The 114,282-nt window shown below is 58.4% G+C and carries 107 protein-coding genes and 1 tRNA gene (1 of these 108 only partly in view); 59 read left to right on the top strand and 49 right to left on the bottom strand.

The annotated features are described in order from the left end of the window. Positions 1-629, bottom strand: the start of a protein-coding gene (locus ACG74X_RS12315; protein ID WP_411235150.1) for a putative monovalent cation/H+ antiporter subunit A. 1,630 nt of this gene lie to the left of the window's left edge; the window shows 629 of its 2,259 coding nt (coding positions 1-629); it begins with the start codon at positions 627-629; the stop codon falls past the left edge of the window. Then, complete coding sequence (locus tag ACG74X_RS12310) at positions 629-1,600, bottom strand: universal stress protein (protein WP_411235149.1); 972 nt, start codon at positions 1,598-1,600, stop codon at positions 629-631. Before ACG74X_RS12310 ends, ACG74X_RS12315 begins: the two co-directional genes overlap by 1 nt. A 105-nt stretch (positions 1,601-1,705) precedes the next feature. Between ACG74X_RS12310 and ACG74X_RS12305 the strand changes: the two genes are divergently transcribed. Next, positions 1,706-2,641 carry a LysR substrate-binding domain-containing protein gene (locus tag ACG74X_RS12305; RefSeq protein WP_411235148.1) on the top strand — a complete coding sequence of 312 codons (936 nt, stop codon included), beginning with the start codon at positions 1,706-1,708 and terminating at the stop codon, positions 2,639-2,641. A 173-nt stretch (positions 2,642-2,814) separates the two neighbouring features. On the opposite strand, the gene ACG74X_RS12300 is transcribed toward ACG74X_RS12305, so the two are convergent. Both ACG74X_RS12300 and ACG74X_RS12295 read right to left on the bottom strand, forming a co-directional pair. Continuing rightward, positions 2,815-2,890, bottom strand: a tRNA-Ala gene (locus ACG74X_RS12300). A 67-nt stretch (positions 2,891-2,957) separates the two neighbouring features. Further along, complete coding sequence (locus ACG74X_RS12295; protein ID WP_411235147.1) at positions 2,958-3,272, bottom strand: TIGR02300 family protein; 315 nt, start codon at positions 3,270-3,272, stop codon at positions 2,958-2,960. A gap of 177 nt (positions 3,273-3,449) precedes the next feature. On the opposite strand from ACG74X_RS12295, the gene ACG74X_RS12290 reads away from it, so the two are divergent. Continuing rightward, positions 3,450-4,070: a M48 family metallopeptidase gene (locus ACG74X_RS12290; RefSeq protein WP_411235146.1), complete on the top strand. Its 621-nt coding sequence runs from the start codon at positions 3,450-3,452 to the stop codon at positions 4,068-4,070. 33 nt (positions 4,071-4,103) lie between these two features. Further along, positions 4,104-4,754 carry a GntR family transcriptional regulator gene (locus tag ACG74X_RS12285; protein WP_411235145.1) on the top strand — a complete coding sequence of 217 codons (651 nt, stop codon included), beginning with the start codon at positions 4,104-4,106 and terminating at the stop codon, positions 4,752-4,754. Between the two features lie 26 nt (positions 4,755-4,780). Here ACG74X_RS12285 and ACG74X_RS12280 read toward each other — a convergent pair whose 3' ends face one another. After that, positions 4,781-5,620: a universal stress protein gene (locus tag ACG74X_RS12280; RefSeq protein WP_411235144.1), complete on the bottom strand. Its 840-nt coding sequence runs from the start codon at positions 5,618-5,620 to the stop codon at positions 4,781-4,783. Between the two features lie 201 nt (positions 5,621-5,821). Between ACG74X_RS12280 and ccoN the strand changes: the two genes are divergently transcribed. From ccoN to ccoS, 9 genes are all read left to right on the top strand, one after another. Continuing rightward, positions 5,822-7,432, top strand: a complete 1,611-nt coding sequence (ccoN, locus tag ACG74X_RS12275; protein WP_411235143.1) for a cytochrome-c oxidase, cbb3-type subunit I — start codon at positions 5,822-5,824, stop codon at positions 7,430-7,432. 13 nt (positions 7,433-7,445) lie between these two features. Continuing rightward, positions 7,446-8,174 carry a cytochrome-c oxidase, cbb3-type subunit II gene (gene ccoO, locus ACG74X_RS12270; RefSeq protein WP_411235142.1) on the top strand — a complete coding sequence of 243 codons (729 nt, stop codon included), beginning with the start codon at positions 7,446-7,448 and terminating at the stop codon, positions 8,172-8,174. A 12-nt stretch (positions 8,175-8,186) separates the two neighbouring features. Further along, positions 8,187-8,372: a cbb3-type cytochrome c oxidase subunit 3 gene (locus ACG74X_RS12265; protein WP_411235141.1), complete on the top strand. Its 186-nt coding sequence runs from the start codon at positions 8,187-8,189 to the stop codon at positions 8,370-8,372. After that, a complete protein-coding gene (gene ccoP / locus ACG74X_RS12260; protein ID WP_411235140.1) occupies positions 8,369-9,247 on the top strand; it encodes a cytochrome-c oxidase, cbb3-type subunit III in 879 nt (292 codons plus the stop codon). Before ACG74X_RS12265 ends, ccoP begins: the two co-directional genes overlap by 4 nt. Positions 9,248-9,692: 445 nt before the next feature. Beyond that, the gene (locus ACG74X_RS12255; protein WP_411235139.1) at positions 9,693-10,559 is read left to right on the top strand and encodes a LysR substrate-binding domain-containing protein; all 867 of its coding nucleotides are present in this window, start codon (positions 9,693-9,695) and stop codon (positions 10,557-10,559) included. Between the two features lie 118 nt (positions 10,560-10,677). Further along, complete coding sequence (gene ccoG / locus ACG74X_RS12250) at positions 10,678-12,093, top strand: cytochrome c oxidase accessory protein CcoG (protein ID WP_411235620.1); 1,416 nt, start codon at positions 10,678-10,680, stop codon at positions 12,091-12,093. Continuing rightward, positions 12,093-12,554: a FixH family protein gene (locus tag ACG74X_RS12245; RefSeq protein WP_411235138.1), complete on the top strand. Its 462-nt coding sequence runs from the start codon at positions 12,093-12,095 to the stop codon at positions 12,552-12,554. The genes ccoG and ACG74X_RS12245 overlap by 1 nt, the downstream gene beginning before the upstream one ends. 3 nt (positions 12,555-12,557) lie before the next feature. Continuing rightward, on the top strand, positions 12,558-14,747 hold the full coding sequence (locus ACG74X_RS12240; RefSeq protein WP_411235136.1) for a heavy metal translocating P-type ATPase: 2,190 nt from the start codon (positions 12,558-12,560) through the stop codon (positions 14,745-14,747). 28 nt (positions 14,748-14,775) lie between these two features. Continuing rightward, positions 14,776-14,934 (top strand): cbb3-type cytochrome oxidase assembly protein CcoS, encoded by a 159-nt coding sequence (gene ccoS, locus ACG74X_RS12235; protein WP_411235134.1) that lies wholly within the window; start codon positions 14,776-14,778, stop codon positions 14,932-14,934. Positions 14,935-14,961: 27 nt separating this feature from the next. Here the strand turns inward: ccoS and ACG74X_RS12230 are convergent, their stop codons facing one another. Both ACG74X_RS12230 and ACG74X_RS12225 read right to left on the bottom strand, forming a co-directional pair. Continuing rightward, positions 14,962-16,422 (bottom strand): serine hydrolase, encoded by a 1,461-nt coding sequence (locus ACG74X_RS12230; RefSeq protein WP_411235618.1) that lies wholly within the window; start codon positions 16,420-16,422, stop codon positions 14,962-14,964. Positions 16,423-16,715: 293 nt separating this feature from the next. Then, positions 16,716-17,414: an HAD family hydrolase gene (locus ACG74X_RS12225; RefSeq protein ID WP_411235133.1), complete on the bottom strand. Its 699-nt coding sequence runs from the start codon at positions 17,412-17,414 to the stop codon at positions 16,716-16,718. Between the two features lie 76 nt (positions 17,415-17,490). Here ACG74X_RS12225 and clpS point away from each other — a divergent pair, with 76 nt between their 5' ends. From clpS to hemF, 4 genes are all read left to right on the top strand, one after another. After that, a complete protein-coding gene (gene clpS / locus ACG74X_RS12220; protein ID WP_411235132.1) occupies positions 17,491-17,850 on the top strand; it encodes an ATP-dependent Clp protease adapter ClpS in 360 nt (119 codons plus the stop codon). 22 nt (positions 17,851-17,872) lie between these two features. Further along, positions 17,873-18,886: a class I SAM-dependent methyltransferase gene (locus tag ACG74X_RS12215; RefSeq protein WP_411235131.1), complete on the top strand. Its 1,014-nt coding sequence runs from the start codon at positions 17,873-17,875 to the stop codon at positions 18,884-18,886. A 15-nt stretch (positions 18,887-18,901) separates the two neighbouring features. Then, complete coding sequence (locus ACG74X_RS12210; RefSeq protein WP_411235129.1) at positions 18,902-19,705, top strand: SDR family NAD(P)-dependent oxidoreductase; 804 nt, start codon at positions 18,902-18,904, stop codon at positions 19,703-19,705. An 85-nt stretch (positions 19,706-19,790) separates the two neighbouring features. Next, positions 19,791-20,684: an oxygen-dependent coproporphyrinogen oxidase gene (hemF, locus tag ACG74X_RS12205; RefSeq protein WP_411235127.1), complete on the top strand. Its 894-nt coding sequence runs from the start codon at positions 19,791-19,793 to the stop codon at positions 20,682-20,684. 1 nt (position 20,685) lies between these two features. On the opposite strand, the gene ACG74X_RS12200 is transcribed toward hemF, so the two are convergent. Then, the gene (locus ACG74X_RS12200; protein WP_411235125.1) at positions 20,686-21,231 is read right to left on the bottom strand and encodes a pseudouridine synthase; all 546 of its coding nucleotides are present in this window, start codon (positions 21,229-21,231) and stop codon (positions 20,686-20,688) included. Continuing rightward, complete coding sequence (locus ACG74X_RS12195; protein WP_411235123.1) at positions 21,228-21,689, bottom strand: nucleoside deaminase; 462 nt, start codon at positions 21,687-21,689, stop codon at positions 21,228-21,230. Before ACG74X_RS12195 ends, ACG74X_RS12200 begins: the two co-directional genes overlap by 4 nt. A gap of 62 nt (positions 21,690-21,751) precedes the next feature. Here ACG74X_RS12195 and ACG74X_RS12190 point away from each other — a divergent pair, with 62 nt between their 5' ends. The 8 genes from ACG74X_RS12190 to ACG74X_RS12155 all read left to right on the top strand — a co-directional run bounded on the left by ACG74X_RS12190 (position 21,752) and on the right by ACG74X_RS12155 (position 29,263). Further along, positions 21,752-22,576: a pseudouridine synthase gene (locus ACG74X_RS12190; RefSeq protein WP_411235121.1), complete on the top strand. Its 825-nt coding sequence runs from the start codon at positions 21,752-21,754 to the stop codon at positions 22,574-22,576. Between the two features lie 59 nt (positions 22,577-22,635). Beyond that, the gene (locus tag ACG74X_RS12185) at positions 22,636-22,827 is read left to right on the top strand and encodes a hypothetical protein (protein ID WP_411235119.1); all 192 of its coding nucleotides are present in this window, start codon (positions 22,636-22,638) and stop codon (positions 22,825-22,827) included. Continuing rightward, positions 22,824-23,681: a hypothetical protein gene (locus tag ACG74X_RS12180; protein ID WP_411235117.1), complete on the top strand. Its 858-nt coding sequence runs from the start codon at positions 22,824-22,826 to the stop codon at positions 23,679-23,681. The genes ACG74X_RS12185 and ACG74X_RS12180 overlap by 4 nt, the downstream gene beginning before the upstream one ends. Before the next feature lie 172 nt (positions 23,682-23,853). After that, positions 23,854-24,753 (top strand): 5-bromo-4-chloroindolyl phosphate hydrolysis family protein, encoded by a 900-nt coding sequence (locus tag ACG74X_RS12175; protein WP_411235115.1) that lies wholly within the window; start codon positions 23,854-23,856, stop codon positions 24,751-24,753. A gap of 28 nt (positions 24,754-24,781) precedes the next feature. After that, positions 24,782-25,981 carry a toxic anion resistance protein gene (locus tag ACG74X_RS12170; RefSeq protein WP_411235113.1) on the top strand — a complete coding sequence of 400 codons (1,200 nt, stop codon included), beginning with the start codon at positions 24,782-24,784 and terminating at the stop codon, positions 25,979-25,981. A 6-nt stretch (positions 25,982-25,987) separates the two neighbouring features. Next, positions 25,988-26,956: a DUF2927 domain-containing protein gene (locus ACG74X_RS12165; protein WP_411235111.1), complete on the top strand. Its 969-nt coding sequence runs from the start codon at positions 25,988-25,990 to the stop codon at positions 26,954-26,956. Positions 26,957-26,972: 16 nt separating this feature from the next. Next, positions 26,973-28,097: an SPFH domain-containing protein gene (locus tag ACG74X_RS12160; protein WP_411235109.1), complete on the top strand. Its 1,125-nt coding sequence runs from the start codon at positions 26,973-26,975 to the stop codon at positions 28,095-28,097. A gap of 53 nt (positions 28,098-28,150) precedes the next feature. Beyond that, a complete protein-coding gene (locus ACG74X_RS12155; protein ID WP_411235107.1) occupies positions 28,151-29,263 on the top strand; it encodes a primosomal protein N' (replication factor Y) - superfamily II helicase in 1,113 nt (370 codons plus the stop codon). A gap of 4 nt (positions 29,264-29,267) precedes the next feature. On the opposite strand, the gene fnrL is transcribed toward ACG74X_RS12155, so the two are convergent. Then, positions 29,268-30,014 carry a transcriptional regulator FnrL gene (fnrL, locus tag ACG74X_RS12150; RefSeq protein ID WP_411235106.1) on the bottom strand — a complete coding sequence of 249 codons (747 nt, stop codon included), beginning with the start codon at positions 30,012-30,014 and terminating at the stop codon, positions 29,268-29,270. 61 nt (positions 30,015-30,075) lie between these two features. On the opposite strand from fnrL, the gene hemN reads away from it, so the two are divergent. Continuing rightward, positions 30,076-31,431: an oxygen-independent coproporphyrinogen III oxidase gene (gene hemN, locus ACG74X_RS12145; RefSeq protein ID WP_411235104.1), complete on the top strand. Its 1,356-nt coding sequence runs from the start codon at positions 30,076-30,078 to the stop codon at positions 31,429-31,431. On the opposite strand, the gene ACG74X_RS12140 is transcribed toward hemN, so the two are convergent. The 5 genes from ACG74X_RS12140 to ACG74X_RS12120 all read right to left on the bottom strand — a co-directional run bounded on the left by ACG74X_RS12140 (position 31,428) and on the right by ACG74X_RS12120 (position 38,037). Then, positions 31,428-33,020 carry an ABC transporter ATP-binding protein gene (locus ACG74X_RS12140; RefSeq protein ID WP_411235103.1) on the bottom strand — a complete coding sequence of 531 codons (1,593 nt, stop codon included), beginning with the start codon at positions 33,018-33,020 and terminating at the stop codon, positions 31,428-31,430. The genes hemN and ACG74X_RS12140 overlap by 4 nt on opposite strands. Beyond that, positions 33,017-34,126: an ABC transporter permease gene (locus ACG74X_RS12135; RefSeq protein WP_411235616.1), complete on the bottom strand. Its 1,110-nt coding sequence runs from the start codon at positions 34,124-34,126 to the stop codon at positions 33,017-33,019. Before ACG74X_RS12135 ends, ACG74X_RS12140 begins: the two co-directional genes overlap by 4 nt. An 83-nt stretch (positions 34,127-34,209) precedes the next feature. Beyond that, the gene (locus tag ACG74X_RS12130) at positions 34,210-35,367 is read right to left on the bottom strand and encodes a microcin C ABC transporter permease YejB (RefSeq protein ID WP_411235101.1); all 1,158 of its coding nucleotides are present in this window, start codon (positions 35,365-35,367) and stop codon (positions 34,210-34,212) included. Positions 35,368-35,374: 7 nt separating this feature from the next. Beyond that, complete coding sequence (locus ACG74X_RS12125) at positions 35,375-37,324, bottom strand: extracellular solute-binding protein (RefSeq protein ID WP_411235100.1); 1,950 nt, start codon at positions 37,322-37,324, stop codon at positions 35,375-35,377. 194 nt (positions 37,325-37,518) lie between these two features. After that, on the bottom strand, positions 37,519-38,037 hold the full coding sequence (locus ACG74X_RS12120) for a c-type cytochrome (protein ID WP_411235099.1): 519 nt from the start codon (positions 38,035-38,037) through the stop codon (positions 37,519-37,521). Positions 38,038-38,160: 123 nt separating this feature from the next. Here ACG74X_RS12120 and ACG74X_RS12115 point away from each other — a divergent pair, with 123 nt between their 5' ends. Then, positions 38,161-38,994: a prephenate dehydratase gene (locus ACG74X_RS12115; RefSeq protein ID WP_411235098.1), complete on the top strand. Its 834-nt coding sequence runs from the start codon at positions 38,161-38,163 to the stop codon at positions 38,992-38,994. A gap of 124 nt (positions 38,995-39,118) precedes the next feature. Beyond that, entirely contained in the window at positions 39,119-39,961 is an 843-nt protein-coding gene (locus ACG74X_RS12110) for a DUF6544 family protein (protein WP_411235096.1), read from the top strand. A gap of 106 nt (positions 39,962-40,067) precedes the next feature. Here the strand turns inward: ACG74X_RS12110 and ACG74X_RS12105 are convergent, their stop codons facing one another. Continuing rightward, positions 40,068-40,775: a GntR family transcriptional regulator gene (locus ACG74X_RS12105; protein ID WP_411235095.1), complete on the bottom strand. Its 708-nt coding sequence runs from the start codon at positions 40,773-40,775 to the stop codon at positions 40,068-40,070. 113 nt (positions 40,776-40,888) lie between these two features. Here ACG74X_RS12105 and ACG74X_RS12100 point away from each other — a divergent pair, with 113 nt between their 5' ends. Both ACG74X_RS12100 and ACG74X_RS12095 read left to right on the top strand, forming a co-directional pair. Further along, positions 40,889-41,587, top strand: a complete 699-nt coding sequence (locus tag ACG74X_RS12100) for an aspartate/glutamate racemase family protein (protein ID WP_411235093.1) — start codon at positions 40,889-40,891, stop codon at positions 41,585-41,587. An 18-nt stretch (positions 41,588-41,605) separates the two neighbouring features. Then, entirely contained in the window at positions 41,606-42,961 is a 1,356-nt protein-coding gene (locus ACG74X_RS12095; RefSeq protein ID WP_411235092.1) for an NCS1 family transporter, read from the top strand. Positions 42,962-43,028: 67 nt separating this feature from the next. Here ACG74X_RS12095 and ACG74X_RS12090 read toward each other — a convergent pair whose 3' ends face one another. From ACG74X_RS12090 to iolD, 8 genes are all read right to left on the bottom strand, one after another. Continuing rightward, positions 43,029-44,183: a CaiB/BaiF CoA transferase family protein gene (locus ACG74X_RS12090; protein WP_411235091.1), complete on the bottom strand. Its 1,155-nt coding sequence runs from the start codon at positions 44,181-44,183 to the stop codon at positions 43,029-43,031. After that, positions 44,183-45,397, bottom strand: a complete 1,215-nt coding sequence (locus ACG74X_RS12085) for an acyl-CoA dehydrogenase (RefSeq protein ID WP_411235089.1) — start codon at positions 45,395-45,397, stop codon at positions 44,183-44,185. The genes ACG74X_RS12090 and ACG74X_RS12085 overlap by 1 nt, the downstream gene beginning before the upstream one ends. A 350-nt stretch (positions 45,398-45,747) precedes the next feature. Next, positions 45,748-47,406, bottom strand: coding sequence for a thiamine pyrophosphate-dependent enzyme (locus ACG74X_RS12080; protein WP_411235088.1), 1,659 nt, complete (start codon positions 47,404-47,406; stop codon positions 45,748-45,750). Positions 47,407-47,555: 149 nt separating this feature from the next. Beyond that, entirely contained in the window at positions 47,556-48,548 is a 993-nt protein-coding gene (gene iolG / locus ACG74X_RS12075) for an inositol 2-dehydrogenase (RefSeq protein ID WP_411235086.1), read from the bottom strand. After that, positions 48,541-49,380, bottom strand: a complete 840-nt coding sequence (locus tag ACG74X_RS12070) for a class II fructose-bisphosphate aldolase (protein ID WP_411235084.1) — start codon at positions 49,378-49,380, stop codon at positions 48,541-48,543. Before ACG74X_RS12070 ends, iolG begins: the two co-directional genes overlap by 8 nt. Further along, positions 49,377-50,219 carry a 5-deoxy-glucuronate isomerase gene (locus ACG74X_RS12065; protein WP_411235082.1) on the bottom strand — a complete coding sequence of 281 codons (843 nt, stop codon included), beginning with the start codon at positions 50,217-50,219 and terminating at the stop codon, positions 49,377-49,379. The genes ACG74X_RS12070 and ACG74X_RS12065 overlap by 4 nt, the downstream gene beginning before the upstream one ends. A gap of 13 nt (positions 50,220-50,232) precedes the next feature. Then, positions 50,233-51,210 carry a 5-dehydro-2-deoxygluconokinase gene (gene iolC / locus ACG74X_RS12060; RefSeq protein ID WP_411235080.1) on the bottom strand — a complete coding sequence of 326 codons (978 nt, stop codon included), beginning with the start codon at positions 51,208-51,210 and terminating at the stop codon, positions 50,233-50,235. Beyond that, the gene (gene iolD, locus ACG74X_RS12055; RefSeq protein ID WP_411235079.1) at positions 51,210-53,078 is read right to left on the bottom strand and encodes a 3D-(3,5/4)-trihydroxycyclohexane-1,2-dione acylhydrolase (decyclizing); all 1,869 of its coding nucleotides are present in this window, start codon (positions 53,076-53,078) and stop codon (positions 51,210-51,212) included. Before iolD ends, iolC begins: the two co-directional genes overlap by 1 nt. A gap of 125 nt (positions 53,079-53,203) precedes the next feature. Between iolD and ACG74X_RS12050 the strand changes: the two genes are divergently transcribed. The 3 genes from ACG74X_RS12050 to ACG74X_RS12040 are packed head-to-tail and all read left to right on the top strand — an operon-like array spanning position 53,204 to position 56,364. Then, positions 53,204-54,307: a Gfo/Idh/MocA family protein gene (locus ACG74X_RS12050; protein WP_411235078.1), complete on the top strand. Its 1,104-nt coding sequence runs from the start codon at positions 53,204-53,206 to the stop codon at positions 54,305-54,307. A gap of 17 nt (positions 54,308-54,324) precedes the next feature. Continuing rightward, positions 54,325-55,218: a sugar phosphate isomerase/epimerase family protein gene (locus ACG74X_RS12045; protein WP_411235077.1), complete on the top strand. Its 894-nt coding sequence runs from the start codon at positions 54,325-54,327 to the stop codon at positions 55,216-55,218. A 12-nt stretch (positions 55,219-55,230) separates the two neighbouring features. Further along, positions 55,231-56,364 (top strand): Gfo/Idh/MocA family protein, encoded by a 1,134-nt coding sequence (locus tag ACG74X_RS12040; protein ID WP_411235075.1) that lies wholly within the window; start codon positions 55,231-55,233, stop codon positions 56,362-56,364. On the opposite strand, the gene ACG74X_RS12035 is transcribed toward ACG74X_RS12040, so the two are convergent. Beyond that, positions 56,365-57,363 carry a LacI family DNA-binding transcriptional regulator gene (locus ACG74X_RS12035; RefSeq protein ID WP_411235073.1) on the bottom strand — a complete coding sequence of 333 codons (999 nt, stop codon included), beginning with the start codon at positions 57,361-57,363 and terminating at the stop codon, positions 56,365-56,367. It lies immediately after the preceding gene. A gap of 183 nt (positions 57,364-57,546) precedes the next feature. Between ACG74X_RS12035 and ACG74X_RS12030 the strand changes: the two genes are divergently transcribed. From ACG74X_RS12030 to ACG74X_RS11995, 8 genes are all read left to right on the top strand, one after another. Next, a complete protein-coding gene (locus ACG74X_RS12030) occupies positions 57,547-58,497 on the top strand; it encodes a sugar ABC transporter substrate-binding protein (protein WP_411235072.1) in 951 nt (316 codons plus the stop codon). Positions 58,498-58,580: 83 nt separating this feature from the next. After that, positions 58,581-59,693, top strand: coding sequence for an ABC transporter permease (locus tag ACG74X_RS12025; RefSeq protein WP_411235071.1), 1,113 nt, complete (start codon positions 58,581-58,583; stop codon positions 59,691-59,693). A gap of 1 nt (position 59,694) precedes the next feature. Further along, positions 59,695-60,474: an ATP-binding cassette domain-containing protein gene (locus ACG74X_RS12020; protein WP_411235070.1), complete on the top strand. Its 780-nt coding sequence runs from the start codon at positions 59,695-59,697 to the stop codon at positions 60,472-60,474. 165 nt (positions 60,475-60,639) lie between these two features. Continuing rightward, positions 60,640-61,098, top strand: coding sequence for a (2Fe-2S)-binding protein (locus ACG74X_RS12015; RefSeq protein WP_411235068.1), 459 nt, complete (start codon positions 60,640-60,642; stop codon positions 61,096-61,098). Positions 61,099-61,101: 3 nt separating this feature from the next. Next, entirely contained in the window at positions 61,102-63,291 is a 2,190-nt protein-coding gene (locus tag ACG74X_RS12010) for a molybdopterin cofactor-binding domain-containing protein (protein WP_411235067.1), read from the top strand. Between the two features lie 170 nt (positions 63,292-63,461). Next, positions 63,462-65,183, top strand: a complete 1,722-nt coding sequence (locus ACG74X_RS12005) for an AMP-binding protein (RefSeq protein ID WP_411235066.1) — start codon at positions 63,462-63,464, stop codon at positions 65,181-65,183. A 5-nt stretch (positions 65,184-65,188) separates the two neighbouring features. Continuing rightward, on the top strand, positions 65,189-66,070 hold the full coding sequence (locus ACG74X_RS12000; protein WP_411235065.1) for a bile acid:sodium symporter family protein: 882 nt from the start codon (positions 65,189-65,191) through the stop codon (positions 66,068-66,070). Positions 66,071-66,177: 107 nt separating this feature from the next. Next, a complete protein-coding gene (locus ACG74X_RS11995) occupies positions 66,178-67,131 on the top strand; it encodes a carbohydrate kinase family protein (protein WP_411235064.1) in 954 nt (317 codons plus the stop codon). A 199-nt stretch (positions 67,132-67,330) separates the two neighbouring features. Here the strand turns inward: ACG74X_RS11995 and ACG74X_RS11990 are convergent, their stop codons facing one another. The 3 genes from ACG74X_RS11990 to ACG74X_RS11980 form a co-directional block, all read right to left on the bottom strand. Further along, positions 67,331-71,020 (bottom strand): DUF4214 domain-containing protein, encoded by a 3,690-nt coding sequence (locus ACG74X_RS11990; protein WP_411235063.1) that lies wholly within the window; start codon positions 71,018-71,020, stop codon positions 67,331-67,333. Between the two features lie 210 nt (positions 71,021-71,230). Next, a complete protein-coding gene (locus tag ACG74X_RS11985) occupies positions 71,231-71,599 on the bottom strand; it encodes an EamA family transporter (protein WP_411235062.1) in 369 nt (122 codons plus the stop codon). Further along, entirely contained in the window at positions 71,596-73,077 is a 1,482-nt protein-coding gene (locus ACG74X_RS11980) for a UbiA family prenyltransferase (RefSeq protein WP_411235060.1), read from the bottom strand. Before ACG74X_RS11980 ends, ACG74X_RS11985 begins: the two co-directional genes overlap by 4 nt. Positions 73,078-73,224: 147 nt before the next feature. Here ACG74X_RS11980 and ACG74X_RS11975 point away from each other — a divergent pair, with 147 nt between their 5' ends. Continuing rightward, complete coding sequence (locus ACG74X_RS11975) at positions 73,225-74,940, top strand: glycosyltransferase family 39 protein (protein WP_411235059.1); 1,716 nt, start codon at positions 73,225-73,227, stop codon at positions 74,938-74,940. Between the two features lie 5 nt (positions 74,941-74,945). Here ACG74X_RS11975 and irr read toward each other — a convergent pair whose 3' ends face one another. Further along, entirely contained in the window at positions 74,946-75,362 is a 417-nt protein-coding gene (gene irr / locus ACG74X_RS11970) for a Fur family transcriptional regulator Irr (protein ID WP_411235058.1), read from the bottom strand. A gap of 184 nt (positions 75,363-75,546) precedes the next feature. On the opposite strand from irr, the gene fabA reads away from it, so the two are divergent. Continuing rightward, the gene (fabA, locus tag ACG74X_RS11965; protein ID WP_411235057.1) at positions 75,547-76,056 is read left to right on the top strand and encodes a bifunctional 3-hydroxydecanoyl-ACP dehydratase/trans-2-decenoyl-ACP isomerase; all 510 of its coding nucleotides are present in this window, start codon (positions 75,547-75,549) and stop codon (positions 76,054-76,056) included. Positions 76,057-76,142: 86 nt separating this feature from the next. On the opposite strand, the gene ACG74X_RS11960 is transcribed toward fabA, so the two are convergent. The 3 genes from ACG74X_RS11960 to ACG74X_RS11950 form a co-directional block, all read right to left on the bottom strand. Further along, on the bottom strand, positions 76,143-77,021 hold the full coding sequence (locus tag ACG74X_RS11960; RefSeq protein WP_411235056.1) for an inositol monophosphatase family protein: 879 nt from the start codon (positions 77,019-77,021) through the stop codon (positions 76,143-76,145). 64 nt (positions 77,022-77,085) lie between these two features. Then, a complete protein-coding gene (locus tag ACG74X_RS11955; protein WP_411235055.1) occupies positions 77,086-79,614 on the bottom strand; it encodes an ABC transporter permease in 2,529 nt (842 codons plus the stop codon). Next, positions 79,611-80,306, bottom strand: a complete 696-nt coding sequence (locus tag ACG74X_RS11950) for an ABC transporter ATP-binding protein (RefSeq protein ID WP_411235053.1) — start codon at positions 80,304-80,306, stop codon at positions 79,611-79,613. The genes ACG74X_RS11955 and ACG74X_RS11950 overlap by 4 nt, the downstream gene beginning before the upstream one ends. A 29-nt stretch (positions 80,307-80,335) precedes the next feature. Between ACG74X_RS11950 and ACG74X_RS11945 the strand changes: the two genes are divergently transcribed. Continuing rightward, complete coding sequence (locus ACG74X_RS11945) at positions 80,336-80,998, top strand: arylesterase (RefSeq protein ID WP_411235052.1); 663 nt, start codon at positions 80,336-80,338, stop codon at positions 80,996-80,998. A gap of 143 nt (positions 80,999-81,141) precedes the next feature. Here ACG74X_RS11945 and ACG74X_RS11940 read toward each other — a convergent pair whose 3' ends face one another. After that, positions 81,142-81,348: a cold-shock protein gene (locus ACG74X_RS11940; RefSeq protein WP_411235051.1), complete on the bottom strand. Its 207-nt coding sequence runs from the start codon at positions 81,346-81,348 to the stop codon at positions 81,142-81,144. Positions 81,349-81,595: 247 nt separating this feature from the next. On the opposite strand from ACG74X_RS11940, the gene ACG74X_RS11935 reads away from it, so the two are divergent. After that, positions 81,596-81,859 (top strand): hypothetical protein, encoded by a 264-nt coding sequence (locus ACG74X_RS11935; protein WP_411235050.1) that lies wholly within the window; start codon positions 81,596-81,598, stop codon positions 81,857-81,859. Positions 81,860-81,897: 38 nt separating this feature from the next. Here the strand turns inward: ACG74X_RS11935 and ACG74X_RS11930 are convergent, their stop codons facing one another. The 10 genes from ACG74X_RS11930 to ACG74X_RS11885 all read right to left on the bottom strand — a co-directional run bounded on the left by ACG74X_RS11930 (position 81,898) and on the right by ACG74X_RS11885 (position 90,316). Beyond that, on the bottom strand, positions 81,898-82,089 hold the full coding sequence (locus ACG74X_RS11930) for a hypothetical protein (RefSeq protein WP_411235049.1): 192 nt from the start codon (positions 82,087-82,089) through the stop codon (positions 81,898-81,900). A 132-nt stretch (positions 82,090-82,221) separates the two neighbouring features. Further along, positions 82,222-82,782, bottom strand: a complete 561-nt coding sequence (locus ACG74X_RS11925; protein WP_411235048.1) for a L,D-transpeptidase — start codon at positions 82,780-82,782, stop codon at positions 82,222-82,224. 254 nt (positions 82,783-83,036) lie between these two features. Then, positions 83,037-83,243 carry a cold-shock protein gene (locus ACG74X_RS11920; protein WP_247081703.1) on the bottom strand — a complete coding sequence of 69 codons (207 nt, stop codon included), beginning with the start codon at positions 83,241-83,243 and terminating at the stop codon, positions 83,037-83,039. Between the two features lie 386 nt (positions 83,244-83,629). Next, on the bottom strand, positions 83,630-84,118 hold the full coding sequence (locus ACG74X_RS11915) for an REP-associated tyrosine transposase (protein WP_411235047.1): 489 nt from the start codon (positions 84,116-84,118) through the stop codon (positions 83,630-83,632). 461 nt (positions 84,119-84,579) lie between these two features. Further along, positions 84,580-85,638: a TRAP transporter substrate-binding protein DctP gene (gene dctP / locus ACG74X_RS11910; protein WP_411235046.1), complete on the bottom strand. Its 1,059-nt coding sequence runs from the start codon at positions 85,636-85,638 to the stop codon at positions 84,580-84,582. Between the two features lie 65 nt (positions 85,639-85,703). Beyond that, positions 85,704-86,993 (bottom strand): TRAP transporter large permease, encoded by a 1,290-nt coding sequence (locus tag ACG74X_RS11905; RefSeq protein ID WP_411235045.1) that lies wholly within the window; start codon positions 86,991-86,993, stop codon positions 85,704-85,706. A 4-nt stretch (positions 86,994-86,997) separates the two neighbouring features. After that, positions 86,998-87,576 carry a TRAP transporter small permease gene (locus ACG74X_RS11900; protein WP_411235044.1) on the bottom strand — a complete coding sequence of 193 codons (579 nt, stop codon included), beginning with the start codon at positions 87,574-87,576 and terminating at the stop codon, positions 86,998-87,000. A 74-nt stretch (positions 87,577-87,650) separates the two neighbouring features. Continuing rightward, a complete protein-coding gene (locus ACG74X_RS11895) occupies positions 87,651-88,157 on the bottom strand; it encodes a flavin reductase family protein (RefSeq protein WP_411235043.1) in 507 nt (168 codons plus the stop codon). A gap of 7 nt (positions 88,158-88,164) precedes the next feature. Next, a complete protein-coding gene (locus tag ACG74X_RS11890; protein WP_411235042.1) occupies positions 88,165-89,052 on the bottom strand; it encodes an aldo/keto reductase family oxidoreductase in 888 nt (295 codons plus the stop codon). A gap of 109 nt (positions 89,053-89,161) precedes the next feature. Next, complete coding sequence (locus ACG74X_RS11885) at positions 89,162-90,316, bottom strand: LLM class flavin-dependent oxidoreductase (RefSeq protein ID WP_411235040.1); 1,155 nt, start codon at positions 90,314-90,316, stop codon at positions 89,162-89,164. Positions 90,317-90,402: 86 nt separating this feature from the next. On the opposite strand from ACG74X_RS11885, the gene ACG74X_RS11880 reads away from it, so the two are divergent. The 6 genes from ACG74X_RS11880 (at position 90,403) to ACG74X_RS11855 (ending at position 100,404) form a co-directional block, all read left to right on the top strand. Then, the gene (locus tag ACG74X_RS11880) at positions 90,403-91,104 is read left to right on the top strand and encodes a GntR family transcriptional regulator (protein ID WP_411235039.1); all 702 of its coding nucleotides are present in this window, start codon (positions 90,403-90,405) and stop codon (positions 91,102-91,104) included. A 9-nt stretch (positions 91,105-91,113) separates the two neighbouring features. Beyond that, positions 91,114-92,205: a Gfo/Idh/MocA family protein gene (locus ACG74X_RS11875; RefSeq protein WP_411235037.1), complete on the top strand. Its 1,092-nt coding sequence runs from the start codon at positions 91,114-91,116 to the stop codon at positions 92,203-92,205. Positions 92,206-92,509: 304 nt separating this feature from the next. Beyond that, positions 92,510-95,587, top strand: a complete 3,078-nt coding sequence (locus ACG74X_RS11870; protein WP_411235036.1) for a beta strand repeat-containing protein — start codon at positions 92,510-92,512, stop codon at positions 95,585-95,587. Positions 95,588-95,672: 85 nt separating this feature from the next. Continuing rightward, complete coding sequence (locus ACG74X_RS11865) at positions 95,673-97,004, top strand: TolC family protein (protein WP_411235035.1); 1,332 nt, start codon at positions 95,673-95,675, stop codon at positions 97,002-97,004. Positions 97,005-97,060: 56 nt separating this feature from the next. Continuing rightward, a complete protein-coding gene (locus ACG74X_RS11860) occupies positions 97,061-99,220 on the top strand; it encodes a type I secretion system permease/ATPase (RefSeq protein WP_411235614.1) in 2,160 nt (719 codons plus the stop codon). A 2-nt stretch (positions 99,221-99,222) separates the two neighbouring features. After that, positions 99,223-100,404: an HlyD family efflux transporter periplasmic adaptor subunit gene (locus ACG74X_RS11855; protein ID WP_411235034.1), complete on the top strand. Its 1,182-nt coding sequence runs from the start codon at positions 99,223-99,225 to the stop codon at positions 100,402-100,404. Positions 100,405-100,760: 356 nt separating this feature from the next. Here the strand turns inward: ACG74X_RS11855 and dtd are convergent, their stop codons facing one another. The 3 genes from dtd to ACG74X_RS11840 all read right to left on the bottom strand — a co-directional run bounded on the left by dtd (position 100,761) and on the right by ACG74X_RS11840 (position 102,888). After that, complete coding sequence (gene dtd / locus ACG74X_RS11850; RefSeq protein ID WP_411235033.1) at positions 100,761-101,204, bottom strand: D-aminoacyl-tRNA deacylase; 444 nt, start codon at positions 101,202-101,204, stop codon at positions 100,761-100,763. A gap of 1 nt (position 101,205) precedes the next feature. Further along, positions 101,206-102,168 carry an acetyl-CoA carboxylase carboxyltransferase subunit alpha gene (locus ACG74X_RS11845; protein ID WP_411235032.1) on the bottom strand — a complete coding sequence of 321 codons (963 nt, stop codon included), beginning with the start codon at positions 102,166-102,168 and terminating at the stop codon, positions 101,206-101,208. Positions 102,169-102,291: 123 nt separating this feature from the next. Continuing rightward, positions 102,292-102,888, bottom strand: coding sequence for a LysE family translocator (locus ACG74X_RS11840; RefSeq protein WP_411235031.1), 597 nt, complete (start codon positions 102,886-102,888; stop codon positions 102,292-102,294). 75 nt (positions 102,889-102,963) lie between these two features. Here ACG74X_RS11840 and ACG74X_RS11835 point away from each other — a divergent pair, with 75 nt between their 5' ends. From ACG74X_RS11835 to ACG74X_RS11825, 3 genes are all read left to right on the top strand, one after another. After that, complete coding sequence (locus ACG74X_RS11835; protein WP_411235030.1) at positions 102,964-103,416, top strand: Lrp/AsnC family transcriptional regulator; 453 nt, start codon at positions 102,964-102,966, stop codon at positions 103,414-103,416. Between the two features lie 106 nt (positions 103,417-103,522). Next, complete coding sequence (locus ACG74X_RS11830; RefSeq protein WP_411235028.1) at positions 103,523-103,681, top strand: hypothetical protein; 159 nt, start codon at positions 103,523-103,525, stop codon at positions 103,679-103,681. Between the two features lie 111 nt (positions 103,682-103,792). Continuing rightward, entirely contained in the window at positions 103,793-104,275 is a 483-nt protein-coding gene (locus ACG74X_RS11825) for a transglycosylase SLT domain-containing protein (protein ID WP_411235026.1), read from the top strand. Positions 104,276-104,329: 54 nt separating this feature from the next. Here the strand turns inward: ACG74X_RS11825 and ACG74X_RS11820 are convergent, their stop codons facing one another. Beyond that, positions 104,330-105,289, bottom strand: a complete 960-nt coding sequence (locus ACG74X_RS11820; protein WP_411235025.1) for an L-malyl-CoA/beta-methylmalyl-CoA lyase — start codon at positions 105,287-105,289, stop codon at positions 104,330-104,332. Positions 105,290-105,572: 283 nt separating this feature from the next. Between ACG74X_RS11820 and dgcN the strand changes: the two genes are divergently transcribed. Together dgcN and dgcA are read left to right on the top strand one after the other, a co-directional pair. Next, on the top strand, positions 105,573-106,577 hold the full coding sequence (gene dgcN, locus ACG74X_RS11815) for an N-acetyltransferase DgcN (RefSeq protein ID WP_411235024.1): 1,005 nt from the start codon (positions 105,573-105,575) through the stop codon (positions 106,575-106,577). A gap of 60 nt (positions 106,578-106,637) precedes the next feature. Next, positions 106,638-107,603: an N-acetyl-D-Glu racemase DgcA gene (gene dgcA, locus ACG74X_RS11810; RefSeq protein WP_411235022.1), complete on the top strand. Its 966-nt coding sequence runs from the start codon at positions 106,638-106,640 to the stop codon at positions 107,601-107,603. Between the two features lie 6 nt (positions 107,604-107,609). On the opposite strand, the gene ACG74X_RS11805 is transcribed toward dgcA, so the two are convergent. Continuing rightward, positions 107,610-108,617, bottom strand: a complete 1,008-nt coding sequence (locus ACG74X_RS11805) for a DUF5671 domain-containing protein (protein WP_411235021.1) — start codon at positions 108,615-108,617, stop codon at positions 107,610-107,612. 171 nt (positions 108,618-108,788) lie between these two features. Here ACG74X_RS11805 and ACG74X_RS11800 point away from each other — a divergent pair, with 171 nt between their 5' ends. Next, positions 108,789-109,652, top strand: coding sequence for a D-amino-acid transaminase (locus tag ACG74X_RS11800; protein ID WP_411235019.1), 864 nt, complete (start codon positions 108,789-108,791; stop codon positions 109,650-109,652). A 3-nt stretch (positions 109,653-109,655) separates the two neighbouring features. Then, a complete protein-coding gene (locus tag ACG74X_RS11795; protein WP_411235018.1) occupies positions 109,656-110,861 on the top strand; it encodes an NAD(P)/FAD-dependent oxidoreductase in 1,206 nt (401 codons plus the stop codon). On the opposite strand, the gene ACG74X_RS11790 is transcribed toward ACG74X_RS11795, so the two are convergent. Next, positions 110,858-112,252, bottom strand: coding sequence for a cytochrome P450 (locus ACG74X_RS11790; protein ID WP_411235016.1), 1,395 nt, complete (start codon positions 112,250-112,252; stop codon positions 110,858-110,860). The two genes, ACG74X_RS11795 and ACG74X_RS11790, sit on opposite strands and share 4 nt — an antisense overlap. A 175-nt stretch (positions 112,253-112,427) precedes the next feature. Here ACG74X_RS11790 and ACG74X_RS11785 point away from each other — a divergent pair, with 175 nt between their 5' ends. After that, positions 112,428-113,081, top strand: a complete 654-nt coding sequence (locus tag ACG74X_RS11785) for a hypothetical protein (RefSeq protein ID WP_411235014.1) — start codon at positions 112,428-112,430, stop codon at positions 113,079-113,081. A 140-nt stretch (positions 113,082-113,221) separates the two neighbouring features. After that, positions 113,222-114,282: elongation factor Tu (tuf, locus tag ACG74X_RS11780; protein WP_411235013.1), on the top strand; the 1,061-nt coding region annotated here is incomplete at its 3' end.

The raw sequence follows: 114,282 nt of genomic DNA, 5'->3' as shown, positions 1-114,282 counted from the left end.
TGCGCCGATTTGGTGAATGTGCCCGCCAACAGCAGGATCAGGATCGGAAGGTAAAGGGCATGCGCCTTGAGCGCGTCCTTCATGGTGATGATCTCTGAAATGCTGGACGTGCCGGTGATTGCGGCCAACATGATCAGCCCCGCCAAAAACGCCAGCCCTCCGGCCCCGGTGACAAACAGGGCTTGCAACGCGTTGCGGCGGCTTTTTTCGCCCTCATGCGAAAACCCGATCAGCATGTAGGATGTAAAGGTGGTCAGCTCCCAGAACACAAAAAGCAGGATCAGGTCATCGGCCAGCACTAGACCCAGCATCGACACCATGAACGCGGTCAGAAACAACGCGAAGCGGGCGTATTGCGGGTGCCCTGCCAGATAGGTGTTCGAGTAAAGCAACACCAATGTGCCAATTCCCGAGATCAGCAGGGAAAATGTCAGGCTTAGCCCGTCGACCAGGAAGGCAAATTCGATGCCAAGCGACGGAATCCACGGTATCGCGTAGCGAATGACCTCGGGCACGGCGATGGTTGGCACCAAGGATACAAAATAAACGAAAAGCGCGGCAGAAAAGAGGATTGGAACAATCCCGACCCATCCGTTGCCGCGCGCGGTCGATGTTATACCATCTGGCATCAGTTGCTGCGTCCTTCTTCGCCGGAATCCACGGGTGAGACAAAACCGTCGGCTTTGACCGTCAGTACGGAACATGTCACATGATTGAGGATTGTTTCTGCGGTGTTACCGATAAAAAGCCCGGCCACGCCGGTGCGTGCCAATGTGCCCATGACAATTGTGTCGATGCCCTCGGCAGAGACGTGTTCGGTCAGGGCGTCCGCGGCAATACCCTTGATGTGCAGAACGCGCATGATGTCGTCGAATTCGGAAAAATCCGCGATCAGTTCGCGAAGCCGCTCTTTGCTGTCTTGATGTTCCTGATCCACAAGGCGATTGATGTCTGCTGCCGGGATATTGGCCAAGCCGTGGCGCAAGGTGGCTTCTTCCTGTAATCGCCAGACATTCACAACGTCGAGCTTGGCACCGTCATTGCGGGCCAGCGATGTCGCAAGTTTCAGAATGGTCCGGTTTAGTGTGTCGCGTGTCTGGTCCTGCGGGGCCGGATCAATGGCGGCCATGATCCGTTGTGACCTGGGCTCTGACCCAGCGTTCAGCACCCAAACAGGGCAGGGGCATTTGCGCAACAGGTGCATGTCGGCACCGGGGAAAAACGGCCGTCCGGCAGCGCGGTGTGCGCCTTTGATCACCAGATCGTGGCGGCCCCGGCTGACCTGACGAATGATCTCGATGAACGGTGTGCCAATCAGGACGTTTGTCTTTACATCGATACCCTGCGCACGCAGAGCCTTTGCACGGTTCTCAAGCTTGCCGCGATGGACAGACACGACAGCCTCTCCGATCTCTTCGTTTCCCAACCCCGGAATTGTGGTGAACAGCTTGGACAGGTTGCTCGCGCCGCCGCTGTCGATGGTGTCAACCAATGTGACAGAAGCCTCGTTCGAGCGTGCCAGCCACCGCACCCGGTCCAGCGCAAGCTCATACGGACTTTGTTCGTCGCACACGAACAAGATATTTTTGAACCGCCGCATACTGCCTGCTCCTTCACCCAAATGTCGACATAGGCTGCAGCGGGTCATTGACCAAATCGAAAATGTAAGTAGTTTTGATAGAGTTTAACTATCAGAAGCGCGATTATGCCAACGATTCAACAGCTCAGATATCTGGTGGCCGTCGCAGATCATCTGCATTTCCGGCGCGCTGCCGAAACGTGCAATGTAACGCAACCGACGCTCAGCGCGCAGATCAAGGATCTTGAGGTGCGGCTTGGAACAACGTTGGTCGAAAGAAGCCGGTCCAAAGTGATGATGACATCCACCGGCAAAGAAATTTCCGAACGCGGTCGCAGGATTTTACGCGAAGTCGCTGAAATCCACGGAATCGCAAAATCGCAACAAAGCGTGTTGTCGTCGGTGATCCGGATCGGGGTTGTGCAATCGGTGGGTTCGTATTTCCTGCCGCTTGTCATTCCCGATCTGCACGCCCAATATCCCAAACTTGGTCTTTATGTCCGCGAGGGATTGCCGGATGTGCTTTTGTCCGGGCTGGAGGACGGGTCGCTGGACCTTTTGTTCTTTCCCTTGCCTCTCAACCGAATTGAACTTGAGGCACAATCCCTGTTTCGTGAGCCAATTCAAGTGGTTGTGCCTGTCGATCACAGATTGGCGAACGAGCCGGAAATTGATCCTGCGATGCTCAAGGGAGAAACCATATTGTCGCTCGAACCGGGGCATAAGCTCTATGAACTGGTGCGAAAAATCTCTGACGATTATGGGGTCGAACTGTCTCACGATTATGAAGGCACCAGCCTTGACACCCTGCGCCAGATGGTGGCGACGGGCATGGGTGTGTCCCTGATGCCAGCGCTTTACGTCAAATCCGAAGTGACCCATCAGGATCTGGTCGTGGCACGCCCGTTTCGCGGCACTCCGCCGTCGCGGACCATCGGGATGATCTGGCGCAAAGGCACATCGCGCGAAGATGAGTTTCGCCTGCTGGCCGAAATTATATGCGCGACCCTCAGCGACCGCGCCCCGGAAATCACCGTTCTGGGGAATGTGTCCCGGCGATAATACGTGCCCCCTAAAATCGGGCCGGGCTGTTTTCGGGCAAGCGCTTTGCGCCTATTCAGAATCGATAATAACGGCCCTGTTGATCTGCTGGAGCAAACGCGCCTGAACACATGACGCAACACGCCCGGCCAAGCTCTGGCACGGCGTTCCATTCATTTCACGAAAAAGGGAATTGGTGGAGCCTAGGGGGATCGAACCCCTGACCTCTTGCATGCCATGCAAGCGCTCTCCCAGCTGAGCTAAGGCCCCGTTCTGCGCGTTGGATTACGCAAAGCCGGGGGCGGGATCAAGCATGATTCCGCCCCTCGGCAAGAAATTAATCGTCGTCTTCTGCGGCAACGTCCGCAATTTCGTCCAGCGAGACGTTATCATCCTCGTCGTCGTCGAGCACGTCGTCATCTTCGAGTTCGACATCGACATCATCTTCAAGAACATCCGCCTCTTCCGTTTCGTCGGTTTTGGCCTTGCTCTGACGGTCGGCGGCGTCTGCCGCGATCATGCGGGTTTTGCCGGTGTCAACCTCGACCACCTCACCGGTGTAGGGGCTGATGATCGGGTCGCGGTTCAGGTCATAAAAACGCTTGCCGGTTGTCGGGCAAAGACGTTTGACGCCCCATTCTTCTTTGGGCATGGGAGATCCCCTTTAATTGCGTGGTCATATCGACAATCTGCGCCAACTGCCATAACACCGAAGCAGTGTCAAAGGCTTTGCGACTTGGATTTGATAGAGCGGGATATGGGCGTCAGAACTCTACCGGACAACCCCGGAATTCCGCTTAAGCTGCGTAAAAATCCGCGGGCCCGTCGGATGACCCTGCGGATTTCCCGCGTTGACGGGTCGGTGACATTGACGATTCCGCGTGGAGTCAGCGAACGCGAAGCAATGGCGTTTGCCGCTGAAAAGCAGGATTGGGTGCTGGGTCATCTTTCGCAACAGGCGGAACACATTCTGGTCGGCCCGGGGCAGTCGCTCACAGTGTCAGATGTGCCGCTTCAGCTGATCCAGGGCACATCCAGGCGGCTTAGGGTCGTGGGGCAGGTCATTGAAGTGCCAGACCCATTGGACACAGGCCGCAGGCATCTTCTTGCCTGGCTCAAGGAACAGGCGCGCGCCGAGCTGGTTCGCGCATCAGACCTCTATTCACAGAAGCTGGGCAAGCCTTACACGCGGCTGACCTTGCGGGACACGCGGTCGCGGTGGGGGTCGTGTTCCTCTGCCGGTGCATTGATGTACTCTTGGCGTCTGGTTCTCGCGCCGCGCTTTGTTCTGGAATATGTGGCGGCCCACGAGGTGGCGCATCTGGCCGAAATGAACCACTCGCCCGCGTTCTGGCATGTGGTCGAGCAGCTGTACGGCCCACATCAAGAAGCGCGCGTCTGGCTGCGGCATGAAGGCCCACACCTTCACAGATACAGGTTTGAGGCTTGACGGCTTTGGGTCGTGTGATCACGGTTCGGCACCATGAGCGTTGTTCACCGTCCGACCGAACCCAAATTGTCCGCGCATGATCGTGTGTATCGCGGCCTGCGCAACCGGATCATGTTTGGCAAAATGTCACCGGGCGAACATCTGACGCTGCGCGGGATCGGCAAGGAATTCGAGGTGTCCATGACGCCTGCGCGCGAAGCGGTTCAGCGTTTGGTGGCAGAAGGGGCCTTGTCGATGTCGGCGTCCGGGCGTGTGTCCACGCCAGAGCTGTCGAATGATCGCATCGAAGAGCTGGCCGCGTTGCGGGCACTGATCGAAGTAGAATTGGCCAGCCGGGCGCTGCCAAGGGCGCATCTGGCGTTGATTGATCGACTTCAGGCGATCAACGGAACAATCGCCGATGCGGTATCGAATCGGGATGCGGTTGGATACATCCGCACCAACCTTGATTTTCACCGAACATTGTATCTGCGCGCACAGGCACCGGCCATGCTTGCCATGGCCGAGACAGTCTGGCTGCAGCTGGGGCCGACAATGCGGGCCTTGTATGGCCGATTGCGCCGCACCGAGGCACCGCAATTTCACCGGCTGATCATCTCTGCCCTCAAGGCCGGGGATGAACCCGGCCTTCGTTTGGCTGTGCGATCCGATGTCACACAGGGATTGCGTTTGTTGACCGGTTAGGCCCTGTGCCGGGCCCTGATCCGCCCTTAATGCGCCATCAGAACCGGCACTTCGGATGTTTCCAGCATGTTTCGTGTGGCACCGCCCAAAATGGCCTCGCGGAAACGCGAATGACCGTAGGCCCCCATCACAACAAGATCCGCATTCATATCGGTCACATGACGTCGCATCACATCCGACACGCGCGGCATGGTCTTTGACAGGACATCAATTTCCACTTTGACCCCATGACGCGCCAGATACTGCGACAGCTGGCCACCGGGATCAGAGCGGTTGGGTCCGTGTTTTGGAGGGTCGATCACAACAATATGGGCGGTCTGGGCCGATTTGAGGAAGGGCAGCGCACTGCGGATCGCGCGAAGAGCCTCGGCGCTTTCGTTCCAGCCAATCGCAACGCGCTCGGGGATTTTCAGGGCTTTGCCATTCGCCGGAAGCACCACAATCGGAGACTGGCCCTCAAACAATGCGCCCTCGACCACGGGCTCAAGCTCGACGCCACGGTCTTCGCCATAGGGTTGCGGGGCAATTGCAAGATCGGCAAACCGGGCATGAGACGCGACAAAGCGCGCAATATCCGCCAACTGGCACACCGCATCGGTCACCCGAAACAGCAGGCCCGTTCCTTCAAGCTGCTCTTTAGCGATTTTTGTCAGCTCCAATGCCTCGTCGCGGGCCTGGTTCAGCGTTTCCTGAAGCACCGCTGCATTCATTCCGGCATAGTAATAGCCAGTTTGTGTGCGATCCACGCCAAGACACACAACATCTAGATGTGCTTCCAAAGCGCCCGCCATGTCAGCGGCTTGGGCGATGGTGTCCTGAAGATGTGATTTGTCCGTGACAATTGCGAGAATTGTTTTGAAAGACATGGTTGTTCCCTCGTCTGAAATAGTCCTCACGGCAAAGCTTCTGCCTTTCTTGGCGTGTCCGCTTTGATACCGGTCAACAAACTGCGCAAAATCTATTGATGCAGATCAAGGATAGCTTTGGCCAGATTCCCCATTAAGGCCCCAGTCTAACAACCGCCTGCGCGGCACTCGAATCGCGCGGGTCAGACGAAGGGACGAAAAATGTTGAACTATATCAAGCTGATCGCGCTCGGTTTGATCACGCTTTTTGCGATGATCGCCGCCAGTTATGCGCGCGATTTGGCCTATCAGGTTCATGCCATTCTTATCATGGCGGTATCTGCTGGGCTGTTTCTTTGGACGCTGCGCAACACGGATGAACCCGTGCCTGCTGCCGTTCTGGAAACAAGTTACATGGACGGTGTTGTCCGCTATGGCGTTGTGGCAACGGCATTTTGGGGTGTGGTTGGGTTCCTTGTCGGAACCTTTATTGCGTTTCAACTCGCGTTTCCGGCGCTCAATTTTGAATGGGCACAGGGCTATGCCAACTTTGGTCGCTTGCGTCCGCTGCACACATCTGCGGTGATTTTTGCATTCGGCGGCAACGCGTTGATCGCGACATCGTTTTACGTGGTTCAACGGACAAGTGCGGCGCGGCTATGGGGCGGGAACCTGGGGTGGTTCGTGTTCTGGGGCTACAACCTGTTTATTGTGCTGGCGGCCACCGGTTATCTGCTCGGGGCGACCCAGTCCAAGGAATATGCTGAACCCGAATGGTATATCGACCTTTGGCTGACGATTGTCTGGGTGGCCTATCTGTTCGTCTTCCTTGGCACGATCATCAAGCGCAAAGAGCCGCATATCTATGTGGCCAACTGGTTCTTCTTGTCCTTCATCGTCACCGTGGCGATGCTGCATATCTTCAACAACCTCAGCATTCCTGTCTCGATCTTCGGGTCTAAATCTGTGCAGGTCTTTGCAGGTGTTCAGGATGCGATGGTGCAGTGGTGGTATGGCCACAACGCAGTTGGCTTCTTCCTGACCGCCGGTTTCCTGGGCATGATGTACTACTTCATTCCCAAGCAGGCCGAACGCCCTGTCTTTAGCTACAAGCTGTCGATCATTCACTTCTGGGCGCTGATCTTCCTGTATATCTGGGCCGGTCCACACCACTTGCACTACACCGCGCTGCCCGATTGGGCGTCGACGCTGGGTATGGTGTTCTCGATCGTGCTGTGGATGCCGTCCTGGGGTGGGATGATCAACGGCCTGATGACGCTGTCTGGTGCTTGGGACAAGCTGCGCACCGACCCGGTGATCCGGATGATGGTGATCTCGCTTGGCTTTTACGGCATGTCGACCTTTGAGGGCCCGATGATGTCGATCCGCGCGGTGAACTCGCTGTCGCATTACACTGACTGGACCATCGGTCACGTGCATTCCGGCGCGCTTGGCTGGAACGGCATGATCACCTTTGGGGCGCTGTACTTCCTGGTGCCGAAGCTGTGGAACCGCGAGCGGCTCTATAGCCTGAGCATGGTCAGCTGGCATTTCTGGCTCGCCACCATCGGCATCATTCTCTACGCGGCCTCGATGTGGGTGACCGGGATCATGGAAGGCCTGATGTGGCGTGAAGTTGACGCAAACGGTTTCCTTGTGAACAGCTTTGCCGACACCGTAAGCGCCAAATTCCCGATGTATGTTGTGCGGGCCTTGGGGGGCGTCATGTACCTCACCGGTGCTCTCATCATGTGCTACAACCTGTGGATGACTGTAAAGCGCAGCCCGGCCAAAGACGCCGTGACCAGCTCTACAGCCGTCGCGGCCGAATAAGGAGGCTTGGACAATGGGTATTCTTGACAAGCATAAGGTCATTGAAACCAACGCGACGTTGTTGCTGATCTTTAGCTTCCTTGTCGTGACCATCGGCGGGTTGGTGCAGATTGTGCCGCTCTTCTACCTCGAAAACACCATCGAGGAAGTGGAGGGCATGCGCCCCTACACGCCGCTCGAACTGGCCGGACGGGATATCTATGTGCGCGAAGGCTGCTATGTGTGCCACAGCCAGATGATCCGCCCGATGCGCGACGAGGTCGAGCGCTATGGCCACTATTCGCTGGCCGCAGAGTCGATGTACGATCACCCGTTCCAGTGGGGGTCCAAACGGACTGGGCCTGACCTTGCCCGCGTGGGTGGCCGTTACTCGGATGATTGGCATGTCGACCACCTGCGCGACCCGCAATCGGTGGTGCCGGAATCCATCATGCCAAAATACGGCTATCTCGAAGCGACCTTGCTGGATGGTGAATATGTCGGCGATCTTCTTGCGGCCAATGCATTTGTCGGCGTTCCCTACACGGACGAGATGATGGAGGCGGCGCAGTCTGATTTCCTTGCCCAGGCCAACCCGGATAGCGACTATGACGGTCTTTTGGAACGCTATGGCGCAGCCGTCAACGTGCGGAACTTTGACGGGCAGCCCGGTGTTTCAGAAGCAGATGCTCTGATTGCATATCTTCAGATGCTGGGCACGTTGGTCGATTTCTCGACCTTCACTCCTGACGCAAACCGATAGGAGGAAGACACAATGGAAACCTATTCTTTTCTCCGTGAATTCGCCGACAGCTGGATGTTGCTTGTCTTGTTTTGCTTCTTTGTGGCGGTGATCCTGTGGGTCGTCCGTCCAGGCAGCAACAAAACGCACCGCGATTCCGCCGACATCCCGTTTCGCCACGAAGATAAACCCGCCGAATCCAAGGAGGCGAGGCAATGAGCGACAAGAACGACGACGATCTTGATTATGAAACCACTGGTCACGAGTGGGACGGGATCAAGGAATACAACAAACCGTTGCCCCGTTGGTGGCTGTGGACATTCTATGCCACGATTGTCTGGGCGGTACTTTACACGATCGCCTATCCCGCATGGCCCGGCATTCGCGAGGCAACGCCTGGCTTGCTTGGCTATTCGACCCGTGGCGAAGTTGCCCAGGACATTGCCCGCTTTGAAGACGCCAATGCCGGTATCAACACGCAGTTGGCTTCGGTCGAGTTGACGGCGATCGCGGATGATCCGGAGTTGACGCAATACGCTCAGAACGCAGGCGGGGCCGTATTCCGGACCTGGTGCGCGCAATGTCACGGATCGGGTGCCGCAGGGGCAGAAGCCTCGGGATATCCGAACCTTCTTGACGATGACTGGCTGTGGGGGGGCGATATCGAAAACATCCACGCCACCATTGCACATGGAATCCGCAACGAAAACGATCCTGACGCGCGCTATTCTGAAATGCCCGCCTATGGAGAGCTGTTCGAAAGCGAAGAGATCGACCAAGTGGTCAATTATGTGATGTCGCTGTCCGGAGAGCCGCAGGATGCAACGCAAGTTGCGGCGGGCGAAGAGCTGTTCCTCGACAATTGTGCGGCATGTCATATGGATGACGGCACCGGAGACCGCTGGCAGGGGGCACCAAATCTGACGGATGCCATCTGGCTCTATGGCGGGGATTACGACACTTTGGTCGAAACAGTGACCTATTCACGCTTTGGCGTGATGCCGTCTTGGGCCGACCGCCTGAGCGAAGCCGAGGTGCGCGCGGTGTCTGTCTATGTGCACGGTCTGGGTGGCGGCGAAGCCACACCCGAATAACGTGATACGATATATCTTTCGGCCTTCGGGCCGAAAGACTTTGCCCTGATGCTGTCACCGCTTTGTCCGGTTTGAAACATCACAAAATTCTATTCAAAACCCATCCAATCAGGCCGCGCCGGTGCCGTGGTATCACGCGGCTTCGCGCCGTTTTCGCGTACCAGAGACAGGGGCGCTGATAGACCACCGGATCAATCATTTCCAATCCTCCCAGCGTTTCGGCGCGGTTTTGGTGCCGATATCTTTGCGATCCCATGAACGGTTGACGTCACGGTGATACCGGTCGGGGGATATGCCGGTCGCTCGAAAGTAAGTCCTTGCAAGTAAATTGAACATATTGGTGTTCCTCGATGTTGCGGGCCATGCGCTATACTTGCGGTTTTGCGATTTTCATTCGAGTCAGGGATATATCGTTTATGTAAATTGAGCTTACATGATAAACTGGATGAATCTGCCGTCCCTGTCCGCGTTGCGCGCGTTTTGTGCCTTTGTGCAAACCGGATCGGTCGCGGATGCGGGGGCGGCGTTGAATGTCAGTCACGCCGCTATCTCGCAGCAATTGCGAGGGTTGGAGGCGCATCTGGGCATACCGTTGTTTGACCGCTCGAATCGCGCGCTGGAATTGACGCCGGACGGGGCCGACCTTGCGCGCGCGTTGCAAGATGGCTTTGGGCGCATCGCGGCCGGGGTCGAGGCGGTATCGGCCAGCGAAGCAGAGCGCGCGCTGAATGTCGGCTGCACCCCAACTTTTGCCGCCGCTTGGCTTATGCCGCGGCTGGCAGGGTTTCAGGCCGAACATCCCGGCATCGACATGATGATCAATCCCAGCCCGCTTTTGATGGACCCGTCGCCGGGCGGGATCGACGTGGCCATCCGCTATGGCACTGGCGGATGGCCCGGATTGGACAGCGCACCCTTGATGTCAGCCCCCATCGTTGTTGTCGGGGCACCATCGCTTTTCGGCAGCACGCTGCCGCAGTCGCCCCTCGACTTGATCCGTTTTCCGTGGCTGGAAGAGCTGGGCACCAATGAAACCTCGTCCTGGTTGGCCGCCAAGGGACTGAAAGACCACAAGGTTCTGTCTCGCACGCAGGTTCCCGGAAACCTGATGATTGACGGGGCGCGCAATGGTCAGGGCATCGCTGTCACCACACGAATCGCGGTGGCCGAAGACCTTGATGCTGGGCGGCTGATCGCTGTTTTCGAAGACCGACGGGATGCGGGCTATCACATTGTCACCAAACCAGGCGTGCACCGTCCGCCGCTCAAGGCGTTTTTGCGGTGGCTGCGGCAAGAAGGATCGAAAACCTGACTTAAAGATATAGAATTTGATGCAGGTCAAAGTCTGGCGCGGTCTGGCCTGAAAGAACACACTCAAGCCAATCCGAGTCTCAGGAGCCTTTCGTCTCGTGTCGCAGTCAGAAAATCAGATGCCGCCAAGCCTTTACGCAGCGCGCGAACCGATCTTTCCCAAAAAAGTTTCGGGGAACTTCAGAAGCCTGAAATGGGTCATCATGATCGTCACTTTGGGCATATATTACGTCACACCCTGGTTGCGGTGGGACCGTGGGCCACAATTGCCGGATCAGGCGGTTCTGGTGGATCTTGCCAACCGACGCTTTTTCTTTTTCTGGATCGAGATCTGGCCGCATGAATTTTACTTCATTGCCGGACTTCTCATTATGGCGGGGCTGGGGCTGTTCCTGTTTACATCGGCGCTTGGGCGCGTCTGGTGCGGCTATGCCTGCCCGCAGACCGTATGGACCGACCTGTTTATCGCGGTCGAGCGCTGGATCGAAGGCGACCGCAACGCGCAGCTTCGGTTGCACCGTCAGAAAAAAATGGATTTCCGCAAGGTGCGATTGCGCCTGTCCAAGTGGACGATCTGGTTTTTGATCGCTCTGTCGACGGGCGGGGCATGGGTGTTCTACTTTACCGATGCGCCGACCTTGCTGGTTGATCTGGTGACCGGACAGGCGCATCCAGTTGCCTACACCACGATGCTGGTCTTGACCGCCACGACCTTTTTCTTCGGCGGGTTCGCGCGCGAACAGATCTGCATCTATGCCTGCCCCTGGCCCCGTATCCAAGCCGCGATGATGGACGAGGACACATTGACCATTGGCTACCGCGAATGGCGCGGCGAACCGCGCGGCAAGCATCGCAAGGGTGACCAGGCGGAACAGCTGGGCGATTGTATTGATTGCATGGCCTGCGTGAATGTCTGCCCGATGGGGATCGATATTCGTGACGGGCAGCAAATGGAATGCATCACTTGCGGTCTGTGTATCGACGCCTGCGATGATATCATGGAGAAAATCGGCAAGCCTCGGGGGCTTGTAGACTATCTTGCATTGTCGGACGAACCGCGCGAACGCGCGGGCGAGACCGCCCGGTCGCCTTGGTTCCACATATTCCGGTTGCGCACGATGATGTATACCGGTCTTTGGGCGCTGGTTGGTGTCGGGCTGGTGTTTGCGTTGTTTATCCGCCCGGATATCGAACTGAGCGTGGCACCCATCCGTAACCCGACCTTCGTGACATTGTCCGACGGGTCGATCCGCAACACCTATGATGTGCGCTTGCTGAACAAACACGGCGAGGACCGTCCGTTCCGCGTGTCGATCACCGGTCATCCTTCGCTGCGGGTACAGCTTGAAGGAACGCCATATGAAACCGTATCCGTGCCCGCGAACCAGACGTTCCTGCAGCGCGTCTATGTGGTTGCGCCACCCAGCTCTGATCCGGCGCGCGACGAACGCACAGACATCCGGTTCTGGGTTGAAGACCTGACCAATGGTCACCGCGCGCACAAAGACAGCATCTTCAACGGGAGAAGCAACTGATGGCATCTGAACGCAAATTGACGGGCTGGCATGCGCTGGCAATTTTCGGAGGCTGCTTTGCGGTGATCATCTCGGTCAATCTGTTCTTGGCATACTCCGCCGTTTCGACCTTTCCGGGACTTGAGGTAAAAAACTCTTACGTGGCCTCGCAAAGCTTTGATGATCGGCGTGCCGGGCAGGAAGCCCTGGGTTGGACTGTCGAGGCCGAAGCCAAAGGCGGGCTGCTGATCCTGAGTATCAGGGACGCCGAAGGCCGCCCTGTGCAGGCCGGGTCTTTGGACGCGGTTCTGGGGCGCGCGACACATGTTCAGGACGACCGAACTCCGAAATTTGCCTTTGACGGCCAAGCCTATGTCGCGCGCGAAACTCTGCGTCCGGGCAACTGGAATATCCGGATGAAGGCCGTCGCGCTGGACGGAACCGAATTCGAACAGCGCGTCGTTCTGCACGTCGAGAGTTAAGCCATGACCGTCGCAATGCGTCCTCCGGCTTCGGCCTGTCCCGCATGTTCTGCCGCGCCCGCCGCCGAGGCGGTGGCCGAGGCCGCCATGCCCAAAGAGGTCAATATTGTCCTGTCCCTGCCGTCGATCCACTGCGCCGCCTGCATCTCTGGCGTAGAGCGGACGTTGACAGCGCAAAAGGGCGTTCTGGGCGCGCGTGTCAACCTGACCCTGAAACGGGCACAGGTCGAGGCCACACCGGATCTGACGGCGAACGATCTTATCCGCGTTCTGGACTCTGCCGGTTTTGAAGCACATGAACTGGACGCAACCGCCCTGCGCGCGACCGAGACCGACAAGGCGGGTCGCGATTTGCTGATGCGGCTGGCTGTCGCCGGGTTTGCCGCGATGAATGTCATGCTGTTGTCGGTCGCCGTCTGGTCCGGCGCAGACGGGCCGACCCGCGACATGTTCCACTGGATATCTGCCGCGATTGCATTGCCAACTATCGCGTTTTCGGCGCAACCGTTTTTCAAACACGCCTGGACTGCGTTGCGGGCCGGGCGGCTCAACATGGATGTGCCAATTTCGTTGGCCATTCTCTTGGCGGTCGCCACCTCGCTTTGGGAAACGTCACTGTCGGGCGAACACGCCTATTTTGACGCGGCAATCACGCTGACCTTCTTTTTGCTGGCCGGGCGCTATCTGGACCACCGCACCCGCGCGGCGGCCCGTTCTGCAGCCGAGGAATTGGCAGCGTTGGAGGTTCCGCGCGTGGCCCGGCTGTCGGGTGACGGAACAGAAGAGCAGGTCGCGATGTCCGAACTGGTCATTGGTGATCTGGTTCTGGTCCGCCCCGGAGGCCGGATGCCAGTTGACGGCGACATCGTTGACGGGCAGTCCGAGCTGGACCGATCATTGCTGACCGGCGAAACGCGCCCGATTTATGCAGGCCCCGGCCAAAGCGTGAGCGCGGGGGAAGTGAACCTGACCGGGCCTTTGACCATTCGCGCAAGCGCGGTGGGGCGGGATACATCGCTGCACCGCATGGCGGATCTGGTCGCGGTCGCGGAATCCGGTCGGTCTCGGTACACGTCTTTGGCTGACAAGGCGGCCAAGCTGTATGCGCCGGGTGTGCATATCTTGTCAGCACTGGCATTTGTCGGCTGGTATTTTTACACATTCGATCTGCGCACGGCGCTCAATATTGCCGCGGCTGTGCTGATCATCACCTGTCCCTGCGCATTGGGTCTTGCGGTGCCTGCGGTCACCACGGCTGCCTCTGGTCGATTGTTCCGCAAGGGTCTGCTGATCAAGGACGCGACCGCTCTTGAACGTATGGCACAGGTAGACACCGTCGTTTTCGACAAGACAGGCACATTGACGGCGGGTACCCCCGAAGTGACCAATATTGGTGACCATTCATCCCGTAATCTGGGCATCGCGCTGGCCTTGGCCGAAGGGTCGTCACATCCCTTGTCGCACTCCCTGTCGGAGGCCATCTCCGCGACCGGGATCAAGCCAGAGAAAGTCACCGACATTTCCGAACATCCCGGCCACGGCACTCAGGGGCGTTGGAAAGGTCAGACCGTCAGACTTGGTCGCGCAAGCTGGGTCGGCGGCGGAGAAAGCGCTGTCACCTCTGCCTGGTTGCGGATCGGCGATATCGCGGCAGAGCCGTTTTATTTCGAAGACCAGATTCGCGATGGGGCCGAGGCCGTGGTGTCACAATTGCAGCAGGACGGCTATGATGTTGTTCTGATGTCTGGTGACACCACACCCGCGGTCGAGGCGTTTGCCAACCGTCTTGGGATCAGGAAATGGATTGCCGAAGCGCTGCCCGAGGACAAGGCGGCCAAGATTCAGGATATGACGCAAAGCGGAGCGCATGTGCTTATGGTTGGCGACGGCCTGAATGACACAGCAGCGCTGGCTGGTGCGCATGTGTCGATCTCTCCGGCGTCGGCGTTGGATGCAGCACGGGTTGCCTCGGATGTTGTGCTTTTGGGCAACTCGCTTGAACCGATTTCCGACGCAGTGGCCACATCGCAAAAAGCGATCAAGCGTATTCGCCAGAACTTTACCATCGCAACCTGGTATAACATCATCGCAGTGCCGCTGGCTGTTGCCGGGCTGTGTTCGCCGCTGATTGCCGCATTGGCGATGTCCACGTCTTCGATTACAGTGTCGCTGAACGCCCTGCGCCTCAGGTAATCGAAATCTCAAGCAACCGGAGCCATAGATGAACGTCCTTGCCTATCTCATTCCCGTATCGCTTATCCTGGGCGGCATCGGACTTGCGGCATTTGTCTTTACGGTACGCGCCCGGCAATATGATGACCCCCAGGGTGCCGCCGAACGCATTCTGTCAGGCGACTACGACGATCATCCAAAAACCTGACGCGGTTCTTAATCGACTGGGTTTCGGTCAGCTTGGCCCGATCATAAAGCATGTCACTTGACGCGCCTGAAGCCGGCGGCAGGCCAGATCGGCGCTTTCGCGGGTCAGACCCATGAAGTTTGCGTCAAATCCGCGTGCGCCATTGACCACCTTGCGCAGTGATCCGTCCAGTGTGGCCATCTCGGATAGTGCCGTTTTGAGCAAAGCTTTTTCTGCGGCAAACCGGCTGGGATAGCGCCCGACATTGATGCCCCAATGCCGCCCGCCAGAGGTCGAGATGCGCGTGACAACTTCGCTTTCACGTTTGATCTCGGGTTCTGTTGGCTGCCGGGCTGTAGCCGAGGCCAACACGATGGTGCGGGGCCTGACAACCGGCTTGACCGATGCGCTGGGCGCGGCCTGCGCGGCTGTGGTCTGGTCGGGTTTCGGCTGTGACTGCTGTGTGGCAACGGCAAGAGCCACCTGCGCGGCCGTTGCAGCCACGTCCTGAACATCTTCGGTCTGCACCTCGGCAAGAACTGATTCAATATCTTCCTGAAGCTCGGAAACAAGCGCGTCCGGCAATACCGGTTCGGCAACCGGGCGCGCTGTTGGCCGGAGGCTGGATTTCACAGCGGCGGCCACCACCCGAATGGATTTGGCGCGGGTGCTGGTCGAGGGTGTCTGGCTTTTTGCGATGATGGTTTCTGTCTGTTTTGGCGCAACCGGCCCCATATATGCCGGTTTGCGCGGCGTGCGCAGCGCCATGTGCGTTGGTGCACGGTTGAATCCAAGATCCATCAACTTGGCCACCTGCGCGTTTCGGGATGCGGTCGAGTTGCCACCAAAGACAGTCACGATGATGCGCTCTGAACCGCGCTCTGCCGAGGCGACAAGGTTAAAGCCGGCCGCGCGGGTATAGCCGGTCTTGATTCCGTCAGCACCGCGATAGGAATTGAGAAAACGGCGATTGGTGTTGTTCACCGCTTTGATACCGGCATCGGCACTGCGGCGCGAAAACAGATTGTAGTATTGCGGATAGTCATACAGCACATGCCGTCCCAGGATGGTCATGTCACGGGCTGTCGACATATGGCCGCTTTCGGTCAGTCCATGTGCATTCTTGAAGGTGGTGCGGCTCATGCCAAGCGCCTTGGCGGTGCGGTTCATGCGGCGGGCGAAGGCGGCCTCCGACCCAGAGATCGCTTCCGCAATTGCTGTTGCGGCGTCATTTCCCGACTTGATTGCGGCCGCGCGCACAAGGAACCGAAGCTTGATCTCGGAACCGGCCCGCAAGCCCAGCTTTGACGGCGGCTCGGCGGCGGCTTTTTTCGAAATGCGGACCTTTGTGTCCATGCTGATTTCGCCGTTCTGGACCGCCTCGAACACGACGTAAAGCGTCATCATCTTTGTCAGGGACGCCGGATGCAGGCGCGTATCCGCATTGCGCGAATGCAGCACTTCGCCATTTCGCGCATCCATCACCATCGCGGCATAGGGGGCCGCCATCGCGCTGATCGGCAACAGAATTGCCAGCCAAATTGCAGTAATCACATACAGGCCTACTCGACCCGGCACTTTACGCCGTCCCGTCACAATATCCGCCTTTTTCTGCCTCATGCCGCCGGATTTTTCCGGTCAGCGTTATTATTTTCATTACGCTAACACATGAGAAGAAAGCGATAAAGTCCTTATTTATATGCCTTTTCTGACAGCATTTCGTGGGTGCGGCGCAAGATATTGCGACGCGGGTGCCGGGGCTTACTAGGTAAGCCAATGTGGCAGGAATATGGCAAACCGGCTTAGCCGATTTCCGCCACCAGGTCGGGCAGGGCACCCATATCGGCAATCGCGTGATAGCGTGGACTGTCGGGGGGATCTGCCTTTTCAAGATCCCATTCCAGATCATGCGGCACAAACACACCCCAGCTGCCCGCCGCAACCGCAGGGACAACATCGGATTTCATGGAATTGCCAACCATCATCGCGGCACTGGCCCCACCGTGAAGCGGTTCAAAGACGGTCTGATAAGTCGCTACGGATTTGTCAGACACAATGGAAACGTCACTGAACAATTCGCCCAGCCCGGATTGCGCAAGTTTCCGCTCTTGATGCAGCAGATCGCCCTTTGTGATCAACACCAGCCGATAAGAGCCCGCCAAATGTTCCACTGTCTCTTGGACATGGGGCAAAAGTTCGATCGGGTGGGCCAGCATGTCCTGACCGGCATCCAGCAACTGACGAATGACATGGCCGGGAACGGCCCCGTCCGTTACGTCAATTGCAGTTTCAATCATGGATAAAACAAAACCTTTTACACCGAATCCGTAATGTCCGATATTACGGATCTCGGCGTCCATAAGGCGGTCGTGCAACACGAATTTGTCAGTATAATCAGACAAAAGCTCTTCGAACCGGGCTTGTGTCAGCTTGAAAAAGCGTTCGTTGTGCCACAGCGTATCATCGGCATCGAATCCGATGGTTTTCAGGTTCAGCGCCATATCCGTGTTACGCCCCTCTTTTCTCGACGTCGCGACAGGTTATATAGATGCTCAAGCATAAGGAACCCAAGTCCATATGACCAAAAGCGCAACAGTAACGGCATCGCTCCGTCCCAAGGCTGGCCCTCCGTCAAACGAGGACAACGACACCAATGTCGTTGTTGAAACGCGTACCAAGACGAAACGTCCTCCTTTGTACAAGGTGATGTTATTGAACGACGATTACACGCCGATGGAATTCGTCGTCCACGTTCTTGAGCGGTTTTTCGGCATGACCCATGCGCAGGCGTTTGAAATCATGTTGACCGTACACAAAAAAGGTGTCGCGGTTGTGGGCGTGTTCAGCCATGAAATCGCCGAAACCAAGGTGGGTCAAGTGATGGATTTTGCCCGTCGTCATCAACACCCGTTGCAATGCACCATGGAAAAGGAATAACCGGGGTCTCCGGGAGTCCGCCATGACCTTACCACGACTTGCACACGCGCTTGAGACAGGCGCGCTTGAGCTGCCCAAAGACGCGCGCCTTGTGTTTCTTGAACCGACCGACGAATTTGATGTCAGCGATTTCGATGTGGGCGACATAGAAGTTCAACAAAATGACAAACCATCTTTCGACCGTTTCGAACAGATCGGCGCACGCGTTGCCGTTCACGTCGACGGACCTGCCGATTTTGTGCATGTGTCCCTGCCGCGCAGCCGTGATCTGGCGCGCGGGCTGATCGCGCAGGCGAACGACATTGCCAAAGGGGGCGTGGTTCTGGTGGACGGGGCCAAAACCGACGGCATAGATGCCACGCTCAAGGCTGTAAAAGCGCGCACCGATATTGTCGGTCAGCTGTCCAAAGCACATGGCAAGCTGTTCTGGTTCACCGCAAGCGACGCCTTTGCGGACTGGACTCTTGCCGCGCCTGCGCCGGTTAAAGAGGGTTGGATCACCCAACCCGGTGTCTTTTCTGCCGATGGGCCCGATGCCGGGTCAAAGGCGCTTGTTGATGCGCTGCCTGCCTCGCTCAAGGGCGATGGGGCCGATCTGGGTGGCGGATGGGGCTTTCTGACCAAATTCCTTTTGGCGTTGCCGAAAGTGGCTCATGTTGATTTGGTCGAAGCCGACCACCGGGCTTTGAGCTGTGCAAAATGCAATCTGGATGACCCGCGTGTTTCGTTTCACTGGGCAGACGCCACCGTTTGGGGCGCAGCTGCCAGCCTTGACTGGGTGGTCAGCAACCCACCTTTTCATACATCCCGCACCCCGGACGCCTCTATCGGCCAAGCGTTCATCACCTCAGCCGCACGTTTGTTGAAACCCAAGGGCCAATTGATCATCGTCGCCAACCGGCATTTGCCCTACGAGACCACGCTGGCGGACAGTTTTGTTCAGGTGCAGGAATTGGACGGCGACACGCGCTTCAAGATCCTGCATGCTGAACAACCGAAATCCCGGGATCGGGCGATGCGTCGCAAACGGCGCTGAAGGAGGCTGAGGCCCATGTCATTTTCGATTGAAGGCAAAACCGCAATTGTCACCGGTGCCGCGAACGGTGTCGGGTTGGCCATTGCACGGCATTTTGTGGATCAGGGTGCCAATGTCATGTTCGCCGATATGGACGAGGCACGCCTGTGCCACGAATGTGGAGATATGGCCGAAGAGGACGGCAATATCCGGTATTTTGCCGGCGATCTGCGCGAACGTCTAACCTTGGCCAACCTGCTGTCCGCAACGATAGATTCGTTTGATCGGGTCGATATCCTGATCAATGGAAGCCGCCAGATCCTGCCGTCCGATCCGCTGGACCTGGATGATTCGTCGTTTGAAACGCTGATGATGCAAAACGTAACGAACACATACCGCCTGTCCCAGATGGTGGCGAAACGTATGATCAAACAGTCAGAAGGCAAAGAAAGCGGTCAGGCCGGTGCCATCGTGAACCTGTCATCCATTGCCGCGCGCCGGACGCAGCCGGAATTGCTGTCATATTCTGTTTCAACCGCCGCACTGGATCAGCTGACCCGTTCGCTGGCGGTTGCCTTTGCCGAACATCGCATCCGGGTGAATTCAGTGTCGCTTGGCTCGGTCATGTCGGCCAGTCTTCAGGCCGCGCTTAAGCAGAATGACGAATACCGTGATCAGATCGAGGAAAACACACCCCTTGGCCGGATTGCCAGCCCGTCGGAATTGGTTGGTGCGGTGCAGTTTCTGTCGTCGGAGGGGGCAGGGTTTGTCACCGGACAGATCATGACAATTGATGGCGGGCGCACATTGCTTGATCCTGTTGGTGCCCCGGCACATTAAAAGCGATCAACGCAGCACAACGTCTTGTGGTGGCTTGTGATTTCGGTCGCGGTGTAGTGTTCTGTGCAAAAAACAGGGCTTTGATATGACGGATTCTTTCGACCGGGAAAAGACGCGCGCGTCGGAATGGTTTCGCGAGCTGCGGGACCAGATTGTCGCCGCGTTCGAGGGGCTTGAGGACAGCCACGACACCGGACCCTTAAGCGATGCAACACCCGGTCGGTTTGAGGTCACTGAAACCAAACGCACATCAGACGACGGGACTGACGCCGGGGGCGGTTTGATGAGCGTTATGCGCGGTGGCCGGGTGTTCGAAAAGATCGGTGTCAACGTGTCAACCGTCTATGGAACGCTGGGTGAGCGCGCGCAAAATGCCATGGCTGCGCGCAAAGGTATTCCCGGCATGAAGGATGATCCCAGATTCTGGGCGTCGGGCATCAGCCTTGTTGCACATATGCAGAACCCGCATTGTCCGGCGGTGCATATGAACACACGCATGTTCTGGACCCCGCATGCCTGGTGGTTCGGGGGCGGGTCCGATCTGAACCCTTGCATCGAATATGATGACGACACAGCGCATTTTCACGCGACGCAGAAAACCCATCTCGACCCGCATGGCACAGCCCATTACCCAAAGCTGAAAGAATGGGCGGACACGTATTTTTATATCCCCCATCGGGGCCGCGCGCGCGGCGTTGGCGGCATCTTTATGGATGACCACAACACCGGGGACTGGGAAAAGGACTTTGCGCTGACACAGGATATCGGTCGCGCCTTCCTTCCGGCCTTTGTTCCATTGGTTGAAAAGCGTCGCGTGCAGGAGTGGTCGGATGCCGACAAGGATGCGCAGCTGGTGCATCGCGGGCTCTATGCGGAATACAATCTGGTCTATGACCGGGGGACGAAATTCGGCCTGGAAACGGGGCATGATGCCAATGCGGTCCTTATGAGTCTGCCTCCGCTGGCAAAATGGGTTTGAGCTAAGCGTCCCGCCATGCGCCGGACGCAAGACCATCCAGCGACCATTCCCCAACCGACCACCGTACCAATCTGAGGCAAGGAAGCCCGACATGCGCCGTCATGCGCCGCACCTGGCGATTTCGGCCTTCGGTGATCGTAATTTCGATCCAGGAATCTGGCACAGATTTCCGATACCGCACGGGCGGTGTGCGCTCCCATACCTCTGGCGCATTGATGGTTTTAACCAGCGCAGGCCGTGTGGGGCCATCTTTTAGCGTCACGCCAGCGCGGAGCTGGTCCAATTGTGCGTCTGTCGGCAGGCCTTCGACCTGGGCCAGATAGGTTTTGGGCGATCTGAACTTTGGATTGCTGATTCTGGCCTGCAGCTTGCCATTGTCGGTCAAAACCAGAAGCCCTTCACTGTCGCGATCCAGCCGCCCAGCGGGATAGACACCGGGGACCGCGATAAAGTCCGACAATGTTCGGCGCGGTGTGCCTGTGGTGCCTTTGTCGGTAAACTGGGACAGGACATCAAAAGGTTTGTTGAAGAGAATAACCCGCGTCATGCGATGTCTTTCCGTCTGGATTCGAAAAAAGCCTTCAGCAACGCTTCGGCTTTGGTGGCCTCAAGCCCGTCATAAATCTCGGGTTTGTGATGACATTGCGGGTGCGAGAACACCTTGGCGCCATGCTTGGTCCCGCCTGATTTCGGATCATCGGCCCCGTAATAAAGCCTGCGGATGCGCGCGTTTGAGATCGCGCCCGCGCACATCGCGCATGGCTCCAGCGTGACATAAAGGTCGTAATCTCCCAGCCGTTCCGCGCCGACAGCCTTGCAGGCCGATCGAAGGGCCAGAACCTCTGCATGGGCTGTGGGGTCGTTGTATTCGCGGGTTCTGTTGCCCGCCGCTGCCACCACCTGACCGTTGGCACCGACAACAACCGCGCCAACCGGAACCTCTCCGCGCGATGCGGCGGCTTTGGCCTCTTGCAAGGCTATGCCCATATATGAACGAAACACCATCCCCCCTCATAGACCGCGCAATCGGCTTTCCCAAGGCTCGGATTTGGACTAAGCCAATCACCATGACCGACACAACGCCTCCCGGTGATCGCATCGCCAAAGTTATCGCCCGCGCCGGGCTTGCCAGCCGCCGCGACGCCGAGCGGATGATCACGCAAGGACGCGTGTCGGTGAACGGCAAAAAGATCGACCGTGCCGCGTTGAATGTCACCGCGTCCGACAAGGTCACCGTTGATGGCAAACCGATTGCGGCCCCTGAAGACGCCCGGCTCTGGCTCTACCACAAACCCGTTGGTTTGGTCAGCACGACAAAGGATGAGCAGGGGCGGCCGACGATTTTTGACAATCTGCCCGACACTTTGCCGCGTGTCTTAAGCGTGGGACGGCTGGATTTGAATTCCGAAGGTCTGTTGTTGCTGACAAATGACGGCGGTGTGAAACGCAAGCTTGAACTTCCGTCAACCGGCTGGCTGCGCAAATACCGGGTGCGGGTCAAGGGCAGGCCGACGGACGACCATCTGGAGCCTTTGCGCAAGGGCCTGACCATCGACGGAGAGGTGTTTCAGCCGATGGCTGTGTCTTTGGACCGACAGCAAGGTGCCAATGCGTGGCTGACGCTGGGTTTGCGCGAAGGCAAAAACCGCGAAATTCGCCGGACCCTTGCCGAACTTGGATTGACCGTGAATCGGCTGATCCGGGTGTCTTATGGCCCGTTCCAATTAGGGCAATTGAAGCCCGGCGATGTCGAGGAAGTCCGCCGCAAGGTCTTGCGGGACCAGCTTGGGCTTGATGCGGCACCTGACAAAGAAGATGCTAAACCACTGAAGTCAGATAAAAAACCTTTGCGCCGGAAGCCGCGCCCCGCAAAGGTAAGAAAGACTCCCTGAACTTACCCAGATCGCGCCCATTTTCCGCCCGGATTCGCGGCGACGGTGCGCGCATGGTGATGACTTTTTTGACATCAATGGTCCTTGTGATCTCTGTGCTGCTGGTGTTGTCAAATCTTGGCACCGTGGCAGAGGACACAGCAAAAGCCATGCGCGGCGCAATTCAGCGATTGCGGATGCATGGCGGGATTCCGTCCTTTGTGGCGTTCGGCGTGTTGTGGATCACCATTTTTGGGCTGGGGTTCCTATGACGGATATGCGGACAAACTCATTGGTGGAGTACGACCACTCTGCGGCGCTCGGGAAATCGACACCGGTCGACAATGTGCCTGTCGGTTTCATGGTTTTGGCAACATGTCCGCTGATCCTGTGGCTTCTGGACGGAACAGTGGCGGGGTTTGCATCGGCTTTGTTGGTGATCGGTTTGTTTACCGTTGGCATGGTATTCCTGTCCATCGGGCAAAAGAACCACCTCGCATATGACAAGGCAGAGGTTGCCGCGCGTCCCCGCATTCCGTTCAAACTCATTGGCAGCTTTATCGTGGCTCTGGTTGTCGGATTGCTGGCAACCGCCAAAGTCGGGCAGCCCACCATTCCCTTTCTGATCGGAACCGCGATCTTTATTCTGTGCCTTTTGTCATTCGGCCTTGATCCCATGCGGGACAAGGGCCTGAATGACCCGGTTGTGCGGCTGCGGCTGGCCAATCAGAAATTGTATCAAACATGCGAAGACCGGTTCGAGGCGCTCCTGACCCATTTGCAGGTTCTGCAGGATGATGATCTGACGGAACGGACCCGTGCGATCGCCGATACGGTCATGGGGCTGTTGGGTACAATTGATTTTGAAACCCAGACTCTGCAGAAGATGGCCCCGCCTTTGGAAAAACTGCTGTGCAAAATGGAAGCGGAAACCAACGCTCTGGTCGGGACAGGACAGCAGGCCCCATCACCTTTCGCGCGGCGCAAGTTCCAAACAAAGATGCAAGCCCTGGCCAGCGCGTTCGAAGTGCGGGCGCGGAAAAACGGCATCGCGCATGGGCGTAACGGGTTCGAGCTTCAGGCGAACCTGCTTTTCGACCGGATGCAGCGCAATCGGCAGACATGAGCGCAACTGTGCCGACTTCCCCCTAGTAAGCCCCCGGAACATCCCTTAAGTTTCTAAAGAGACTTGGGAAAGGGTGTTCAATGTCCGGTGCCGGCCTGCAACGTGTCAGTTACGTGCTGCTTATCGTTTTGCTTTTTGGCGTCACCAGCGGTTGGCTGGGAGGATTGTAACCATGGCGCAACGCTATGGCGGAAAATACAGTCCGGACGGAGCGCCGCAAACTCCGGCACGACCTGCCCAAAAAGGGTTCAAAGGTGCCAAGGTGCATCCGGTCGGCGCACGATCCAATGTGATGTTTGTGCCGCCGATCATATTGGCGGCGACCTCTTTGAACGAGGGTGCCATCGGCTTGGGCCTTGGTCTTGTCGGGGCAGGCGTTTTGGTGTTGGGGGCATGGCTGTTGCGCGGTGGTCTGATTGCCGAAGCCGAATTCAATGCCCGCAAGGTTGCGCGTCGCCCCGCGTTCCCGCGCAAATCGGCGGCGGGGGTCCTGACGGGGCTGGGTGTTGCGATTGCCGCCTATGCCAACGAACCAGGGCTGATCGCCTCTGCAATTTACGGCACTGCCGCCGCGGCGCTGCATTTCGGCGCTTTCGGATTTGACCCTATGCGGGACAAAGGCATGGACGGGATTGACACCTTCCAACAGGATCGCGTCGCCCGCGCCGTGGACGAGGCGGCAGGCTATCTTGGCGCGATGCGCGATGCGATCAAGCGGTCCGGCAACCGCCGCATGATTGCCCGTGTCGACCAGTTTGGTGTCACCGCGACAGACCTGTTTCGCACGGTCGAGGAAGATCCCCGTGATTTGACGGGTGCCAAAAAGTACCTGAGCGTTTATCTGATGGGCGCGCGGGATGCGACGATCAAGTTTGCCGATGTGTATTCACGCACCAGCGATCCCGAGGCCCTTAAAGATTACGAGGCGCTTTTGGATGATCTGGAAAAGAACTTCTCGGCACGCACGCAAAAGATGCTGCTGGATGATCGCTCGGATCTGACGGTGGAAATTGACGTGCTGCGGGACCGGTTGAAACAAGAGGGCGTTCGGATCGAGCGTCAAAGCGATTAAGATAGAAACGAGTTTTAGGGGAACATCCATGTCCGAAACAGTCCGCGCAAAAGCCCAGGACGCGCTTGCCCTGGTCGAAGAGGTCAACGCCGTTATTTTGCCTGATCCCAAACCTGCGGAAGACGTGGTCCCATTGGCCAGCGCCGACCCGGTGGTGAGCGAGGAAATCCGTTCACGCATGGACGAGATTGATATGGAGGACACCCAGTCCATCGTGTCTTTCGGATCGAACGCACAAGCCGAATTGCAAGAGATTTCACAATCCATGCTTGCGGATGTGCGCAACAAGGATGTCGGCCCGGCTGGTGACAGCCTGCGCGGCATCGTGAGCACGATCCGGGGGTTTTCCGTGTCCGAACTGGATGTCCGCCGGGATCGGTCCTGGTGGGAAAAGCTGTTGGGGCGGGCCGCACCCTTTGCCAAATTCACGGCAAAATTTGAACAGGTCCAAGGCCAGATCGACAGGATCACGGACGATCTTCTCAAGCACGAGCATACGCTTTTGAAAGACATCAAATCGCTTGATTTGTTGTATGACAAAACGCTTCAATTCTACGATGAATTAGCCCTCTACATTGCCGCAGGCGAAGAAAAGCTGCGCCAGATTGATGCCACCGACATTCCCGCCAAAGAAGCAGAGGTCAAAGCCGCTGCCGAAGACGATCAGGTGATGAAAGCACAGGAATTGCGGGACATGCGCGCGGCGCGGGATGATTTGGAACGCCGGGTGCATGATCTGAAACTGACCCGCCAGGTGACCATGCAATCGCTTCCGTCTATCCGTCTTGTCCAGGAAAACGACAAGTCTCTGGTCACAAAGATCAACTCGACCCTCGTCAACACTGTCCCCTTGTGGGAAACCCAGCTGGCGCAGGCCGTGACCATTCAGCGCTCTGCCGAAGCGGCGGCTGCGGTGCGCGATGCCAATGATCTGACCAATGAGCTTCTGACCTCCAATGCCAAGAACCTGCGCGACAGCAACAAGCTGATCCGCGAGGAAATGGAACGCGGCGTTTTCGATATCGAAGCGGTCAAACAAGCCAACGCCGACCTGATCGGCACCATTCAGGAAAGCCTGCAGATTGCCGACGAAGGAAAGGCCCGTCGCGCGGCCGCCGAAGTCGAGTTGAAAAAGATGGAAACCGAACTCAGGGATACTTTGGCATCGGCCAAATCCCGCCGGGACGGGATTGGCGATACAACAGCCACATCCATGCCAGACGAGTAACCCGCGATGCGGCGCTGGTCACATATCCTTTGGTCCTGCGCCGCGCTTGTGGCCCTGTCCGCCTGCGATCCGCTGTTCAATGACGGACCCGCAGGTGTAAAGCCGCAGGCGCGCCCAGACCGGCCGCCACCTGTGGCACCTGTTGCGCCACCTGCTGGCCCGTCCGACGCGTCGCTTGAACTTCAAAGATATTACGCGCGCGTGCAGCAGGATTTGTTGACCCGTGGATTGCTGCGTGACGACGGAGGAGGCGTTGACACTCCGTTCACCGATGAAATGCTGGTGCGCAACTTTGAACGTATCGCGCTGGCAGAGGAATATACCCGCGGGGCCGGGCTGCAACCCTCAAGCGGCGCGCTTGGTGCGATCAAGAAATGGACAAGCCCGGTCCGTGTTGGCGTGACATTCGGGGCCAGCGTGCCCGGCGATATGCGGGCCAAGGATCGGGCAACCCTGGCCTCTTACACCCGCCGATTGTCGCGCGTGTCGGGGCACCCGATTTCCTTTGGGACATCCCAGACGAACTTTCATGTGCTTGTCATGGGCGAAGACGACAAGGACCAGTTGCGGCAAACGCTGGATCGGATTGCGCCGGGTATGGACGTGTCCAATCGGGCCATTTTCGTCAACTTGCCCCGGTCGATACACTGTCTGGTTGTGGCATTCGCCGACAGCCGCTCTGACAATGCGTACCGGCAGGCCATCGCATTGGTGCGCAGCGAACACCCGGATCTGACCCGGCGCGCTTGTTACCATGAGGAATTGGCGCAAGGGCTTGGCCTTGCCAATGATGACCGGAATGCACGTCCGTCGATTTTTAACGACGACGAAGAATTTGCGCTTTTGACAACGCATGATGAGATGTTGCTCAAGATATTGTACAACCCGCGCCTGACCCCCGGAATGACGGCAGCGCAAGCACGCCCCATCGTGCAATCCCTTGCACAAGAGCTGATGGGCGGCGGCCCCAGCTGATCAAACGGAGACCCCAATGCCCATTTTTGACTTTCTCAGCGGCCAGTTCATTGATGTTATCGAATGGACGGACAACACACGCGACACGATGGTGTGGCGGTTCGAGCGTGAGGGCCACGAGATCAAATATGGTGCCAAACTGACCGTGCGCGAAGGGCAGGCGGCGGTGTTTATCCACGAAGGGCAACTTGCCGATGTGTTCACCCCCGGTCTTTACATGCTTGAGACCAACAATATGCCGATCCTCACAACGCTTCAGCATTGGGATCACGGGTTCCGGTCGCCCTTCAAATCAGAGATCTATTACGTCAACACCACCCGGTTCCAGAACCTGAAATGGGGCACCAAGAACCCGATTATCTGTCGCGATCCTGAATTCGGACCGGTCCGGCTGCGCGCTTTTGGCACGTATTCCGTCCGCATCACCGACCCCGCAAAATTCCTTGTTGAAATCGTCGGCACCGATGGCGAATTCACGATGGACGAGATCAGCTACCAGATCCGCAACATCATCGTGCAGGAGTTTTCACGCACAATTGCGCGGGCGTCGATTCCGGTTCTTGATATGGCGGCCAACACCCGCGAATTGGGTCAGCTTCTGGCAAAAGAGATCGCCCCGAGCCTTGCCGAATATGGGCTGGAATTGCCGGAGCTTTACATCGAAAACATCTCGCTTCCACCCGCTGTCGAAGCGGTTCTGGACAAACGGTCCTCTATGGGGGTGATCGGAAATCTGAATGAATACATGCAGTTTCAGGCCGCCGAAGCATTGGGCAAAGACGGCGGCGGAGCGGCCGCCATTCAGGCCGGGCTTGGTGCGGGACTTGGCATGCAGATCGGCCATGCCGCGGCGCAATCGGGGCCTTGGGGGGGCACCAGGCAGATTGAAGGTGCCGCCCCGGTGGCCCGGCAGGTCGCACCGCCGCCCCCGCCGGTTGAGCATGTCTGGCATGTTGCCGAGAATGGCACCACAACCGGCCCGTTTTCCAAGGCGGCTTTGGGGCGCATGGCGACAGAAGGGGCATTGACCCGAGACAGCTATGTCTGGACACCCGGTCAAGACGGCTGGTTACGGGCGGAAGATGTGATGGAGTTGGCGCAGTTGTTCACCGTACTGCCCCCACCCCCACCGCCGGCGTAACACAGAGGTTATGTTTGCATATTTAAGAAAAGAAGAAACAGGGGGTGGGCGTTTTGTCTGAGGACACGCTGACCGCACCAGTCCAGGAACATCGGTTCCCGTGTGACAATTGTGGCGCTGATTTTCGCTATGACCCGGCAGCCGGGCTTCTCAAATGCGACCATTGTGGCAATACCAGCAATATCGCGGGGGCCGGGCCTTGGGGTGGCGATGTCATTCGAGAGATTGATTTTCAAACCGCGCTTGCCGACAATCTGCCATCGCAGGAAATGGAAGAAATCCGCGTGTCGCAATGTCCCAATTGCGCAGCACAGGTTGAATTTGATCCAGGTGTCCACGCCGCTGAATGTCCGTTTTGCGCGACGCCCGTTGTGGCCGATACCGGGCGCAATCGCCATATCAAGCCCAAGGGGCTGTTGCCGTTTGCACTTGAGGAAGAACAGGCACGCAACGCGATGACCGACTGGTTGGGTCGGCTTTGGTTCGCGCCCAATGGTCTTCAGGACTATGCTCGCAAAGGGCGGCGCATGACGGGAATTTATGTGCCCTATTGGACGTTTGATGCCGATACGGCGTCATCTTATCGCGGCGAGCATGGCACGGTCTATTATGAAACGCGCCGGGTGCAGCGCAATGGCAAGACCGAAACCGTACGTGTTGCCAAGGTGCGGTGGCGACTCGCGTCAGGCCGTGTCGCACGATTTTTCGATGATGTTCTGGTGCTCGCGTCACGATCTTTGCCGAAACGATATACCGATGCGCTAGAGCCATGGGATTTGTCAGCGCTTGAACCCTATCATCCCGAATATCTGGCCGGGTTTCGCGCCGAAGCCTATACTGTAGAGCTTGCCGATGGCTTTGTTGAAGCGCGCAGCTATATGGACCGGGTGATTACCCGGGACGTGAAATTCGACATCGGTGGGGACCGTCAGCGCATACATCATATTGATACGCGCGTCTCAGATGTGACGTTCAAACATATTTTGCTGCCGGTTTGGCTTGCCGCTTATAAGTATCGCGGCAAAAGCTATCGTTTTGTGGTGAACGGCAGAACCGGCGCGGTGCAGGGCGAACGCCCCTGGTCTGCGTGGAAAATCGGTTTTGCCGTTGTCTTCGGTCTTATCCTGGCAGCCGCGATCGGCTACGGTGCCGCGCTTAGCCAATAACAGGTCAGACCAGAAGCCCTCCGTCGGTGTCGTCACCGGCTTCTTCCATAAGAAGGCTCATATCCGGCACCGTGATGTGGCGTTTGCCTTCCAGCGCGATGATCCCGTCCTTGCGCAATGCGGACACTTGCCGTGACACGGTTTCAAGCGTCAGCCCCAGATAATCGGCCATCGCTTCGCGGGTGAGAGGCAGGTCAAAGGACACGGGCCCGTCAAAGCCACCCATATTCAGTGTCGCATCGCGCCTTGCGATAATCGACAGCAGGGATGCGATCTTTTCGCGGGCCGTTTTGCGACCCAGAACAAGCATCCATTCGCGCGCCGCGTCCAATTCATCAAGCGTCATCTCAAGAAGCCGCTGGGCGATGTGCGGGGTGCGCACCAACAGATCTTCGAACGGGCCTTTGCGGAAGCAGCACATGACCATATCCGTCGTGGCAACCACGTCATAGGCCGCAGCATTGCGTCCCGGACGGCCAACGAAATCACTGGGCAACAGCAGCCCTACCATCTGTGTGCGCCCGTCTTCCATGGTTTGGGTCAGCGTCGCGATGCCGGATACCACCGATCCCACAAAATCCATGCGATCCCCGGACCAGATCACCGTCTGGCCCGCTTCGAACCGGCGGTAATACTTGATGTCCTCAAGGTGGTCCAGTTCATCGGTCTCGCACCGAGCGCAAACGGCTCGATGGCGGATCGGACAATCCTTACACTCTTGTGCGATGGCTAGGCTGTTTTGGTTCAACATCTTTTTCCGATCTTGATCTGAATCAAAGCTGCTCCCCAACAACCACCCTAGTGGTACGCGCATGGCAACGCGAACACAACTTTCCCGGCTGGGACTTTTCGACGCGAAAGTACCTCGATATACGAGCTACCCCACATCGCCACATTTCAAAAATGATGTTTCAATTGACGATTTTTCAAGCTGGATTGAGGCGATTCCCGAAAATTCCCGGATTTCGCTGTATCTGCATGTGCCTTTTTGTCGGCGCTTGTGCTGGTTTTGCGCGTGCCGCACGCAAGGAACCGCCGATGCGGCCCCGGTGACGGCCTATGTCGAGACGCTGAAAGACGAATTATCGTTGCTCAAACGCCATTTGCCCAAAGGTGTCAGCCTGTCGCGGTTGCATTGGGGGGGCGGAACACCCACGCTTTTGTCCCCGGATCACATGCGGGATTTATCGCAGGCTATTCGAGAAGTTGTTGATTTTGCAGAAGATTACGAATTTTCGGTCGAGATAGACCCCAACGAAATTGACGAGGCCCGGATTGCCGCCCTGTTCGAAGGCGGGATGAACCGCGCGTCGATCGGCGTTCAGGATTTTGATCACGATATTCAGAAAACAATCGGCCGCGAGCAAAGCTTTGAAACCACAAAGCGCACGGTTGACATGATTCGCGACCGTGGCATCCAAAGCCTGAATGCCGACATCCTGTACGGCCTGCCACACCAGACACGCGCGCGAATCGTTGATTCGGTGCAAAAGCTATTATCGCTCTCGCCAGACCGGGTTGCGCTTTACGGTTATGCGCATGTGCCATGGATGGCAAAGCGCCAGCAAATGATCCCCTCCGATGCGTTGCCCCGCCCGGATGAACGGCTTGATCTGTTCGAATCTGCTTCCAAGCTTTTTACCTGGGATGATTACGATGAAATCGGCATTGATCATTTCGCGGTAAAATCAGATGGGCTTGCCCTTGCGGCCCGCAACGGCACCCTGCGCCGTAACTTTCAAGGCTACACGGACGACACAGCCGACGTGCTTGTGGGGCTTGGCGCGTCCTCTATCTCTAGGTTCCCGCAAGGTTATGCGCAGAACGCGCCCGCCACCTCTGCCTATACCAAGGCCATTCGGGCGCATTCCTTCGCAACCGTTCGCGGCCATCGCTTTACCAATGAGGATAAACTCCGCGCGCGTATGATCGAAATGGTGATGTGCGATTTCAGGGTCAGAACCGATGAGCTGGTGGCGTCCTTTGACACGACGACAGACGACGTTCAGGCGATCCTGGAAAAAACCAGCGCCGCATTCGAAAACCTGCTGACCCTGGATGAAACCGGTCTTTTCGTGCCGAAAGACGCACGCCCGCTGACACGGATGATTGCGCGCAGCTTTGACGCCTACGAGCTGTCTTCGGCGGGGCACAGCTCTGCCATCTAGCTGGCAAGGTCGAACGCAGCGGCCATCAATGTTTTGGTGTAGTCCGTTTCCGGTTGGGTAAACACGTCTTCGGCTTTGCCATACTCAACCACATCCCCGCTGCGCATCACGATCACCTTGTGTGACATCGCGCGCACCACTTTCAGGTCGTGACTGATAAACAGATAGGCAAGATCGTATTTCTTTTGCAAAGCACGCAACAGGTTCACGATCTGCACCTGAACCGTCATGTCCAAAGCCGATGTCGGCTCATCCAGCACCACCAGCTTTGGACGCAGCACCATCGCCCGTGCGATGGCAACGCGCTGGCGTTGTCCGCCGGAAAATTCGTGCGGATAGCGATGCATGGTCATCGGATCAAGCCCGACTTCGGTCATCACTTCCGTGACCAGCTCACGATGGCTGCGCCCGTCTGGCGATCCGTGAACGCCAAGCCCTTCGGCAATAATTTGTTCACAGGTCATACGCGGGCTGAGCGAACCGAACGGGTCCTGAAACACGATCTGCATCTCGCTCCGCAGCCGCCGCAGCTGTCGGGTTGACCAGTCGCGCACATTCTGGCCGCGATAGGTGATGCCGCCTTCGGATTGGATCAGCCGCATGATGGCAAGCGCCAGCGTCGTTTTGCCGGACCCGGATTCACCAACAATGCCAATGGTTTCCCCGGCCCGCACCGCGATAGACGCGTCATTGACGGCCTTCACATAGCCCACCGTGCGTTTCAGAAACCCTTTTTGGATCGGGAACCAGATTTTAAGATTGTCAGTGCGCGCGATTTCTTCGGCATCGGATCTGACCGGATCGGGCGATCCGGTGGATTCCGCACTTAGCAGCATCTGGGTGTACGGGTGCTTGGGATCGGCAAAAATTTCGTGGGTGAGCCCGGTTTCGACGATCTCGCCATTTTTCATCACACAGACCCTGTCGGCGATTTTGCGCACGATCCCAAGGTCATGGGTGATGAACAGTAGGCTCATGTCTTCGGCCTTTTTCAGATCAGCCAGCAGTTCCAGGATCTGCGCCTGAATGGTCACGTCCAATGCGGTAGTGGGTTCGTCTGCGATCAGCAATTCGGGCCCGTTTGCCAGCGCCATGGCGATCATCACACGCTGACGCTGTCCGCCCGACAATTGGTGCGGATAGGCCCCAAGCCGCGTTTCAGGATCACGGATGCCAACCTTGGTCAGCAGTTCAAGGATACGGGTTCGCGCCGCGTCGCCCACCAGCGACTGATGCAACGCCAGCGATTCCGACAACTGTCGTTCCAGCGTATGCAGCGGGTTCAGCGACGTCATTGGCTCTTGAAAGATAAAGCTGATATCATTGCCGCGAATTTTCCGCAGCACGGTTTCGGATGCGCCCACCATTTCCTCGGAATTATAGGTGACCGATCCTTCGACAATGGCAGACTCGCCCAAAAGCGAAACCGTTGACAACGCGGTGACGGATTTGCCCGATCCCGATTCCCCGACCAGCGCCACGGTCTCTCCCCGCTCGATTGCGAAAGACACGTTGCGGACAGCCGGGATCACCTCGCCATCCTGTCGAAAGCTCACGCTTAGATCGGTGACCTCAAGGATATGGCTCATGTAAATGTCTTCCTCGGATCAAAGGCATCGCGCACACCTTCAAAGATGAACACCAGAAGCGACAGCATGAGGGCGAACACAAAGAACGCGGTGAATCCCAACCATGGCGCTTGCAGGTTTTGTTTGGCTTGCAGGGTCAATTCACCCAGCGATGGGGCAGAGGACGGCAACCCGAAGCCAAGGAAATCCAGGCCGGCCAAGGTGGAAATCGTGCCCGTTACGATAAACGGCAACATGGTCAGCGTTGCCACCATCGCGTTGGGCAGCATGTGCCGGAACATGATTGTCGTGTTCGACACACCCAACGCCTTGGCGGCGCGCACATATTCAAGGTTCCGCGCCCGCAGGAATTCGGCCCGGACCACACCCACCAGCGCGGTCCAGCCGAACAGCACTGTCAGAAATACAAGGAGCCAGAAACTGCGCCCCAAGATCGCGAACAGGATGATGATGATGTAAAGCGACGGGGTCGATGACCATATCTCGATGATCCGCTGAAAGATCAGGTCAAGCCACCCGCCAAAATACCCCTGCAACGCACCGGCGATGATACCAACGACGCTGGCAGCCACAGTCACGATCAGGGTAAACAGGATCGACAATCGAAACCCGTAAATAACCCGCGCCATCACATCGCGCTTGGTGTCATCGGTGCCCAGCCAGTTCTGTTCGCTCGGGGGCAGGGGGGCGGCACCGGGGCGGTCCACGGGTGTCTGGTAATCATAGGGAATGACCGGCCATAGCGCCCAGCCTTTCTCGAAATCCCCTTCTGGAACAAAGCCTTCGTCAACTTGCTGAAGAAGGCCCTCCGGGTCGTCAAAACAGCTTTCCAATCCCCCCGTGCGAATCAGGCATTTGACCTCCGGGTCGCGATAGGCGGCCTCGGTTCTGAAGTCACCTCCAAACGCGGTCTCGGGGTAGAAATTGAAGATCGGCGTGTAGAACTCGCCGCGATACTGCACGAGGATCGGCTTGTCGTTGGCAATGAACTCGGCAAACAGCGACAGCCCGAACAACACGCAGAAGATGATCAGCGACCACAAGGCGCGCCGGTTGCGTTTGAAGTTGTTCCACCGTCTTTTGTTCAGAGGGGATAGGCTGAACATCCGCCGCTTTGGCGCGACAGGCACGGCAGGCGACGGTTCTGTCACGATACCGGGACGATCGGGTTCGGGTTGCGCAACCACGCTCAGCCCTCCCGCTTTTCAAAGTCGATCCGTGGATCAACCAAAACATACATCAGATCAGACAGAATACCGACCACAAGCCCGATCAGGCCAAACACAAACAGCGTTCCAAAAATCACCGGATAGTCCCGCGCAACCGCGGCTTCAAATCCAAGCCGCCCAAGCCCGTCCAGCGAAAAGATCGTTTCAATGATCAGTGACCCGGTAAAGAACACCCCGATGAACACCGCCGGAAAGCCCGCGATCACAATCAGCATCGCGTTGCGGAACACATGGCCGTAAAGAACCTTCTTTTCGGGCAGTCCCTTGGCGCGGGCGGTGATCACATATTGCTTTTTGATCTCGTCGAGAAAGCTGTTCTTTGTCAGCAATGTCAGCGTGGCAAAGGCGGAAATTGTCGATGCCAGAACCGGCAGGAAGATATGCCAGACATAGTCCGCGATTTTGCCAAAGAAGGACAATTGATCAAAATTGTCGGATGTCAGCCCTCGAAGCGGGAAAATCTGGAAATAAGAGCCACCCGCGAACAGCACCAGCAGCAAGATCGCAAAAAGGAATCCCGGTATCGCATAGGCCACAATAATCGCGGCAGATGTCCAGGTATCAAAGGAGGTGCCGTCCTTGACGGCCTTGCGGATGCCCAGCGGGATGGACACCAGATAGGCAATCACGGTCGACCAAAGACCAAGGGAAATAGACACCGGCATTTTTTCCAGCACCAGTTCCATCACGCCAATCGACCGGAAATAGCTCTCGCCAAAATCAAGCCGGAGGTAGTTCCACATCATCATGCCAAAGCGTTCGATCGCGCCGATGGCTTCTTTTGAACAGGCCGGATCGTCCAGATCGGGTGTGCCGGTGAACCCGTCTTCACAGACAATGCGGGCAAATCCGAATTCCACCTCAAGTGTTTCGATAAATTCCTTTGGAAGCCCGCGCGCGCCGATGTATTCGCTGTCGGATCCAAATGTTTCCTCGGCAACCTCATTGCCGCCATCACCCGAGAATCCGGCAAACACGTCGCCTTCGCCCTGCATCTTGGCCAGGGTTTGTTCGATTGGCCCACCGGGGACAAACTGGGTCAAAGCGAAATTGATGATCATGATCCCCAAAAGCGTGGGAATGATCAGCAGAAGGCGGCGAAGAATATAGGCTCCCAAGGGTCCGTTACCTCAATGCGCCAGACGCTTTGAGCGCCTCGTATTTCTCTTGGTTGAACCACCAGAAATCCAGCACCCCAATGCCAAGCGGCGGCAGATCGTCGGGCCGTTCGAACATATCGTAATAGGCGATCCAGTCCTCCGGGATATATCCGGCATGCGCGATAACCCGTTCATAGCGCAAGGCGCGGTCCAAAGCGGTGAGGGCCGCAATTTCCTCCTCGCGCGATGTCGCATCAAGCGCGGCCTCGATGATCGCGTCAACCAAGGGACTGCGCAGCGCTGACGGGTTCCAGGATGACACTTCGGCTGTCTCTGATCCGAAGGTCTGTTTCAAACCCGTTCCCACACCCGAAAACGTCTGTATCTGAGTGTAGATCATATCGTAATCTTTATCGCGGAACCGCAGCTGGCCTTGCGCGCTGTCCACGGCTTGGGCGTTTACCCGGATACCCCAGTCTCTTAGTGTATTTACATAGGTTTCAATGGTGGCCTTGCGCGTGTCATCCCAGGTCGACAGGACCAGAAAACTCAACGACATCTGATTGCCGTTCTCGTCAACCATGCGCCCCCGATCATCCACGGTCCACCCCGCATCCCGCAAAATGCGCAGGGCCGCCCGTTGGTTGCGGCGGTCCGATGTGCGGCTTGGATCAGAGCTGTGGGGCATCACGGCAGGCTCTGTCAAAAGCTCGGGAGGCACAACATCCCCCAAAGAGGTCAACAGCTCAAGCTCGGCCCCTTCAGGCGGGCCTTTCGCTTCCCATTCCTGATCCTGTGCAAAGGAATTGCGCTGCGTGGTCAGGTCAAATTCCAAAGATTCCCGCGTCCATTCAAAATTGAACGCCAACGACAATGCGTGACGCACATCGCGGTTATCAACCGGTGCCCGCAACGTGTTGAAAATCACTCCGGCGTTCAAGGGTGGTGTTTGGTCCGGAATGGACTCTTTTTTAACATCGCCACTGTCCAGCGCCGGAAAGTCGTACCCCGTCGCCCAGCGTTTGCTCGACCCTTCCGCGCGGAACGTATATTCGCCCGCCTTGAACCCCTCAAATTCAGCCGTGGCATCGGAAAAATATTCAATCCGGATACGGTCGAAATTGTGCCGTCCCACATTCACCGGATGGTCCCATCCCCAGTAATTCGGGTTCCTTTCATACACGACATAGCGGTTGAATTCATAATCGCCGACCTGGTAGGGTCCGGTTCCCATTGGCGACAGAACAGAGGGCTCATCCAGCCGTTCTCCGGTTTCCTTGTACCATTCCTCGGACAGAACAATCATCCCGCCGACTTGATCAATCAATGACCGCCGAGAGATGTCTTCGGCAAAAGTATAACGCAGGGTCATGTCATCAATCACTTCAACGCCTGTCACACGCTGGCTCACCGCCCGAGACCAGGACCGGATGCCTTGCTCAAGAAAAAGGTTGAACGTAAACGCCGCGTCTTGCGCCCGAACCGGAGATCCGTCTCGGAACACCACATCATCGCGCATATGAAAGACACACCACGTTTTGTCCGCCGGATACTCGACCTCACGCGCGATCAGGCAATAGCTGTCCGTCAGGGAATCCGCCGGAACCGGCGTGCCCCAAACCGGTCTTGCCATCAGCGATTCACCAACAACCGACGCATTCGTTTGCGGATTTCCCCGCCAGGCCCACCGATTGAACCCGTCAAACGTACCGCGTGCGCTGAGTGTGATCTCGCCGCCTTTAGGTGCATTGGGATTGACATAGTCGAAATGGGCAAAATCCGCCGGATATTTCAGATCACCGAAAAACGAATAGCCATGCGACCGGATGATATCGGCCTCTGCGCTGTGACTGTCGGCCAGGGACATCGAAGCAGACGCGCCCGCCGTCGCCGCAACGGCACTGCCTCCCATCATCAATAGGGTTTGGCGGCGATCAAAATTGGCTGCGGACAGCAAGCTGCTTTTTTTCGACATTCCAATCTCTCTTGTTGTTACATCCAGGCGCATCAGCGTTTGATGGTTAATGTAAGCTAAAGAACGATCTCGCCCACATTCAAGTTGAGAATACGTGAGGAGGCGGCAATTGCACGGACACAAACGAAAAAGTGACAAAAGAAAAGCCGCCACCCAACGGGCAGCGGCGATCTATAATGTCAAAAGATCTGGCGTCAGTCTGCGAATGTCGCGAGATAGGCAATCAGATTGGCCCGGTCGTCAGACTTCGAAAGGCCCGCAAATCCCATCGAGGTGCCCGGTGCCCAACCACGTGGATCTTCAAGGAACCTGTAAAGATTTTCGACCGTCCACACATCGGCGGCCTCGCTCAAGGCACCCGAATAGTTGAATCCGTCAATAGCCCCGACATCACGCCCGACCACACCATAAAGATACGGCCCGACACCATTTTCTCCGGCCTCCAGCTTGTGGCAGGCGCGGCACTTGCCCCACTGGCGCTCACCCGCGCTGGCGTCGGCTGTTTCCAAAAGCGTGTCGAAATTCACCTCTTCCACAACCTCTTCAACGACTTCGTCGTCTTCGCCTGTGTCGATCACGTAAACCGCAACCTCTTCCCCGTGTTTGCCACCGACGTGATACAGCGTGTCTGCCGCCCATTTCCCAAGTAGAAAGATCAAGAGCGCGCCGCAAAAGCTGCCAACGATCTTTGTGAACGTCATTGTGTCAAACATATAAGGGTACCCGCCGCTTGAATTTCCTGCGTATCGCGCGGGTATCTATTGCTTCCCCTTGCACATGGCAAGATGTAGAAGGCGCGACCAAACGCCCGTTGGGCAGATTTTTCGGAGGTGCCAATGTCACAGAAGATTGCTTTCCAGGGAGAGCCGGGTGCCTATTCCCACGAAGCGTGCCGTGATGCCCGCCCGAATATGGAGGCCTATCCATGCCGGACCTTCGAAGATGTGATCGAGGCAGTGCAAAGCGGCAAAGCGGAACAGGCGATGTTGCCGGTGGAAAACACCATCTATGGCCGGGTCGCTGACATTCATCGGCTGTTGCCTGAAAGCGGGCTGAAAATCATCGACGAGGCGTTCGTGCGGGTGCACATAAACCTGCTCGGTGTTCCCGGCGCGCGGCTTGAAAATGTGCAAGAGGCACATTCTCATGTGGTATTGCTGCCGCAATGCGCGACGTTTCTGGCCCAACATGGCATCCGCGGCCGCGTGAACGCCGACAATGCCCGCGCCGCGCGTGAAATCGCCGAACGGGGTGATCCGCATATCGCAGCTCTGGCCAGCGAACTGGCTGGCGAAATCTACGGATTGGATGTTCTGGCGCGGCACATCGAAGACACTGACAGCAACACAACCCGCTTTCTTCTGATGGCGCGCGACGGCGATACCACCCGCCGTGGCGATCACGGCATGATGACCACTTTCGTGTTCGAAGTCCGCAACATTCCCGCCGCGCTTTACAAGGCGATGGGCGGTTTTGCGACCAATGGCGTCAACATGACCAAACTAGAAAGCTACATGGTCGACGGCTCTTTCACCGCGACCCAATTTTATGCCGACATCGAAGGCCATCCCGACGACCCGGCCGTCGCGCGCGCGCTGGACGAACTGGATTACTTCACAAGCATGATCAACATTCTCGGAACCTATCCCCGAGACCCGCGCAGGGACTAAATGTTCGATCCCGGAGTTTGGTGGTGCGATCTTTTCCTCTTTAAACAGCGTCTCCTCAGCAATTGTGATAGGGGTGTCACCGGATGTCTTGGACCGCCTGCACACGCGCCGAAAAAGGGGTAACATGCGTATGATTTGGGGTCTGTTTGCTGTGACGATCGGGATTGCCCTGATCACTGTGTTTGTATGGAGACAGTTGGACCACCGGGCGGACCGTGCTGAAATGGACAGGCTGATCGGCATGCAACTGAACGATCCGCCCCTTTTTTCACCTGACATGGTGGCCGACCTGCCGGAACCGGCGCGACGGTTTTTCACCTTCGCCATCGCAGAGGGCACACCGCTTTTTACGGTGGCCAGGTTGGAAATGGTCGGCCAGTTCGGCATGGGAGACAAGGCCGCCCCCGGCTATATGCTGATGCGCGCAACCCAGGTGTTGGCTGTGCCGCATGGTTTTGTCTGGAAGATGTCGGGTGGATCGGGCGCGATGCGCATGGCGGGATCGGACAGCGGCGCTTGGACCCGGTTCTGGCTCGGGGGTCTTGTGCCTGTGGCCCGTTTTGGCGGGAACCCGGACCACAGACGGGCTGCCTTTGGACGCTATGTCGCGGAAGCAGTCTTCTGGACTCCGGCGGCTGTTTTGCCGGGGCCGAATGTCAGTTGGAAACCAGTTTCGGCAAACGCCGCGCGCATGACGATGCGCCACAATGGCATGGAACAATCGGCCGACGTGACAGTCGCGGCAGATGGTCAACCGCTGCATGTGTCGTTTATGCGATGGAGTGACGCCAACGCGGACACGGTCTACCGGCTTCAGCCCTTTGGTGGCTACCTTTCGCAGTTCGACGACGTCGCCGGCTTCCGCCTGCCGACCCATTTTGAGGCGGGCAATCATTTCGGAACGGAGGATTATTTTCCGTTCTTCATCGCCGATGTGACCAACATCACGTTCCCGAAGCCGCGGTAAGTCTGAGCGGTGTGAATGCTCCGGCAGCTGGCGCTGCTATGCTTTCTGGCACTGGTGTCCCTGCCGTCGCCCCGGTGCCAGGTGCCGCCGACCGGTGTCACAATGTCTAAAGCGCCAGTTGTTCCGCAAGTGTCAATTCGCGGGTTTCGGGGCGGTTGAAATCAATGCCCGATTCAAGGTGGCGGAGATGGTCGTCGATCAGGATCACCAGGCGGTCGGTGTTTCTAGCCTCGATCTCGTCCACAATCCGGGCATGTTCGTCCTCGGCGCAGGCTGACGTGCCGGCGGCGCTGTATAAACCAAGGATCAGGGTGGTTTGCAGGGTCAATTCGCCCAGAAAACGCTCCAGAACCCGGTTTCCGGCAATTTTGGCAAGTTTCATATGAAAAACCCGCGACAAGCGCAGTTCCAGTGGCTTGTCATTGGCGGCTCTGGCCTGTGCCTCTTGGGCGATGTTTTCGCGCATGAACCGGATGTCTTCGGCGCTGGCCCGTTCGACCACATTGCGCGCCAGGGTGCGCTCGATTGTGCGACGTGCTTCGAAAACCTCGCGCGCTTCCTGCGGAGAGGGCGTCGCGACATAGGCACCGCGATTGGGACGCAGTTCGACGACTTTTTGCGCGGCAAGGGCTGTCAGGGCGCGGCGCACGTTTGCACGATTACAGCCGAAAAGTTCGCTTAAAGACTGTTCGCGCAGCTTGGTTCCGGCGGGCAATCGCTGCTCTGCCACCGCCGTCAGGATGGCGTGTGCAATTGTATCTTCCGGTGATCGGGATGGCGTATCTGATTGATCGTGATTGGAAAGCTCGTTCATGGCGACACTCTATCCGATGTCAGACTCCGGGCGCAATCTGAACTCAAGATAGTTTTTGTTTGACTTGATAACAAGTATTGTTAACAATCTTTGCTATCAATTTAGGAGGAGCTATGAAGATTCTGGTCATGAACCCCAACTCGACCGTGTCGATGACGGACAAAATCGTCGAAAGCGCGCAGAAGGTTGTGAGTGAGGGGACAACGATTGTTGCTGCGACAGGCCAAGACGCGCCCGCCAGCATTCAAGGGCACCACGACGAAGCTATGTCGGTACCGGGTCTTCTGGCGCGCCTGAAACAGGCCGAGGCAGATGGCTTGGACGGTGTCGTCGTCGCCTGCTTTGACGATCCGGGAATTCGCGCGTGCCGCGAGGTCTTTTCCGGGCCGGTGCTGGGCATCTGCGAGGCCGCGGTAAAAGGCGCAAGCATGATCGCCACATCGTTTTCGGTTGTGACGACGCTACCGCGCTCTGTTCCCGTGATCGAGCATCTGATCCACGGCTACGGCCTGTCCCATCAATGCAAGCGTGTTCGGTCAGCCGAAATACCGGTTCTGGCTCTGGAGGAGGAAGGATCGGGCGCGCGCGACAGGGTGCGCGACGAGATACTGAAAGCCGTTCGCGAAGACCAGTGCGAGGCCATCGTTCTGGGCTGCGCAGGCATGGCGGATCTGACCGATTGGCTGACCCGTGAAACCGGCGTGCCGGTCATCGACGGCGTAACAGTCGCCACCAAGATGATCGAAGGTCTGGTCGCGTGCGGGCTGAAAACCAGCAAGGTGGGTGGCTATGCCACGCCGATCGCTGCCTGAATTTAAGGAGGAGACATCATGACATTGAATCCCGAGATCGAAGCCTCCCACGTGGAGGCGATTGAGCAAAAGGCGATTGGCGAAGAAAGCCTTGCGCCACAGAAAACGCGGATCATGGGTCCGGTATCCTATCTGTTTGCGTGGCTTGGGGGCTGTGTTTCGATTGGCACATTCACCGTTGGCTCAGGCCTTGTGGGCACTCTGAACCTGCTTCAGACTTTTGTGGCCATCGCCATCGGCTGTACCGTTATCGGTGTGGCGCTGATGATCAACGGTCAGGCTGGCCATAAATACGGCATTCCATTCATGGTTCAGGCCCGCTCTGCCTTTGGCTTTGCCGGAACGCGCATCCCGGCGCTGGTGCGGTCCGTGCCTGCAATCGTCTGGTTTGGTTTCCAAAGCTGGATCGGGGCCGGTGCGTTGAACCTCGTGTCGGAAACCTTGTTTGGCTATTCCAATATGTGGGCCTTCTTTGTGGGCTTTCAGTTCCTGCAAATCGGCCTGTCGGTCCTTGGGTTTCACGGCATCAAGTGGTTGGAAAACATCGGGTCGATCTTCATTATTTGCTCGCTGATTTACATGTTCTTCAGCGTGATCAACAAATACGGTGACGAGATTTCGACCAATCTGGTCAATGTCGAAGGCACCTGGGGCGCACCCTTCTGGGGGGCAACCATGTTGTTTTTGGGGATTTACAGCACAATGATGCTAAACGTGTCCGATTATTCGCGCGAATTGCGGCACAATGTGGGGCCGGTGCGTCAGGCAGTGATCTATGCCAATTCGATCCTGCCAGCGACCTTGTTCATGGGTCTGATCGGTCTCATGGTTTCTGGTGCCACCGGCGAAGTTGATCCCATCAAGGTGTTCTCAAGCGCCGTGGACAACAAGCCGCTGCTGGTGATCACCTTGCTGTTCATTGCGTTTGCACAGGTGACAACCAACATTCTGAACAATGTGGTTCCGCCAGCGTATGCGCTGATGGATGTGTTCAAGCTCAGCTATAAAACCTCTGCTGTTCTTGTCGGGCTTCTGGCCTTTGCCACATTCCCCTGGGAATTGGTGAAAGACGAATCTGCTGCCGGTCTGGGCCTGTTCATCCAGACATATTCCGCATTCCTGGGCCCGATCTTTGCGATCCTGGTTGTCGACTATTTCTTCCTGCGCAAGCAGACGCTGGATCTGGACAAGCTTTATGATCCCGAAGGGCCATATCAGGGCGTGAACTGGGCGGCGGTCATCGCGATGGCGATCGGTGTTGTGGTTGCGCTGATCTTCTCGGGGATTTCCTGGTATGCCAGCCTGATCCCCGCTGGTCTGTCGTACTGGTTGCTGATGAAATACCTTCCTGCGGCAAAGCGGTTCGCCCAATAAACGCCAAAACACCGACAGGCGCGCGGCAGGTCCGCGCGCTTGCTTTTCTAGTCATGCGCCGCTTGGGTCAGGTGTCTTGAGGCCAGCCAAAATCCCGCACCGCTTGGGTGTGCTGACCAAGGCGCGGCGCGGTTTTTGTCAAACTCAGCTCCGAATGACTGAACGTGATGGGTGTGCGCACGCCAGGCACGTTTTCAGGCTGCACCTGCATGCCGCGATGTACGATCTGGGGATCGGCGAACACCTCTGCAACGGTGTTGATCGGAGAGGCGGGCACATTGTGCGCTTTCAACGCCGACAGCACATCGGATTTCAACCATTTGGCCGTGGCCGCTTTCAACACCGGCACCAGAGCCGCACGGTGTTTCACCCGGTCGGCATTGGTACGATACCGCGCATCTTTGGCAATATCGGCAAGTGACAGCACCTGACAAAGACGCTGAAACTGACCATCATTTCCAGCCGCGATGATGATATCGCCATCGGCCACGGGAAATACCTCGTAAGGCACGATATTGGGGTGCTGATTGCCCATCCGTTGTGGAGACCGCCCCGTCGACAAGAAGTTCATCGACTGGTTTGCCAGCGCGGCAGTGCCCGCATCGAACAGGCTCATGTCGATATGCTGACCCTGACCGCTGGTCTGGCGCGCAGCCAACGCGGCCTGTATCGCGATCACCGCGTAAAGGCCGGTATAAATATCGGTAACCGCAACGCCCACTTTTTGCGGCGCGCCATCGGGGTCGCCGGTGATCGACATCAGGCCCGACATGCCCTGGATCAGATAATCATACCCGGCCCGGTCCGCGTAAGGTCCGGTCTGGCCAAAGCCGGTGATCGAGCAATACACCAGTGCCGGGTTCATCGCGGACAGTGTGTCGTAATCCAGCCCGTATTTGGCAAGCCCGCCCACCTTGAAGTTTTCGATCACAACATCCGCGTCACGGGCCAAGGTCTGCACAAAAGCCTGCCCGTCCTGTGATGTCAGATCGGCGGTGACCGAATATTTGCCGCGATTGCAACTGTAGAAATAGGCCGCCGAGGACGTATCTTCGCCCTCGCGTTCGATAAAAGGCGGACCCCAGGTGCGCGTATCGTCACCTTTAAGGCTTTCGACCTTGATCACAGTGGCCCCAAGATCAGCAAGGGTCTGCCCCACCAGCGGGCCCGCAAGAATGCGGGCCAGTTCCAGAACCCTGAGGCCGTCCAGCGGTGCGGGCATCAGAAAAAGGCCTGCAGCCCTGTCTGCGCCCGGCCCAGGATCAGCGCGTGAACGTCATGCGTGCCTTCATAGGTGTTCACGGTCTCAAGGTTCTGCGAATGCCGGATCACGTGGTATTCCGCCATGATCCCGTTGCCACCATGCATGTCCCGCGCATGCCGCGCGATGTCGAGCGCCTTGCCGCAGTTGTTGCGCTTGATCAGGCTGATCGCTTCGGGGGCGGCGGTGCCGGCATCCAGCATGCGACCGACCTGCAAAGCGGCGTGCAGGCCAAGCGTGATTTCGGTCTGCATATCGGCAAGCTTTTTCTGAAACAGCTGCGTCTGCGCCAGCGGGCGCCCGAACTGCGTCCGGTCCAGCCCGTATTGACGCGCGCGGTGCCAGCAATCCTCGGCAGCGCCCATCACACCCCAGGCAATGCCATAGCGCGCGCGGTTCAGACAGCCAAACGGGCCTTTCAGACCTTCAACACCCGGCAGCAACGCGTCTTCGCCCACTTCGACATTGTCGATGACAATCTCACCGGTGATCGACGCGCGCAGTGACAGCTTGCCCTCGATCTTGGGCGCAGACAGGCCCTTCATCCCTTTCTCAAGCACAAAACCGCGAATTTTGCCGCCATGCGCTTCGGATTTGGCCCAAATGACAAACACATCCGCAATCGGGCTGTTCGAAATCCACATCTTCGCGCCATTCAGCACGTAACCGCCCTCGGTCTTTTTGGCGACAGTTTTCATGCCAGCGGGGTCAGATCCGGCTTCGGGTTCGGTCAGCCCGAAACATCCGATCAATGTACCTGCGGCAAGCCCCGGAAGATATTTCTGTCGTTGCGCGTCCGTGCCATAGGCGTGGATCGGGTACATGACCAAAGAGCTTTGAACACTCATCATGGACCTGTACCCGCTGTCCACGCGTTCCACCTCGCGCGCGACAAGACCATAAGACACATAACCGGCACCAAGCCCGCCATATTCCTCGGGAATGGTCACCCCCAAAAGGCCCATCTCGCCCATCTCGGCGAAAATCTCGGGTGCCACACCTTCGTTCATATACATGTCGGACACGCGCGGCATCAATTTATCAGTCGCATAGGCCGCCGCACTTTCGGCGACCATCCGTTCATCCTCGTCTAAGGCACCGCGAAGGCCCAACGGGTCTTGCCAGTCGAATTCAGAAAGTGACGGTCCGTGACCCGCGTTTGAGGCATCAAGCATGTCCAAGTTCCTTGTTAATCTCGTTGGCCGCAGCACATCCTGCGTTCTGTCCCAGAACTGTCGCGGCCAGGAACCCGTTTCCGGATAGATCCCCTCTATCCCCGGATGCGGAAACGCCAAAACCGGCACCCCCAGCTGCGAAAGGTTGTCATAGCCCGCGCCTGACTTTCGGCAGGTTTGGGTGTCTGGCGGTATTCTGCGGCCTCATTGCCCGTGAAACAAGACCCCGCTGACACGGACCGCGCAATAGCCCGCAGAAAACCGTGTTCGGCGGAACGGCCTGCCACGCATATCGCCTCACCGTTTGGGCACAGCGATGTTGCGCGACAGTGCAAATTCGGCGGTCCAGGTTAGCCCATGTTACTCAGCGTTTTGCCCGGTGCCAGAAAGTCAGGATCGGCGATCACATGGATCAGGCTGACACCCGGGGTTGCACGTGCTTTGGCCACGGCGGCGGTAAAAGATGCCAGATCCTGCACAGCTGTGGCCTGCGCCCCGAAAGACCGGGCAAAGGCGCAGAAATCCGGATTGGCCAGATCGGTGCCCGACACCCGCCCCGGATATGCGCGCTCCTGATGCACACGGATGGTCCCATAGCGCCCGTTGTCGATGACAATCACCGTCAGATCCAGACCATGATGCACAGCTGTGGCCATTTCCTGACAGGTCATCATAAAGCACCCATCACCGGCAATGGCGACAATTTCGCGGTCCGGAGCACAGATGGCGGCCCCGATGGCGGCAGGCAGGCCATACCCCATAGAGCCAGAGGTCGGGGCCAACTGTGATCCCGGGCTGCGATAGCGGTAGAACCGATGCAGCCACCCGGCATAGTTTCCGGCCCCGTTGCAGACGATTGCCGTATCCGGCAACACATCGGCAAGATGCGCGAAATAGGGGGCAAGCGGATCATCCGGAACCGAATCCGGCACAGTAAAGCGCTCAAACTCTGCGCGCAGGGTTTCGGTTCTGCTGGCAAAGAGGTCCGGGTCAATCGGCTTCCAGGCGGCGACGGCTTCGCAAAAGCTTTGGGTGTCAGAGGTCACGGCGATCTCGGGTTCGAAAACCCGGCCAAGCTCTTCTGGCTCGGGAAAGACATGGATCAGGTTTTGGGTCGGCACCGGTGCGGACAGCAACGCATAGCCATTCGTCGTCATCTCCCCCAAACGGGGGCCAATCGCGATCAGCAGATCGGTCTGCTCCATCAGCGTCGCAAGATAGGGCGGTGTCCCGACGCCATAATGGCCAACGTAATTCGGATGGCTGTTGTTCATCAGCCCCTGACACCGCAGTGATACCGCAACAGGCAAGCCCTGGGTCTCTGCAAACCGTTCCAGCGCGGCAATGCCGGTGCTGGTCCACCCGCCGCCACCGGCCATGATCAACGGTGCTCTTGCATCCGCGATCCGGCCTTTGACCGCCTCAAGCGTCTGTGCCACCGGCATAAATCGCGGGGCTTCGGCCCAGGCGGGTGCTACGGGCTGCGCGATGTCGTCGTACAGCATGTCCTCCGGCAGCGCCAGAACGACAGGGCCGGGGCGTCCCGACATCGCGGTGCGAAAGGCGCGGCTTACATATTCCTGAAGGCGGGACGCATCGTCGATCTGTGCAACCCATTTCGCCATCTGGCCAAACATCCGGCGATAGTCGATTTCCTGAAACGCCTCGCGGTCCACCATGTCGCGTGCGACCTGTCCAAGAAACAGGATCATCGGGGTGGAATCCTGAAAGGCAACATGCACGCCCGCGCTGGCATTGGTGGCACCTGGCCCGCGTGTGGCAAAACAGATGCCCGGGCGTCCGGTCAACTTGCCATAGGCCTCTGCAGCCATGGCGGCCCCCCCCTCTTGGCGGCAGGTGACAAAGCGGATGTCCGGATCACGTCCGTAAAAGGCATCCAGCACAGGCAGATAGCTTTCTCCCGGCACGCCGAACACGGCTTTTGTGCCCTGTGCTTGCAAAAGGTCGACAAGATGATCCGCCGCGCGAAGGGTGTTTTTTTGGGTCATGGGTATGCTCGGAAAACAGTGTTCGCCCCGACGCTAATCGTGTTCCCGCCACGGGGCAAACCGGTTCCTGTGTTCCCCGCACCAAAGACCATCGTGCAGATGGTCTGAAACGGGCCAATTCGAACGGCGCAGCAGGGTCTGAGTGCCGCTTAAAGAGCAACAGTCACCGGCTGGCCCGTGTCGCGCGACAGCGTTGCCGCATCCGCCAATTGCTGCGCCTTGAGCCCGTCGATGATGGACGGCGTCACCGAAGTTCCGGCGGTCAGACAGTCGACAAAATGAGCCAATTCTGCCCGATAGGCGCTTTCGTAGCGTTCTAGAAAGAAATGCATCACGGCTGCCGTCTTGAAGCCGCTGTCCGTTGCGGCCTCGACCGTGTTTTCATGCACGTTTGCCGCGCGCAGCATCCCCTTAGACCCATGCACCTCGATCCGCTGATCATACCCATAGGCGGCGCGCCGTGAATTGCTGATCTGACAGATCTTGCCGCTGGCGGTTGTCAGCGTCACTGCCGCTGTATCCACATCCCCCGCCGCGCCAATCTCGGGGTCCACCAAAGCACTGCCAACCGCGAACACGCTGACCGGGTCTTCGCCCAGCAGGAACCGCGCCATATCCAGATCATGGATCATCATGTCGCGGAAAATCCCGCCAGAGCTTTTGATATAGCTGATCGGGGGCGGGGCGGGGTCGCGGGACAGGATTGTGACCAGTTCGGTGTCGCCGATCTCGCCTTCGGCCAGCCGCTTTTGCAGGTTGGCAAAGCTGGGATCAAAACGCCGGTTGAAGGCGGTCATAAACGGCACGCCTGCAACCTCGACCGCCTTGATACAGTCGCGAATGCGGTCAGCGGACATATCAATCGGCTTTTCGCAAAAAATGGCCTTGCCTGCCGCAGCGGCGGCGTGGATCAGATCGTAATGCGTGTCAGTGGGGGTGCCGATGACAACCGCGTCTACGTCCTTGCTGTTTATGAGCGCGTCGCTGTCCAGCACCTGCGCGCCGGTTTTGGCAGCCAGAGCATTCGCCGGATCGGCAAACGCATCCGACACGGCGGTCACGCGCACAGTGTCGATCTGGCTGGCGGACCGTGCATGTACCACACCGATCCGCCCGCATCCCAGCAATCCAAGATTAACCATTCTCTGTTCCCTTAAAGGCTGTCAGTACGCGCCGCGCGGCGGCGACCACGGGGTCATGCGTGTCTTTCAAAATCGCCACCCGGTCAAACCGGGCGGGATCGGCATTCACGGCGTTTCGCAATGCGTCGCCAAAGGCCATCCGCAATTCCGTTCCGATATTGAATTTGCAGATCGATGATCCCTGCGCCAAGCGTCTGCGCTGATCCACCGGTACGCCCGATCCACCGTGGATCACCAGTGGCACGGATGTGACGGCCTCGATCGCACGAATGCGGGGTTCGTCCAGCCCGCCGTCCTTGTCTTCCTGCAGATGCACATTGCCCACCGAAATTGCCATCGCATCGACATTGGTCTCAACAGCGAATTGCGCGGCTTCTTCCGGGTCCGTTCCGGCAGATTGTTCACCGCCGGAATAGCCGACAAACCCGATCTCGCCTTCACACGAGATACCCGCTGCATGTGCCATCTCTGCAATCGCGGCGGTCTCCGCGATGTTCTGCGCCAACGGTTTGCGGGAGCCGTCGAACATCAAAGACGTGAACCCGCTGTCCAGCGCCTCTTTACATTCATCCATCGTATAGCCGTGATCCAGATGCGCCACGACCGGAACGGATGCATGTTCCGCCAGATGGCGGAACATCTTGCCCAGCACCGGCAACGGCGTATGCGCCCGGCAGGACGGCCCGGCCTGCAGGATCACCGGCACGTTCTCCGCCTCGGCCGCCGCCACATAGGCGCGCATGTCTTCCCATCCCAGCGTGACCAAACCAGCCACCGCATGCCCTTGCTTCAGCGCGGGCTGAAGCACCTCTGCAAGTGTCGCGAGCGTCATTTGAACTTGGCAATCATGTCTTTGATCCCCGGAATGGTCTCAATCTGATCCGCATGGGTGGGCTGGAAATACTGCACCAGACTGCGCTGGCTCAGCCCGCCAAGGATGGTGAAGTAATACATCTCATACCCCGGCAGAACGGCGCAGGGGTGATACCCCTTGTCGATGCAAATCGTAGAGCCATCCATGATGTGATAGGCATCGCCGGGTTCATTGTCTTGGCGCTGCAACATCTGAACACCCGACCCGTGTTTGGGGCGGAACCGGAAGTTATACGTCTCGTCATGCCGCGACTCATCCGGCAAACGGTCCGTGTCGTGCTTGTGTGACGGGAACCCGGACCAGCCACCTTGCCCGACGGTGTAGAGTTCAGACACCAGCAAGCGCCCCACCTTGTCGTGCTGTTTCTGCCCTAGGATGTGTTTGATCTTGCGATGGGTCTTGGTGTCGTCCGACCCGTATTGCACAAGGTCCAATTCGGCCACGCGGACATCGAAGGGATCAAGCACCTTGTCGTATTTCGCCCCGGCCACAAACACCTCTGTGTCGTCGGACCTGCACACCATGCTGACCTTGGCCCCGACCGGCACATAAACGCCCTCGGGTTCCCCATCCCAGACGTCTTCGCCACGGTTGCCAAGAGACGGGAAACGCACGCCCTCAATATCGACATCCACGGTCCCGGTCGCGGGAACGACACAGGTTTCATAGCCCGGCACCTGGTAGTCAAAACTCTGACCTTTGGTCAGTTTGACAATGTTGAAATAGTTGAGCGGAACGGTCGGATCATCTGCATCGACGATGGGCACGTTCTTGTTGTCGTGAGGTGCGATATGCATGGGGTCGTCCTCTTTAGGCCTCGGTCGGGCCGGGATGCGTCTTCAGGAAGTCTTCAAGCTGCGCGGCATTCGGCATCGCCGGGGCACAGCCGGGTTTGGACACCACAATCGACGCACAGGCCGATCCGCGCAGGATGGCGTCTTTGAGCGGTCGGCCTTCGGACAGGCCTGCCAGAAAGCCCGCCATAAAACTGTCGCCCGCGCCGGTGGGTTTGACGGCCTCGACCGGGTAAATCCCGGTCTTGATTTCAGCGCCGTCCGCAAAGGTGATCGCGCCAAGCGGACCCATCTTGTAGACAACGATCTGCGCACTGTCTTGTGCCAGAGCCTTGGCCTTGCCCAACCCCTTGTCGATGTCACCAGCCATAAAGCCGAACTCTTCGTCATTGCCGACAATAATATCCGACATCGCGCCTGCACGGCTCAGCACGTCTTCGGCGACCGCAGCGGACGGCCAGCTATAGGGGCGGTAATCCACGTCAAAGATGATCGGCAGGCCCGCTGCCTTGGCCAGTTCAAACGCGCGGAACGTGGCGCTGCGCGATGGTTCGGCGGCAAACACCGTGCCTGCGGTGATCAATGCGCCGAAGGCGCTGTAGTCCACCGCTTCAACGTCTTCGACCGACATCTGAAAATCGGCTGCATTGTTGCGATAAATAACGGATTGGTGGTCCTCGACGCGGGTTTCGTAAACCGCCAAAGAGGTGCGGTATTCGCCCCGCACCCGTTTCACGTAGCGCCGGTCGACGCCGTACTGGTCCAGCTGATTTTCGCAATACCAGCCAATGGCGTCGTCAGACACGCAGGTCACAAGCGACGCGTCACATCCGAACTTGCACAGTCCCGCCGCGATGTTTGCGGATGACCCGCCCATCGCCACCATCATCGTCCCCGCATCGCGGGTGCGGGTGCCAGCCGGGTCAGGTGACAGGTCCATCCCGACCCGCCCGATCACCAGGAATTTCCGTTTGGCCAGCGCCTCTTGCAGCATCAGACGCCCTTTCTTTGGCGGGGGCGGCTGCTTTCCCAATCCACATGGGCGTCGCGGACTTTGTCAGACGTTGTGACGTGTGGTGTGCCCACTTCCCACCAAGCATGGCCTTCGGTTGTCCAGCCGTCATAGGCGTCAACCTTCATGACAATGACAGAGGTCTTGTCCGCCGCCTGCGCGCGTTTGAACGCGTCGGCCAGCTCTGCCGGGTTTGACACCGTTTCGGCGTTGGCCCCCATGGAGGCTGCGTGGGCCTCGAAATCCACCGCGAAGGGGGCGGGAACGGTGGGGCAATCTGCGATCAGGTTGTTAAAGCTTTCATTGCCGGTGTTGTTCTGCAGCTTGTTGATCACCGCAAACCCGCCATTGTCGAGCACAAGGATGATCAGCTTTTTACCCGTAAGCACCGAGGAATAGATGTCGGAGTTGAGCATCAGGTAAGACCCATCCCCGCAGAACGAAATGGTGTCGCGATCCGGTTCGCGTTCGGATTGCGCGATCCGCGCACCCCAGGCCCCGGCGATTTCGTAGCCCATGCAGGAAAAGCCGAATTCGACGTCCACCGTGCCAGTGTCCAAGGTGCGCCAGTTTGCGGTGACTTCGGCAGGCAAGCCACCCGCCGCTGCAACGATGCGGTCGCGTTTGTCGCAAAGCGCGTTCACCACCCCAATGGCCTGCGCATATGAATTGGGGCGATTGTCCGCATAAGCCACGTTATCGGCGACATAGGCCACCCATTTTTTGCGCTCGTCCTGTGCCGTCGCCACCCAAGCGTCGGGCGCGCGGTAGTCCTTCAATGCGGACGTCATTTCGATCAGGCTCAGCTTGGCATCGCCAACCACCGGCAAGGACCGGTGTTTGGCCGCATCATGACGCGCGGCATTGATCGAAATGAATTGCGCGTCTTGGGCAAAGGCTGTCCATGACCCGGTTGTGAAATCCTGCAGGCGCGTGCCGACTGCAACGATCACGTCGGCCTGTTCGGCGATTGTGTTGGCGCTCTCTGACCCGGTCACGCCAATGGGGCCAATGTTCAGCGGGTTCGTGTCCAGCAGGTTGGCCCGCCCCGCGATGGTTTCGACCACTGGAATCTGGTGAGCCTCGGCAAATTCGCTCAGCTCTGCCACCGCGCGCGAATACTGAACACCGCCGCCCGCGATGATCATCGGGCGTTTCGCGGCTTTCAGGCAGGCCACCGCATCTGCGATCTCGCCCACATCTGGGGCCTGACGGCGAATGCGATGCACCGTCTTTTCAAAAAACACGTCTGGGTAATCATAGGTCCAGCCCTGCACATCCTGTGGCAAACCCAGAAAGGCAGGGCCGCAATCGGCAGGGTCCAGCATGGTTGCCAACGCCGCAGGTAAGGATTGGATCACCTGCGCCGGATGGGTGATCCGGTCCCAATAGCGCGTCACCGGTTTGAAGGCGTCGTTCACGCCAAAGGTGGGGTCGTTGAAATTCTCCATCTGCTGCAAGACCGGGTCGGGCAGGCGGGTCAGGAAAGTATCCCCACACAGCAAAAGCATCGGCAGCCGGTTCGCATGGGCCAGCGCAGCAGAGGTCAAAAGGTTCGACGTACCGGGGCCTGCAGAGGCGGTGCAGAACATAAACCGCTGACGCAACCATTGCTTGGCATATCCGGCAGCGGCAAAGCCCATGCTCTGTTCGTTCTGCCCCCGATACAGCGGCAGCGCATCGCGCGTATCATAGAGCGCTTCGCCAAGGCAGGTCACGTTGCCGTGGCCGAAAATGCCAAATCCACCCCCGCACACGCGCAGCACCTCGCCGTCCACGTCAATATACTGGTTTTCCAGCCACTTTATGATGGCTTGGGCGGTGGTGAGTGTGATGGTGTCAGTGGTCATTGGCAGGCACGTCCTTTTGCGATTCTCGTCCGACGGTCATTTCCCGTCTTGCGCAGATCGGAGTCCCACGATACTAATTTTGCAACCGGTTGCAAACGGATTTTCGAAAAATAGGGGGGTGCGGCGTGACGGAACTGGGCGTCGGGATAATTGGCGGAGGCTACATGGGCAAAGCCCATTCCGTTGCAATGGCGGCTGTGGGGGCTGTGTTCAACACAAACCTGCGCCCAAGGCTGGAAATGATTTGCGCCTCCAGCGACACCAGCGCAGAACACTATCGCGCCGCCTATGGCTTTGACCGCTGCACCGCAGATTGGCGCGTTTTGGTGAACGATTCGAAGGTTGACGCCGTTGTCATCGCCAGCCCGCAGGAATTTCACCGCGCGATTGCCGAAGCGGCCTTTGCGCTGGGCAAGCCGGTGTTTTGTGAAAAACCCTTGGGCGCGTCGATAGAGGACAGCCGTGCGATGGTGGCGGCTGCAGAGGCGTCGGGTGTGGCAAACATGGTGGGGTTCAACTACATCCGCACCCCCGCCAGCCAATACGCGCGGCGGCTGATTTGCGAAGGTGTGATCGGAGACATCACCTGGTTTCGCGGCGAACATACCGAAGACTTCCTGAGCGACCCGCAGACGCCCGCCAACTGGCGCACCAGCGGCGATGCCAACGGCACCATGGGGGATCTTGCCCCCCATATGATCAACGCCGCGCTGGCGCTGCTGGGGCCGATCGACACGCTGATCGCGGAGGTCGAAACCGTACATTCCAACCGTCCAAATGGGACGGTGACCAATGACGATCACGGCCAGATGATGTGCCGCTTTGCCCGTGGCGCGATGGGGCAGTTGTATTTCTCGCGCATCGCGACGGGCCGCAAGATGGGCTATGCCTACGAGGTCACGGGCACCCAGGGGGCGATCCGGTTCGATCAGGAAGACCAGAACGCGCTGTGGCTCTATATCGCGAACGGTCCAGAGGCGACGCGGGGCTTTACCAAGATCCTCACCGGTCCGGCGCATCCCGATTACCTGCCGTTCTGTCAGGGGCCAGGGCATGGCACGGGCTATCAGGATCAGATCATCATAGAAGCCCGCGATTTTTTGCAGGCGATTGAAACCGGACACCCGGTTTGGCCCACATTCCGAGACGGGATGGAGGTCAACCAAGTGATTGCGGCGGCGATGGCGTCGTCACGTGACAAAACATGGAAAGACGTCAGCGCTTTCTGAATTGGGAAAGGACCCCGATGACACTTCGTATTGGCAATGCGCCCTGTTCCTGGGGTGTGGAATTTGCGGATAATGCCCGCAACCCGACATGGCAAACCGTGCTGCAAGAATGCGCCGAAGCCGGGTATACCGGGATTGAGCTTGGCCCTGTCGGCTTCATGCCGGAAGACCCGGCTGTTCTGGCCGACGGTCTTGCGCGCCACGATCTTGATCTGATTGGGGGCGTTGTGTTTCGGCCCTTCCATGATCCTGCCGCGTGGGACGATGTGATGGATGGGGCGGTGCGCACCTGCAAGGCGCTGACCGCCCATGGCGCGCAGCATTTGGTGCTGATCGATTCCATCTCGGAGCGCCGCGCCCCGACAGCGGGACGGGCGTCCGAGGCCGAACAGATGGACAACGCGGAATGGGCGGCCTTCCGCGATCGGATTGCGACGGTCGCCAAGATGGGGGCCGAAGAGTACGGCCTGACCGTTGGCATTCACGCGCACGCTGCAGGCTTTATGGATTTTGAGCCTGAACTAGAGCGTTTGCTGGATGAGGTAGATGAGAGCATTCTCAAGATCTGTTTTGACACCGGGCACCATTCCTATGCCGGGTTCGATCCTGTTGCGTTCATGAAGCGGCACATGGACCGCATTTCCTACATGCATTTCAAGGATATTGACCCACAGGTCAAAGCCGATGTGATCGCAAAGCGCACTGGTTTCTACGATGCCTGCGGACAGGGCATTTTCTGCAACCTTGGGCAAGGGGATGTGGACTTCCCCGCTGTGCGGCAATTGTTGCTGGATCACGGGTTTGAAGGCTGGTGCACGGTGGAACAGGATTGCGATCCACTGCTTGATCCCGACACTTTGGGCGACGCGCGCAAGAATCGGGAATACCTTGAATCCATTGGCTTTACCTAAGGACATAAGATTATGGCAAAACTGAATTGGGGCATGATCGGCGGCGGCGAAGGCAGCCAGATCGGACCAGCCCATCGCCTTGGTGCGCAAGCCGACGGCAATTTCATTCTAGCGGCCGGGGCGCTGGATGTCGACGCTGAAAAAGGCCGCGCCTACGCGCAGTCCTTGGGGATTGCAGCGGACCGGGCTTATGCCGATTGGCAAGAAATGTTGGACGGCGAAACGGGACGCGATGACAGGGTTGATCTCGTCACCGTGGCCACGCCGAATTCCACCCATTTCGAGATCACCAAGGCCTTCCTTGAAGCCGGGTTCAACGTGCTTTGCGAAAAGCCGATGACGATGACCGTGGAAGAGGGCGAAGAGATCGTGCGCGTGGCCAAGGCCAGCGGCAAAATCTGCGCGGTGAACTACTGCTATTCCGCCTATCCGATGGTGCGGGAAATGCGGCACATGGTGCGGACTGGGCAGATCGGCAAGGTGCGGTTGGTTGTGGCCAATTTCAGCCATGGTCATCACGGCGACGCCACCGATGCGGACAATCCACGCGTCCGCTGGCGCTATGATCCGGCGATGGCTGGCGTGTCTGGTCAGTTTGCCGATTGTGGTATTCACGCGCTGCATATGGCCAGCTTTATCGCCGGTGATCAGGTGCGCAGCCTGTCGGCAGATTTCGCCTCGACGATCCCAACCCGGGAGCTGGAAGACGACGCGATGGTGAATTTCCGGATGGAGGGCGGCACGGTTGGGCGGCTTTGGACATCGTCCGTCGCCATCGGGCGTCAACACGGGTTCGACATTCAGGTCTTTGGCGAAACCGGCGGCATGCGCTGGGCGTCCGAGCAGCCCAATCAGGTGTTCTATACACCCGTGGGCGGGCGCACGCAGATCATGGAAAAAGGTGATGGCACCCTGTCAGATGAGGCCACACGTCTGTCGCGCGTGGCGATTGCGCATCCCGAAGGGTTTCCGCTTGCGGTTGCCAATATCTATGTCGATCTGGCGGCTGCCATCCAAGGCGAAACCCGCGATGGGTTGCCAACAGCCGAGGATGGTTTGCGGTCGATGGCGGCTGTCTATGCGTCGGTTGGGTCGGCCAAGGACAACGGCGCGTGGGTGGATGCCCGCCCACCAATGTTCCGCTGATCAGGGCAGGGGGCGCAACGTGCCCCTTTCCACGACGGAACAGGCAAAGATACGCGACTCGGGTTGGCGATCCGGATCTTCCAGCAGGGTCACCATCGCTTCGATCGAGGATTGCACAATCTGCTGGATCGGTTGATGGATCGTGGTCAGGTTTATGTTCTGCCACCCGGCCATTTCCATGTCATTCAGCCCGATAATGCCAATGTCTTCGGGAACCGACAGGCCGCTGTCCGCGATGGCTGACAATGCGCCGATTGACAGAACGTCATCACCGCAAAAGTAAGCCTCTGCAGGTGTGGATTGCAACAAGCGCTGCATCTCGGTGCGTCCGGCGTCAAAGGTATAGGCTTCGGCAAAGGAATGCGTGACAGTGGCGTGCGTAGCCGTGTCCAGCTCTTGCAGAAAGCCGGACAAACGGTCCTGGGTCGAGGTTGCGCTTTCCGGGCCACCCAGAAACGCAACGCGTCTATAGCCACGGGCCAGAAGAGTGTGCGCCGCCATGCGGCCACATTCGACATTGTCGATCCCGATCACATGCACCTGCGGCGAGCTGGAAAAGCGCCCGAAACTATGCACCACCGGAACTCCGGCATCGCGGAAGGCCTTGGCAAAATTCGGCGGCAAGGTGGATGACGCCACAACCGCCCCGTCCACCGAATACTGCCGCAACATCCGCACCGACGCAGCCGCATCGGTTTCATTGGTCAGATTAACCAAAAGCGGTCTGAGCCCGCGGTCCTGCAATCCGCGCGTGAACAGATCGAACACTTCCAGAAAGATCGGGTTGTGAAAGTTGTTTGACACAAGGCCAATCAGTTTGGTGCGGCCCGTGGTCAACGACGAGGCCAGCGCGTTGGGGCTGTAGCCCAGTTCGCTGGCCGCCTTTTCCACCTTGCGCCGCATCTTGCTGGACACAGAGGCACCATCGGTAAAGGTCCGCGACACGGCAGACCGGGAAACACCGGCGCGTTCCGCAACCTCTTTCAACGTGATGGCCATTCTAGACATGTCCGACTTTTTCCACCGCACCGCGTTTACCTGATCCGCGGCAATTGAAATAGTGAAACAGAAATCGGATTATTGCAACCGGTTGCAAAAATGCGGGCCCTGTGCTTAACTCGACTCGAAGACGCGGCAGATCCCGTCTGTCGCCAAGAGACTGGTAATCCTAGGGAGGAAAACATGACGTCATTGATAAAGAAGCTGGCGCTGGCGACGGCGGTTGTTGCGGCACCGTTCGTAACTGCACAATCGGCTGCCGCAGAGGGCGAGACCTATATCCTGGTCAGCCACGCCCCTGACAGCGACACATGGTGGAACACCATCAAAAACGGGATCGCGCTGGCCGGCGAGCAGGTTGGCGTGAATGTCGAATACCGCAACCCGCCAACCGGCGATGTCGCTGACATGGCGCGCATCATCGATCAGGCGGCGGCATCCAGCCCGGATGGCATTATCACAACGCTTGCCGATTATGACGTTCTGAAAGGCCCCATCATGAATGCGGTCGATCAGGGCATCGACGTGATCATCATGAACACCGGCACCCCCGAACAGGCGCGTGAAATCGGTGCTTTGATGTATGTGGGTCAGCCGGAATACGATGCAGGCTTTGCAGCAGGCCAGCGCGCCAAGGACGAAGGCGTGACCCGGTTTTTGTGCGTCAACCACGCCATCCAGCAGCCCACTGTCGGTGAACGCTGCCGGGGATATGCCGATGGGCTGGGGATCGAGCTTGGTGATTCCATGCTCGATTCCGGGACAGACCCGTCTGAGATCAAAAACAAGGTTCTGGCATATCTGTCCGCAAACCCGGATGTCGACGGCATTCTGACGCTGGGTCCGGTGTCTGCAGACCCAACCATCGCGGCGCTGCAGGAAAACGGTCTGGCTGGTGACATTCACTTCGGCACCTTTGATCTGGGCGAAGAAATCGTGAAGGCCATCAAGGACGGTGTCATCAACTGGGGTATCGACCAGCAGCCTTTCCTGCAGGCCTATATGCCGGTTGTTATCCTGGCCAATTGGGACCGCTACGGCGTGCTGCCCGGCAACAACATCAACTCCGGCCCCGGCTTTGTGACCAAAGACGCGCTGGCCAAGGTTGAAGAGTTCGCTGGCGAATACCGCTAAGCCCTAACAGATCGGGAGCGGCCCGTTCCTGCCGGAACCGGGCCGTTCTTTTTTCGAGACAATCGAAGCGCACGAGGGACCCAATGAGTGACGCATCAGATACAGACGAACGAATTAAGGAGATATCGCCGCTCCGCCGCGCGCTGATCCGGCCTGAACTGGGTGGTATCGTGGGCACGGTTGCGGTCTTTACGCTGTTTGCTCTTTTCGCGTGGGACAGTGGCATGTTCCAAAGTCAGGGTGTCATGAACTGGTCGGTGGTTTCGGCGCAATTCATGATCATCGCGGTCGGTGCGTGTCTTTTGATGATTTCCGGTGAATTTGACTTGAGCGTGGGGTCAATGATCGGCTTTGCGGGCATGATGATCGCGGTGTTCGGCGTTGTTCTGGCATGGCCCATGTGGATGGCCATCATCGTGACATTTGTCATCTGTACGGCACTGGGTGCGTTGAATGGCTGGATCGTGGTGCGCACCGGGCTTCCCAGCTTTATCGTTACGCTTGCGTTTCTGTTTATCTTGCGCGGCTTCACAATTTACATTCCGCAAACCATTGAACGCAAAACCATCATTGGCGGTATCCGGGATGCCGCAGAGGGCGATTGGCTTGCGCCCATATTCGGCGGCAAGATCGGTCAGCCGATTTTTCATTGGCTCGGGGATGCCGGTCTGATCGCAACATTTGAACGGGGCAGCCGGGCAGGGGAACCGGTGGTTGACGGTATTCCGATGTTGATTGTCTGGGCCATTGTTCTGGTCATCTTTGGTCACACCCTTCTGACAAAAACGCGGTTTGGAAACTGGATTTTTGCGGCAGGTGGTGATGCCGAAGCGGCACGCAACTCTGGTGTTCCGGTAAACAAAGTCAAGATCCTGATGTTCATGTTCACCGCCTTTTGCGCCACCGTGTTCGCGGTTTGTCAGGTCATGGAGTTCGGATCGGCGGGGGCGGATCGCGGTTTGCTCAAGGAATTCGAGGCCATCATTGCGGTTGTTATCGGAGGGGCGCTGTTGACCGGAGGATACGGGTCTGTGCTGGGTGCCGCGCTGGGCGCGCTGATCTTTGGTGTTGTGCAACAAGGGCTGTTTTTCGCAGGTGTCGAATCAAGCCTGTTCAGGGTGTTTCTGGGGATCATCCTGCTCGCTGCGGTGATCCTGAACACCTATATCCGTCGCATGATCACGGGAGAGCGGTGATATGGCTGAACCCATTATCCAGATGAAGAACATCGAAAAACACTTTGGCTCTGTCATCGCGCTGGCCGGTGTGTCGGTCGATGTGCGCGCAGGCGAATGTCATTGTCTGCTGGGCGACAATGGGGCTGGCAAATCGACCTTCATCAAAACCATGTCCGGGGTCCACAAACCGACCAAAGGCGAGATCATTTTTGAAGGCAAACCGCTTGATTTCGCCGATCCCAGGGATGCCATCGCCGCAGGCATTGCCACCGTTCATCAGCATCTGGCCATGATCCCGCTGATGTCGGTCAGTCGGAACTTTTTCATGGGCAATGAGCCGATCAAAAAGATCGCCGGTCTGCGCTTTTTCGATCATGACTACGCCAATCGGGTGACGATGGAAGAGATGCGCAAGATGGGCATCAATCTGCGCGGTCCGGATCAGGCTGTTGGCACCCTGTCCGGCGGCGAACGCCAGACGGTCGCGATTGCCCGTGCGGTGCATTTTGGCGCGAAGGTTCTGATCCTGGACGAACCGACATCGGCGCTTGGGGTGCGCCAGACGTCGAATGTTCTTGCCACGATCGACAAGGTGCGCAAGCAGGGCATCGCAGTGGTATTCATCACGCATAACGTGCGTCACGCAATGGCGGTCGGTGACCGGTTCACCGTTCTGAACAGAGGCAAAACGCTTGGAACCGCCGAACGCGGTGAGATCACACCGGAAGAGCTGCAAGACCTGATGGCCGGCGGACAGGAACTGGCCACGCTGGAAGGCAGCCTGGGCGGCACAGTCTAGGCACCCATGCGTTTCGTTTCGATGATTGGCAGGCAGACGGAGTCCGGTCTGGCTGTTTTCATGAACGCACTTTTTCTTGAGCCATCCTGCGCGCGGCATGGCTTGCTGGCGATCCTGTGAACGCTACCTGTCTGGCAGAAACAGATCGTCAGGGAGAGACACGCGATGACGCGCATTACACTTAACGGCACCGAGGTCGATCTCGATGTGTCGCCGGATATGCCTTTGCTTTGGGCGCTTCGGGATGGGTTGGGAATGACCGGAACCAAGTTTGGCTGTGGTGTGGCCTCCTGCGGCGCGTGCACCGTGCATATTGACGGGGTGCCCGCCCGCGCGTGCCAGACCTTTATCCGCGATATCGCCGGGGCCGAGATCACCACAATAGAAGGCGTCGAAACGCCCGAAGCGCGCGCCATTCAGGCCGCCTGGGTGGAATTGCAGGTTCCGCAATGCGGCTATTGCCAATCGGGCCAGATCATGTCGGCTTCGGCGCTTTTGAGCTCCACCCCGAAACCGACGGATGATGAAATCGACATCGCGATGGACGGCAACTTGTGCCGGTGCGCCACCTATGCGCGCATTCGCAAGGCCATTCACCGCGCCTCTGAAATCCTGGAGGCATAAACCATGTTTCATTATCTGGAAAAGCGCGTGGCCACGGGTGCCGGTCTTTCAACGCGCCGCACGTTTCTGAAACTGGGTGCAGGCACCATCGGTGGAATTCTGATTGGCGCGGTTGTGCCAGGTGCGCGGGGCGCACAGGCATCGACGCAGGATGACGCCTTGGTGCAGCCGTTTGTGCACGTCGCGCCGGATAACAGCGTGACTGTCATCGTCAAACATCTGGATATGGGCCAGGGCGTGGCCAACGGGCTGGCCACGTTGATCGCAGACGAAATGGATGCGGATCTTGACCAAATATCCATCCGACACGCGCCATCTGACCCAGACGTGTATAAAAACCTGCTGTTTGGTGTGCAGGGCACGGGTGGCTCTACGGCAATCGCCAATTCCTTTGAACAGTACCGCCAGGCGGGTGCCACAGCCAAAGCAATGCTGGTTCAAGCCGCAATCGACGCATGGGGCCTTGAGTCCAATTCGGTAACTGTCACCGGTGGAACAGTGTCAGGTGGTGGCAATACCGCCACCTTCGGCGATCTTGCCAGCGCCGCGGCCCAGCAGGCCGTGCCGGACACCGTGACGCTGAAATCGCCGGACCAGTGGGTCTACATCGGCAAAGACACCGCCCGCGTGGACGTGCCCGCCAAGGTGCAAGGCGCGGTCGGGGCGTTCGGCATTGATGTGATGCGCGAAGACACCTTGACCGCGGTCACCGCCCGACCGCCCCGGTTTGGTGCGACGGTCGCATCGGTTGATGACACCGCAGCACGCGCTGTTGATGGTGTGGTCGAGATTCTGACCACGGGTGCGGGCGTTGTGGTTGTCGCCCGCGATACATGGTCGGCCATGCAAGGACGATCGGCGCTACAGGTTGACTGGAACGAAGCCGGGGCCGAAACCCGAGGCACTGACCAGCTCTCCCAAGAGTTTGCCGCACGTCTGGATCAACCCGGCAATGCCGCCCCGGCGCGCGGTGATGCGGCAGGCAAGCTTGCGTCTGCGGCTCAGGTGATTGAAGCGGATTACAGCTTTCCCTACCTCAACCATGCTCAGATGGAGCCATTGAACGCGACTGTGATGTTTGATGGCGAAACGGCCGAATTCTGGTTCGGCTCGCAAATCCAGACGCTTGACCACAATGTTGCGGCCGGCGTTCTGGGGGTCGCGTTTCAAAACGTCTCGATCAACACCACATTCGCTGGCGGATCTTTTGGGCGGCGCGCGACACCGGATGCGCATCTGACGGCAGAGGCCGCGATGCTGGCCAAAGCGTGGTTCGAAAAAACCGGCCAGGCGCGTCCCATCAAACTGGTCTTCACGCGTGAGGATGACATGGCATCGGGCTATTTCCGACCGATGCACATGCACCGCGTGCGTGCTGGCATTGATGAGAATGGCATGATTTCCGGCTGGGATCACCGCGTTGTTGGTCAGGGCATCATGATCGGCACCCCGTTCGAGGCATTTACCGTAAAAGGCGGTGTCGATCACTCTTCGGTCGAAGGTGTGGCGGATACAACATATGATCTGCCGGACTTTGCGCTGGACACGCATCACCCTGACGTGGGTGTGCCGGTTCTGTGGTGGCGCGCTGTGGGTCACACGCACACCGCCTATGTGATGGAAACCATGATGGACGCGCTGGCCGAAGCGGCAGGCGTCGACCCGGTGCAATTCCGCCTCAACCATCTTAAGAATGACGCGCGTCTGGCCGCTGTGTTGCAATTGGCGGCTGACAAGGCAGGTGACGTGCCCGATGGGATGCATCGCGGCATTGCAATCCACAAAAGCTTTAACACCTATATGGCCGAAATCGCCGATGTCCGGATGCGGGACGATGGCACGGTCAAGGTGGATCATGTGACCTGTGCGATTGACTGCGGCGTGCCGGTCAACCCCGACAATATCCGCGCGCAGGTCGAAGGGGGGCTGGGCTTTGGCCTGTCCGCGGTCCTGCGCGAAGAGATCACCCTGACCGACGGCCGCGTGGATCAGTTGAATTACCCAAGCTACGCGCCGCTGCGGATCAATGATATGCCAAACGTGGATGTCCACATCGTGCCGTCAACCGAAAGCCCGACAGGTGTCGGCGAACCGGCCACGCCGCCGATTGGTCCTGCCGTCGCAAATGCGATTTACCGTGCAACGGGCAAACGCATTCGGTCGCTGCCTTTGTCAAAACATGGGCTGGCCTGAGACATGACCAATGCCAAGGGGCGGTTCTTCGGGGCCGCCCTTTGCGTTGAACCGCACCCAAATCGCCTATCGCCATAAGAAAGCGCGGTTTTCCCGAACGTCACAATCGACATGTCCCTGAATATCCGTAGTGTCAAAGGACATATGTGCAATGGATCGGGGAGGGATTGATGACACCAGAGGATCGGCCCTGGACGGCCTTTTATGGCCCGGATGTCCGCCCCGAGATCGAGACCGCGTCATACCGGACAATCGGGGATCTGATCGGATCGGTCGCCGACACGTTTGGATCGGCACCGGCCTTTACCACCTGTCTGCCCAATGGCATGAACGGCACCCTCAGTTTCGATCAGGTCAATGAAATGTCAGACGCCTTTGCCGTCTACCTGCGCGAAGTTGCGGGCCTGACCCAGGGTGATCGCGTTGCGTTGCAGATGCCCAACTGCCTGAGCTTTCCGGTGGCGGCCTTTGGTGTTCTCAAGGCGGGCTGTGTGCTGGTCAACGTGAATCCGTTATACACGGCCGATGAAATGGCCAAGCAGTTTCTGGACGCAGAACCACATGCCTTGGTCATCGTCGACATGTTCGCCGATAAAATCCCCGAAGCGACGCGCGGACATCCTATTCCCAACATCATCGTGACCCGCGTGGCGGAATTCCTCCCGTCTCTTCCGCGCGGCATCGTGGGGCTGGTGCAGAAATACTGGGACAAGTCGATCAAGCCCATCAACGTGGCTCATATCCGGCTGCCCGATGCGCTTGAGGCCGGTCGCGCCAGAAAACAATCGGACAAAATCGAGGTGGATGCCTATTTTCAGTCGGTCCAACCGGATGACGTGGCCTGTCTGCAATATACCGGTGGCACCACCGGGGTGGCCAAAGGGGCGATGCTGACCCATGCCAATCTGATCCTGAACATGGAACAGACAATGGAATTGATCGCGGGGGTCAAAAAAGGCGAAGAGATCGCTTTGACCGCTCTGCCAATGTATCACATCTTTGCCTTTACGGTAAATTTGTTGGGGTTCTACTGGCTTGGCGCGCGCAACATCCTGATCCCGAACCCGCGGCCCCTGTCGAACCTGAAACGGGCCTTTGAGAATTACAAGATCACCTGGATGAGCGGTGTGAACACGCTGTTCAACGGATTGTGCAACGAGATCTGGTTCAATGACAGCCCGCCAAAACACCTGAAATTCGCCTCTGCCGGCGGCATGGCGTTGCAAGCGACTGTGGCACAGAAATGGGAAGACGTGACTGGCAAGCCGGTTTTGCAGGGGTATGGCCTGACCGAAACATCACCTGTTCTGACCTTTAATCCCTTGGGTAAGACACGGGACGGCTCCATCGGCGTGCCGGTGCCCTCCACGCTTGTGACCTGTCTGGGGGAAAACGGTGCGCCTGTGCAAATCGGTCAAAGCGGCGAGATCGCCGCCAAAGGCCCGCAAATCATGGCCGGGTATTGGAACAAGCCCGAGGAAACGGCACAGGTCATGAAAAACGGCTGGTTCCTGACCGGGGATATCGGGATGATGGACACAGACGGCTATTTCCGCATCGTGGATCGCAAGAAAGACATGGTGGTTGTTTCGGGGTTCAACGTCTATCCCAACGAAGTCGAAGAATGCCTTGCCACGCATCCCGGTATTCTTGAGGCAGCCGTGATCGGCGTGCCGGATGACGCAACAGGCGAAGCGGTCAAGGCGTTCATCGTCAAACGCGATGACAGCCTGACGGAGGCGGATATCAAAGCGCATTGCAAGGCCCATCTGACGGCCTACAAAATCCCGAAACGGGTTGTGTTCCGTGACGATCTGCCGAAATCGAATGTTGGCAAAATCCTGAGAAAAGACCTGCGCGCCGAAGAGCTTGCGCAATTGGCAGCGGAGTAGGCGCAATGGTTGGAGCACTTGAACAGGCGATCCTCGCCCTGATGATCTTTGTCATCATGCTGGGCATGGGCGCATCGCTTACGCCACGTGATTTCTACCTGGCGCTGCGGCGGCCCTATGGGCTGGCCATTGGGGTGGTCTCGCAATACGGCTTCATGCCTTTCATCGGGTTTCTGTTGGCAACGATGCTGACGGTGCCTGAGACGATTGCCATTGGTATCTTGATCATGGCCTGTATGCCGGGCGGCACGACATCGAACATCTTTACCTATTTTTCAAAGGGAAACCTTGCGCTGTCGGTGCTGATGACAGTGACATCAACGGTGGCAGGGGTGATTTTGATCCCCGTGGTTCTGGTGCTTTACGCCACCGCGCTTGACCTGGAAATCCCGCGTGAAAACATCATCGCGACGCTGATCCTTTTGCTGGTTCCGGTGGCCATCGGCATGGTCCTGCGCCGGATCAGTGCCAATGTCGGTGCGGTTACGGAGTTCTTCGGCTCTGCCTTGGCGCTGTTTTTTATCCTGTTCCTGATTGTCAGCTGGATTCCCCGCAATTGGCAATTCCTGCTGGAAACCACATCCGCCACCTACGTGGCTTCGATCGGGCTGGGTGTGATCGGCATCACCATCGGCTACCTGTTCGCCCGCATCCTGCGGCTGCATCCGCGCAATGCCCGGACGGTCGCGCTTGAGACCGGGATACAGAATGGTCCGCTGGCCATCGCGATTATTGTCTTCACTTTCGATGGCACAGAGGCACAGGCGGTCATGGCCGTCCCGGTGCTGTATTCGCTGTTCATCGTGATCGTCTCGACGCTGGTCACATTGGTGTTTCGACGTGCCAATTCAGCGGCAGAGCAGAAAATGCCGGACAGTTTGCTTTGACTGGTCTGTCATATTGCGTCGTTCACTGATATCCGCCGAATAGGCGCTTGATCCTGTGCCCAATCTCGACTTAGGCACTGTTGGATCACAGTCAGTTGGGATGAACCATGGCACATACTTCGATTATTGGCGTCGGCGGTGAAAACTTGATCGACCACGTCACTCAGGACGGCACCATTTCCGCGCTGGCAGGGGGCTCTCCGTTCAACGTGGCGATGGCGTTGGGGCGTCAGACCGCTGCGGTTCACTATCTCACACCAATTTCAACCGATCATTGGGGGAATCTGCTGGCCGACACCCTGCACTCATCACATGTCGTGCTAAGCGGTGGGCGTGTCGACGCGCCAACGACGATTGCCCGTGTGACCGTCACAGACGGAATTCCAACCTACACCTTCGAACGCGATGGCACAGCCGAACGTCAGGTCACTCCCGCCTCGTTGGCACAGGCTATGCCCGAAGGTCTGGCCGCGTTGCACACTGGCTCATTGGCGCTGACCGATGGCGCGGATGCCGACGCCTGGGAGGCGACATGCGACGCGGCATTCCGCGCAGGTCGGCTTGTGTCGCTTGATCCCAATGTCCGTTTGTCAGTGATCACCGATCCCGATCAATACCGGTCGCGTATGTTTCGCATGATGGCCAAGACCAGCCTGCTAAAGCTAAGCGACGAAGACCTTGAAGGGCTTTGCCCGGACCAGTCGCTTGATCAGGCCTTGCAGATCGTCCGCAGCAAGACTTCGGCACCGCTGCTTGTCATGACCAAAGGCCCGGATGGTGCGATTGCAGTGTTCGAAGATCGCCAGATTTCAATCCCGGCACCACCCGTGCCCGGTTTGGTCGACACCGTAGGCGCGGGCGATACTTTCATGGCAACGCTGCTTGCCGGATTGGACCGGATATCAGCGCTAAGCCCGGATGCCGTGTCCAAGCTCAGCGGCAGCGATATCGAATCTCTGCTGCACCGCGCTGGTATGGCCGCCGCTATCAATTGCAGCCGCGCTGGGTGCAATCCGCCAACGTTGAAAGAGCTCGATACCGCATTGGCGCACGCCGACTGACATTTTTTTGGCCACGGGTAAGGATTTCTTAAATCCCTGGTACGTAAATACGGCATGAAGCGGGCCACAATTGGCCGCCATAACACAAGCCGAGACGCGCCAAACCATGCCTGCCATTTTGAGTATCCTGCAACTTTTTCGGTTCTTGATCGGATATGTCCGGGCGGTCGCAAAACGGCAAACCGCCCGGGCAGAAGCGTCACATCATAAAGGCATCGTCGCCAAGACCGACGATCTGCATCAAAAAGCCGTCCGACGTTCCGCTGATGATATCGGTGTAGATATCATCACTTTGTCGGATACCACTTTGCAGATCAGCGTCGGACCCGTCGAACCCTTGCATGATCGCCCGTGCATGATCCAGATCAGACATGCCTCTGGTCACCGCGAAATGGCCTCCCAAAAGCACCTTATTCCCCAGATAGGCCGCATCTTGCGCCCCGCCCGATTCCGCCTTCGCCCCGGCGATAATCGCCTGAATAAAGGTGGCAGGCGTGACCGACGCACCGTTGTCCAAAACGTCCAGCCAATAGGACAATCCCTCCGCGTCCGGGTCACGACCCAAAACATTTTGATACACAGACGTGACAAAAGCCGACCTGTCGCTCGCGTCACCGTACAACGCCCGCGTCTCGGGCTGGTCAAAGAACTGTTCGGCGATCTCGGTCATGGTCATGCCGTCGGCCAACTGATTGCCCCAAAAGAACAATCCAACCGCGTCGGGCGCACGATCAAAATAGGCGATATACAACTCGGTCAGGGCAGCCATCGACGCACCATCAAGTGCAGCCATCCCATCGAACGCATCCACCCTGATACCATTGCTGTCGAACGGCCTGACCTCTTGCGCGAAATCAATCTGTTCAATGTTGCGCAAAGCGATCGTGCTTTCCGCTGGACCGGAGCGGTCGACAATCAAAGCACCTTCGGCAGAGAACGCGAGCGTGTAGTTCGATTGATCGCCCTGAGCGATGACCGTGTCGGTTCCGGAACCGCCATCAACGCTGTCATTTCCGGCCCCCATAACGAATTGATCATCCCCCCCAAGGCCCGTCAAATTGTCGGATCCATCTGTGCCTAGCAGAGTTTCTGCAGCGTTGGTTCCCGTCACACTATCCGACGCTGCTGCCGTGACAGATCTTTCGCTGAACGGGTCCACAAGCGGGGCTGGCAAATCACCGGAAGTGCCATCTGCCATCCAGTCTATAATGTTGTCATAGGCATTGCGAACCAAAGGATGAACACTGTCGGGCAAAACCAGGTCACTTGGCGGAGCTTCTCCATAGAGTGCCGTGTAGTGAACGATGGAAGCCAGGAAATAAAGCGTGGGTGTCCCGTGCGGTGCGTCGTCCAGAAAAAGATCAGAAGCGGTAAGACCTCTTAGTCCAAGCGCCGGATCATCCAGCATGGCCGCAATCTGTGGTCCGGCACTAATCAGACGAATGTCCAGATCAGGACGCGCTTGGCTGACCATCTCGGTCAGCGACACCCACCAGTCGTGCCAATCGCCCAACATATAAGACGTCCAGGCATCGAATTCCCCAGCCGTCGGCGGGAATGTCGCGGCAAAACCTTCCATTTCCGGCCAAGTCTCAAAAAGGTTTATGGTGGCTCCGGGTGCCCGTGACGATGCCCATTCAATGACCTCAAGCGCGGCCTCTGCTGGCGAGGTATCAGAACTGCCCCAATAGGGTTGATCCGGGTCCTGGTACTGAACGAAATTCGCGGCAGACAGCGTAATCTGTGTAAAGCCGACATCGGCAAAACTCTGATCCCCATCCGGATCCAACGCTTCGGTCACGGTTTCCATATTGATATGTGGACGCGCGGGACCGGCAGCATGGTCCGACAAGAGACCCGTTTGCATGGCCGCAGAATAGGAATTTCCCGTTGTTTGCGCCATCTGTGCGGTCCAATGAGCGACCGATAATTCGGCATCGCCAATGGCCCATGCAAAAAGACTATTGCCGAAAATGTACTCGCGAACTTCATCACCTTGCGGGCCCGGAACAGAGGGGCGATCAGGCAGTGGTGCCGGGATAGATGGCACATCCGGAACCGATGGCAGTTCGGGCACTGACGGCGGATCAGGCACCGGTCCTGGTGATCGGTCAATATCCGGCTGTGGTTGTGGATCTGGGTCAGCCGTGGGTCCGGGATCGGGGATTGGCGCGTAGTCTTGGGGCACCGAATTCCATATCCCGTCCTTCATATGTTCAGGGGCGGGATGACGTTCGGAAAAATCTTCAAGCGCGGAATGGCGTCCTGTTTCGTCCTCCAGATGCCGTAACGACCCCCAGCTGCCCCATTTGGACGGCTCTGACACGTCTACAAAGGCATTGAACAAGGTGCCACCGGCGGCTTCCCATCCTTCAAGCAACTCGACATAAAGTTGCCCCATCTCGTCTGAATAGTTCAAATCGGTGAAAAACGCGGTCAGCGTATCATTGTCGACCCATGGGCCAACGCCCACAACATGAGTGCCGCCTTCGTACATCACCAGATCGAGACCATGCGCATCCGCGACCGATTTATGGTAGCGGAACATTTCGAACAGACCCTGAAGCGAGTCGCCCGCGTCCCCCGTGACGGAGCCGTCCCGCAATTCGCGGATGGCAAGGGATATAGCCGCATCATGTCGATGCTCGGCAATATAGGCGTCGGCAGCAGATCCGCTCAGACCTCGTGCCGCCGCGTCTTGCCGCGCTTGCGCTTCGCTGTCGGCAATCCATTGCAGAACGATATTCGCTTTCGCATCGGTGCCCAGACTGTTGCCGAAATACCCAGTGACCGCATATGTGTCAAAAGACAGATAAGGGGCCGCGTTGCCTGCGCTTTGGGCCTGCCAGGCGGGGGCTTCCAGAATAGAGGCCTCCAGACCTGGCCAGAACGTATGGGTGGCAATCACCTTGACAAGCTGGGTTTCCTCGCCTGCATACACCTGATCAAGAATGGCCGCCATTTCGGCAGAACGTGCGCCGTATTCCTGAACCCAGCCATCCCCAAGATCCTGGCCAAACCGATCTTGAGCGGCCTGTGCTGCATCATCGGCCTGTTCGAACATCCAGTTCCAGACCTCATTGGAGAGTTCGAAATGCGCGCGCAGATCGGGATCGAGATTATCGCGGACATAGGTTGCGAATTCGCGAATATAGGTTTCATCGGCGTGCCACGGCATATTGAACCAGGGTTCGGTGCCTGTCGCATTTGCCAGTTGAACCATAACTTCAACCGGTACGCCTCCAAAATAGGTATACTTGCCTTCATGCGGGCGTTCGGACCAGCTTTGCAACGTGGAATCGTTGGTTTCCTGCCAATCCATGTAGCGCAGGGCGTGAACATCGTCGATCAGGTCAAGCCAGAGCGGATTAAAGATGTTTCCGGCTTCAAAAGCGGGGATATGTTCCTGTTTTACAACCTCGATATTGCGGAGATAATCACCACGGCCTTGCGGATCTGTCGCATCGATTGCGATCGACACCATTCCAGAGCCGGTTGGTTGATAATCGAACCAAATCTCTCCGGCACCTTGCGACACGACGGTCGCACCAGACACGGAAATCGTCCCCGCACCATCAAAGCTTAGCCGATACAACCCGCCGGTATAGGTGGCGTCGGTCGGCATTTCCGTCAGGATCAATGCTTCAATTCGTTCGACCCCGTCGGGCATCCGGGTGATCCAGCCATCACTGTCCAGCACCCCCATCGATTCAAGATCGTCCGGACGGTACGCGCCCCATTGTGACTCTGTGTGCGCCAGCCAGGGGCGCGCGGTTTTGAATACATCGAGAAAGGGCTGTTGTACGCTCCAATCCGCGACGCCCCGCAGTCCAAAAGCCATCGCCGCCGCAGAAGTCTGCGTTCCGAATACATCGGTTAAGGGTTCCATGCCCCACTCCACTCATCAAAGCCCCCGCCACGATGGGTAGGGCCTGGAGTGTAAAGACCGGCTTAAAGAGACAATTTGAGACGACTGAGCAGAGTTTGAGTCTGCCAATTCTCACGGCAATCAGCGGACCTGTTTCCTGATAAAGTGACTATGTTCCAGGATGTTGAATGAATTTCGATCGCGCATCTGACTGGATGCCTGCAATTTTATTCAACCGCCGCGCGCCATCACCAAAAGGCCAAGGATAATCAAACCCAGACCAATCAATCGAGACGGTTGTACCGGTTCGCCCAAGAACAACATGCCCGATCCGGCCACCATGACGAAACTCATGGCCACAAACGGGTAGGCCAGCGAAAGATCAAGCTGCTTGAGCGCAAACAGCCAGAACACGGTGCCAACCCCGTAAAGCGCCAATCCCAGCAAGATCATTGGCGAAAACAGCATCGCCGTGAGTTTCATCATCAGGCCCGCATCCGCTGATGTGCTGGCCTGACCAACCCCTATTTTGAAAGCAGTTTGGCCCAAGGCAGACAGGCTGACGCTGGTAAACACCAGCACAAACGCGCCCCAGGTCATATGAACGCACCGGCCGGTGGCAACATGCGCGCCGCAATGATCACGGCGAGAACAAAGACGACACAGACGCGACTGATGCGGTCTTTCAAGGCAAAGACCACCGGGTCATCGCCGATTTTGCCCCGGCTTGCCCATGTCCAGGTGCGATAGATCCAGAACATCATCACCGGCACGATCAACCATAGAAGGACAGGCAGTGTGTAAATCGCCGAGACAGCCGTGGAATTCACATATTGCGCCAGCGTCAGAACCGACAAAGCGCCGTTCGCGATGCCAAATGTCAGAACAAGCTGCACTTCGGACGCGTAGTAATTTCGAGACGGCAATTTTGCGTCTTCATCTGTGGCATTCATCGAAGCCAGTTCGATGTAGCGTTTCATATAGGCCAGGCTGAGGAAGAAAAACAGCGAATAGCTTAGCAACCATGGGCTGGGCGCGAGCGCTGTGGCGGCTGCGCCCGCAAGGATGCGCCATGTGTAAAGAAGCGACAAGGCCACGACATCCACGGTGGAATAGCGTTTCAGGCAAAAGGTATATGCGGTTGTCAGAACCACATACGCCGCCAGCACCAGACCGAAGATCACATTGATCAGCACAAATGCAGCAATGATCGACCCGCCCAGCAAAACCCCAGCGGCCAGCAGGCCTTTCCTGATTGACAGGTGCCCGGCGGCGAAGGGGCGGTTGCGCTTTGTTGCGTGTTTGCGATCCGCCTCGATGTCGATGATGTCATTGATCAGATACACCCCCGACGCGCAGAGGCTGAAGCAAACAAAGGCAAACACCCCTGCCAGCATCACGGACGCATCACCATATGCGTGTGCAAACAGGATCGGGACAAAGACCAGGACATTCTTTGCCCATTGATGCGGACGCATCGCCTTGAGCAGCGCCGTTTTCAAAGGCACAGCGCGTTCGACATATAACGACACCGCATCTGGGTCGCGGTCCATCTGCTGTTTTGCCGGTGCGGTTGGCGCAACAAACCCTGATCTTTCCGCCGCGTTCCAGATCGGAATGTCGGCACTGCTGTCGCCCAGATATTCGAACGGGCCGTTTGCCATTTCCTGAATCGCCCGAAGCTTGGCCGCGCCCTTGAGGTTGTGGCCGGGTTCGGTTGCAAGAACCGCATCGAACAGGCCAAGATGATCGGCAACCGCATCTGCGATTGTCTTGTCGGCGGCCGTTGCCAGAACAACGCGCCGACCTTCTGACTTGGCCTTGCGGATATACTCCACAACCTCGGTCCGGTAAGGCAGATGCGTCACATCGGGCGGTGTCGAGTCTGCCAAGGCGCGTTTCAACCCCGACAATCCGCCGGACAGATAGGCTTTGGCGGCCTTGGAAAACGCCGTCCAGTCGCGGGTTGCGCGCGCCAGCGATTCTTCGGCCACATCGCCAGCAATCAGTGTTCCGTCAAGATCCACAAAGAGATCACGACCCGCTTCTTGCGTAGATTTGGAAACGATCGGAGGCATAGCGTTCATTTAATCTGGCTTCCGCAACAAATCGCTAAAAAAGTTGAAAAAAACCCGGTTTTCACGTCTCTTCCATTGATATTTTTCGGCTAAGGTCACTCATCACGTGTGATCTACCGGGTTTCGCTTTGGATTGGTTGGGTATTAATGGTTAATTTCGGCCAAAAAGCGGCGCAGGCAGGACTTTGCCTGCTTTTGTTCGCGGTTGCGCTGTTTCTGCGCGCGTACGGTGCCGATTACGGCTTTTTCAATGGCGATGAACGGATCAATGACGCTGCGCGTGTTCTTGCCGGACAAATCGTGCCGGGGCAGCATTTTTATCCACCGTTTTTTAATTATTTGAACGCCAGTGTTTTTGTCGGACTGTTCGGTTACGGAATTTTAACCGATATGTGGTCCAACACACAGGACTTCCGCGCGGCCTATTTCACTGATCCAACACCGTTTTACCTTGCTGCGCGGTATCTGACAGCTGTCATCGGCGCATTGGCTGGCCCGGTGTTCTTTCTTGCCGCGCGCCGTGTCGGGCTGGGCACCGTGCATGCGGGGCTTGTCGGGGCATTTGCCGTGGTTTTCCCGCTTGGCGTTTTTATGGCGCATATCGCGAAAAGCGATACGGGGCTTGCCGTGGCGTGTCTCGCGGTGGCGGCGGCCTTTCTGGTGCGGATCGATACCGACAGCAAAATGCGGTGGAACGTCATCATCGGGGTGCTGGTTGCGCTTGCCTTCGGGTTCAAGCAATCGGCGCTCTTGGTCCTGGCTCCCTTGGCTGTGGCGATGATCGTGGTTCTGTCCCGGCGCGAGGGTCTGTCAAGCGCGATCAAATCCTGCGGTGTGTCCCTGCTTGTTCTGCTTGTTCTCTGGCCGATCATGAACATTGGAATCCTGCTTGATCTGGACGGTTTTCTGACCTTTCAGAGAATCCAGACGGTGATGTCGGTCCGCGAAGAGGATGGGTTTGGGGCCGGGTTTCCGGTAACCATACGTCTGTTTGGGGATATGCTGCTGGGGCTGAATCCGGTTCTTTTCGCCATGGCGCTTGTCAGCCCGGTCTGGCTTTTGTCGAAATCCTGCGGTTTGCTGCATCGCGATGCACTATTGGCGATCTGGGCCGCAAATGCGGTGTCCTCTGCCATGATTTCATTCCTTGTTGGTACACGGCAGCCAGAGCATCTTTTTCTGCCGAATCTTTTAATTTTTGTCTTTCTGGCAGCGCTTGTTCTGATGGATCTGCTGCGTCAATATGTGGGGCTGCCGAAATTTGTTATCGCAGCCGCGTCTGTCATCGGTTTTGGCCTGATGGCGGGGGGCACCGGTGTTGTGATTAAACAGGCCGTAGCAACGCCCTCGGCTGTCGATCTGGCCGCCTATCTGCATGAAACGCATCCCGATGCGCGTATTCAAACCGGGCTCACCTTGCCGGTTCCGCAAACCAAAGAGGCGCAACAACATGAATTTGACCGCCTGGATCGCGTTGCCGCCCGATACGGTATCGAAATGCCTGACGTCGCGCCGGAACGCCTTATTACCGAAAACGCCGAAGACGCGTTGTTCTGGGTGAATGTCCCATTTCCGATGTCGGGGCTTGAGGGCGACGACGCGTTGACTGCCGATTTTCATGTGCAACCCTATGCCTGGCCCGCCCAGGAAGAAGAATGGCGGCTGGATACATGGCTTAACGACGGGTTCCGCATTTTTATCGTGAACCACCTCGATTATCTCAAAACCAAAAGCAGATCGTCATTTGTGCGCCAATTCCACACAGAACTGGTCGCGCGCTGTGCGGTCGATCGGGTTTACGAGCAGCGTAAACCGCTGTTTCTGGAATGGGACGTCACGGTATTTGATTGCAGCGGTGCGTGACCCGGTCAGGTCTTGCGCAGCTTGATCACCACATTGACGCTTGAAATCTCGGCCCCCTCGGGCGGCGACGGGATGCGGGCGATTTCCAGCTGTTCTGCCGGAGCATCGGTCAGGCGGCCCTCGTCCTCCCAAAAGAAATGCGGGTGGTCATGGGTGTTGGTGTCAAAGTAGCTGCGCGCGCCGTCAACGGTGACTTCCTGCATCAAGCCCGCGTCGCAAAAGGCGCGAAGCGTGTTATAGACCGTGGCCAGCGACACTTGTTCACCAGTGTCTTTGACCGAAGCAAACAGGCTTTCTGCGGTCACATGCCGGTTCTTGCCGTCTCCGACCAAAAGCGATGCCAGCGCAACGCGCTGCCGCGTCGGCCTGACGCCGCCCGATGCCAACCATTTGGTTCCGCGCTCTGTCTCGATGGGTAGCATAGTGATCCCGGTTCTTTTTCTAATCTACAATATAGGGTGCGAACGCTTCGCAATTCAAATAAAATTCTTGCAACAACTTGTCTCAGCCCGCTGCTTGTCCTTTTTGCGCTGCACTTGCGGCTATATTGCGCACGATGCTAGAGCGGTGCGTGATTTTGCCTATCAGCCTTGGAGCCTGAAGAATATGTCTGACTATCCGCGCAGCTTTGACCGTGACGATCTATTGAAATGCGCGCGAGGAGAGCTGTTTGGCCCGGGCAATGCCCAGCTGCCGGAACCGCCCATGCTGATGATGGACCGGATCATCGACATCTCGGGCGATGGCGGCGCGCATGGCAAAGGCCATGTTGTGGCGGAATTCGATATCAAACCTGATCTTTGGTTCTTTGACTGCCACTTCCCCGGCAATCCGATCATGCCGGGATGCCTTGGCCTCGACGGCCTGTGGCAACTGACCGGTTTCAACCTCGGCTGGCGCGGCTGGCAGGGGCGGGGCTATGCTTTGGGTGTGGGTGAGGTGAAATTGACAGGCATGGTGCGCCCGGATCGCCAGAAATTGACCTATTTCGTGGATTTCACCAAAGCCATCCAGACACGTCGCCTGACAATGGGCGTCGCCGACGGGCGTGTCGAAGCCGATGGCGAGACGATTTACCAGGTCAAGGATATGAAAGTCGCGCTGTCCGAAACCTGAACGGGGCCGGTCGCAGTAACCGGGTTTGCCGCATCGGTTGTGGTGACCGCGCCGCAGCCTCCAAACCCGGCGACGCCCCAACCGATCTATGCGTCTGACGTGTCTGCTGCGTCCAGCAGGTACGAGAAGGTATCGCGCACGCGGCCCCATGTGGCGGCATCGGACGCGCAAAGCAGATAGCCGCTGCGCATATCTGCCCGGTATTCCGCACCGTCCAGACAGGCCACATGCCCGCCCGCCCGTTTGACCAGCAACGCACCCGCCGCGTGATCCCAAGGCGTGAGATTGGCGCTGAGCACGAAATCTACGTGTCCCTGGGCCACCATGCGGAATTCATGTGCGGCGCAGCGCAGCATGTAGAGATGCCGAAAGCGCGTCATCAACGCCGCCGTCTCTGCGCGCTTGTCTTCGGGCATGCTGTAAAGCGACACAAATCCGCTCAGATCCTCGACCGGTCCCCCGTCAGAAACCGTCACCACACGCGCAGGTCGCCGCGGCGCGATCACCTGCGCCGGACCGGTTTCATCGCCCACCAGAATTTCATCTGTCACCGGGTCATAGATCAGACCGAACACAGGCGTGCCAAAGCGGGTCATCGACACGATCACACCAAAGGTCGCAAGCCCATGCGCAAAGTTCCAGGTGCCATCCACCGGGTCGATCGTGAACCCCATTTCGGCATCTGCCAGCTCTGCGATGCTTTCGTCGGTCGCGGTTTCTTCACCCACGATATGCGCGTTGGGAAACAGCTGTAGCAAACCCCGCGCAATCATCTTTTCGCCTTCGCGATCAGCCGCGGTGACAACGTCCATTGGCCCCGATTTGTGATCAATCTCGGCCCGTCCCAAGGTCCGGAACCGGGGCAGTATTTCGGCGCGGGCGGTGCGGCGGATCAGGTTGATGATCTGGGTTCGCTGCGCCGGTGTGATCGGTGCAGGAATAGGCATTGGCAGGCTTTCGGACATGACGCGAATCTCCTTGCGGGGGATGGCATCGGTGTTGCAATCTCCGTCGGCCAACGCAAGGCGTCTATTCGCGCGCGCGCAAGACTTGTGCGGGACGCGCGGCCAAGGGACGCCAGGCAAACACAAGACCTGCCACCAGTGTTGCCAACACGCCACCCACGATGATGCCAAAGGCAGATGGCCAGACGATTGTGAACGTGCTGTCCATCACAAACGTCATGACAGCCCAACTGCCCAAGATCCCGGCCCCAAGCGCCACAACGCCGGCGCTGCCGCCCAACAAGGCAGAGCGCAGGGCAAAGCTTTTGAGAATACGTGCGCGGCTGGCACCAAGCGTCTTGAGCACCGCCGCCTCGTAGGTGCGCGCGCCTTCGCCCGCCGCTGCCGCCCCGATCAGAACCAGAAACCCGGTCAGCAACGTGGCCGCGGCCCCCCAGCGCACAGCGGCTCCGATGCCTTCCAGCAAAACGCTGACCCGGTCAATCGCGTCGCGCACGCTGATCGCGGTAATGTTCGGAAACGCCGAGGCCAGTTCCCGCAGGATACGGGCTTCGTCCTCTGGCTCGGTATATACGGTCGAAATGAACGTATGCGGCGCACCCTGCAAGGCGTTCGGGCTGAGCGTCATCACAAAACCCATCCCTGCTGTCGAAAAATCCACATCCCGAAAGCTGGTGATGGTGGCTGTGATGTCGCGACCCAGGATGTTGACGGTCAACTCATCGCCAAGCGCCAGGCCCATCTCTTCGGCCTCCTCAATGGCAAAACTGACCTCGGGGGGGCCGTCATGATCCGGGGCCCACCATTCGCCAGCAACAACACGGGTGTTTTCGTCCGGTGCGGCCGCATAGGTCAGGCCACGGTCGCCGGTGACCACCCAATGATCGCCCGCCACCTCGGAGGCAGGCCGCCCATTGATCCGGCTCAGCACACCGCGCAGCATCGGGGCACTGTCAATGCGCGCGACCGCGTCTTCACTTTCCAGCATCTCAAGGTATTGCGGCATCTGATCGGGTTGGATGTCGACAAAAAAATACGCCGGAGCAACCTCTGGCAAATCGCGATCAATCGCAGTGCGCAAATTGCCGTCGATCTGTCCGATCGCGGCCAACACCGACAGGCCCAGACCCAGCGACAGAACCACCGGGGCCGCCGCGTCGCGCGGGCCACCGATAGAGGCCAGCGCCCACCGCCAGACAGGCCGCCCACGCGCCGCTCTGGTGCTGCGCTTTGCAAGCCAGCGAATGCCAATCGCCGCGAAAACCAGCACCACCAGCGCGCCGATCAGGCCGCCCGCTGTCCATAGGGTCAGAAAGGGGCTGCCTGAAAACAACATCGCCACCGCGACCAGCACCGCCAGCAATCCGAGTGTTCCGAAAACGTAACGCCAGGCGGGAAGCGCGCTGGCCCCATCCAATGCGTCGCGAAACAGCATCGCGGGCCGAATGTCCTCGGTGCGGGCCAGCGGCCAAAGCGTAAACACCAGTGCCGTAAGGATGCCATAGAGCGCGGCCTCGGCCAGTGGTGCGGGATGGACGGTAAAGATGGCTGGCACTGGCAGCGATGCACTGATCAAGGGGCCAAACAGGATCGGAACCAGCGCGCCAAGCACCAGTCCCATGGCAATACCCAAAAGGCTCAGCGCTCCGATCTGCAGGAAATAGGTCTGGAAGATGGTCGCACGGGTTGCACCCAGCGTGCGCAGCGTTGCGATCACCGGTGTCTTGCGCGCCAGATAGGCCCGAACGGCAGCAGACACCCCGATGCCGCCCACCGCCAGACCAGACAGGCCCACCAGCACAAGAAACGCGCCCAGCCGGTCAACAAACTCTGCCACGCCGGGGGCCCCGTTGCGTGCATCGCGCCAACGCAGACCGCTATTGGGAAACTGTTCCCGTGCTTGGGTCTCAAGCGCATCAAGATCGGCATCCGGTGGCAAAAGCAGGCGATATTCCGTTTCATAAAGCGTGCCGGGCTGCAGCAAACCCGCATCGCGCAGATCATTGGTTCTTACAAGGGTCCGCGGACCAAGCGAAAACCCCGCCGCCGCGCTGTCGGGTTCGTTTGTCAGGATCGCCGTCAGCGTGAAATCGGTTGTGCCCAGCCGAAAGCTGTCACCGGGTTCAAGACCCAGCCGATCAGCAAGCAATGGTGCCATAACCGCGCCGGGTGCGGTGTCTGTGCCGTCCAGCGCCTTTGACAGCGGTATTTCGGGGTCAAGCGTGACCGTTCCGGTCAAAGGGTAGGCGGCGTCCACCGATTTGACCTGCGTCAGCGCGCGTTCTGCCGTACCGTTCGGGTCTTTGGTGACCATGGATCGGAAATCAGTGATCTCTGACACCTCAAGCGCAATGCTGTTCAGCCACTCGCGCTCGGACGCTTCGGCAAACCTGTAGGTAAAGCGCGCCGATGCGTCACCGCCCAGCAGAACCGCGCCCTGTTCCGACAGCCCCGATTGAATGGCCGACCGCACAGAGCCGACACCGGCAATCGCCGCAACGCCCAAAGCCAGGCACGCAAGAAAGATGCGAAACCCCTTCAGCCCGCCCCGCAGCTCGCGGCGGGCAAATCGAGACGCGGTCGCAAGGCTCATTCTGCGGCCTTCAACGACGAGTCGGTTGCAATCTGCCCATCTGTGAGGCGGACAACCCGGTCACATTTGGCGGCCAATTCACGACTATGTGTCACCAGAACAAGCGTGGCCCCATGCCGATCACGCAATCCAAACAGCATATCAATGATCGCCTGGCCATTCGCTCCATCGAGATTACCGGTCGGTTCATCCGCCAGCAGGATTTCCGGACGCGTCACAGACGCACGCGCCAAGGCGACCCGCTGCTGTTCGCCACCCGACATCTGGGCGGGGTAGTGATCTGCGCGATGGGCCAGCCCAACCGCCTCCAGTTCGGCCTCTGCCCTTGCATAGGCATCTTTGGCCCCTGCCAGTTCCAGCGGCGTCGCCACGTTTTCCAGCGCTGTCATTGTCGGGATCAGGTGAAATGACTGGAACACGACGCCCATGTGATCGCGCCGAAACCGCGCCATCGCGTCTTCGTCCATCGCTGTCAAATCCTGACCCAGCGCCTTAACGGACCCGGATGTGGCCATCTCCAATCCGCCCATCACCATCAACAAAGACGATTTTCCCGACCCGGACGGCCCGATCAGGCCCAGTGTCTCGCCTTTGTGAACAGAAAGGTCGATCCCGTGCAGGATCTCGACCATTCCGGCATTGCCCTTGAGGCTGAGCGTGACATCTTTCAGGGCGAGTACGGGTTGGGTCATGGATACGGAGCTTTATGATGTTGCGTTGGATGAGATATAGGGCATTGCAAAGCCTGAACAAGGCGGCTGCGGTCGCGTTTCTGGTTTGGAGCACGGCGGCAGCGCAGGCACAACCTGTCGAGGTGTTGGCCTTGGGCGATAGCCTGACCGCGGGGTACGGCCTGATGGACGCGGACGGGTTTGTGCCAAAACTGCAGGCCTGGCTGGATGAACAGGGTTTAGAGGCACGCATCATCAACGCCGGTGTCTCTGGCGATACCACCGCTGGCGGTCTGTCGCGTGTGGAATGGTCTCTGCACCCGGGCGTAGACGCGATCATGGTAGCCCTTGGCGGCAACGATTTGCTGCGTGGCCTTGATCCGTCAGTCTCGCGCGCCAATCTCGACGGCATTCTCAGGGTCGCAGAGGAAAATGATCTTGAGGTTCTGATTGTCGGGATGGAGGCTCCGGGCAATTACGGCCCGGAATACAAAGCCGAATTTGATGCCATGTACGCAGACCTGGCCGAGCAATATGGCGCGCTTTACTTTCCGCGCTTCTTTGAGGGGCTGATGAGTGTGGGCGAGACACCGGCAGACTTACGCGACGTTATGCAATCTGACGGGATTCATCCGAATGCCGATGGCGTTGACCTGATTGTCGAGGCAATGGGACCAGCGGTTGCTGATCTGATCGCGCGCGCCTCGGAATGATCTTTATGTCCGTTTAGGACCTCAAAGCTGTACGGGCGACAACCGCGCCGCCCGCACCGAGATCCATGCGTGATCCATTCCTGGCCTGCGCGACGAGAGGCGTCGCATCTGGCCCAGCCAGCGACCGTATATAACCGTCAGCCTTACTGGAGCGAGATATTCACCGCTGCTTCGCGCCCGTCGCGGCCTTCTTCAAGGTCAAACGTCACCTTTTGATTGTCGGCCAGTCCGGTCAGCCCGGACCGTTCCACCGCCGAAATATGAACAAAAACGTCCTTACCGCCACCATCGGGTGCAATGAAACCATAGCCTTTGGTGGTGTTGAACCATTTAACGGTGCCTGTCGCCATCCGTCTTACTCCTGTCTGTCTTAACTTCCGCCGGGCAAGAGGGCGCGACGGGCGCGGTCAGTCATAATCGCGTAACTGAGCCGTATCGGAGCAGTGTGGTCGATAATGGTAACTTTGCGATACAACTTTTCGCCGATTCCCGATATGTGGCAAGAAAAAAGGCACGTGTTCCCTTTCATGTGAGAAACACTTGCCTTGTCGTCTGATGGCGCCATGTTCCTAAAGACTGAACTGTGGGAGAGTGACAATGTCAGGTGTTGAAGACCGGATGGCCGCAAAAGAAGAGCAAGATCAACTGAACGCGCGCTACGCCGAAGCTCGTGCCGAAATAGAGCGCAACCGCTTGATCGAAAACGGACAATCGGGGGCGGTCATGTATGCGGCTCTGGCCTATGGTGATGTTCTGGAACAAAATTCCTTGTTCCGCTCTGCGTCACATGCGGCCAAGCTGTTTTGTATCGCGGCGGTGTTTATTATTCCGAACCTGCTGGTGATCAGCGTCTTGCTGTAACAGCTGTTCCGCATCGGCGGAAATCCGCGCCCGTGCAGTCAGCTGCGCGGGCGATTGTATGTCATACCCTTTGATCTGCGACAGGCGACGCAAAGCGTGGTTCCCGCAAACCCAAGGCTGGTGATCAGAAAAATGATCAACGCAGTCGAGGCCAATGCCCCCGCTGTCAACGCCGCGGCGGCGAAAATCCAACCGACAATGCTCCCTGCGATGAGCGAAATTGCTGCCATACCCAAGCCCCTCGTTTGCAAGATGCGCATATTTCCTTAACGCCGTCCTAAAGGCAGGGAAAATTGCGTTGTTTGTGGCAGCAAAAAGAAAAGACGACGACCGTGCATAAGCGGTCGCCGCCTTTGACGAGTTTACAAAACCGTGACAACCGTCCCGATGGGCACGCGATCATACAGATCCTGAACGTGACTGTTCAGCATCCGAATGCATCCGTTCGACACAGATTGTCCAATCGTATGCGGGGCGGTGGTGCCGTGAATGCGGAAATAGGTGTCCCGCCCGTTTTGGAACAGATACAGCGCCCGCGCGCCAAGCGGGTTGCCCGGACCACCGGGCTGAACGTAATCATTGTCGATGAACTTGGTGTATTTGTTTGGCTCACGCTCGATCATTTCATCGGTCGGACGCCAGGTCGGCCATTCCTTTTTCACCGCAATCTCGGCTGTGCCGGTAAATTCCAGCCCGGCTTTTCCAACCCCAACACCATAGCGGCGCGCCACACCCGGGGCGGTCACATGGTAAATGAAATGCGCGCGCGGCAGCACAAGGATCTGACCAGGCTGGATATCGGTTTTGATCCGCACATCTTGCGGCAGAAAGACCGGATCAATCTGAAACGCCTGCGCTTTGGCCAGATGGGGTACAGCAAGGCCAGCCGCCGCAGTGGCGATTAAGGTACGTCGGGAAATCATGGGGCAGCACTCTTTCTTTTCACACGGGGTCGTTTTCGAACAACCCCGTTAATTTGCCATTGCTTTGACGCAAAAAAAACATGCGGGCGGCCTGATGGGGGCTGGCTTTGAAAAAACTGCGGCCCAAACGACACGGAATCGCAACGAAGTCACTGAAAGTTGATGTCCTGCCGCCTCAAGATTTGCCAGCGCCAAAGCAAAACAGCCCAAGTGCGGCGCACTCGGGCTGTTCAAACTGTCAAAAGCGATTAGGCTTATGCAAGCGCGAGGTTGATCGCGCTCTCACGGCCATCGCGGCCATTTTCGATGTCGAAAGTCACTTTCTGATCATCGCTGAGACCTGTCAGGCCCGAACGCTCTACAGCGGAGATATGGACAAATACGTCCTTGGAGCCGCCATCAGGTGCGATAAAGCCGTAGCCTTTTGTGGTGTTGAACCATTTCACTGTGCCAGAAGCCATGTGAAGTTTCCTTATGTTATCCGTTGCCCGCGAAAGTGCGGCAACCCGGCGAAGTCACGTCGTTATCGAAAGCTGCGTGCCGAGGTCGGAAAACAGAAGGTCGAGTAGAAGATCGTTAGCCCTGCCCGTATGACAGGGCAAAGCCGATTTGGCAAGACCTGGTTTGCCACACCCCACCCGGCTCATCGGCGACAAGCCGCACAGCCACGATATCGGGCGCACAAATGGCGCACGCCACAACGCGGTAACAGATTGAGCATGCCCAAGCCCTCGTGGACGATTACCGGGTCTGGCTCTACCCATTCCGCTGAGTGTTGCGGATTGGGGTAACAGGGGCAAGTGGCGGGAATGTGGCATTTATTGCGCGCAATGTAGGGTGCGTGATTTCACGCACCACTTCCACACCCGATATACCGCGCATCCCGATGAACACTCGAATACACCCAATCCTCGGGCCGCTCCACAAATCCATGCTTCACCGGATTCAACCAACAATATCGCAAATGCGCTTCAAAATCTGCGTCGCTGCGAATGTGATGTTCCCAAAACCTCCGCTGCCAAACACCGCGTTCGCCTCGGGCGATGTGACTTTGTCGCAAATTTCCCTTGGGAACTGCGCGCGCAAACCGTGATTTGATCAACCGCCAGCGGGTCGAATAGTCATGATCATCTTCGGGCAACCGCCAGATGCAATGAAGGTGGTCAGGCAAAACAACCCATGCCTCAATCCCAAATGGGCGCTCGGCTTTGGTCGCGCGCACGGCTTGCCGTAAGGCGTTTATGTTGTCGGTCAAAGCCGTGCTCTGGCGGTTTGCCAGTGTGACCGTGAAGAACACTATCGCGCCGTTGATTTTTGGGCGTTGGTAGTTGGGCATTGGCTTGTTTTAACGTGGGGTGGTTAATGGTGCGTGAAATCACGCCCCCTACGGCTCCCATGCAACGACCGCCCCATTTCCCAATCGTTAACCCTCCATCCCCCATACCCCCGCCCACAAAGCGCTTTGAGCGGGAAGGGTCACTCCCATGCCGCGACACCATACTGACACGCTGGGCATCACACCCGGCACTTTCTCTCTGACGCCGGAAGGTTGGCCATGAGAGACCGGTCTCCGTACAAGCTTGGGTCTCCCCCAAGTACAGGCCCCGCGCCCAAATCGCGGATACAGAGGGAAACCGTCAGGCCCATAAGGGCGGCGCCGCTTCTTCTTTTCATAAATATGCAAGCCGACGCTTGGCTCGCACGACACGACCGGCGGGGCAGTTCTCGACCGACCCCACACGCACGAAAAAAGCCCCGAGGTTTCCCCCGGGGCCCCGTCAGCGTATCAAAAAGACCTTAGTTCAGGTCTGCCTCATAGGCTGCGCCGATCTCTGCCTCGGCGTCCTCGACCGCTTTCAACAGCGCTTCGTAGATCTCGGTGCCGCCATCGACATTTTCCTGGAACCAGTCAAACACCGGCGCCGCTGCCTCGCGGAAGGCCGCCTTTTCTTCGGGCGTCGGCACGTAAAGGTCCCCGCCACCGGTAACAAACTCTTCATAGGCCGCAATCGACTTGCGCTTGGGTGAGGCAAACGTCGCCTGCTGCAACGCATAAAACCCGTCCATCACAACGCGGCGCATGTCTTCGGGCATGGACAGGAACTTTTCGTTGTTCATCACCCAGATCGCACCCATGTAGGCGTGCCCGTCCAGAGTGACGTATTGCAGGCCGGCATCCGGGAATTTCATTCCCATAATATCGGTGATGCCGTTCTTCGACCCATCAACCACACCCGTCTGGAAGGACGTAAACAGCTCCGGCCAGGAGATCGGCGTTGGGGCGGCCCCCATTGCCTTGACCACCTCTTGCGGCAGGTCCGCGACCACGGTGCGGATCTTCAGGCCCTCAAGGTCAGACGGCTGCGTGATCCGGCGCTGCGTGTTGGCAAAGTTGCGCCAGCCGCCGGTGTTGCCGATGGTCATGATGCGGATCGTGTCGCCACTGTCCCGCAACGCCATGTCGCGCATCGTGCGGGTAAAATCGCCCGACAGCACATGCTCGGCCACGCGGTCATCAGACATCAGGTACGGCAGATCGAGCACCTGAACGTAAGGGAAGATGCCAGCAGCCCCGCCCGAGGTGGTCACGAACACGTCGATAGAGCCGTCCGAGACGCCCTGCAAACACTCCGCACCGCCCGAGCACAGCTGCGTGCCAATGAAAAGCTCCACCGCGATGCGACCGTTCGAGGCGTTCTCGACATGGTTCTTGAAGACGACGAGGCCGTCGTAATCTTCGTCATTCTCGTTCGAGTTCGCCGTGGCCCGGATCGTGAAATCCTGTGCCGCGGCGGTGATGGCGGACCCCGCCAGTAAGGCGGCTGTCAGTGCCGCTGTTGTCAGACCTTTGAGCATTTGGTTCTCCCTGTCGCTTCTATTTTGGTCGGTTACGTAGGGTGCGTGATGTCACGCACCGATGGTCAATCCGCAAACCCGGTGAGGCGCGGAATGGTCATGGAAATCTCCGGGACAAAGGTGATGAGAAAAATCACCACGATCTCGATGGCGAGGAACGGCAGGATCGCCTTGGAAATGGTCTCGACCCGCTCGCCGGACACGCTTGAGGCCACGAACAACACCAGCCCCATCGGCGGCGTCGCCAGACCCACGGTCAGGTTGACCGACATGATGATGGCAAAGTGGATCGGATCGACGCCCAGATCGACAAAGATCGGCCCAAGGATCGGCCCCAGGATGATGATCGCAGGCCCTGCATCCAGGAACATGCCGACAACGAACAGCAGGAGGTTGATCAGGAACAAGAGGATCAACGGGTTCTCGCTCAGACCCAGGACAAATTCCGCGAGGATCTCGGGCGTATGCGACAGTGACACGACCGTCTTGAACGCCATCGCAGCGCCGACCAATAGTAGCACCGTCGCCGACGTCATCGCCGCGCGCATCAGCACATCGGGCAGGTCGCGCAACGTCAGGGTGCGCAAAACAAACATGCCGACCACGATCGCATACGCCACCGCCACCGCTGCCGCCTCAGTGGGCGTGAACACACCGGCAAGGATACCGCCAAGGATGATGACCGGCGTCATCAGCGGGAAAAATGCCTTGAGCGACGCTTGCCCGCGTTCGCCCCAGCTTGCTTTGCTGCGCGAGGCCGGAAAGTCGTAGCGGTCGGCCTGTAGTTTGACCATCACCATCAAGCCGACGCCCACCAAGATGCCCGGCACGATACCCGCAAGGAACAGCGCGGCGACGCTTTCGCCCATGACGTAGGCGTAGATGATCATGATGCCTGAGGGCGGAATGATCGGGCCAATCACGGAACTGGCGGCGGTGATCGCTGCCGCGAATTTGCGGCTGTAGCCTTCTTTCTCCATCGCCGGGATCAGCATGGACCCGAGGGCAGAGGTGTCCGCAACAGCAGACCCCGACAAGCCCGCGAACAGCATCGAGGACAGCACGTTCACATGCGCCAGACCGCCCCGGAAGTGGCCCATCATCGCCTGCGAGAATTCCACCAGCCGCATCGTAATGCCGCCGCGGTTCATCAATTCGCCCGCCAGCATGAAAAACGGGATCGCCATCAGCGGGAAGGACGCCATGCCGTTATAGACGTTGCGGTAGAGCAGGATCAGATCGCGCTCCTGCCCGTTGAGCCAAAGCATGATACCGGGGGCCGCCAGCATGCCGAAAAAGACCGGCAAGCCGATCATCAGAAACAAAAGAAAAAGCGGAAGAAACCAGACCAGCATAGCGTTACTCCGCTGTCATTTCAGCATCGAGCGCAGAGCGCAGTTGATCCTCGCCGCCGAAAAGCGTGATCAGCGCGCGCAGCATCAATTCGATGTTCACCACGAAGAGCAGCACCAACCCGGTGACGAGCGATGCGATTTGCCAGGAATTCGGCATTTTCTCCCAACCATCGGTGGTTGGGTAGTAAAGCGATGCGCTCTTGAACTTGCCCGCAAGGCTGTTCATCTCGCCCCAGCCCATATCGATGCCGAAGGCCAGAACCAGGCCCGAGAGCGTCAACAAAACAAGGCTCAGCACCGTGGCCACCATCTTGGGCAACGCGGACGAGACGATCTCCAGCGCCACGAAACCGCCGCGCCGATAGGCCGAGGGGGCAATCGCAGCGGTCATCCAAAGCATCAGGAAAATCGCGGCCTCTTCGGGCCAGGGCAGGGCGTTGCCCAGCACGTAGCGGAAAAACACCTGCAAGAGGATCGCGACAACCATGAGCGCAATGGCCACAACGGCAATCCATCGCCCGACGCGCAGCACGATATCGAGAACGACTTCAATTGGCTTCAACAGCCAAAGCAATGCGGCCATGTCTGGCCTCCTCCCTGTGCCTTGCGCCGTCTCCTCTGGCGCTGGACCCTTTTGTTCTTTTCTATAGGGGCCGATTAGGTGGTCTGAGTAAAGCCTCCGTACCGTCCGCCATGGAAAATGAGCGCATCTCCGGGCCGCGTGGTGGCGCGGGTGACGCGTGCAATGATGACCGAATGATCGCCGCCGTCATGTTCCGCCACCTTGGTGCATTCAAAGCGGCTCAGGCAGCCATTGATCAGCGGCACCTTGTGCGCGCCGGTCTCCCAATCGAACTGGTCAAACGCATCGCCTTGTCGGGCGAACGCGCTGCACATCCCGGCCTGCTCTGCCCCCATGACGTGGATCGCAAAGTGATCGGCGGCCATGAAGAACGGATAGCGGGTCGAGGATTTGGCAGGCGACCAAAGCACCAGAGGCGGGTCGAGAGACACGCTGGCAAAGCTGTTGGCGGTGATGCCCAAAGGCCCTGACTGCGTGTTGCAGGTGATGACCGTGACCCCGGTTGCATACTGCCCGAGCGCGTCCCGAAAGGCGCGGGAGGTGTCGTGCGACGGCTCAAAGCTGTGGGTCATGTCGGTCATCTGGTCCTCAGGCGACTTCGTGGCCAAGGGCGTGGGTGTAGAGGTCAAACCATGTCTCCCGGTCGATCTGGACATGCGTAGCATCGCCGATACGGCTGATGCGGTCCAGATTATTGGTGCCAAGGACAGGTAGGATGCGCGCGGGGTGCGCCAAGAGCCATGCAATCGCAACGGCAGCTTCATCAACGCCATTTGCATCGCCGATGGCCTTGAGCGCTGCGCGCAGTTTGGCGTTTTTCGCCTCAAAGAGCGCGCCGCCGCCCAGCGGGGACCACGCCATCGGCGGCTGGCCGTTCATCTGGTGGAACGCGATGTCGCCATTGGTGAAGGGCGCGTGGTGCAGCAGGCTGATCTCGATCTGGTTTGTCACCAGCTTGGTTGTCATGGCCGATTGCAAAAGGTCCCAGTCATAGGGCCGGAAATTCGATACCCCAACAGCGCGCACCTTGCCGGATTGGACAAGCTCGTCCAACGCCGCGCAGGTTTCGTGATGGTCCATCAGGGGGTCGGGCCGGTGGATCAGCAACAGGTCGATATGGTCGATTTTCATCAACCGCAAGGAATGATCGACCGAGGCCATGATATGCGCGCGGCTTGTATCGTAATACTTGACCTTTGCGTCTGCATACCGCCCAGCGGGCGCGACGATATCGCATTTCGTGACGATCTCGATCCGGTTGCGCAGCTCGGGGGTAAGGGCGTTGCCCATGATCTCTTCGGCTTCATACCCGCCATAGATGTCAGCCTGATCCATGGTCGTGATGCCCTGGTCGAGACAGGCGCTTATCTTGTTGCGGACATGGTCGATGCTGGTGTCGGCGTCATCGCCCAAGCGCCACATGCCATAGACAAGGCGGCTGAGTTCTAGGTGGTCGTTGAAAGTTACGCGATCCATGCTGATCCCTTCGGCATTGGATTGGTGTTTGTGTTCATTTCGTCGAACAGATTCTTCGGAGAAGAATCTGGGCGCTCAAAATTAAATTCTGGTGACTTTTTGTGGCTCATCAGTGGCGCACCCCCGCACCAAGCGGTGTCAGTGGGGTTCTCTCGGGCACCCGACCATAGGCCTCGGGCAGCGAACAGGTTTTCATCTGCGGCAACACCCGGCTGCCAAAATGCCTGCACTCGTCCAGATGCGGATAGCCTGACAGGATAAACGCCCGGATGCCCATCTTTTGATACTGTTCCAACTCGCTCAGCACCTGATCGGTGGACCCGACCAGCGCCGCCCCACAGCCCGACCGCGCCCGTCCCACACCGGTCCAGAGATGCGGTTCAATGAAGCCCTCCATATCCGCCAGATCCCGGTTCTTCGCCTGATGCGACACCCCCAAAGACCCGCTATCCAACGCCCGTTCGCGGATGGCCTTGCCCTGATCATCATCCAGCTTGCTGACGATATGCTCTGCGTATTCGCGCGCCTCGGCCTCGGTGTCGCGCACGATCACATGCACGCGCAGGCCGTAGTCGAGCGTCCTGTCATACCGCTCCGCCACCGCGTTCACGTCTTTCATGCGCTGGGCCAACTGGTCTTTCGGCTCGGGCCACATCAGGTAGACGTCGCAATGCTGACCGCACAATTCCAAAGCCGCTGGAGAGTAGCCGCCGAAATAGAGGAGCGGCCCGCCGGTTTGGTAAGGCTTGGCCGGATCGGTGGTCAGACCGTCGAACTGGTAGACCTCGCCCTGATAGGAAATCTCGTCCCGCGTCCACGCCTGTTTCAGGATCTCCACAACCTCGCGGGACCGTTGATAGCGGAAAGCGCTGTCGGCTTTTTCGCCCGGAAAGTCTGACGAGATGATGTTCACCGTCAGCCGCCCTTCCAGCATATGATCAAGCGTTGCGATGGTCCGGGCCAACATGATGGGCTGCATCTCGCCACAGCGCACGGCGGCGAGCATATTGATCTTTTCGGTGATTGGCGCGCAGCCCGCGACGAAGGACAACGTGTCTTGCCCCACCTGGTACGAGGACGGGCAGAGGATGTTGCGGAACCCCTGCGCCTCGGCCTCGCGTAGGATGCCGGAACAATGCGCCCAACTGGATCGCAGCTTGCCGTCCGGCACGCCGAGGAATTCGTAGTCGTCGGAACATAGTGCTGCGAACCACGACACCTCTGCCGCATCAAGGTCGGGCGAAGTGATGGGAACGATGCTCATAAAAGGTGTCTCCGACGCGCAGCTTTTCTCTTGCGTAGCACCCGCTTTTATGTAGATCAATACTGTATCAATTTTTTGGTCCCGTGATGCCCAACACCCATGCCCTGCCCAAATACGTCCAGATCAGCGAATTGCTGATCCGCGATATTCAGGCCGGGCGTCTGGTGGACGGCGCGCGTCTCCCGCCCGAGCGGGATATGGCGACAGAGTTGGGCATTTCCGTTGGAACCTTGCGCAAAGCGCTTGATCTGCTCACGGCGCAGGGGTTGCTTGAACGGGTGCAGGGATCAGGGAATTACGTGAGGGCGCAGCAGGATGCGCAATCGGTTTATGCCTTTTTCCGGGTAGAATTGCTGGACGGCGGAGGGTTGCCCACGGCTGAGCTCTTGTCGGTCGACACGCTTCGCAAGCCTGATGGCCTACCGGGCTTTGGGCGCAGTGACAGGGGCCATCGCATCCGGCGCTTGCGCCGACTGAACGGCGTGCCAGCGGTGCTTGAGGAAATCTGGCTGGACGGCAGTTTCACTGAAGCAATCGACGCCGAGGCGCTGCGCGAGTCGCTTTACTTGTATTACCGGGAAGCGCTCGGGCTTTGGATCACCAAGGCCGAAGACCGGCTGGATCTGTCCACCGTTCCCGACTGGGCGCCGCCCGAATTCGGCCTTGCGCCCGGCGCGCCGTGCATGCGGGCCACGCGCCTGAGTTACGGACCGGATGGCACCTCTGCCGAGGTGTCCTGGAACTGGATCAACACCAACGTGGCCACCTATGTGGCGCGTATCACCTGAAGGACGACCATGAAGATCATCAACTATGGCATCATCGGATGCGGCATGATGGGGCAGGAACACTTGCGCAATATCGCACTTTTAGAGGGTGCACGCGTCGCCGCGATCTTTGAGCCGGACGAGATCATGGCCAAGGCCGCCAAAGCGATTGCGCCGGATGCGAGGTTGTGCGCGTCGTTGGAGGAGCTGCTGTCATTGGACGATCTGGATTGCCTGCTGGTCGCCAGCCCGAACCATTGTCATGTGGACGCGTTCGCGCAGATCGCCAAAACCCGGCCTTTGCCGCTTTTGATCGAAAAACCGCTCTATACCGACCCGGTGGATATTGCGCGGGTCGAGGCGATTGCCGGCAGTTATCCCGCACCTATCTGGGTCGCGATGGAATATCGCTATATGCCGCCTGTTCAGATTTTGATTGATCAGGTGCAGAAGGCCACGGGTGGTGTGAAGATGCTCACCATCCGCGAACACCGTTTTCCGTTTCTGCCCAAAGTCGGCGACTGGAACCGCTTTAACCGCAACACGGGCGGCACGCTGGTGGAAAAGTGTTGCCACTTCTTTGACCTCATGCGTCTGATCCTGGCCTCTGATCCAGTGCGCATCAGCGCAAGCGCCGGGCAAGAGGTGAACCATCTGGGCGAACGCTATGAAGGCCAAGCGCCGGATGTCTGGGATACCGGCTATGTGATGGTGGATTTTGCCAATGGTGCGCGGGCGATGCTGGAATTGTGCATGTATGCCGAAGGGTCGCGCTATCAGGAAGAGATCAGCGCGGTGGGCCCGAACGGCAAGATCGAGGCGCTGGTGCCGGGGCCGGGGCGCTTTTGGCCCACGCATCTGGGCGCACCGCCCGTGGCGCAGGTGATTGTCAGCCCGCGTCATCCCAAAGGTCCGCAAGCCGTCGACATTCCGGTTGATCCCACGCTTCTGGAGGCGGGGGATCACAACGGATCAACATTTTATCAGCACATTAGATTTCTGGATTTGGTGCGTAATGGAGGTGTGCCGGCGGTGTCTGTGTCGGATGGCGCTTGGGCTGTGCGAATGGGGCTGGCGGCGCAAACTGCGGCCCGCGCCCATCGGGTCGTTGCCACTTTTTGAACACAATTCAAGCGTATTTTTCTCGCAACACTTTGCTTGGGCGAAGAAAAAAATCGAATCATTCCCGAAAAACACGCTTTGTGGTTTTGGGCTTTTGAGCTAGGCACGTGTCAGAGCAATAATAAACCGAACCCAAAATTGGGCGGTATTGAGGTAAAGCGGTGTTGTTATGAATGCGATTAATTTCGTCGTCCGTACCCCTATGGGTGCGATCGAGCGTGGTGTGGTTGGTGCAGGTGATCAGGGTTTCTTGATAGACGCGTCTGGCGGCCGCGAAGTTTCCTTAAATCTTCATCGAACCGATATGCGGGGCTATGACCGCGCCGGGACGGATTTGCAGCTGACACTGGCAGATGGCCGGGTGATCGTGCTTGAGGACTATTTCGAGGATGGCACGGCAAGCCGGTTGTTCCTGAGCACCGACGGCGTGCTGAGTGAGGTGACCTTTGCTCAAGGCGACGGTGGTGTCCTGTTTGCGCAATACGGAGACGTGTCCGCGTGGGGCAAGTGGAGCCCGGATGACGCGCTGATCTTTTTTGACCGCGCTGAAATTTTGGCGGCTGACATGGGGGCCGCCGACGACGAGGGCGGCGTGTCCATGTTGGGTGCAGGCCTGTTGGCGGGCAGTGGCCTTTTGCCGATCCTGGGGGCCGGTGCCGCGGTCGCAACGGGTGCGGCTGTTATTGGCGGCAGTGGCGACGGAGATGGGGACGGCGGCGGCGGTCTTGTCGGATCTGACGGAGAAAGCGGTGGCCCACAGCCGCCGACAGTGAATGATGGTGAATTCATCATCGGCGGCGATGGCTTGACCGATGAGGATCGGACAGTGCTGGTCAGCGGAACGGCCAATGAAGGTGATACCGTTGTCGTGATCATCGGTGATGTCACGCAGACGACGACAACCGGTGCCGATGGCAATTGGGACGTTGTCTTTACCGGCCCGAATTTCCCGGCTGATGGTGTCTATGTGACTGACGTGATCGTCACCGGAGAGGACGAGACCACACTTGTCGGGCCAGACGTGATCATCGACACAACGCCTCCGCCGGTGTCGGTTACGGATGGCACGGTATCGACAGGTGACCTTATCACCGAAAGCGAATTTGACGGTGGGGCGACGATTACCGGGACGACGGAAATCGGGGCGTCTGTGGTGTTGATCGCCGGTGGCGTGAGCCATGTCGCAGAGGTTGATGCGCAGGGCAATTGGAGTGTGACACTGTCAAGCACGACCTTTGAGCGCGGTGAATATATCTCTGATATTTCGATTGTAGCGACCGACAGCTTCGGCAATTCGACAACGCTGACCGATGGTGTCGAGATTGACACCGTCTCGGGCGTGACGGTGAACACGGCGACCATCGAAACCGACGGCATCATCAATGCGGATGAGCGGTCGGATGGTGTTGAAATCACTGGAACAACCGATATCGGCTCGTCCGTTGTGGTCGAGATGAACGGTTATACCCGGCAGGCGACGGTCGACGCGCAGGGCAATTGGACGGTGACCTTTAGCGCCACGGAAATTCCGCTGGGTGAACAAGATCTGACAATCAACGCAACGGCGACGGACGAGGTTGGCAATGTCAGCACCGCATCGGGTGATGTACGGCTTGATACGTTGGTGCGCAACTTTGACATCACCAGCCAGGCCGGTGGCGCGGATGGCGTGGTCAACGCCGAAGAAGCGTCGCAGGGCATGACCGTCACCGGCACAACCGAGATCGGCGCAAGTGTGACTGTGACGCTGGGTGGCGTGTCACGTGAGGCGAGTGTGGATGCGGCGGGCAACTGGACCGTGACCTATATGTCCGGTGAGCTGCCATCGGGTGAGCAATCCGCAATCCTAAGCGCAAGTTCGACCGATATCGCGGGCAACACGGCGGTTGAAACGCGGACGGTGATCTTTGACACCGATGCAGGTCTTCTGACGATCAGCCCGGAACCCATCGAAATGGACGATGTGGTCAATGAGGTCGAAGCGTCTGACGGTGTGACGATCACCGGCACGTCGACCCCCAATGCGATTGTGGATGTCACGCTGGACGGTGTGTCCAAGACGGTCCAGACCGATGGCTTTGGTGTTTGGCAGGCGAATTATATGGCGGGCGAAGTCCGCCCCGGCGAATACGAGGCGCAGATCACGGCCTATACCGTGGATGCGGCGGGCAATGAACTGACCCGGACCGATACGGTCATGGTCGACACGTTTGTGCGCAACTTCGCCGTCAGCGCGAACCCGGTGACAGCCGACAATATCGTCAACGATGCCGAGCAAAACGGCGGTGTGACCCTGACGGGCACAACCGAACCGGGCGGATCGGTGACCGTGGTTGTCGAAGGCATCACGCGGATTGCAAATGTGGATGCGGCGGGCAACTGGAGTGTCAGCTACTCGGGTCTTGAGATCCCGGACGGCACCTACACCACAACGGCCCAGATCAGCACCGAAGACCGCGCGGGCAATACCGCGACTACGTCCAAGACCTTCCAGGTCGACACCGAGGTCGTGCCGCTGACCAGCACCAGCACACCCGGCGGCAGCGATGGCGTTGTTGGAGAAGCCGAAAGCGCGCAAGGCTTTACGTTGACCGGTCAGGTGGAACAGGGATCGAGTGTCACCGTCACCATCGGTGGGCAGGCCATGACAGCACAGGTCAGCGCAAGCGGCGCATGGTCGGTGGCGGTGCCGTCCAGCGTGATCCCGGTTGTGAATGGCGAAAGCGTGTCGATTGCCATTTCGGCGACGGACGCGGCGGGCAACACCAAGTCGATCACCGAAACCATGGTGGTGGACAACGTGGCCCCGGATGCACCGGACATGACGGCGATCACCCGCGAGGGCACGCAGTCGGTGCGGGGTATCTTCCTTGAAAGCACGGATCATGATGTTGCGATTGATCAGGTCAGCGGATCGGGTGGCTCTGGCCAGCCGCAAGCTGTGGGCTTTAGTGAATTCAACAATCCGAACACAGGTGAAACGCAGTATACGTTCAACAATGTTGTACCGGACGGGTCCGACCTTGTGGTCACCGCAACCGACAGCGCGGGCAACATGACCGGGACGTATATCGTTGTCGACAACCCGAACACCAGCCAGTCCAACGTGACATTGGCGGGCAATATCGGCGGTCACGAAATCAAGGCGATTGATCTTAACTTCACCGAGGAAGCCACCCTGACGATTACCGAAGCGCAGATCGTCGCGCTGGCAGGTGAGACCAACGAGGTTCGGATTACCGGCAACTCGGACGACGCGGTGCGCATCACAGGTGCGACACGGACAGGCAGCCGTGTTGAGGAAGGCGAAGGCTACAACGTCTATGATCTGGGTGATGCAACCGTGCTGATCGATGACGAGATCACAAACGTAACGATTTAACGAGGTCAAGATTTGTTCGGGCCACGTGTTTTGGTGGCCCGAGCCCCGACAATAAAAAACAGCTTCAAGCGGGGGCTCACACGACATGAGGCACAAAAAAGGGGCCATTGCAGGTGCGGTGCTTGGCATAACGGCTCTTTCGGGATGTATGCAGGATTTTGGGGATGGAACCGTGTCGCGGTTCTTGCAGGCGCAGCCCGCTGCGGACACGTCGCTGCAGGCTGAAACCAAGGCGGCGGCCCCCAGGGCTGTGTCGCCTGACGCGGTCTCTGCGATCATTTCCGATCTGGCCACGCGCAACAGCGTTCTGACATCTGGATCTGCATATGCCAAGGTTGCCGCCGGGGTTCTGGCCGCCGATGCCCGCGTCGCAGAAGCCGAACTGCAGGTGGCCCAGCTTCGGGCCAAGGCGGCGTCCAAGAATTGGCTTCCGACCTTGTCGCCGCGGATCACTCTGACCTCGCTTGGGGATTTTGTGGCGGATCTGGTGATCAATCAGGTTCTGTTCGACAACGGCCGCAAAAAGGCCGAGCGTGATCTGGCGAAAGCCGATGTGGAACTGGCGGCTGTGGCGCTTTCCGAAAGCAGCAACGCGCGGGTCTATGATGGGCTGGTCCTGTATCTCCAGGCCGAAGAGGGGCGCGCGGCGGCGGATCTTTATGGGCAGGCGCTTAAAGACATGGGTCAGTTTGAATGGATCATGGACGAACGCGTCAAAGGCGGGGTTTCCAACTTTTCTGACCTCAACATCCTGCGGCAAAAACTGGCGGATCTGCGGGCGCGCAACACGGCGGCACAGGAAAAAACCAGCCGTGCGATGGCCGAATTGAACGCGATGTCGAACACGGCTCTGGATGACGTGCGCGGCCTTGAGGGCATGACATCGACATCGTCAGACAGCGCGCTTGCGGTCTTGCGCGCTATGGTCGAGCGGGACAAGCAAATCGCCGAAGCCAGGATCGCCCGGGCGCAGCATCTGCCGGGCCTGTCGGCAGGCGGGTCGGTGCGCGATGGCGGGCGGGGCATTTCGCTGAACGCGGCGGCGGACCAGATGTTTGGCCTTGGTACTGGTGCATCACTTCGGGCGATCGAGGCCACCAAGATCACCGCCGACCGTAAAGTCACCGAAGCGCGCGATATCTCGAACCGCGCGATCGAGGCCGACCGGCGCGAATTGCAGGCGTTAAAGCGGCAGGCCGACGAGGCCTCTGGATTGACGCAACAGGCAAAAGCCAATCTTGACCTGTTCCAGCGCCAATACGAGGCGGGAACGCGTCAGGTGATGGATGTGGTTGGCGTTTACGAAACATTCCTGCGTGCGCTGGAAAAAGAAATCGACCTGAAATTCCAGGCGGCGCGTTCTGAACTGGACGCGGCCAAACGTCTGGGTGTGCTTGCAGATGGAGCAAAGATTTGAGCGACGTCAGCAATATCACCCTGTTGTCAGGGAAAGCCAAAAACGCGGTTCTGCGCATGGTGCCCCAAGGCACAAAGCCGGCAAATGAGCCGACACGCGCGCCGCGCTATTCCGACCGTGTGGTCGCCCGGACGGAATTAATCCGCACGTATGCAGGCCGGTTGGGTCTGACAACGGTTGCCGCCGACATTCAGGACGCCATCGGATTGCATCAGGATGCCGACGGCATGGTGGGCAAGGCGGCGCTTTTGGCTGGGGCCAGGGCCGCCGGGATGCTGGCGCAGGGCAGGGACGTCCCGCGCCCAACGCCAGAGCATTGGCCCGCGATTGCCCTGATGACCAATGGACAAGCCGTGCTGGTGCTGTCGCAGGACCGCATGACGCTGTCGATCTGGGACGAGTCCGCCCCAGACAAGACCGAACGGGTGGATGTCGCTGAATTTGCGCCGTTTTACAGCGGTGTCCTGATCCGCGGCGAAGCGCCTGTGGAAACTCTGGCCGACACGCATGCAGCGGCCCAAGCCAAGTCGCATTGGTTCTGGGGCAGCTTTTCCAGCTACACACGTCAGTTCGGCGAAGTGGCCGTGGGATCATTTGTGGCCAATCTTTTGGCAGTGTCCGTCGCGCTGTTTTCGTTGCAGGTCTATGACCGGGTGATCCCGCATCAATCCTCTGCCACGCTTTGGGTGTTGGCGATTGGCGCGGCGATGGCGCTGATGCTGGAGGCGTTTCTCAAGGTTGCGCGGTCCACGCTTTTAGATGGCGCGGGACGGCAGATTGAAACCGGGGTGCAGCAGACGTTGCTAAACCGGCTGTTGGGCATGCGCTCTGATGCGGCGGGGCGGTCGCCATCGCAATTGTTTGCGTCGATGCGCGAATTTTCGTCCGTGCGGGAATTCTTTACTGCGGGTACAGTCGGGGCGTTGGCCGATATTCCGTTTATCTTTTTGTTCCTGCTGTTGGTCTGGTCCATTGCCGGAAGCGTGGTTTGGGTTCTGGTGGCCGGTGCCATTTTGATGGTTGTTCCGGGCTTCTTTCTGCAGAAAAAGATGATCCGCATCACGCAGGACATGCAAGGGGCCTCGACCAAGCAGTCGCGTCTTTTGAACGAGGCGGTGACCGAACTGGACACTATCAAGACCCAGCGCGCCGAAGACCGGTTTGCCCGCACATGGGAAGAGCTGACGTCGGTTCAGGCGCTGAAATCCTCCGAACAGCGCCGCCTTGCCGCGGCATTGACCTTTTGGAGCCAGGGCGTGCAGCAGGCCACCTATGTGGGCGCGGTGATCGCGGGCACGTATCTGGTTTTTGCAGGCGAATTCACCGTGGGGTCGATCATAGCGGTGGGCATCCTGACCTCGCGTACGCTGGCCCCGTTGACCCAATTGTCGGGGATCATGGCGCGCTGGGGCAACGTGAAGGCGGCGCTGGATGCGTTGGACGGGGTGGCCCAGCTGCCGCAGGACCGCGCCGAGGATCGCACATATCTGCGCCGCGAAAAGCTGGACGGCCGGTTCGAGCTGCGCGAAGTCGCGTTCCGCTACGATGAAGACAGCCCTGCGGTTCTCGACATCCCAAACCTTGTGATCCAACCCGGTCAGACTTTGGCTATTCTGGGCACCAACGGGTCGGGCAAATCGACCTTGCTCAAGCTTTTGTCGGGGCTTTACGCGCCGACATCCGGCTCGATCCTGATTGACGGCACGGAAATGAACCAGATCGACATGCGCGATCTGCGGCGGTCGCTGGGATATCTGGGACAGGACGTGCGGCTGTTTCACGGTACGCTGCGCGATAACCTGAACTTGAACATGATGGAGCGCGATGACAGCCGCCTGTTTCAGGCGCTTGATTTTGCCGGGCTTGGGCCGTTTGTAAAGAGCCATCCGCAAGGATTGGACCTGACCATTCGCGATGGCGGCGAAGGGCTGTCTGTGGGTCAGCGCCAGTCCATCGGCTGGGCGCGGCTTTGGTTGCAGGACCCTGATATCTGCCTGCTGGATGAACCAACTGCTGCGCTGGATCAGACCCTAGAAAAGACGCTGATTTCCCGGCTTGAGACATGGCTGGCCCATCGCACAGCGATTGTCGCGACGCATCGGGTGCCGATCCTGGCGATTGCCGACCGCACCAGCGTCTTGGCAAATGGGCGGCTGGTTGTCGACGGGCCGCGCGATCAGGTGCTGGACCATCTGCGCGCAGCACAGGGGGCGTAGGAATGGCCGTCAGCACCACAGATCTGTCGGCACAGCTGGGCCGCCGTATGCGGGGGCCGTCGATGGTGATCTGGCTGTCCGGGGCCGCCGTGTGGCTGTTCATAATCTGGGCGGCCTATGCATGGATCGATGAAATTGTCCGGGCCGAGGGAGAATTCATTTCGACATCGCGACCGCAGATCATCCAGAACCTGGAAGGCGGTATCCTTGCAGAGCTGCTGGTCAAAGAGGGTGACGAGGTCATGCGGGGTGATGTTCTGGCGCGGTTGCACGGAACGCAGTTCAAATCCTCTGTCGATGATCTTGAAGACCAGATCACCGCGCTGGATATTCGCAGGCTGCGGATCGAGGCGGAAATGGCGGGGCATGTGCAATTCGACATTCCGGCGGACTTGCAACAGCGCAGTCCCGAAATGGCGGCCTCTGAACGCGCCCTGTTGGCAGCGCGTCAATTGGATTTCAACGCTCGCCATGACGGGGCGCGGCGGGTGCTGGAGCAGGCGGCACGGGAAAACGAACTGATGGAAGACCTGTTGGCCAAGAATGTTGTGGCCCTGATTGAAGTGACCCGGACCCGCAAGGCGCTGGCCGACGCGCAGATCAAGATGGACGAAATCGTCACCCAGACAGAACTGGCCCGCGCGCAAGACTACTCCGAAACGCTCAAGGAGCTGGCCACGCTGCGCCAAAACCTGCGGTCCTCGCAGGATCAGCTGAACCGGACCGTGCTGGTCAGCCCGATGCATGGCGTGGTCAACAAGCTGGGTGTGACCACAATCGGAGGGGTTGTGCGCCCCGGTGAAGAAATCCTGCAGATCATTCCGCTGGGGGAAGAACTATATGTCGAGGCCAAAATCGCGCCCGAAAACATTGCCAATATCCGCCCGGGTCAGGAGGCCACGATCAAGCTGTCGGCCTATGATTTCACGATCTACGGCGCGTTAAAGGGGCGGGTCGATGTCATCTCGGCCGATACGTTCAAGGATGACCGCCGCCCCGAGGCCCCGGCGCATTACAAGGCGACGGTTCGGGTGGATAAAACCTCTTTGACGGATCGACAACGCCATCTGGAAATCCGCCCCGGTATGCAGGCAACAGTCGAGCTGCACACAGGCGAAAAGACAGTTCTGCAATATCTTCTGAAGCCGCTATACAAATCACGCGAGGCGTTTCGCGAACCGTAAAGACAGGCCCGGCGGTGCCGGACCTGGCCGGATAAGCGCCTGTCGGCGCAACCCTGTGGGGGGTGTGACGCGATCACTGAGACCAGCACCTTTGGCCGCGTCGCAAATGCATATTTTATGAAAAGAAGAAATGCCGGAAATTTCGTGGCACGTTTACGGTGATTTAATGCCTATGGGCGACGTTGGGGTTGCGGAACAGGCAGGCATGCCGATGGCCGTAAAAGGAGACGCCCCATCCATTGGCTGACCAAGAGCTGTGCTCGACAAGGTGCCCGTGGATGGGGTGACCGGCGCCTTGGCATCTTCTTTTCATAAATATGCCAGTCTACAGCAGCCACGGGAGGATCGGTTGACAATCAGCTTGACGTATCCATCCAGATCGTCACCGGCCCATCGTTCAAAAGCTGGACTTTCATATCTGCACCAAACTGCCCTTTTTCGACAGGGATTCCCTGTGTTTTAAGCTGGTTCGCGAAGTATTCATAAAAGCGGTTGCCATCCTCGGGGGCGGCGGCAGTGGAAAAACCGGGGCGGTTTCCGCGGGATGTGTCGGCGGCAAGGGTGAATTGGCTGACCACCAGGGCACTGCCGCCAACGTCCTGAACAGAGCGGTTCATGCGACCGTCCTGGTCTTTGAAAATGCGCAGCTTTGCGATTTTTGCAGCGAGTTTGTCGGCGTCCGTTTCGCTGTCGCCTTGCATGGCACAGATGAGCACAAGCAGACCCTCGCCTATTTCGCCGAGGGTTTGGCCATCAACGGTGACGGAGGCCTGCGCGACGCGTTGGATCAGCGCCCGCATGTCAGGCAGCCAGACCTTTGGAGCCGATGTCGAGGAATTTCTTGCGACGGTGTGCGATCAGTTTTTTGGGTTTGAGTGTGGATAAATCGTCAAGCATGGCGCGAATGGCGGTGCCGACTGCTGCGATGGTGTCCTGGCGCGCGCGATGCGCGCCGCCCAACGGTTCGGGGATGATTTGGTCCGCCACCCCGAGGTCAAGCAGATCCTGAGCGGTCAGGCGCAAGGCTTCGGCGGCCTCTCGCATTTTTTCGGCGTCTTTCCAGAGGATTGAGGCGCAGCCCTCTGGCGAGATTACGGAATAAACCGAGTGCTCCAGCATTGCCAGACGGTTGGATGTGGCAAAGGCGACTGCACCGCCAGAGCCTCCTTCGCCGATCACCACCGAGATCAGGGGCACGCCGATTTGCAGGCATTTTTCGGTGGAGCGGGCAATCGCTTCGGATTGACCGCGTTCTTCGGCACCTTTGCCGGGATATGCGCCCGGTGTGTCGACCAGGGTGATCACAGGCAGGCCGAATTTGTCTGCCATTTCCATCAGGCGCACGGCCTTGCGGTAGCCTTCGGGGCGGGCCATGCCGAAGTTGCGCTTCAACCGGCTTTGCGTGTCGTGGCCCTTTTCATGCCCAATAACGACCACGGGCTGATCGTCGAACCGGGCCAGCCCGCCCATGACGGCGTCATCATCGGCAAAATTCCGGTCCCCGGCGAGCGGGGTGTATTCGCTAAACAGCGCGTCGATATAATCTTTGCAATGCGGGCGGTCGGGATGGCGCGCGATCTGGCATTTCCGCCAGGGGGTGAGTTTTTTGTAAAGTTCGACAAGGAGCGCGTCTGCTTTGGCGTCCAGCGCCTTTGCCTCGTCTTCGATGTCCATCTCGTCATTGGAGCGCGCCATCGCGCGCAGTTCTTCGGCCTTGCCTTCGATTTCGGCCAGCGGTTTTTCAAAGTCGAGGTAATTGGTCATCGCGCACCTGCCTGTTATACGACGACGATATATGCCGGGGCCGGATTGGTTTTGCAATCTGCTGTCGCGGTCCGTGCGGGGCTGCGCGTCATTTAGGTTTGGGCGTATCGGGATCGGCCTGCATCAGGTCCATAGGACCGGGATCAGGGACGCGACTAGCAAGGCGGCCATGGCCCAGTTGAACACGCGCAGGCGGTTCGGTCGGTTGAGAATGCGGCGCAATTGCTGGCCCAATATGGTCCAACTGGTGGTGGAGATACAGCCCATCGCCACATAGGTGCCCGCCACCCAGAGAATGGCCGGCAAATCGCGTCCGGTGGCGTAGAGGGTGATCGCGCCAAGCGCCATGGACCATGCTTTGGGATTGACCCATTGAAAGGCGGCGGCCTGCAGGAATGTCAGCGGCCTGCTGCCGGTGTCAGGTGCCCCGTCCGGGGGGGCGGCATTGGCGATTTTCCAGGCCAGCCAGAGCATATAGGCGACCGAGAGCACCTTGAGGATCGTGTAGGAGGGCGGCCAGGCATCGAAGACCTGCATCACGCCAAGGCCAACCGGCACGATCATCATCGGAAAGCCAAGACCTACACCCAGCATGTGCGAAAGCGAGCGGCGAAAGCCGAAATTGGCCCCGGATGTCATCAGCATCAGGTTGTTTGGCCCCGGTGTGATCACAGTGACAAGGGCAAAGCCTGCGAGGGCAAGAAGAAGATCTGGTGTCATAAGGCAGCACTATGTGTTTTGTTCTGCGCGTGAGGGTTGCGAAATGCGGCTTACTAAGGGCAATGTTTGCAATATATGAGTGAGCTTGACCAGATTGACGAACAAATATTGCGTTGCTTGTGCCGGGATGGACGGATCAGCAATTTGGCTTTGGCCGACAGGTTGGGGTTGTCACCTTCGGCCTGTCTGCGCCGGGTCAGTGCGCTAGAGAGGTCCGGAGTGATCACTGGGTATCGCGCGGTGCTTGATCCCGAGAAAACCGGCATTGGATTTGTGGCCTATGTCACGGTCGGACTGAGCCAGCACACCAAATCCGCGCAGGAAGCCTTTGAACGGGCGATTTCGCGCAGTCCGGAGGTGAAGGAGTGCCACAATATCACCGGATCGGTTGAGTATCTTTTGCGTGTCGAAGCGGCCGATCTGGCCGCTTACAAGCATTTTCACACCGAAGTTCTGGGGGTTTTGCCGCAGGTGAATGCGATCACGTCTTATGTTGTTATGGGCTCGCCCAAAGATGACCGTGCGTAAGATATGCATGGCTCGCATGCCGAGACTGCGGACTTGGTTCTGGTGCTTTGGGGGCATGATCTTAACTTATGTTTCAAGGGAGAAACCCACGGACTGGAGAGTTCCCATGACACCGACCCCGACATCCCAAACCGCACCTACTTCGGCGAAAGAGGCGTTGCGTCTGCTGAATGAAGCATGGGCCTATTACACACCGCGCCCGCGGCTTGTCACCGAGGCCAACAGTCAGCCATCGCCGGTTTTTGACGAATATTACGCGGCGTGATGTATTTGTGAGGCATGATGGGCCCAACCGGTTTCATACGGTTGGGCGCAGGATTGCCGATCCGGAAATCGGGTGATTGCGTTTTGATGCCGCTCTGGGCAGGGGTGTTGCATGAAACACGTTTTGATCCGGATATTGCTGGTGTGTGGCCTGGGTGTTTTGACGGCCTGCAGCAGCGCTGTTGACCCCCCCGAGATTGCGCAGCCGCTTTACCCCAATGAAACGCCAGAGCTGCGCCAATTGATCGTTGCGGCGGCAGAGCGAAACGACCTGCCTGTGTCGCTTGTTCAGCGGGTTGTCATTCGTGAAAGCACCCACCGTCCCGAGGCGCGGAACGGGCCGTATTACGGGCTGATGCAGATTTTGCCCGCAACGGCGCGGTCGATGGGGTTTCGCGGCAGACCGGCGGCGTTGCTGGATGCCGAGACCAACTTGAAATACGCGGTCCGCTATTTGCGCGGGGCGTGGCTTGTGTCGGGCGGCGATGAGGCCGAGGCGGTAATGTGGTATGCGCGCGGCTATTATTACGAGGCCAAGCGATTGGGTTTGCTGGATGAAACCGGAGTTCACGGGCGCAAGGTCTGGCCGGACTGACGGGGGGCGCTGTTGGCCTTTGGCCAAGACGCCCCACCCGCCGTCCCGACGCGCTTAGTTTGCGGCGATCATTTCGGCTTGGCGCACGATGACCTCGGCTTGTTTGATGGATGCGATGTCGACCAAACGCCCTTTGTAGACGGTTGCCCCTTCACCATTGGCTTTGGCCTGTTCCATCGCTGCGAGGATTTCGCGGGCTTCGGACACGGCGTCGTCGGAGGGGGTGAACACCTCGTTGGCCAAGGCGATCTGCTTGGGGTGGATGGCCCATTTGCCCACCATGCCAAGGGTTGCAGAGCGCAGGGCCTGGGCGCGGAATCCATCGTCGTCGGAGAAATCCCCGAACGGGCCATCAACAGGCAGCACACCATGGGTGCGACAGGCGGCCACAATGGCGGTTTGCGCCCAATGCCAGGGATCTGACCAGTGTTTTTGTCCCTCATGCAGCATGTAGTAGTTTTCCTGTGTGCCGCCGATGCCGGTGGTCTGCATGCCCATGGAGGCGGCAAAATCTGCGGCACCAAGGCTCATTGCCTGAAGGCGGGGTGAGGCGGCGGCGATTTCCTCGACATGGGCGATGCCGGCAGCGGATTCGATGATCACCTCGAACGCGATCGGTTTTTCGCGGGATTTGGCGGCTTCAATCGCCGTCACGAGCGCATCAACAGCGTAGATGTCCCCCGCGCAGCCGACTTTGGGGATCATGATCTGGTCAAGGCGCGGGCCTGCCTGTTCGAGAAGGTCCACAACATCGCGGTACCAATAGGGGGTATCGAGACCGTTGATCCGGACGCTGATCGTTTTGTTGCCCCAGTCAACCGTATTGATGGCGTCGATCACGTTGGCGCGGGCGATGTCCTTGTCGGTGGGGGCAACGCTGTCTTCGAGATCAAGGTTGATCACATCCGCAGCCGAGGCGGCCATTTTTGCGAACAGCTTGGTGTTGGAGCCGGGCCCAAAGAGCTGGCATCGGTTTGGGCGAGCGGGGGCAGTGGGCTGTATGCGGAAGGACATGAGGGCCTCTTGGTAAGGAAATTTCGTTTGATGTCTCGATTGGGTTAAGAAATTGCGTGCAGATGCGCAAGCGTATTTTGCAGGTGCAGCATTTGTCAGGGGATGATGGATTTTTGAAACGATTATGGATCGTGCAAGGCACTTTTGAGCGGATGATGTTCGATAGAACGTTGGTTATATCGTAAATTATTCGAATTTTAGATAAAAACCCCGAAGAAAGAGAAAGGATTGCGCAAATTTACGCTGTTAAGGTTGCGCGACCCTTCAACACGGAGCAATCACAATGATTCAGACCCCTTACCTTCTTTTCCTTGGAGACGCGCCTGACCAGCTTGCCGCGAAGGTGGCGCAGGGGATCAAGGACTGGCGACCGGAAAACGCCGTTGGGCAATATCGCATGCCGGGATGTGGGGCGGATATGGGTCTGGCGGATATGACGCTGGAAGAGGGATTGGATGCGGGCGCGAAAACGCTGGTGATCGGGGTGGCCAATCGGGGTGGCGTCATCTCAGAGGCGTGGCAGGCGGTTTTGGTCAAGGCGCTGCAGATGGGCTATGATGTGGCCGCAGGATTGCATAATCTGCTGCGCAATGAAGATGCGCTGCAGGCCGCGGCGCGGGTCAATGGACGCACGCTTTTCGACGTGCGTATTCCAAGCGTGGCCTATCCGATTGCCAATGGCCGGAAGCGCCGCGGCAAGCGGGTTTTGGCGATTGGCACTGATTGTTCCTGTGGCAAGATGTATACCGCAATGTCGATGGATGCGGACATGGTCAAACGCGGTATGAAATCAGAGTTCCGCGCGACCGGTCAGACGGGCATTCTGATCACTGGAAAAGGTGTGCCGCTGGATGCGGTGATTGCCGATTTCATGGCGGGGGCGGTGGAATATCTGACGCCGGACAATGATGACGACCACTGGGATCATATCGAAGGGCAGGGCAGCTTGTTTCATGTGTCGTATTCGGGTGTGACGATGGCCTTGATCCATGGCGGGCAACCCGATGCGCTGATCCTGTGTCACGAACCGACCCGCACCACGATGCGCGGCCTGCCAGATTACCCGTTGCCCACGCTTGAGCAATTGCGCGATACTGCGTTGCCTTTGGCGCGCGTGGCCAATCCGGAGTGTCAGGTGGCGGGGGTGTCTGTGAACACCAAGGCCCTGTCCGAGGACGACGCGCGCACGGTGCTGGCAGAGATCGAGGATCGCATGGGCCTGCCCACCACCGATCCGTTCCGGTTTGGGGCCGCGCCCTTGGTGGACGCGCTTTTGACCATCGGCTGATCGGCTTTTGGTGGGGACGGTTTTTGCATATTTTAGAAAAGAAGAAGTGATGGAGATGCCTTGATGATTGAGGTCACACGGGATGTGTTCCAGCTGGCGCAGGTGTTCACCATTTCGCGCGGCTCGCGCAGCGAGGCCAAGGTTTTGACGGTTCGGGTGACACGGGGCGGCGTGACCGGTTGGGGGGAATGTGTGCCCTATGCGCGTTACGGAGAAACGCTTGAGACTGTGGAGGCGCAGATCCGTGGTTTGCCGTCAATGATTGACCGGCAGGCGCTGCAAGAGGCCTTGCCACCCGGTGCCGCCCGCAACGCGGTGGATTGCGCGTTGTGGGATCTGGAGGCAAAACAAAGCGGCAAGCGGGTTTGGGAGCTGGCCGGGTTGACAGCGCCGGGACCAGAGATCACAGCCTATACCCTGTCGTTGGACACGCCCGACGCGATGAAGGCACAGGCCGCCCAGCATGCGCATCGGCCTGTGCTGAAGATCAAGCTTGGCACGCCCGATGACATGCCCCGACTGGAGGCGGTCCGGGCTGGTGCGCCGGTGTCAAAGATCATTGTCGATGCCAATGAAGGCTGGTCGGCTGAGACCTATGCAACGCTGGCCCCGCATCTTGTGCGGCTGGGTGTTGCCCTGGTCGAGCAGCCATTGCCCGCCGGAGAGGATGCGGCGCTTATGGGGATGGACCGTCCGGTGCCGCTTTGTGCTGATGAAAGCTGTCATGATCGTGCGTCGCTGCCAGGGTTGCGCGGCAAATATGACATGGTCAATATCAAGCTTGATAAAACCGGAGGCTTGACCGAGGCTTTGGCATTGCGCGCCGCAGCACAGGCCGAGGGCTATGATATCATGATCGGCTGTATGGTGGGGTCATCCTTGGCGATGGCACCGGCTGTTTTGGTGGCGCAGGGGGCTCATGTGACCGATCTGGACGGGCCCTTGCTATTGGCCGAAGATCGCGACACGCCGTTGCGGTTTGACGCGGCCGGTGTTCATCCGCCGGACGCCGCGCTTTGGGGCTGATCTGTTCTAGTCGATACTGACGTCGCGGCAGACCGTGTCACCGTCGATGCGCAGGTTGGCTGCGTAGGCGGTTTTGGGGTCTTCGACGGTGGTGCAGAGGCTGAAACGTGTGGCGGACAGGCGTGTGTATGTGATGTCGGAGGCAAAGCCGGTCATGCGTTCCGGCGCCGCCGCACAGTCCATCGGATCGAATTGCGCGGGAAGCGGGGCTGTGGACAGCGCCTGACAGCGGCCTGCATCCCGCGCGAGAATGTATAGATCGCTGATGCGGGATCTGTCGCGTTGTTCGATGCGGCCTTGTGCGGGGCCGCCGGTGCTGAACAGCGTCAGGATCACGGCGAGGCTGGCCAGAGCGGACAAGACCCAGCCCGCGGCTGCGGCGGGAACTGCCAGGGGCAGACGGCGGCTTTCCCGGAAGTAGGCCAGCACCAGCACCGCCACGATCGCCACCGTGGTTGATTTCAAGGCAAAACGCAGGGTCATTTGCCCGTCAAGCCAGCGGTAGATCAGAAACAGGGCGTCAGTGAGCAAGGCCAAAACGGCACAAAGCAGAGCCAGCGCCGACAGCCATCGGCGCACGCCGGCAAATCTGCGGGCCGGATCTTTGTCGGTGGCGCGGCGGTCGGACAGATCGAGCCACCAGAACACCGGAAGAAACACGATGAGCGCGGCAATCGACCATCGCAAACCGCGCAGCTGACCCGAGGAGGCGCGTTCGGTGCTGTCCGGGAAGTGCAGATTGATCTGTCCGAACCACAGCACCAGAGCGTTCCCCACTATGGCTCCGAACACCAGGAACAACAGCGCATAGAAGAACGCGTCGCGGGCCGTCGAAGACCGCACCGGGCGCGGGACCGGACCGGTCTTGTCATTGACGGTCCAGCTGTTCAGGGCGGCGTCGATTTCGGTGTCGGCCCATCCTGCATCGCGCAAGGCTTGCCGTGTGGTCTCGGGGGACAGGCCGCGCTGAAACGCGGTGCGGACAAAGCGGGACAGGTCTGGATCAATCGACATGGCGGTATCCTGACGCTGTGACGGACGGATGTCCAAGCGAAAGGCGGCGTTGCGGGATTTGCGCGCAAAATAGCTTGGTTTTCAATGTGACATTCGCTTGATCCGCCCCGCAGAAAGCCATTAGAACCGCGTTTAGAACTTCCCGTTTGCCCTGGTTTGAAAGGCCCGCCGATGACCCGCACAGTGTACGTAAATGGCGATTATGTTTCAGAGCATGATGCGAAGATTTCGATCTTTGACCGTGCGTTTCTGATGGCGGATGGCGTGTATGAGGTCACGTCGGTGCTGGGTGGAAAGCTGATTGATTTTGACGGCCATGCCAAGCGGCTTGAACGCTCATTGAGCGAACTTGATATGCGGTCGCCGGTGAGCCGGGACGCGTTGCTGGACATCCACCGCGAACTGGTGCGTGTGAACGCAATCACCGATGGGTTGATTTACCTGCAGATCACGCGCGGATCGAATGGGGATCGGGATTTCGTGTTCCCCGATCCGGAAACGACAGAGCCGGGTATCGTATTGTTCACACAGAACAAACCCGGTCTTGCCAACAGCCCCGCCGCGCGGACAGGACTCAAGATCATCTCGATCGAAGATCAGCGATGGGGGCGGCGTGATATCAAGACCGTGCAGCTTCTTTATCCGTCGATGGGCAAAATGATGGCCCAGAAAGCGGGCGTGGATGATGCGTGGATGGTCGAGGATGGGGCCGTGACCGAAGGCACGTCGAACAATGCCTATATTATCAAGGGCAATACGATCATCACGCGGGCGCTGTCCAACGACATTCTGCACGGCATCACGCGGGCGGCGGTGTTGCGCTTTGCCAATGAGGCGCAGATGCAGGTTGAGGAACGCAATTTCACGATCGACGAGGCGAAAGACGCAGACGAGGCGTTTATCACGTCAGCCTCTGCTTTTGTGATGCCGGTGGTCGAGATTGACGGAGTGCCGCTTGGCGATGGCACGCCGGGCGCGCGGTCTCGGCGGTTGCGCGAGATCTATCTGGACGAAAGCCTGAAAGCCGCGATCTGAGGCATGGCGTTTCAGGCACCGCAGGCCAATCAATATGATGTGGTGATCGTCGGTGGGGCGATCATGGGGTCGGCGGCGGCCTGGTTTCTGAGCAAAAGTGACACATTCGATGGATCGGTTCTGGTCGTGGACCGCGATATGTCGTTCGAACATTCGGCAACGGCGCAGTCAACAAGCTGCATCCGGCAGCAGTTTTCGACAGATCTGAACATTCAGATCAGCCGCTTCGGGGCCGATTTCATCACCAATCTGCGCCGCTTTATGGGCGATGATCCCCGCGTGCCCGAGATCGGCATCCGCAATTTTGGTTACATGTACCTGGCCGATACGGCCGAGTATGCCAGGGATCTGCACCGGCGTCAGGCGGTTCAGGTGGCGGCCGGGGCTGCGACGCGGCTTTTGACACCGGATGAGATTGCAGCGGCTTACCCGTTTTATGCGCTCGATGATATCGTGCTTGGGTCGATCAACACGGTCGATGAAGGCTATTTCGACAGCATGGCGGTGTTCGAGTGGATGCGCCGTCAGGCGCAGGACCGGGGCGTGGTCTATCTTGAAAACGAGGTTGTCGATATGTCGGTTCAGGCGGACCGGGTGATGTCGGTTACACTTGCAACCGGCGCTGTTGTGGCCTGTGGGCATGTGGTGAACGCCGCCGGCCCACGGGCTGCGCAAGTCGCGGCGCTGGCGGGTGTCGGCGTGCCGGTTGAACCGCGCAAGCGCTATTCCTGGGTGTTTACAGCCGAAAAACCGTTGGACCGGGATCTTCCGCTCACCATTGATCCGTCAGGGTTCCATGTGCGCGAAAACGGTGGCGGCACCTATCAGGCGGGTGGGCAAGCGGGCCCGGACCCGGCGGTGGATTTTGATGATTTTGCCATGGATCACAGCCTTTGGGAATGCACCGTTTGGCCCGTGCTGGCGGCCCGTATCCCGCAGTTCGATGCGCTGAAGCTGACCCATAGCTGGGTGGGGCATTACGAGATGAACACCGTGGATCACAACGCCATCATCGGGCCGCATCCCGAGATTGATAATCTTTTGTTCATGAACGGATTTTCCGGGCATGGTTTGCAACAGGCCCCGGCTATGGGACGCGGTATTGCCGAATGGCTGAGCTTCGGGCGCTATCGCAGTCTGGATTTGTCACCGTTTCATTTTGACCGGCTTTTGGGTGCCGCGCCGCAGGTGGAATTGGCGGTTATCTAAAGCGGTTCCACCTCAAGCCAGACCCCGCCTTCGGGACGCAATGTGATGATCATGACCGGATCTGGGTCAACGCCTTTAACGGATGTGAAACGGAATCGGCTTAACAGGGTGGCCAGGATGATCACTGCCTCTTGCAAGGCAAAGCTTGCGCCGATGCAGATGCGTGGCCCGTCCCCAAATGGCAGATAGGCGTATCGGTCGGGCTTTGCGCCGTCTGTCCAGCGGTCCGGGTCGAATGCGTCGGGCTCGGCCCATAACAGATGTGAACGATGGAGGGCATATATTGGCAAAATAACCGTATCGCCGGGATTGATCGGGGTTCCACAAAGAACATCGCTGTTCAGGGCCGTTCGCGACACGATGGCCGCAGGCGGATAAAGCCGCAGCGCTTCGTCGATGATGGTGCGTATATAGGGAAGACGTGATACATCATCCGCGGTGGCGGCACGGCCTTGCAGAACAGTTTTGGCTTCCTCGCGCGCCCGTTTCTGGACGGCGGGATCAAACGCACACAAATAGAGCGACCAGGCAAGGGTCAGCGCGGTGGTTTCGTGGCCGGCCACAATGAAGGTCAGCAAATTGTCCCGCAGTTCCTTGGTTGACATACGCCGCTGTGTTTTCGGATCTTCGCCCTGCATCAAGAGGTCAAGAAGGTCGGGAATGCCGCCTGAATCATCCGGGTGACGCGCATCGATCACCCTGTCTGCGGCGGCTTTCATATCGGACATGCCCAGGCTGGTGACAGTGCGACCCGGCCGTGGCAGCCAATCGGGAAGGCCAAGCACATCAAAAAGCGACACTCGTCCGGCATCGGCGATATAGATGTCGATGGCTTTGTGTACCGCATCCCGATCAAATCCGCGATCACCCGAAAAGGTCACATCAGAGATCACATCGAACGTGGTCGTGATCATTTCTTCCAGCATGTTCACAGCGCGGTTGCCCGCAGTGGCGATGCGGTCTGCCGACCGTTCGGCGGCACGGGACATGACCGGAGCAAGGTTCATCACGTTGCGGTGCGAAAATGCCGGGGCCGCTGTACGCCGTTGCCAGCGCCAGTGTTCGCCTTCGGCAATAAACAACGAGTCGCCGATTGCCGGGCGGAGCAGGTTTTTGGTCACTTTGGATTTCGGGTAGGTGTCCACGGCTTCCAGTAACACGCGACGGATTGCGGTTGGATCTGTCACCATATGCCACGGCGTTCCAGTGGTGCCCGACACAATCGGCTGTCGCGTCGATGCCTCTGGAATGATCGTCAACAGGTTGGAGCGCGCGGCCTGAAGACTACCCCAAAGGCTTAATGGCTCGGACACCAATTCGGCCCGCACGGGGCGGCGTTCGGTGTCAGTATCGGTCAGACCGGTGTCGGGCATTGAAAGGGGTGCAGACATGAGAACCAATGACGTTGGAGAAGAGACGTTGGAGACGATCACCAAATGAAATAGAGCGCTGCTCTGCGCATGCCAGCGGCTGTTCGTTGCGCCCGACTGGGCACTGCGCTAAATACGGTCGGTGACTGAAACCCAGGGCCAGAAAATCCAAGGCCATGGAGATTAGAGGAAAGCGATGCGCCGCTTACTTGCTGCCTTGCCACTTGTCTTGACCCTGGCGGCCTGCGCCAGTTCGACAAGCGACCTTGACCGCCCGACTGATCCGCTGGGCAACTTTGCTTTGGGGCATGTCGGGGTTGTGGCACCGAACCTGCAAAAGCTGTTGGTGTCGCGCGATGCCACCAATGAAGAGTGGATCGAGGCAGTGACCGAGTCCCTGGCGACGCGGTTCGGCCGGTTCGACGGCGACACGTATTACCATCTGGGTGTCAGCGTTGAGGCCTATTCCCTGCCGCCGCCCATTGTACCAGGTAAATCCGCCTTGGCGCTGAACGTGACGGTTTGGGACGATGCCGCGCAAGCCAAGTTGAATGAAGACCCGAAGCAGATCCATGTCATCAAGGTGTTCGAATCCCGAATTTCGAAGAATCGGGATCAACAGTTGAAAGGGCTTGCCGATGAAGCCGCCCGTCTGATCGAGGTCTGGATGCGCGAGATGCAGGACGGCGACGGCTGGTTCGGCGGGCCAGAGGCCTCGGCCAGACCGACGCCTTCTGTTGCTGCGGCCACAGCGAGCGATCAGATTTCCGGACGCGCGCCGGTGACCGTGCCGGCAAACGTGGTGGCGCTCACAAATGAGGCCGCGGGCGTGGCATCTGCATCGCAGTAACGGACGGTTTCCACAGGCACCGGTCAAAGACCGTCGCGGATTGCGGGGATTCCGCTTGATTTTCCGCCACGCTCCGCATATCTCGCCCGCGATGAAAACCGGGTCGGGTGGACCCCCCTATTTGCGAGGCGTCTTTTAAGATGGGCAAGGAAAAGTTTGAGCGCGGCAAGCCGCACTGCAACATTGGCACGATTGGTCACGTTGACCACGGCAAGACGACGCTGACGGCGGCGATCACGAAGTATTTCGGTGATTTCCAGGCCTATGACCAGATCGACGGCGCGCCGGAAGAGAAGGCACGCGGGATCACCATTTCGACCGCACATGTGGAATACGAGACGGAAAACCGTCACTACGCCCATGTCGACTGCCCCGGCCACGCGGACTATGTGAAAAACATGATCACCGGTGCGGCGCAGATGGACGGCGCGATCCTGGTTGTGAACGCCGCTGACGGCCCGATGCCGCAGACGCGCGAGCACATCCTGCTGGGCCGCCAGGTGGGCATCCCCGCCATGGTTGTGTTCATGAACAAGGTGGACCAGGTCGACGACGAAGAGCTGCTTGAGCTTGTCGAGATGGAAATCCGCGAATTGCTGTCCGAGTACGACTTCCCGGGCGACGACATTCCTGTGATCGCAGGCTCCGCTCTGGCGGCGATGGAAGGCCGTGATCCGGAGATCGGCGAAAACAAGATCAAAGAGCTGATGGCCGCCGTGGACGAATACATCCCGCAGCCCGAGCGCGCGATTGACCAGCCGTTCCTGATGCCGATCGAAGACGTGTTCTCGATCTCGGGTCGCGGGACTGTTGTGACCGGCCGTGTTGAGCGTGGCGTGATCAATGTCGGCGACGAGATCGAAATCGTCGGCATCCGCGACACCACCAAGACGACCTGCACAGGCGTTGAAATGTTCCGCAAGCTGCTGGATCGCGGCGAAGCGGGCGACAACATCGGCGCCCTGCTGCGCGGTGTGGACCGTGAAGGCGTTGAGCGTGGTCAGGTTCTGTGTAAGCCGGGCTCGGTGAACCCGCACACCAAGTTCGAGGCCGAGGTCTATATCCTGACCAAAGACGAAGGTGGCCGTCACACGCCGTTCTTTGCAAACTACCGTCCGCAGTTCTACTTCCGGACCACAGACGTGACCGGCACCGTGACGCTGCCGTCGGGCACCGAGATGGTGATGCCGGGCGACAACCT

The sequence above is a fragment of the Marivita sp. S0852 genome (assembly GCF_046591575.1).
Lineage (GTDB): Bacteria > Pseudomonadota > Alphaproteobacteria > Rhodobacterales > Rhodobacteraceae > Marivita.
This window is presented reverse-complemented; position numbering and strand designations above follow the sequence as displayed.

Excerpts from the sequence above, each read along its gene's own strand:
- ccoO (WP_411235142.1), top strand. The coding sequence starts at position 7,446 with ATGGGTATTCTTGACAAGCATAAGGTCATTGAAACCAACGCGACGTTG.
- ccoN (WP_411235143.1), top strand. The coding sequence starts at position 5,822 with ATGTTGAACTATATCAAGCTGATCGCGCTCGGTTTGATCACGCTTTTT.
- ACG74X_RS11895 (WP_411235043.1), bottom strand. The coding sequence starts at position 88,157 with ATGACCGACATGACCCACAGCTTTGAGCCGTCGCACGACACCTCCCGC.
- ACG74X_RS12090 (WP_411235091.1), bottom strand. The coding sequence starts at position 44,183 with ATGCCCGCACCGCTGGACGGCCTCAGGGTTCTGGAACTGGCCCGCATT.
- ACG74X_RS11885 (WP_411235040.1), bottom strand. The coding sequence starts at position 90,316 with ATGAGCATCGTTCCCATCACTTCGCCCGACCTTGATGCGGCAGAGGTG.
- ACG74X_RS11930 (WP_411235049.1), bottom strand. The coding sequence starts at position 82,089 with ATGGCAGCAATTTCGCTCATCGCAGGGAGCATTGTCGGTTGGATTTTC.
- hemN (WP_411235104.1), top strand. The coding sequence starts at position 30,076 with ATGGCAACGCGAACACAACTTTCCCGGCTGGGACTTTTCGACGCGAAA.
- dgcN (WP_411235024.1), top strand. The coding sequence starts at position 105,573 with ATGATTCAGACCCCTTACCTTCTTTTCCTTGGAGACGCGCCTGACCAG.
- ACG74X_RS12105 (WP_411235095.1), bottom strand. The coding sequence starts at position 40,775 with ATGAACGAGCTTTCCAATCACGATCAATCAGATACGCCATCCCGATCA.
- ACG74X_RS11835 (WP_411235030.1), top strand. The coding sequence starts at position 102,964 with ATGAGTGAGCTTGACCAGATTGACGAACAAATATTGCGTTGCTTGTGC.
- ACG74X_RS12030 (WP_411235072.1), top strand. The coding sequence starts at position 57,547 with ATGACGTCATTGATAAAGAAGCTGGCGCTGGCGACGGCGGTTGTTGCG.
- ACG74X_RS11880 (WP_411235039.1), top strand. The coding sequence starts at position 90,403 with ATGCCCAACACCCATGCCCTGCCCAAATACGTCCAGATCAGCGAATTG.
- ACG74X_RS11950 (WP_411235053.1), bottom strand. The coding sequence starts at position 80,306 with ATGACCCAACCCGTACTCGCCCTGAAAGATGTCACGCTCAGCCTCAAG.
- ACG74X_RS11825 (WP_411235026.1), top strand. The coding sequence starts at position 103,793 with ATGAAACACGTTTTGATCCGGATATTGCTGGTGTGTGGCCTGGGTGTT.
- ACG74X_RS12255 (WP_411235139.1), top strand. The coding sequence starts at position 9,693 with ATGAATCTGCCGTCCCTGTCCGCGTTGCGCGCGTTTTGTGCCTTTGTG.
- ACG74X_RS11785 (WP_411235014.1), top strand. The coding sequence starts at position 112,428 with ATGCGCCGCTTACTTGCTGCCTTGCCACTTGTCTTGACCCTGGCGGCC.
- ACG74X_RS11855 (WP_411235034.1), top strand. The coding sequence starts at position 99,223 with ATGGCCGTCAGCACCACAGATCTGTCGGCACAGCTGGGCCGCCGTATG.
- ACG74X_RS12115 (WP_411235098.1), top strand. The coding sequence starts at position 38,161 with ATGTCACAGAAGATTGCTTTCCAGGGAGAGCCGGGTGCCTATTCCCAC.
- ACG74X_RS11795 (WP_411235018.1), top strand. The coding sequence starts at position 109,656 with ATGGCGTTTCAGGCACCGCAGGCCAATCAATATGATGTGGTGATCGTC.
- ACG74X_RS11955 (WP_411235055.1), bottom strand. The coding sequence starts at position 79,614 with ATGAGCCTTGCGACCGCGTCTCGATTTGCCCGCCGCGAGCTGCGGGGC.
- ACG74X_RS12280 (WP_411235144.1), bottom strand. The coding sequence starts at position 5,620 with ATGTCTTTCAAAACAATTCTCGCAATTGTCACGGACAAATCACATCTT.
- ACG74X_RS12175 (WP_411235115.1), top strand. The coding sequence starts at position 23,854 with ATGGCGCAACGCTATGGCGGAAAATACAGTCCGGACGGAGCGCCGCAA.
- ACG74X_RS11935 (WP_411235050.1), top strand. The coding sequence starts at position 81,596 with ATGTCAGGTGTTGAAGACCGGATGGCCGCAAAAGAAGAGCAAGATCAA.
- ACG74X_RS11980 (WP_411235060.1), bottom strand. The coding sequence starts at position 73,077 with ATGCCTCCGATCGTTTCCAAATCTACGCAAGAAGCGGGTCGTGATCTC.
- ACG74X_RS12100 (WP_411235093.1), top strand. The coding sequence starts at position 40,889 with ATGAAGATTCTGGTCATGAACCCCAACTCGACCGTGTCGATGACGGAC.
- ACG74X_RS12025 (WP_411235071.1), top strand. The coding sequence starts at position 58,581 with ATGAGTGACGCATCAGATACAGACGAACGAATTAAGGAGATATCGCCG.
- ACG74X_RS12195 (WP_411235123.1), bottom strand. The coding sequence starts at position 21,689 with ATGGTGTTTCGTTCATATATGGGCATAGCCTTGCAAGAGGCCAAAGCC.
- ACG74X_RS12080 (WP_411235088.1), bottom strand. The coding sequence starts at position 47,406 with ATGACCCAAAAAAACACCCTTCGCGCGGCGGATCATCTTGTCGACCTT.
- ACG74X_RS12180 (WP_411235117.1), top strand. The coding sequence starts at position 22,824 with ATGACGGATATGCGGACAAACTCATTGGTGGAGTACGACCACTCTGCG.
- ACG74X_RS12215 (WP_411235131.1), top strand. The coding sequence starts at position 17,873 with ATGACCTTACCACGACTTGCACACGCGCTTGAGACAGGCGCGCTTGAG.
- iolG (WP_411235086.1), bottom strand. The coding sequence starts at position 48,548 with ATGGTTAATCTTGGATTGCTGGGATGCGGGCGGATCGGTGTGGTACAT.
- ACG74X_RS11865 (WP_411235035.1), top strand. The coding sequence starts at position 95,673 with ATGAGGCACAAAAAAGGGGCCATTGCAGGTGCGGTGCTTGGCATAACG.
- ACG74X_RS11925 (WP_411235048.1), bottom strand. The coding sequence starts at position 82,782 with ATGATTTCCCGACGTACCTTAATCGCCACTGCGGCGGCTGGCCTTGCT.
- ACG74X_RS12230 (WP_411235618.1), bottom strand. The coding sequence starts at position 16,422 with ATGGCGGCCCCCTATGCCGCGATGGTGATGGATGCGCGAAATGGCGAA.
- ACG74X_RS12190 (WP_411235121.1), top strand. The coding sequence starts at position 21,752 with ATGACCGACACAACGCCTCCCGGTGATCGCATCGCCAAAGTTATCGCC.
- ACG74X_RS11875 (WP_411235037.1), top strand. The coding sequence starts at position 91,114 with ATGAAGATCATCAACTATGGCATCATCGGATGCGGCATGATGGGGCAG.
- ACG74X_RS11820 (WP_411235025.1), bottom strand. The coding sequence starts at position 105,289 with ATGTCCTTCCGCATACAGCCCACTGCCCCCGCTCGCCCAAACCGATGC.
- ACG74X_RS12095 (WP_411235092.1), top strand. The coding sequence starts at position 41,606 with ATGACATTGAATCCCGAGATCGAAGCCTCCCACGTGGAGGCGATTGAG.
- ACG74X_RS11790 (WP_411235016.1), bottom strand. The coding sequence starts at position 112,252 with ATGTCTGCACCCCTTTCAATGCCCGACACCGGTCTGACCGATACTGAC.
- ACG74X_RS12165 (WP_411235111.1), top strand. The coding sequence starts at position 25,988 with ATGCGGCGCTGGTCACATATCCTTTGGTCCTGCGCCGCGCTTGTGGCC.
- ACG74X_RS11805 (WP_411235021.1), bottom strand. The coding sequence starts at position 108,617 with ATGTCGATTGATCCAGACCTGTCCCGCTTTGTCCGCACCGCGTTTCAG.
- ACG74X_RS11830 (WP_411235028.1), top strand. The coding sequence starts at position 103,523 with ATGACACCGACCCCGACATCCCAAACCGCACCTACTTCGGCGAAAGAG.
- ACG74X_RS12065 (WP_411235082.1), bottom strand. The coding sequence starts at position 50,219 with ATGCATATCGCACCTCACGACAACAAGAACGTGCCCATCGTCGATGCA.
- ACG74X_RS11920 (WP_247081703.1), bottom strand. The coding sequence starts at position 83,243 with ATGGCTTCTGGCACAGTGAAATGGTTCAACACCACAAAAGGCTACGGC.
- ACG74X_RS12085 (WP_411235089.1), bottom strand. The coding sequence starts at position 45,397 with ATGCTTGATGCCTCAAACGCGGGTCACGGACCGTCACTTTCTGAATTC.
- ACG74X_RS11905 (WP_411235045.1), bottom strand. The coding sequence starts at position 86,993 with ATGCTGGTCTGGTTTCTTCCGCTTTTTCTTTTGTTTCTGATGATCGGC.
- dctP (WP_411235046.1), bottom strand. The coding sequence starts at position 85,638 with ATGCTCAAAGGTCTGACAACAGCGGCACTGACAGCCGCCTTACTGGCG.
- iolD (WP_411235079.1), bottom strand. The coding sequence starts at position 53,078 with ATGACCACTGACACCATCACACTCACCACCGCCCAAGCCATCATAAAG.
- ACG74X_RS11985 (WP_411235062.1), bottom strand. The coding sequence starts at position 71,599 with ATGACCTGGGGCGCGTTTGTGCTGGTGTTTACCAGCGTCAGCCTGTCT.
- fabA (WP_411235057.1), top strand. The coding sequence starts at position 75,547 with ATGTCTGACTATCCGCGCAGCTTTGACCGTGACGATCTATTGAAATGC.
- ACG74X_RS11960 (WP_411235056.1), bottom strand. The coding sequence starts at position 77,021 with ATGTCCGAAAGCCTGCCAATGCCTATTCCTGCACCGATCACACCGGCG.
- ACG74X_RS12045 (WP_411235077.1), top strand. The coding sequence starts at position 54,325 with ATGACACTTCGTATTGGCAATGCGCCCTGTTCCTGGGGTGTGGAATTT.
- ACG74X_RS12120 (WP_411235099.1), bottom strand. The coding sequence starts at position 38,037 with ATGTTTGACACAATGACGTTCACAAAGATCGTTGGCAGCTTTTGCGGC.
- ACG74X_RS12005 (WP_411235066.1), top strand. The coding sequence starts at position 63,462 with ATGACACCAGAGGATCGGCCCTGGACGGCCTTTTATGGCCCGGATGTC.
- ACG74X_RS12135 (WP_411235616.1), bottom strand. The coding sequence starts at position 34,126 with ATGTTCAGCCTATCCCCTCTGAACAAAAGACGGTGGAACAACTTCAAA.
- irr (WP_411235058.1), bottom strand. The coding sequence starts at position 75,362 with ATGCTACCCATCGAGACAGAGCGCGGAACCAAATGGTTGGCATCGGGC.
- ACG74X_RS12185 (WP_411235119.1), top strand. The coding sequence starts at position 22,636 with ATGACTTTTTTGACATCAATGGTCCTTGTGATCTCTGTGCTGCTGGTG.
- ACG74X_RS11975 (WP_411235059.1), top strand. The coding sequence starts at position 73,225 with ATGGTTAATTTCGGCCAAAAAGCGGCGCAGGCAGGACTTTGCCTGCTT.
- ACG74X_RS11940 (WP_411235051.1), bottom strand. The coding sequence starts at position 81,348 with ATGGCGACAGGCACCGTTAAATGGTTCAACACCACCAAAGGCTATGGT.
- ACG74X_RS12000 (WP_411235065.1), top strand. The coding sequence starts at position 65,189 with ATGGTTGGAGCACTTGAACAGGCGATCCTCGCCCTGATGATCTTTGTC.
- ccoP (WP_411235140.1), top strand. The coding sequence starts at position 8,369 with ATGAGCGACAAGAACGACGACGATCTTGATTATGAAACCACTGGTCAC.
- ACG74X_RS12125 (WP_411235100.1), bottom strand. The coding sequence starts at position 37,324 with ATGTCGAAAAAAAGCAGCTTGCTGTCCGCAGCCAATTTTGATCGCCGC.
- ACG74X_RS12295 (WP_411235147.1), bottom strand. The coding sequence starts at position 3,272 with ATGCCCAAAGAAGAATGGGGCGTCAAACGTCTTTGCCCGACAACCGGC.
- ACG74X_RS11915 (WP_411235047.1), bottom strand. The coding sequence starts at position 84,118 with ATGCCCAACTACCAACGCCCAAAAATCAACGGCGCGATAGTGTTCTTC.
- ACG74X_RS12225 (WP_411235133.1), bottom strand. The coding sequence starts at position 17,414 with ATGGCGCTGAACCTGAAAACCATCGGATTCGATGCCGATGATACGCTG.
- ACG74X_RS12290 (WP_411235146.1), top strand. The coding sequence starts at position 3,450 with ATGACCCTGCGGATTTCCCGCGTTGACGGGTCGGTGACATTGACGATT.
- dtd (WP_411235033.1), bottom strand. The coding sequence starts at position 101,204 with ATGCGGGCGCTGATCCAACGCGTCGCGCAGGCCTCCGTCACCGTTGAT.
- ACG74X_RS11945 (WP_411235052.1), top strand. The coding sequence starts at position 80,336 with ATGAGATATAGGGCATTGCAAAGCCTGAACAAGGCGGCTGCGGTCGCG.
- ACG74X_RS12310 (WP_411235149.1), bottom strand. The coding sequence starts at position 1,600 with ATGCGGCGGTTCAAAAATATCTTGTTCGTGTGCGACGAACAAAGTCCG.
- ACG74X_RS12210 (WP_411235129.1), top strand. The coding sequence starts at position 18,902 with ATGTCATTTTCGATTGAAGGCAAAACCGCAATTGTCACCGGTGCCGCG.
- hemF (WP_411235127.1), top strand. The coding sequence starts at position 19,791 with ATGACGGATTCTTTCGACCGGGAAAAGACGCGCGCGTCGGAATGGTTT.
- ACG74X_RS12285 (WP_411235145.1), top strand. The coding sequence starts at position 4,104 with ATGAGCGTTGTTCACCGTCCGACCGAACCCAAATTGTCCGCGCATGAT.
- ACG74X_RS12070 (WP_411235084.1), bottom strand. The coding sequence starts at position 49,380 with ATGACGCTCGCGACACTTGCAGAGGTGCTTCAGCCCGCGCTGAAGCAA.
- ACG74X_RS11800 (WP_411235019.1), top strand. The coding sequence starts at position 108,789 with ATGACCCGCACAGTGTACGTAAATGGCGATTATGTTTCAGAGCATGAT.
- ACG74X_RS12160 (WP_411235109.1), top strand. The coding sequence starts at position 26,973 with ATGCCCATTTTTGACTTTCTCAGCGGCCAGTTCATTGATGTTATCGAA.
- fnrL (WP_411235106.1), bottom strand. The coding sequence starts at position 30,014 with ATGTTGAACCAAAACAGCCTAGCCATCGCACAAGAGTGTAAGGATTGT.
- ACG74X_RS11870 (WP_411235036.1), top strand. The coding sequence starts at position 92,510 with ATGCGGGGCTATGACCGCGCCGGGACGGATTTGCAGCTGACACTGGCA.
- ACG74X_RS12020 (WP_411235070.1), top strand. The coding sequence starts at position 59,695 with ATGGCTGAACCCATTATCCAGATGAAGAACATCGAAAAACACTTTGGC.
- ACG74X_RS12305 (WP_411235148.1), top strand. The coding sequence starts at position 1,706 with ATGCCAACGATTCAACAGCTCAGATATCTGGTGGCCGTCGCAGATCAT.
- ACG74X_RS12040 (WP_411235075.1), top strand. The coding sequence starts at position 55,231 with ATGGCAAAACTGAATTGGGGCATGATCGGCGGCGGCGAAGGCAGCCAG.
- ACG74X_RS11995 (WP_411235064.1), top strand. The coding sequence starts at position 66,178 with ATGGCACATACTTCGATTATTGGCGTCGGCGGTGAAAACTTGATCGAC.
- ACG74X_RS12265 (WP_411235141.1), top strand. The coding sequence starts at position 8,187 with ATGGAAACCTATTCTTTTCTCCGTGAATTCGCCGACAGCTGGATGTTG.
- ACG74X_RS11890 (WP_411235042.1), bottom strand. The coding sequence starts at position 89,052 with ATGGATCGCGTAACTTTCAACGACCACCTAGAACTCAGCCGCCTTGTC.
- clpS (WP_411235132.1), top strand. The coding sequence starts at position 17,491 with ATGACCAAAAGCGCAACAGTAACGGCATCGCTCCGTCCCAAGGCTGGC.
- ACG74X_RS11845 (WP_411235032.1), bottom strand. The coding sequence starts at position 102,168 with ATGACCAATTACCTCGACTTTGAAAAACCGCTGGCCGAAATCGAAGGC.
- ACG74X_RS12200 (WP_411235125.1), bottom strand. The coding sequence starts at position 21,231 with ATGACGCGGGTTATTCTCTTCAACAAACCTTTTGATGTCCTGTCCCAG.
- ACG74X_RS11860 (WP_411235614.1), top strand. The coding sequence starts at position 97,061 with ATGGTGCCCCAAGGCACAAAGCCGGCAAATGAGCCGACACGCGCGCCG.
- ACG74X_RS12240 (WP_411235136.1), top strand. The coding sequence starts at position 12,558 with ATGACCGTCGCAATGCGTCCTCCGGCTTCGGCCTGTCCCGCATGTTCT.
- ccoG (WP_411235620.1), top strand. The coding sequence starts at position 10,678 with ATGCCGCCAAGCCTTTACGCAGCGCGCGAACCGATCTTTCCCAAAAAA.
- iolC (WP_411235080.1), bottom strand. The coding sequence starts at position 51,210 with ATGCTGCAAGAGGCGCTGGCCAAACGGAAATTCCTGGTGATCGGGCGG.
- ACG74X_RS11840 (WP_411235031.1), bottom strand. The coding sequence starts at position 102,888 with ATGACACCAGATCTTCTTCTTGCCCTCGCAGGCTTTGCCCTTGTCACT.
- ACG74X_RS12015 (WP_411235068.1), top strand. The coding sequence starts at position 60,640 with ATGACGCGCATTACACTTAACGGCACCGAGGTCGATCTCGATGTGTCG.
- ACG74X_RS12170 (WP_411235113.1), top strand. The coding sequence starts at position 24,782 with ATGTCCGAAACAGTCCGCGCAAAAGCCCAGGACGCGCTTGCCCTGGTC.
- ACG74X_RS12140 (WP_411235103.1), bottom strand. The coding sequence starts at position 33,020 with ATGAGCCATATCCTTGAGGTCACCGATCTAAGCGTGAGCTTTCGACAG.
- ACG74X_RS12245 (WP_411235138.1), top strand. The coding sequence starts at position 12,093 with ATGGCATCTGAACGCAAATTGACGGGCTGGCATGCGCTGGCAATTTTC.
- ACG74X_RS12035 (WP_411235073.1), bottom strand. The coding sequence starts at position 57,363 with ATGGCCATCACGTTGAAAGAGGTTGCGGAACGCGCCGGTGTTTCCCGG.
- ACG74X_RS12010 (WP_411235067.1), top strand. The coding sequence starts at position 61,102 with ATGTTTCATTATCTGGAAAAGCGCGTGGCCACGGGTGCCGGTCTTTCA.
- ACG74X_RS12110 (WP_411235096.1), top strand. The coding sequence starts at position 39,119 with ATGCGTATGATTTGGGGTCTGTTTGCTGTGACGATCGGGATTGCCCTG.
- ccoS (WP_411235134.1), top strand. The coding sequence starts at position 14,776 with ATGAACGTCCTTGCCTATCTCATTCCCGTATCGCTTATCCTGGGCGGC.
- ACG74X_RS11900 (WP_411235044.1), bottom strand. The coding sequence starts at position 87,576 with ATGGCCGCATTGCTTTGGCTGTTGAAGCCAATTGAAGTCGTTCTCGAT.
- ACG74X_RS11990 (WP_411235063.1), bottom strand. The coding sequence starts at position 71,020 with ATGGAACCCTTAACCGATGTATTCGGAACGCAGACTTCTGCGGCGGCG.